Annotated in this window: 104 protein-coding genes, 1 pseudogene and 1 riboswitch; of the genes and pseudogenes, 70 read left to right on the top strand and 35 right to left on the bottom strand. The window is 67.2% G+C overall.

Going from position 1 to position 112,726, the window contains the following annotated elements; all coding sequences use genetic code 11:
* Positions 1–87: 87 nt before the first annotated feature.
* Complete coding sequence (locus tag Mschef_RS00510; RefSeq protein ID WP_081125917.1) at positions 88–1,914, bottom strand: tetratricopeptide repeat protein; 1,827 nt, start codon at positions 1,912–1,914, stop codon at positions 88–90.
* Between the two features lie 198 nt (positions 1,915–2,112).
* Between Mschef_RS00510 and Mschef_RS00505 the strand changes: the two genes are divergently transcribed.
* The 4 genes from Mschef_RS00505 (at position 2,113) to Mschef_RS00490 (ending at position 6,754) form a co-directional block, all read left to right on the top strand.
* Entirely contained in the window at positions 2,113–3,723 is a 1,611-nt protein-coding gene (locus Mschef_RS00505; protein ID WP_081125916.1) for a S10 family peptidase, read from the top strand.
* A gap of 16 nt (positions 3,724–3,739) precedes the next feature.
* On the top strand, positions 3,740–5,299 hold the full coding sequence (locus tag Mschef_RS00500) for a S10 family peptidase (protein ID WP_081125915.1): 1,560 nt from the start codon (positions 3,740–3,742) through the stop codon (positions 5,297–5,299).
* 127 nt (positions 5,300–5,426) lie between these two features.
* Complete coding sequence (hemB, locus tag Mschef_RS00495) at positions 5,427–6,419, top strand: porphobilinogen synthase (protein ID WP_081126731.1); 993 nt, start codon at positions 5,427–5,429, stop codon at positions 6,417–6,419.
* A gap of 104 nt (positions 6,420–6,523) precedes the next feature.
* On the top strand, positions 6,524–6,754 hold the full coding sequence (locus Mschef_RS00490) for an NADPH-dependent FMN reductase (protein WP_081125914.1): 231 nt from the start codon (positions 6,524–6,526) through the stop codon (positions 6,752–6,754).
* 35 nt (positions 6,755–6,789) lie between these two features.
* Here Mschef_RS00490 and Mschef_RS00485 read toward each other — a convergent pair whose 3' ends face one another.
* A complete protein-coding gene (locus tag Mschef_RS00485) occupies positions 6,790–7,476 on the bottom strand; it encodes an ArsR/SmtB family transcription factor (protein WP_081126730.1) in 687 nt (228 codons plus the stop codon).
* Between the two features lie 114 nt (positions 7,477–7,590).
* Positions 7,591–8,151, bottom strand: a complete 561-nt coding sequence (locus Mschef_RS00480; protein ID WP_206780143.1) for a MarR family winged helix-turn-helix transcriptional regulator — start codon at positions 8,149–8,151, stop codon at positions 7,591–7,593.
* Here Mschef_RS00480 and Mschef_RS00475 point away from each other — a divergent pair.
* The 5 genes from Mschef_RS00475 to Mschef_RS00455 all read left to right on the top strand — a co-directional run bounded on the left by Mschef_RS00475 (position 8,123) and on the right by Mschef_RS00455 (position 13,103).
* Entirely contained in the window at positions 8,123–8,620 is a 498-nt protein-coding gene (locus tag Mschef_RS00475; protein ID WP_197686700.1) for a carboxymuconolactone decarboxylase family protein, read from the top strand. The genes Mschef_RS00480 and Mschef_RS00475 overlap by 29 nt on opposite strands.
* On the top strand, positions 8,617–9,078 hold the full coding sequence (locus Mschef_RS00470) for a GNAT family N-acetyltransferase (protein ID WP_168708905.1): 462 nt from the start codon (positions 8,617–8,619) through the stop codon (positions 9,076–9,078). The genes Mschef_RS00475 and Mschef_RS00470 overlap by 4 nt, the downstream gene beginning before the upstream one ends.
* Before the next feature lie 6 nt (positions 9,079–9,084).
* Positions 9,085–9,717: an FMN-dependent NADH-azoreductase gene (locus Mschef_RS00465; RefSeq protein WP_081125910.1), complete on the top strand. Its 633-nt coding sequence runs from the start codon at positions 9,085–9,087 to the stop codon at positions 9,715–9,717.
* 148 nt (positions 9,718–9,865) lie between these two features.
* Positions 9,866–11,203, top strand: coding sequence for an MFS transporter (locus Mschef_RS00460; RefSeq protein WP_081125909.1), 1,338 nt, complete (start codon positions 9,866–9,868; stop codon positions 11,201–11,203).
* 64 nt (positions 11,204–11,267) lie between these two features.
* Positions 11,268–13,103: a monovalent cation:proton antiporter-2 (CPA2) family protein gene (locus Mschef_RS00455; RefSeq protein WP_081125908.1), complete on the top strand. Its 1,836-nt coding sequence runs from the start codon at positions 11,268–11,270 to the stop codon at positions 13,101–13,103.
* Here Mschef_RS00455 and Mschef_RS00450 read toward each other — a convergent pair.
* Positions 13,066–16,497, bottom strand: coding sequence for an ankyrin repeat domain-containing protein (locus tag Mschef_RS00450; RefSeq protein WP_081125907.1), 3,432 nt, complete (start codon positions 16,495–16,497; stop codon positions 13,066–13,068). The genes Mschef_RS00455 and Mschef_RS00450 overlap by 38 nt on opposite strands.
* Before the next feature lie 287 nt (positions 16,498–16,784).
* Between Mschef_RS00450 and Mschef_RS00445 the strand changes: the two genes are divergently transcribed.
* A complete protein-coding gene (locus Mschef_RS00445) occupies positions 16,785–18,128 on the top strand; it encodes an OmpP1/FadL family transporter (protein ID WP_242426403.1) in 1,344 nt (447 codons plus the stop codon).
* Between the two features lie 68 nt (positions 18,129–18,196).
* Here the strand turns inward: Mschef_RS00445 and putA are convergent, their stop codons facing one another.
* Complete coding sequence (gene putA, locus Mschef_RS00440; RefSeq protein ID WP_081125906.1) at positions 18,197–21,340, bottom strand: bifunctional proline dehydrogenase/L-glutamate gamma-semialdehyde dehydrogenase PutA; 3,144 nt, start codon at positions 21,338–21,340, stop codon at positions 18,197–18,199.
* Between the two features lie 204 nt (positions 21,341–21,544).
* On the opposite strand from putA, the gene Mschef_RS00435 reads away from it, so the two are divergent.
* The 5 genes from Mschef_RS00435 (at position 21,545) to Mschef_RS00420 (ending at position 25,848) form a co-directional block, all read left to right on the top strand.
* The gene (locus Mschef_RS00435) at positions 21,545–22,054 is read left to right on the top strand and encodes a DUF2244 domain-containing protein (protein WP_168708906.1); all 510 of its coding nucleotides are present in this window, start codon (positions 21,545–21,547) and stop codon (positions 22,052–22,054) included.
* A complete protein-coding gene (gene coxB, locus Mschef_RS00430) occupies positions 22,051–22,998 on the top strand; it encodes a cytochrome c oxidase subunit II (RefSeq protein WP_081125904.1) in 948 nt (315 codons plus the stop codon). Before Mschef_RS00435 ends, coxB begins: the two co-directional genes overlap by 4 nt.
* A 30-nt stretch (positions 22,999–23,028) precedes the next feature.
* Positions 23,029–24,651, top strand: a complete 1,623-nt coding sequence (gene ctaD, locus Mschef_RS00425; protein ID WP_081125903.1) for a cytochrome c oxidase subunit I — start codon at positions 23,029–23,031, stop codon at positions 24,649–24,651.
* Positions 24,652–24,693: 42 nt separating this feature from the next.
* Entirely contained in the window at positions 24,694–24,843 is a 150-nt protein-coding gene (locus tag Mschef_RS17555) for a hypothetical protein (RefSeq protein ID WP_168708907.1), read from the top strand.
* Between the two features lie 135 nt (positions 24,844–24,978).
* Positions 24,979–25,848: a cytochrome c oxidase subunit 3 gene (locus Mschef_RS00420; RefSeq protein ID WP_081125902.1), complete on the top strand. Its 870-nt coding sequence runs from the start codon at positions 24,979–24,981 to the stop codon at positions 25,846–25,848.
* Between the two features lie 54 nt (positions 25,849–25,902).
* Here the strand turns inward: Mschef_RS00420 and Mschef_RS00415 are convergent, their stop codons facing one another.
* Positions 25,903–26,124 carry a DUF2909 domain-containing protein gene (locus tag Mschef_RS00415; protein ID WP_081125901.1) on the bottom strand — a complete coding sequence of 74 codons (222 nt, stop codon included), beginning with the start codon at positions 26,122–26,124 and terminating at the stop codon, positions 25,903–25,905.
* A gap of 93 nt (positions 26,125–26,217) precedes the next feature.
* Between Mschef_RS00415 and Mschef_RS00410 the strand changes: the two genes are divergently transcribed.
* Genes Mschef_RS00410 through Mschef_RS00395 form a run of 5 tightly spaced genes read left to right on the top strand, consistent with a single transcriptional unit; the run spans position 26,218 to position 30,400 of the window.
* The gene (locus Mschef_RS00410) at positions 26,218–26,928 is read left to right on the top strand and encodes an SURF1 family protein (protein WP_081125900.1); all 711 of its coding nucleotides are present in this window, start codon (positions 26,218–26,220) and stop codon (positions 26,926–26,928) included.
* A 9-nt stretch (positions 26,929–26,937) separates the two neighbouring features.
* A complete protein-coding gene (locus tag Mschef_RS18000; protein WP_136256397.1) occupies positions 26,938–27,495 on the top strand; it encodes a hypothetical protein in 558 nt (185 codons plus the stop codon).
* Positions 27,492–28,637 (top strand): COX15/CtaA family protein, encoded by a 1,146-nt coding sequence (locus tag Mschef_RS00405; RefSeq protein ID WP_136256398.1) that lies wholly within the window; start codon positions 27,492–27,494, stop codon positions 28,635–28,637. Before Mschef_RS18000 ends, Mschef_RS00405 begins: the two co-directional genes overlap by 4 nt.
* The gene (gene cyoE, locus Mschef_RS00400) at positions 28,638–29,546 is read left to right on the top strand and encodes a heme o synthase (protein WP_081125898.1); all 909 of its coding nucleotides are present in this window, start codon (positions 28,638–28,640) and stop codon (positions 29,544–29,546) included.
* Between the two features lie 14 nt (positions 29,547–29,560).
* A complete protein-coding gene (locus tag Mschef_RS00395) occupies positions 29,561–30,400 on the top strand; it encodes a cytochrome c oxidase assembly protein (RefSeq protein ID WP_081125897.1) in 840 nt (279 codons plus the stop codon).
* Here the strand turns inward: Mschef_RS00395 and Mschef_RS00390 are convergent.
* Both Mschef_RS00390 and Mschef_RS00385 read right to left on the bottom strand, forming a co-directional pair.
* Positions 30,372–30,902, bottom strand: a complete 531-nt coding sequence (locus Mschef_RS00390) for a copper chaperone PCu(A)C (RefSeq protein WP_081125896.1) — start codon at positions 30,900–30,902, stop codon at positions 30,372–30,374. The two genes, Mschef_RS00395 and Mschef_RS00390, sit on opposite strands and share 29 nt — an antisense overlap.
* A complete protein-coding gene (locus tag Mschef_RS00385; RefSeq protein ID WP_081125895.1) occupies positions 30,899–31,492 on the bottom strand; it encodes an SCO family protein in 594 nt (197 codons plus the stop codon). The genes Mschef_RS00390 and Mschef_RS00385 overlap by 4 nt, the downstream gene beginning before the upstream one ends.
* A 94-nt stretch (positions 31,493–31,586) precedes the next feature.
* On the opposite strand from Mschef_RS00385, the gene Mschef_RS00380 reads away from it, so the two are divergent.
* Both Mschef_RS00380 and glnE read left to right on the top strand, forming a co-directional pair.
* Positions 31,587–32,078, top strand: a complete 492-nt coding sequence (locus Mschef_RS00380) for a glutathione peroxidase (RefSeq protein WP_081125894.1) — start codon at positions 31,587–31,589, stop codon at positions 32,076–32,078.
* Positions 32,075–34,954: a bifunctional [glutamate--ammonia ligase]-adenylyl-L-tyrosine phosphorylase/[glutamate--ammonia-ligase] adenylyltransferase gene (gene glnE, locus Mschef_RS00375; RefSeq protein ID WP_081125893.1), complete on the top strand. Its 2,880-nt coding sequence runs from the start codon at positions 32,075–32,077 to the stop codon at positions 34,952–34,954. Before Mschef_RS00380 ends, glnE begins: the two co-directional genes overlap by 4 nt.
* 271 nt (positions 34,955–35,225) lie before the next feature.
* Here the strand turns inward: glnE and Mschef_RS00370 are convergent, their stop codons facing one another.
* Positions 35,226–36,176, bottom strand: a complete 951-nt coding sequence (locus Mschef_RS00370; RefSeq protein WP_081125892.1) for a mitochondrial fission ELM1 family protein — start codon at positions 36,174–36,176, stop codon at positions 35,226–35,228.
* A 205-nt stretch (positions 36,177–36,381) separates the two neighbouring features.
* Here Mschef_RS00370 and Mschef_RS00365 point away from each other — a divergent pair, with 205 nt between their 5' ends.
* The 3 genes from Mschef_RS00365 to Mschef_RS00355 all read left to right on the top strand — a co-directional run bounded on the left by Mschef_RS00365 (position 36,382) and on the right by Mschef_RS00355 (position 38,550).
* Complete coding sequence (locus tag Mschef_RS00365; RefSeq protein WP_081125891.1) at positions 36,382–36,975, top strand: malonic semialdehyde reductase; 594 nt, start codon at positions 36,382–36,384, stop codon at positions 36,973–36,975.
* A 43-nt stretch (positions 36,976–37,018) separates the two neighbouring features.
* Positions 37,019–37,630, top strand: a complete 612-nt coding sequence (locus tag Mschef_RS00360; RefSeq protein ID WP_081125890.1) for a YceI family protein — start codon at positions 37,019–37,021, stop codon at positions 37,628–37,630.
* 227 nt (positions 37,631–37,857) lie between these two features.
* Positions 37,858–38,550 (top strand): pirin family protein, encoded by a 693-nt coding sequence (locus tag Mschef_RS00355; RefSeq protein WP_081125889.1) that lies wholly within the window; start codon positions 37,858–37,860, stop codon positions 38,548–38,550.
* Between the two features lie 4 nt (positions 38,551–38,554).
* Here Mschef_RS00355 and Mschef_RS00350 read toward each other — a convergent pair whose 3' ends face one another.
* Positions 38,555–39,763, bottom strand: a complete 1,209-nt coding sequence (locus Mschef_RS00350; RefSeq protein ID WP_081125888.1) for a Yip1 family protein — start codon at positions 39,761–39,763, stop codon at positions 38,555–38,557.
* 163 nt (positions 39,764–39,926) lie between these two features.
* On the opposite strand from Mschef_RS00350, the gene Mschef_RS00345 reads away from it, so the two are divergent.
* The 6 genes from Mschef_RS00345 (at position 39,927) to Mschef_RS00320 (ending at position 46,288) form a co-directional block, all read left to right on the top strand.
* Complete coding sequence (locus Mschef_RS00345) at positions 39,927–40,136, top strand: zinc-finger domain-containing protein (protein WP_081125887.1); 210 nt, start codon at positions 39,927–39,929, stop codon at positions 40,134–40,136.
* Between the two features lie 95 nt (positions 40,137–40,231).
* Positions 40,232–41,365: a glycosyltransferase gene (locus tag Mschef_RS00340; RefSeq protein ID WP_242426402.1), complete on the top strand. Its 1,134-nt coding sequence runs from the start codon at positions 40,232–40,234 to the stop codon at positions 41,363–41,365.
* A gap of 117 nt (positions 41,366–41,482) precedes the next feature.
* A complete protein-coding gene (locus tag Mschef_RS00335) occupies positions 41,483–42,748 on the top strand; it encodes an O-antigen ligase family protein (protein WP_081125886.1) in 1,266 nt (421 codons plus the stop codon).
* Positions 42,738–43,523 carry a glycosyltransferase family 2 protein gene (locus Mschef_RS00330; RefSeq protein ID WP_081126727.1) on the top strand — a complete coding sequence of 262 codons (786 nt, stop codon included), beginning with the start codon at positions 42,738–42,740 and terminating at the stop codon, positions 43,521–43,523. The genes Mschef_RS00335 and Mschef_RS00330 overlap by 11 nt, the downstream gene beginning before the upstream one ends.
* Positions 43,524–43,657: 134 nt before the next feature.
* Positions 43,658–45,730 carry a putative bifunctional diguanylate cyclase/phosphodiesterase gene (locus Mschef_RS00325; protein WP_136256364.1) on the top strand — a complete coding sequence of 691 codons (2,073 nt, stop codon included), beginning with the start codon at positions 43,658–43,660 and terminating at the stop codon, positions 45,728–45,730.
* Positions 45,731–45,805: 75 nt separating this feature from the next.
* Complete coding sequence (locus Mschef_RS00320) at positions 45,806–46,288, top strand: YajQ family cyclic di-GMP-binding protein (RefSeq protein WP_081125884.1); 483 nt, start codon at positions 45,806–45,808, stop codon at positions 46,286–46,288.
* 39 nt (positions 46,289–46,327) lie between these two features.
* Here the strand turns inward: Mschef_RS00320 and Mschef_RS00315 are convergent, their stop codons facing one another.
* The 7 genes from Mschef_RS00315 to bioD form a co-directional block, all read right to left on the bottom strand.
* Positions 46,328–47,401: an NAD(P)-dependent alcohol dehydrogenase gene (locus Mschef_RS00315; protein WP_081125883.1), complete on the bottom strand. Its 1,074-nt coding sequence runs from the start codon at positions 47,399–47,401 to the stop codon at positions 46,328–46,330.
* A gap of 124 nt (positions 47,402–47,525) precedes the next feature.
* Positions 47,526–48,107: a pseudouridine synthase gene (locus tag Mschef_RS00310; protein WP_081125882.1), complete on the bottom strand. Its 582-nt coding sequence runs from the start codon at positions 48,105–48,107 to the stop codon at positions 47,526–47,528.
* 6 nt (positions 48,108–48,113) lie between these two features.
* A complete protein-coding gene (locus tag Mschef_RS00305; RefSeq protein WP_081125881.1) occupies positions 48,114–48,824 on the bottom strand; it encodes an NYN domain-containing protein in 711 nt (236 codons plus the stop codon).
* 68 nt (positions 48,825–48,892) lie between these two features.
* Complete coding sequence (gene icd / locus Mschef_RS00300; protein WP_081125880.1) at positions 48,893–50,221, bottom strand: isocitrate dehydrogenase (NADP(+)); 1,329 nt, start codon at positions 50,219–50,221, stop codon at positions 48,893–48,895.
* A gap of 97 nt (positions 50,222–50,318) precedes the next feature.
* Positions 50,319–51,122 (bottom strand): class I SAM-dependent methyltransferase, encoded by an 804-nt coding sequence (locus Mschef_RS00295; protein WP_081125879.1) that lies wholly within the window; start codon positions 51,120–51,122, stop codon positions 50,319–50,321.
* Positions 51,123–51,126: 4 nt separating this feature from the next.
* Positions 51,127–51,462 (bottom strand): hypothetical protein, encoded by a 336-nt coding sequence (locus Mschef_RS00290; protein ID WP_081125878.1) that lies wholly within the window; start codon positions 51,460–51,462, stop codon positions 51,127–51,129.
* A gap of 12 nt (positions 51,463–51,474) precedes the next feature.
* Positions 51,475–52,167 carry a dethiobiotin synthase gene (gene bioD / locus Mschef_RS00285; protein ID WP_081126726.1) on the bottom strand — a complete coding sequence of 231 codons (693 nt, stop codon included), beginning with the start codon at positions 52,165–52,167 and terminating at the stop codon, positions 51,475–51,477.
* A gap of 64 nt (positions 52,168–52,231) precedes the next feature.
* Between bioD and Mschef_RS00280 the strand changes: the two genes are divergently transcribed.
* A complete protein-coding gene (locus Mschef_RS00280) occupies positions 52,232–52,723 on the top strand; it encodes a GAF domain-containing protein (RefSeq protein ID WP_081125877.1) in 492 nt (163 codons plus the stop codon).
* Positions 52,724–52,731: 8 nt separating this feature from the next.
* Here Mschef_RS00280 and yihA read toward each other — a convergent pair whose 3' ends face one another.
* Positions 52,732–53,352 carry a ribosome biogenesis GTP-binding protein YihA/YsxC gene (gene yihA, locus Mschef_RS00275; RefSeq protein WP_081125876.1) on the bottom strand — a complete coding sequence of 207 codons (621 nt, stop codon included), beginning with the start codon at positions 53,350–53,352 and terminating at the stop codon, positions 52,732–52,734.
* Positions 53,353–53,496: 144 nt separating this feature from the next.
* Here yihA and Mschef_RS00270 point away from each other — a divergent pair, with 144 nt between their 5' ends.
* From Mschef_RS00270 to Mschef_RS00250, 5 genes are all read left to right on the top strand, one after another.
* Positions 53,497–54,192, top strand: a complete 696-nt coding sequence (locus Mschef_RS00270; protein WP_081125875.1) for a c-type cytochrome — start codon at positions 53,497–53,499, stop codon at positions 54,190–54,192.
* 33 nt (positions 54,193–54,225) lie between these two features.
* Positions 54,226–55,122 (top strand): thiol:disulfide interchange protein DsbA/DsbL, encoded by an 897-nt coding sequence (locus Mschef_RS00265; protein WP_081125874.1) that lies wholly within the window; start codon positions 54,226–54,228, stop codon positions 55,120–55,122.
* 10 nt (positions 55,123–55,132) lie between these two features.
* On the top strand, positions 55,133–55,834 hold the full coding sequence (locus tag Mschef_RS00260) for a thiol:disulfide interchange protein DsbA/DsbL (protein ID WP_168708883.1): 702 nt from the start codon (positions 55,133–55,135) through the stop codon (positions 55,832–55,834).
* A 10-nt stretch (positions 55,835–55,844) separates the two neighbouring features.
* On the top strand, positions 55,845–56,654 hold the full coding sequence (locus Mschef_RS00255) for an endonuclease/exonuclease/phosphatase family protein (protein WP_425480082.1): 810 nt from the start codon (positions 55,845–55,847) through the stop codon (positions 56,652–56,654).
* 101 nt (positions 56,655–56,755) lie between these two features.
* Positions 56,756–57,409, top strand: a complete 654-nt coding sequence (locus tag Mschef_RS00250) for a hypothetical protein (RefSeq protein ID WP_197686698.1) — start codon at positions 56,756–56,758, stop codon at positions 57,407–57,409.
* Positions 57,410–57,482: 73 nt separating this feature from the next.
* On the opposite strand, the gene Mschef_RS00245 is transcribed toward Mschef_RS00250, so the two are convergent.
* Positions 57,483–60,344 (bottom strand): TonB-dependent receptor, encoded by a 2,862-nt coding sequence (locus Mschef_RS00245; RefSeq protein ID WP_081125871.1) that lies wholly within the window; start codon positions 60,342–60,344, stop codon positions 57,483–57,485.
* A 92-nt stretch (positions 60,345–60,436) separates the two neighbouring features.
* Between Mschef_RS00245 and Mschef_RS00240 the strand changes: the two genes are divergently transcribed.
* Complete coding sequence (locus Mschef_RS00240; RefSeq protein ID WP_136256363.1) at positions 60,437–60,847, top strand: hypothetical protein; 411 nt, start codon at positions 60,437–60,439, stop codon at positions 60,845–60,847.
* 140 nt (positions 60,848–60,987) lie between these two features.
* Here Mschef_RS00240 and Mschef_RS00235 read toward each other — a convergent pair whose 3' ends face one another.
* Together Mschef_RS00235 and Mschef_RS00230 are read right to left on the bottom strand one after the other, a co-directional pair.
* Positions 60,988–62,565, bottom strand: a complete 1,578-nt coding sequence (locus Mschef_RS00235; protein ID WP_081125869.1) for a glycoside hydrolase family 17 protein — start codon at positions 62,563–62,565, stop codon at positions 60,988–60,990.
* Positions 62,562–63,461 (bottom strand): sulfite exporter TauE/SafE family protein, encoded by a 900-nt coding sequence (locus Mschef_RS00230; protein ID WP_242426401.1) that lies wholly within the window; start codon positions 63,459–63,461, stop codon positions 62,562–62,564. The genes Mschef_RS00235 and Mschef_RS00230 overlap by 4 nt, the downstream gene beginning before the upstream one ends.
* A 57-nt stretch (positions 63,462–63,518) precedes the next feature.
* Between Mschef_RS00230 and Mschef_RS00225 the strand changes: the two genes are divergently transcribed.
* Genes Mschef_RS00225 through Mschef_RS00215 form a run of 3 tightly spaced genes read left to right on the top strand, consistent with a single transcriptional unit; the run spans position 63,519 to position 67,635 of the window.
* Entirely contained in the window at positions 63,519–65,621 is a 2,103-nt protein-coding gene (locus Mschef_RS00225; RefSeq protein WP_081125868.1) for a transglycosylase SLT domain-containing protein, read from the top strand.
* Positions 65,618–66,643 (top strand): NAD(P)H-quinone oxidoreductase, encoded by a 1,026-nt coding sequence (locus tag Mschef_RS00220; RefSeq protein WP_242426400.1) that lies wholly within the window; start codon positions 65,618–65,620, stop codon positions 66,641–66,643. Before Mschef_RS00225 ends, Mschef_RS00220 begins: the two co-directional genes overlap by 4 nt.
* Entirely contained in the window at positions 66,640–67,635 is a 996-nt protein-coding gene (locus Mschef_RS00215) for a complex I NDUFA9 subunit family protein (protein WP_242426399.1), read from the top strand. Before Mschef_RS00220 ends, Mschef_RS00215 begins: the two co-directional genes overlap by 4 nt.
* A 72-nt stretch (positions 67,636–67,707) precedes the next feature.
* On the opposite strand, the gene Mschef_RS00210 is transcribed toward Mschef_RS00215, so the two are convergent.
* Entirely contained in the window at positions 67,708–68,664 is a 957-nt protein-coding gene (locus Mschef_RS00210) for an AcvB/VirJ family lysyl-phosphatidylglycerol hydrolase (protein WP_168708882.1), read from the bottom strand.
* A 706-nt stretch (positions 68,665–69,370) separates the two neighbouring features.
* Here Mschef_RS00210 and Mschef_RS00205 point away from each other — a divergent pair.
* From Mschef_RS00205 to cydC, 5 genes are all read left to right on the top strand, one after another.
* Positions 69,371–70,981, top strand: coding sequence for a cytochrome ubiquinol oxidase subunit I (locus Mschef_RS00205; protein WP_081125866.1), 1,611 nt, complete (start codon positions 69,371–69,373; stop codon positions 70,979–70,981).
* A gap of 3 nt (positions 70,982–70,984) precedes the next feature.
* Positions 70,985–72,118: a cytochrome d ubiquinol oxidase subunit II gene (gene cydB / locus Mschef_RS00200; RefSeq protein WP_081125865.1), complete on the top strand. Its 1,134-nt coding sequence runs from the start codon at positions 70,985–70,987 to the stop codon at positions 72,116–72,118.
* A gap of 10 nt (positions 72,119–72,128) precedes the next feature.
* Complete coding sequence (locus Mschef_RS00195; RefSeq protein WP_081125864.1) at positions 72,129–72,344, top strand: hypothetical protein; 216 nt, start codon at positions 72,129–72,131, stop codon at positions 72,342–72,344.
* A gap of 102 nt (positions 72,345–72,446) precedes the next feature.
* Positions 72,447–74,177 carry a thiol reductant ABC exporter subunit CydD gene (cydD, locus tag Mschef_RS00190; protein WP_168708881.1) on the top strand — a complete coding sequence of 577 codons (1,731 nt, stop codon included), beginning with the start codon at positions 72,447–72,449 and terminating at the stop codon, positions 74,175–74,177.
* The gene (gene cydC, locus Mschef_RS00185) at positions 74,174–75,892 is read left to right on the top strand and encodes a thiol reductant ABC exporter subunit CydC (RefSeq protein ID WP_081125862.1); all 1,719 of its coding nucleotides are present in this window, start codon (positions 74,174–74,176) and stop codon (positions 75,890–75,892) included. The genes cydD and cydC overlap by 4 nt, the downstream gene beginning before the upstream one ends.
* Positions 75,893–75,915: 23 nt before the next feature.
* On the opposite strand, the gene pepQ is transcribed toward cydC, so the two are convergent.
* The 8 genes from pepQ to rph all read right to left on the bottom strand — a co-directional run bounded on the left by pepQ (position 75,916) and on the right by rph (position 85,226).
* A complete protein-coding gene (gene pepQ, locus Mschef_RS00180; RefSeq protein WP_081125861.1) occupies positions 75,916–77,244 on the bottom strand; it encodes a Xaa-Pro dipeptidase in 1,329 nt (442 codons plus the stop codon).
* A gap of 103 nt (positions 77,245–77,347) precedes the next feature.
* Positions 77,348–77,695, bottom strand: a complete 348-nt coding sequence (locus Mschef_RS00175; protein WP_081125860.1) for a PilZ domain-containing protein — start codon at positions 77,693–77,695, stop codon at positions 77,348–77,350.
* Positions 77,692–80,097 carry a DUF1631 family protein gene (locus tag Mschef_RS00170; RefSeq protein WP_081125859.1) on the bottom strand — a complete coding sequence of 802 codons (2,406 nt, stop codon included), beginning with the start codon at positions 80,095–80,097 and terminating at the stop codon, positions 77,692–77,694. Before Mschef_RS00170 ends, Mschef_RS00175 begins: the two co-directional genes overlap by 4 nt.
* A gap of 132 nt (positions 80,098–80,229) precedes the next feature.
* Positions 80,230–82,056, bottom strand: a complete 1,827-nt coding sequence (locus Mschef_RS00165; RefSeq protein WP_081125858.1) for a TonB-dependent receptor domain-containing protein — start codon at positions 82,054–82,056, stop codon at positions 80,230–80,232.
* Positions 82,057–82,180: 124 nt separating this feature from the next.
* A riboswitch (cobalamin riboswitch) is annotated at positions 82,181–82,388 on the bottom strand.
* Between the two features lie 44 nt (positions 82,389–82,432).
* Positions 82,433–82,606 (bottom strand): zinc ribbon domain-containing protein, encoded by a 174-nt coding sequence (locus Mschef_RS00160; RefSeq protein ID WP_081125857.1) that lies wholly within the window; start codon positions 82,604–82,606, stop codon positions 82,433–82,435.
* Positions 82,603–83,781: a radical SAM family heme chaperone HemW gene (gene hemW / locus Mschef_RS00155; RefSeq protein ID WP_176212386.1), complete on the bottom strand. Its 1,179-nt coding sequence runs from the start codon at positions 83,779–83,781 to the stop codon at positions 82,603–82,605. The genes Mschef_RS00160 and hemW overlap by 4 nt, the downstream gene beginning before the upstream one ends.
* Positions 83,757–84,356 (bottom strand): RdgB/HAM1 family non-canonical purine NTP pyrophosphatase, encoded by a 600-nt coding sequence (gene rdgB / locus Mschef_RS00150; RefSeq protein WP_081125856.1) that lies wholly within the window; start codon positions 84,354–84,356, stop codon positions 83,757–83,759. Before rdgB ends, hemW begins: the two co-directional genes overlap by 25 nt.
* Positions 84,357–84,488: 132 nt before the next feature.
* Positions 84,489–85,226 (bottom strand): ribonuclease PH, encoded by a 738-nt coding sequence (gene rph, locus Mschef_RS00145; RefSeq protein ID WP_081125855.1) that lies wholly within the window; start codon positions 85,224–85,226, stop codon positions 84,489–84,491.
* 68 nt (positions 85,227–85,294) lie between these two features.
* On the opposite strand from rph, the gene Mschef_RS00140 reads away from it, so the two are divergent.
* The 7 genes from Mschef_RS00140 to Mschef_RS00110 all read left to right on the top strand — a co-directional run bounded on the left by Mschef_RS00140 (position 85,295) and on the right by Mschef_RS00110 (position 90,037).
* Positions 85,295–86,158: a YicC/YloC family endoribonuclease gene (locus Mschef_RS00140; protein WP_081125854.1), complete on the top strand. Its 864-nt coding sequence runs from the start codon at positions 85,295–85,297 to the stop codon at positions 86,156–86,158.
* Positions 86,159–86,200: 42 nt separating this feature from the next.
* A complete protein-coding gene (gmk, locus tag Mschef_RS00135; RefSeq protein ID WP_081125853.1) occupies positions 86,201–86,818 on the top strand; it encodes a guanylate kinase in 618 nt (205 codons plus the stop codon).
* Between the two features lie 65 nt (positions 86,819–86,883).
* Complete coding sequence (locus tag Mschef_RS00130; RefSeq protein ID WP_136256362.1) at positions 86,884–87,717, top strand: ABC transporter ATP-binding protein; 834 nt, start codon at positions 86,884–86,886, stop codon at positions 87,715–87,717.
* Positions 87,714–88,487: a lipid asymmetry maintenance ABC transporter permease subunit MlaE gene (mlaE, locus tag Mschef_RS00125; RefSeq protein ID WP_081125851.1), complete on the top strand. Its 774-nt coding sequence runs from the start codon at positions 87,714–87,716 to the stop codon at positions 88,485–88,487. The genes Mschef_RS00130 and mlaE overlap by 4 nt, the downstream gene beginning before the upstream one ends.
* A gap of 16 nt (positions 88,488–88,503) precedes the next feature.
* Positions 88,504–88,986, top strand: a complete 483-nt coding sequence (mlaD, locus tag Mschef_RS00120) for an outer membrane lipid asymmetry maintenance protein MlaD (RefSeq protein ID WP_081125850.1) — start codon at positions 88,504–88,506, stop codon at positions 88,984–88,986.
* A 29-nt stretch (positions 88,987–89,015) separates the two neighbouring features.
* The gene (locus Mschef_RS00115) at positions 89,016–89,726 is read left to right on the top strand and encodes an MlaC/ttg2D family ABC transporter substrate-binding protein (protein ID WP_081125849.1); all 711 of its coding nucleotides are present in this window, start codon (positions 89,016–89,018) and stop codon (positions 89,724–89,726) included.
* Positions 89,723–90,037 carry an STAS domain-containing protein gene (locus Mschef_RS00110; protein ID WP_081125848.1) on the top strand — a complete coding sequence of 105 codons (315 nt, stop codon included), beginning with the start codon at positions 89,723–89,725 and terminating at the stop codon, positions 90,035–90,037. Before Mschef_RS00115 ends, Mschef_RS00110 begins: the two co-directional genes overlap by 4 nt.
* Positions 90,038–90,071: 34 nt before the next feature.
* Here the strand turns inward: Mschef_RS00110 and Mschef_RS00105 are convergent, their stop codons facing one another.
* Entirely contained in the window at positions 90,072–91,100 is a 1,029-nt protein-coding gene (locus Mschef_RS00105) for an MlaA family lipoprotein (protein ID WP_081125847.1), read from the bottom strand.
* 139 nt (positions 91,101–91,239) lie between these two features.
* On the opposite strand from Mschef_RS00105, the gene rpoZ reads away from it, so the two are divergent.
* The 7 genes from rpoZ to Mschef_RS00070 all read left to right on the top strand — a co-directional run bounded on the left by rpoZ (position 91,240) and on the right by Mschef_RS00070 (position 99,209).
* Positions 91,240–91,536 (top strand): DNA-directed RNA polymerase subunit omega, encoded by a 297-nt coding sequence (rpoZ, locus tag Mschef_RS00100; RefSeq protein WP_081125846.1) that lies wholly within the window; start codon positions 91,240–91,242, stop codon positions 91,534–91,536.
* 51 nt (positions 91,537–91,587) lie between these two features.
* Complete coding sequence (locus tag Mschef_RS00095) at positions 91,588–93,747, top strand: RelA/SpoT family protein (protein WP_081125845.1); 2,160 nt, start codon at positions 91,588–91,590, stop codon at positions 93,745–93,747.
* A 98-nt stretch (positions 93,748–93,845) separates the two neighbouring features.
* Complete coding sequence (locus Mschef_RS00090; protein ID WP_081125844.1) at positions 93,846–94,229, top strand: Rid family detoxifying hydrolase; 384 nt, start codon at positions 93,846–93,848, stop codon at positions 94,227–94,229.
* Entirely contained in the window at positions 94,207–96,318 is a 2,112-nt protein-coding gene (gene recG / locus Mschef_RS00085) for an ATP-dependent DNA helicase RecG (protein ID WP_081125843.1), read from the top strand. Before Mschef_RS00090 ends, recG begins: the two co-directional genes overlap by 23 nt.
* 43 nt (positions 96,319–96,361) lie before the next feature.
* The gene (locus Mschef_RS00080) at positions 96,362–97,285 is read left to right on the top strand and encodes a nucleoside hydrolase (RefSeq protein WP_176212385.1); all 924 of its coding nucleotides are present in this window, start codon (positions 96,362–96,364) and stop codon (positions 97,283–97,285) included.
* 106 nt (positions 97,286–97,391) lie between these two features.
* Entirely contained in the window at positions 97,392–97,646 is a 255-nt protein-coding gene (locus tag Mschef_RS00075; RefSeq protein WP_081125841.1) for a type B 50S ribosomal protein L31, read from the top strand.
* A 276-nt stretch (positions 97,647–97,922) separates the two neighbouring features.
* Positions 97,923–99,209, top strand: a complete 1,287-nt coding sequence (locus Mschef_RS00070; RefSeq protein WP_081125840.1) for a citrate synthase — start codon at positions 97,923–97,925, stop codon at positions 99,207–99,209.
* Between the two features lie 53 nt (positions 99,210–99,262).
* Here Mschef_RS00070 and Mschef_RS00065 read toward each other — a convergent pair whose 3' ends face one another.
* Together Mschef_RS00065 and Mschef_RS00060 are read right to left on the bottom strand one after the other, a co-directional pair.
* Positions 99,263–99,913, bottom strand: coding sequence for a hypothetical protein (locus Mschef_RS00065; protein ID WP_081126721.1), 651 nt, complete (start codon positions 99,911–99,913; stop codon positions 99,263–99,265).
* A gap of 83 nt (positions 99,914–99,996) precedes the next feature.
* Positions 99,997–102,384 carry a penicillin-binding protein 1A gene (locus tag Mschef_RS00060; RefSeq protein ID WP_425486739.1) on the bottom strand — a complete coding sequence of 796 codons (2,388 nt, stop codon included), beginning with the start codon at positions 102,382–102,384 and terminating at the stop codon, positions 99,997–99,999.
* Positions 102,385–102,817: 433 nt separating this feature from the next.
* On the opposite strand from Mschef_RS00060, the gene Mschef_RS00055 reads away from it, so the two are divergent.
* Complete coding sequence (locus Mschef_RS00055; protein ID WP_081125838.1) at positions 102,818–103,876, top strand: pilus assembly protein PilM; 1,059 nt, start codon at positions 102,818–102,820, stop codon at positions 103,874–103,876.
* A gap of 268 nt (positions 103,877–104,144) precedes the next feature.
* On the opposite strand, the gene Mschef_RS00045 is transcribed toward Mschef_RS00055, so the two are convergent.
* On the bottom strand, positions 104,145–105,392 hold the full coding sequence (locus Mschef_RS00045) for an ISL3 family transposase (RefSeq protein ID WP_081125836.1): 1,248 nt from the start codon (positions 105,390–105,392) through the stop codon (positions 104,145–104,147).
* On the opposite strand from Mschef_RS00045, the gene Mschef_RS00040 reads away from it, so the two are divergent.
* The 9 genes and pseudogenes from Mschef_RS00040 to feoB all read left to right on the top strand — a co-directional run bounded on the left by Mschef_RS00040 (position 105,382) and on the right by feoB (position 112,116).
* Complete coding sequence (locus Mschef_RS00040; protein ID WP_197686697.1) at positions 105,382–105,831, top strand: hypothetical protein; 450 nt, start codon at positions 105,382–105,384, stop codon at positions 105,829–105,831. The genes Mschef_RS00045 and Mschef_RS00040 overlap by 11 nt on opposite strands.
* A 70-nt stretch (positions 105,832–105,901) precedes the next feature.
* Entirely contained in the window at positions 105,902–106,327 is a 426-nt protein-coding gene (locus tag Mschef_RS00035; protein WP_081125834.1) for a PilN domain-containing protein, read from the top strand.
* A complete protein-coding gene (locus tag Mschef_RS00030; RefSeq protein ID WP_081125833.1) occupies positions 106,324–106,980 on the top strand; it encodes a type IV pilus inner membrane component PilO in 657 nt (218 codons plus the stop codon). Before Mschef_RS00035 ends, Mschef_RS00030 begins: the two co-directional genes overlap by 4 nt.
* 1 nt (position 106,981) lies before the next feature.
* Complete coding sequence (locus Mschef_RS00025) at positions 106,982–107,500, top strand: pilus assembly protein PilP (protein ID WP_081125832.1); 519 nt, start codon at positions 106,982–106,984, stop codon at positions 107,498–107,500.
* Between the two features lie 70 nt (positions 107,501–107,570).
* Entirely contained in the window at positions 107,571–109,793 is a 2,223-nt protein-coding gene (locus tag Mschef_RS00020) for a type IV pilus secretin PilQ (protein WP_081126720.1), read from the top strand.
* Positions 109,794–110,005: 212 nt separating this feature from the next.
* Positions 110,006–110,305: a FeoA family protein gene (locus Mschef_RS18230; RefSeq protein ID WP_081125831.1), complete on the top strand. Its 300-nt coding sequence runs from the start codon at positions 110,006–110,008 to the stop codon at positions 110,303–110,305.
* On the top strand, positions 110,289–110,510 hold the full coding sequence (locus tag Mschef_RS18225; RefSeq protein ID WP_277921466.1) for a FeoB small GTPase domain-containing protein: 222 nt from the start codon (positions 110,289–110,291) through the stop codon (positions 110,508–110,510). The genes Mschef_RS18230 and Mschef_RS18225 overlap by 17 nt, the downstream gene beginning before the upstream one ends.
* Positions 110,458–110,718 (top strand): annotated as a pseudogene (locus Mschef_RS18345) (FeoB small GTPase domain-containing protein); the annotation flags it as partial. The gene Mschef_RS18225 and the pseudogene Mschef_RS18345, both read left to right, overlap by 53 nt.
* Positions 110,719–110,877: 159 nt before the next feature.
* Positions 110,878–112,116, top strand: a complete 1,239-nt coding sequence (gene feoB / locus Mschef_RS00010; protein WP_425486738.1) for a ferrous iron transport protein B — start codon at positions 110,878–110,880, stop codon at positions 112,114–112,116.
* A gap of 377 nt (positions 112,117–112,493) precedes the next feature.
* Here feoB and Mschef_RS00005 read toward each other — a convergent pair whose 3' ends face one another.
* On the bottom strand, positions 112,494–112,670 hold the full coding sequence (locus Mschef_RS00005; RefSeq protein ID WP_197686696.1) for a thioredoxin domain-containing protein: 177 nt from the start codon (positions 112,668–112,670) through the stop codon (positions 112,494–112,496).
* Positions 112,671–112,726 lie beyond the last annotated feature (56 nt).

Here is a 112,726-nt window from a genome sequence, read left to right as displayed (position 1 = left end):
TCCAGCCGTTCTGACCGAGGCGCTGTTCACGGAATGGACAAGCATCGGACGTGCCAGCGCGCTGCGTGGCGATGAAACGGCGGCCATTCAGCCCGGCAGCACGTCGAAGGCGATGGTCAGCCGTGTGCGGGTGCCGCTGAAGGGCACGGTGCCGTGCCACATATACGACGGAAACAGCAGCAGCAGGCCAGGCGCGGGGCGCACGTAATGCTCGGCGGGCAAGGCCGGCGTCAGTGGCAGCGGCACCGCGCCGAAGCGTATCCAGCCGGCGCGTTGCGCATCGTCGCCCACGACGCCGGGTTGCGCATCGCCCATGGCGTCCGGCAAGTCGATGTAGCACGCCGAGGACAGCCAGCCGTCGGGGTGCACGTGATCGACGTGGAAGCCCTGCGCGCGCAGTTGCACCGACCACGCACTGTGCACGCGCCAGCGCCCGTTGTTGCGCCGGCGCAGTGCGTCGGCGCCCCGGCCCAGCACGGCCAGATGGCGATCGAGTGGCCCGACGATGGCGTGATCGAAAAACGCGCGGATCACCGGATCGTCATGCCGGGCCAGATCGCCCATGGTCTGCGCGCCGCCGCGCAGCGATTGATCGGGCGGGTGTCCGCGCAGGATGTGCAGGCGGCGCAGCGTGGCGCGCAAGTCATCGAGATAAGCGTCGAGACTTGTCCAGCCGGGTGGGGTGTCCAGTGTCCACGCGCGCACCACGTTGGCGTAGTCATACAGCGCGCGATAGCGCGCGTCGCCGCTGGCGCGCCACAGCACGGCCTGCAGTGCCAGCAATTGCTGATCGTCGGGACGCGCGGCCTGCGCACGCTGCAACAGCGCGGCGGCTTCGGCGAGTTCGCCGCGCACCAGCAGAGCCTGGACCAGCGCCTCTTGCGCCAGCCCGGGCGCGCGTGCGGCGGCGCGGCGCGCATGCGCGAGTGCGCGCGCGGGAACATCCTTGAGCGCCGCGCTGGCAGCGGCGACCTCGAGTTGCGCAGCGGCACCCGGTAGCGCAGCGGCGCGCGCGTACAAGGCGTAAGCGGTCTGCGCGTCGCCGGCGCTGCCGTGCAACTGCGCCTTGAGCGCGAGCAGCGCGGCATGGTCGGGCTGGCGTTGCAGCGCGGTATCCAGCGCTGCGGTGGCGTGGGCCAGATCGCCGCTGCGCAGCCATAGCAGACGCGCATAATCCTCGTGCAGCGGCGCGCAGTCCTGGTCGTGCTGCAGGCCCTGGTGGAACGCGGCCTCAGCTTCGTCCAGACGATGGGCGGCAGCCAGTGCGCGCGCCAGTACACCCCATGTTTCGGCGTCATCCAGGCCCAGTTGCATGGCGCGCTGCGCGCTGGCGATGGCCGCGTCGTAGCGGCCGGCGCCGTGCAGCGACAGCGCCAGGTAATGCGCGGCATCGGCACGCCGGGGATGCGCGGCGGCGATGCGCTGCAGCAGCGCCAGCGCCTCGGCGTCGCGCTGGTCGGTGCGCAGCGCCAGCGCGTGTTCCAGCTGCAGGGCCGCATCGTCGCTATGCGCGATCGCCGCCTGGGTGATTGGCAGCGCGTCGCGCCCGCGCCCGCTGTGGCGCAGCAATTGCGCCAGGCTGAGCGCGGCGCGCATGAAGCGCGGGTCGTCCTGCAGCGCACGGCGCAGTGCACGTTCGGCAGCATCGATTTGTCCGGCGCGCGCCAACAGCTCGCCCAGCGCCACGCGCGCCGGCACCCAGCGCGGGTCGAGCTGCAGCAGTTGCGCAAAGGCCGCGCGCGCGGCGTCGAAATCACCGAGTTCCTGGCAGGCGCCGCCCAGCAGCCACAGTACCTGCACACTGGCCTGCGTTTGCGCCAGGTGCTCTTGCAGCAGATCGCGCGCCGCGGCGTAGCGGCGTTCGCGCAACAGCAGTGCGGCATCGCGGACGGCCTGGGGCGGGGTGCTGGACATGCAGCGAGTGTCTGGCGTCCGGCGTGGTCCCGCAATGGTTGGTCGCTGCCCGGCCTGCGGTTCGCGCGGCGCGACTGCGGACGCGTCGGGGAACCATGCCGCGCGCACGTGGTCATAGACGGTTCAGCGGTCGCGGCGTGCAGGATTCGCGCCGAATCGTTCGGGTCCACAACCTAGGGTGTCGACATGCGCAGTGCCATGAAGACCATCATCCAGCAGGCTGTGCTCGGCGCAGTGCTGATCGCGGCCCTGCCGCTGCTCGTGCCCGTTGCGCGCGCGGCCGCGAAACCCGCGGTCGCGAAGACCGTCAAAGCCGCCAAGCCGGCGCCGCTGCCGATTCCCAAGGCGCGCAGCGTGGTCACCCATCACAGCGTGGTGATCGATGGTCAGCGCATCGACTACACCGCCACGGCCGGCACGCTGCTGCTGTATGACGCCAAGCATCAAGCCACGGCCAGCGTGTTCTATATCGCCTACACCAAGGACGGCGTGCGCGATCCGGCGCGGCGCCCGATCACCTTTGCCTACAACGGCGGTCCGGGTTTTGCTTCGGCGCTGGTGGATGTTGGCGGTTTCGGCCCACGCCGGCTGGTGTGGCCGGCGCCGGGCGATGCCAAGGCGGCGCAGCCGCCGTACCGGTTGGTGCCCAACGCCGACAGCATTCTGAAAAGCACCGACCTGGTATTCATCGATGCGGTCGGCACCGGCTACAGCCGCATCGTCGGTTACGGCATGCCGAAGATGTTCTACGGCATCAACGGTGACGCGCACGCCTTCAGCCAGTTCATCCAGCGCTACGTGCAGCAGAGCGGGCGCTTCCAGTCGCCCAAGTTTCTGCTCGGCGAGAGCTACGGCACCACGCGCTCGGCAGTGCTGGCACGCGATCTGGTGGGCAAGGGCGTGTATCTGGATGGCGTGATCCTGTGCTCGACGGTGCTGGATTTCGCCACGCTCAATACCAATCCCGGCAACGATCTGCCCTATGAGCTGTATCTGCCCTCGTACGCGGCGGTGGCCTGGTACCACCATCGCCTGCACCCGCAGCCGCCGGATCTGCCGGCCTTCGTGCACCAGGTCGAGCAGTTCGCCGGTGGCGCCTACGCGCACGCGCTGTTCCAGGGCGCGGCGCTGCCCGCGGCCGAGAAGGCGCGCATCGCCGCGCAACTGGCGCGCTACACCGGCCTGCCGGTGGCGCTGTGGCTGCGTGCCGATCTGCGCATGCCGCTGTCGGTGTTTCAGCGCAATCTGCTGGGCGATGGCTATAGCACCGGCCGCTTCGACGCGCGTTTCATCACGCCGGAACTGCAGCCGCTCGATCCAGAATCAGGCGGCTCGGCCGCCGGCGCGGCAACCACCGCAATCTGGGGCGCGCTCAGTACCCGCTTCGATGATTACCTGCGGAACAGCCTGCATTACCGTAGCCAGCACTTGTATGTGCAAACCAGTGGCACGGTGTTCAAGGCCTGGGATTGGGGTCGCTACACGCCACCGCTGAGCGCACTGGCGCAGGGCGTCGGCAGCGGCAAGACCCTGGGCCGCGTGCGCAACGTGGCACCTGCGCTGGCGCGCGCCATGAGCAACGACCCAGCCATGCAATTGCTGCTCAACAACGGCTGGTTCGATCTGGCCACGCCATTCGACGCCACCAATTACACCATCGCACACATGGGTCTGCCGCAGGCTCTGCAAGGCAACATCCACGAGGACTACTACAAGGTTGGACACATGCTGTATCTGAATCCGGCCGTATTGCCGCAATTGGCGCACAACATCGACGCTTTCATCACCCATGCCGCCGCGCGCGGCTGATCGCAGAGGACCACCCATGAAACGTAACCTCGCCCTGCTGCTGGCCGGCACCGCGCTCTCCTTGAGCCTCGGCGTCAGTGCCGCCGACGCACCCGCCAAGCCCGAAACCCAGTCCGCCGCCGCACACGTGGCGCCGCCCAAGGACGAGAAATCGGTAACCCACGGCAGCGTCACCATCAACGGCAAGCGCATCGACTACACCGCCACCGCCGGCACCATCATCCTCAAGAACAAGGAAGGCAAGCCCACCGGCAGCATGTTCTACGTGGCCTATGTGAAGAACGGCGTGCGCGATCCGTCCACGCGGCCGATCGCGTTTCTGTACAACGGCGGCCCCGGCTCCTCCAGCGTGTGGCTGCACATGGGCGCGTTCGGCCCGGTGCGCGTGATCAGCGGCGATGCCCGCCACACGCCGCCGGCGCCGTACAACGTGGTCAACAACAATGACTCGCTGCTGGACGTCAGCGACCTGGTGTTCATCGATGCCATGGGCACTGGCTTCAGCCGCATCATCGGCAAGGACCAGGGTGGCGTCGGCACGCCCAAGGATTTCTACGGCGTCAACGCCGATGGCAAGGCTTTCACCCAGTTCATCAGCGACTACGTCTCGCGCAACGACCGCTGGAACTCGCCCAAGTACCTGATCGGCGAAAGCTACGGCACCACACGCTCGGCGGTGCTGGTCAACGACCTGCAGCAGCAGGGCATGGACTTCAATGGCGTCGTGCTGATGTCCTCGATCCTCAACTTCGAGACGGACAGCTTCAACCCGGGCAACGATCTGCCCTACATCAGCTTCCTGCCCAGCTACGCCGCGGTGGCCTGCTACCACAAGGTCACGCAGTGCCCGGCTGATCTGCCCGCCTACCTGCAACAGGTGAAGAACTTCGCGCGCGGCGAATACGCCAGTGCGCTGATGCTGGGATCCTCGCTGCCGGCTGCCGAAAAAGCGCAGATCGTGCAGAAGCTGGCGCAATACACCGGCCTCAAGCCGAGCTACATCGAGAAAGCCGACCTGCGCGTCAGCCTGTTCCAGTTCATGGCCGAGCTGCAGCGCAGCAAGGATCTGGTCACCGGACGTCTGGACGGCCGTTACTCGGGCTATGCCGCCGACCAGCTGGCCGAGTATGCGTTCAATGATCCGCAAAGCGACGCCATCACCGGCGCCTACACCGCCGCGTTCAACCGCTATGTGCGGCAAACGCTGCACTTCGGCGAGGATCGCAACTACATCGTGCTCAGCGACACGGTGGGTCGCGACTGGAACTGGAAGCACTACGGCGGCCGCATCAACTGGCCGGGCTACACCAACGTCGCGCCCGATCTGGCCGCGGCCATGCGCTACAACCCGCACCTGAAGGTGCAGATCGAAAACGGCTACTACGACCTGGCCACGCCGTTCTACGGCACCGAGTACACCGTCGAACATCTCGGCCTGCCACCGGCACTGCAGAAGAACATCACGCTGAACTTCTACGACTGCGGCCACATGCTGTACGAGCAGCCGCAGTCGATCAAGCAGCTGCATGCCAACCTGGTCAACTTCATCCGCGGCAGCGACCAGGGCAATCGCTGAACCCGCGACAAGTGCGTTGCGGTTTCATCCCGGCATCCCGGACGGCGCACCGCGCCGATCCGGGATCCGGCGCGGCATCGACACCAGCGCGCGGCGTAAAATGGCGCATTGTCAGTGGAGCCGCGCCATGAGTTATCCCGCCACGCGCCTGCGGCGCATGCGCCACGACGCGTTCTCGCGCACGCTGATGCGCGAGACCGTGCTCACGCCCGGCGACCTGATCATGGTCGCCTTCGTCTGCGAAGGCAGCGATCGCAGCGAGCCGGTGGCCTCGATGCCGGGCGTCGCGCGGCTGTCGATCGACCGCCTCGAAACCCTCGCTGCCGAGTGCGTGGCGGCCGGCATTCCGGCGCTGGCGCTGTTTCCGGCGCCGGGTGATGGTGTCAAGAGCGAGGATGCGCGCGAGGCCTGGAATCCCGAGGGTCTGATGCAGCGCGCGATCCGCGTGCTCAAGCGGGCGCATCCCGAACTGGGCCTGATCGGCGACGTCGCGCTCGATCCCTACACCACGCACGGTCAGGACGGCCTGATCGACGAACACGGCTACGTGATGAACGAGCCGACCATCGTCGCGCTCACCCGTCAGGCGCTGGCGCAGGCCGCGGCCGGCATCGATTTTGTCGCGCCCTCGGACATGATGGACGGGCGCATCGGCGCCATCCGCGCGGCGCTGGAGCAAGCCGGGCACATCCACACGCGCATCCTTGCCTATTCGGCCAAGTACGCATCCAGTTTCTACGGCCCGTTCCGCGATGCGGTCGGTTCGGCCGGCCATCTCGGCAAGGGCGGCAAGCACACCTACCAGATGGACATCGGCAACAGCGACGAGGCGTTGCGCGAGGTCGAGCTGGACATCGCCGAGGGCGCCGACGCGGTAATGGTCAAGCCCGGCTTGCCGTATCTGGATGTCTTGTATCGCGTGAAGCAGCGCTTCGGCATGCCCACCTTCGTGTACCAGGTCAGCGGCGAGTACGCGATGCTGAAAGCCGCCGCGCAACACGGCTGGCTCGACGAGAAGGCGGTGGTGCTGGAAACCCTCACCGCGTTCAAGCGCGCCGGCGCCGATGCCATCCTCAGCTATTACGCGCTGGATGCCGCGCGCTGGCTGCGCGCGGGCTGAGCGGGGGTGTTCGCCACAACCGGCTTGCGACGCGGGGTACCCACGTCACCCCGTGGCGTTTCCATCCTGTCGTGTTCCACGACGATGACCCCGCGCGGGGCAGCATGAGAGTTCTTGCGCTTTCCGGCAGCCTGCGCGCCGCATCGATCCATTCCGCGCTGCTACGTGCCGCGGTGCGGCTGGCTCCGGCTGGCATGGAGCTGCGGCCGTGGTCCGGCATCGGTGATCCGACGTTGTTCAATCCCGACCATGAGCCGCATGAGCCGGAACGCGTTGCCGCACTGCATGCCGAGGTTGCAGTAGCCGACGCGCTGCTGGCTTTGCAGTCGGCCTAGGGTCACCGGCGGCGCACCAGCGTTGCCGGTTTGCATCAGATAGTCGCTGTGAACGCCGATCCGAAGGATGCCGCGAGCCCCTTGGCCCCGGCCTTGGTGACGCTGACCGCGCGGCTGTCAAGGTGATGCCGCACCCAGCCCAGTTCCACGCAGCGGCGGTACCAAGCCACGCCGACGGGGCCGCTCAGATGATGGCGGCGCTCGCTCCAGTCGATGCAGGTCTTGCTCACCGGCTGGCGGCGCAGGGCGCGCGTGTCGAGGCCGAAGTCATCGAGCAGGGCCAGGCCGCGTGGCGTGAAATGCGCCAGGTCGTCTTCGATGTGCAGCGCTCCGCGCGCCAACAACCCGTCACAGATCGATACCCCCAGCCGCCCAGCAAGATGGCTGTAGCAGGTGCGCCCGGCTTGCAACAGCGGATCGACGTGTGATGACACCCGCGCCGGGTTTTGCGCCGCCACCAGCATCAGCGATTCCAGCAACGCGGCGACCTGCGCCGACGCCAGCCGGTAGTAGCGGTGGCGCCCCTGCTGCTTCGCGTCCAGCAGCCCCGCCTCGCGCATCGCGGCCAGATGCCCGCTGGCGGTGGCCGCGCTCACCCCGGCGCAGGCCGCCAGTTCGCCCGCAGGCAGCGCCCGGCCATCGCCCAGTGCCAGCAGCATGGCCGCGCGCGCGGGTTCGCCCACCAACGCGGCGATGCGGGCGATGTCGATGTCGTGGGTCATGGTGAGTTTCCGATGTTGCGGCTTGCTGGAGCGTGATTGTGAGTGCAGCACGCGGGCCATGCTTCGGCGCGCGCCGAAGCATGGCGATGCTTTCCGCAACAAGGCTGCAGATCATTATTGGGTGTCAGCGATGCGCACCAACCAACGGCGAATGATCTTTTCCTCTGCGGCTGAGAGGCCCGACAACAGCTCGTCCTTGACGAGCTTGACCTTGCTGCGGCAGGCGGCCAGCTGTTGCTTGCCTGATGCTGTGACAGCGATGTGCTGAATGCGCCCGTGCACCGCGTGGGCGTGGCGTTCGATAGCTCCGCTGCGCTCCAGATTGGTGACGATCACGCTCACCGTCTGTGGCGTCAGTAAGGACACACGCGCCAGATCGGCCCCCGACGCTCCCGGGTACGCCATGAGCATGGTCAGCACCATGAACTGCGGCAGCGTTAGTGCGCTATCGGCCAGCGCCTGCTCCATATGTTGCCGATGCGCCGTCTGCGCCTGTCGCAGCAGGTAGCCGATGTGCCCCTGCTCGCCGCGCTTGCCTTCGCCGACAGCGGGAACCGACGTGGGGTGCTGAGTTTTTCCCATAATGTTCGAATTCGAATATAGTGTTCGTGCTTTGATATTACTCCGACCAGACAGGAACCCAACCGTGAACCACCATGCATCAACGCCGCGCATCTCTTGGGATACCTTCGAGTGCAGTATTCCGGCTGCACCTGCTGCACTGCGCGCACTCGGCAAAGCCGTGGACGACAGCGGGCTCGACAAGTGCTTGACCGAACTGATCAAGCTGCGCGTCTCGCAGATCAACGGTTGCGCCTATTGCATCCAGTACCACTTGAATCAGGCGCGTCGTCAGGGCGTGCCGGACCATCAGCTGGACTTGGTCGCCGCCTGGCGCGATGCCGGGGCTTTCACGGTGCGCGAATGCGCCGCCTTGGCCTGGGCCGAAGCGTTGACCGGAATGGCCGGATCGCATGTTCCAGATTCCGCTTACGACGGTCTGCAATCTCTGTTCCAAGAAGTCGAAATCGTCGCCTTGACCACTGCGATAGCGACGATCAACGCGTGGAACCGCATCGCGGGCACGCTGCGCTTCACGCCGCCAATTCCGAGTCAGGCACACGCAAGCGGGAGCGCGGCATGATGACTTTTACCCCTGACATTCAGATGGTCGAAGAGGAAGCGCATGCACGGCGGTGCCATCCCTTGATGGTGCAGTTGCGTCCACATCTGACATCGGAGGATGAATTCGTCAGCCGTTGGCACCGACAGTCCCTGGACGGTTATCGATTGCTCGCGCTGCACGCGGGTTCAAACGTCTTAGCGTTGGCAGGCTATCGGGTTCAGGAGAATCTGGTGTCCGGCCGCCATATGTATGTGGACGATCTGGTAACCGATGCCTGCTTGCGCGGCTCCGGTCATGGTGCCGAATTGATGACACGCCTCAAGCAAGACGCGCGCCTGTTGGGCTGTACCAAGCTGCTGCTGGATACCCCGCTATCGAACGCACTCGGTCAGCGCTTCTATTTTCGCCAAGGGCTGCTCGCCACGGCGTTGCGCTTCAGTCTGCCGATCGCCGCCGAAGTGTCATTGGTAAGCTGATCGGCGATGAAAACCTTGTTGCATGTCTCGGCAAGCCCACGGCACGCGGCCTCGCACAGTAGAAAGGCAGCGGCGGCGGCGATTGCGCACCTGCAGTTACACCATCCGGCCTTGCAGGTGATCGAACGGGATCTTGGGATGGAACCCTTGCCACACCCCGATGCGGCGTTCGTCCAAGCGAGTCTGCTGCCGGATGCGCAACGCGATGCTGCACAGCGTGTCGTGCTGCGACTTTCGGATCGGTTGATTGCTGAACTGTCCAGCGCCGATGCGATCGTGTTGTCCACGCCGATGCACAACTTCACGCTGCCCTCGGTACTGAAAGCCTGGATCGACCATGTCGTGCGTCCTCGACAAACCTTTCGGCTAGATGCAAACGGGAAAACGGGCCTGTTGCGCGACCGACCGGTGCGCGTCGTGCTGGCCAGCGGAGGCAGCCTCGGTGCCGAACCGGGGGGACAGGTCGACTTTGTCACTCCCTATTTGCGCTACGTGTTTGAGGTGATCGGCCTGCGGGATTTCAAGGCGGTTTCGCTGGAGAACTGCAATCGACGCACGTCGGTTAGTGCGCTGCCAACTATCACATCGAGTTGGTTGGATATTGATTGCCGCGCTGACCATTGCGCTCCCATCGGATAGCTGATCGGGTCATAGCGGCGTCCCGGTATGTGTGGCTCGCATGGGCCTGATTGTGGTCGCTGTGCGGACACGACACTTCGGTGCGCGCCGAATCATGACATTGCGCGCGCGGCGACGATGACGGCCTGCCCACCTCGCAGTTCACGCCATGTCTAATGCCCATGCAGCGCACGCCGATCGCCGCACCATCCTGTTCATCCTGTGCCTAGCCGTGCTCATCGCGCAGGTCGATACCTCGGTGGTCAATCTCGCGGTGCATGCCATCGGCGTCGGCCTGCACGCGCCGCTGCCGGCGCTGCAATGGGTGCTGGATGGCTACAACCTGAGCTATGCCGCGCTGCTGATGACCGGCGGCACCCTGGCCGATCTGCTCGGGCGGCGGCGCGTGCTGCAGGTGGGCGCGGCGGTGTTCGTGCTGGGTTCCTTGCTCGCCGGGCTGGCGCCCAATATCGCCGCACTGATTGCCGGGCGCGTGTTGGCGGGCATCGGCGCGGCCTTGCTGCTGCCCGCCAGTCTGGCGCTGATTCGCGTCATCTGGGCCGACCCGCACGAGCGCGCCCACGCCATCGGCGTGTGGGCCGGCGCCAACGGCGCGGCGCTGGCCATCGGTCCGACGCTGGGCGGCTGGCTGATCCAGACCGCGGGCTGGCGCAGCGTGTTTCTGCTCATCGTGCCCATCGGCCTCGCGGTGCTGCTGTGGGCGCCGCGCGCCATCCCGGAATCGCGTGATGCGCAGGGGCGGCGCGTCGATCTGCCGGGGCAGTTGTTCGGCGGCCTCGCGCTGGCCGCACTGGCGGTGGCCGCCATCGTGCAGCGCCTGCTGTGGCCCGCCGTGGTGGTGGCGCTGCTGGCCGCGCTGCTGTTCGTGCGCGTCGAACGGCGTGCGGGCGCGGGGGCGATGATTCCGCTGCCGCTGCTGCGCAACGCGCGGCTGGCCGCGGTGAACGGCGTGGCCGCGGCGATGACCTTCGGCATGTACGGCGTGCTGTTCCTGCTGCCGCTGAACTGGTTGCGCGCGAACGTGCTCGACGCCACCGGCGCGGGACTGGCGCTGCTGCCGATGTCGCTGGCCTTCGTCGCGCTGTCGCATCGCTCCGGCCCGTGGAGCAAGCGCTTCGGCACGCGGCGGCTGATGGCGGGCGGCATGGCGCTGATCGGCGCGGGCATCGCCGTGCTGGCGTGTTCGCACGCGGGGCAACGCCTGTGGCTGGCCGAAGCTGGCCTGTTGCTCACCGGCGTGGGCATGGCGCTGAACACCGGCCCGGTGCTGGCCAGCGCCGTGGCGGCGGTGGAGCCCGCCCGCGCCGGCACCGCTTCGGCCATGGTCAACACCGCGCGCATGATCGGCGCCACGCTGGGCGTCGGCGTGCTGGGCAGCGTGTTCGCGGCGGGCAGCAACGTGGGCGCGGGGTTCGCTGCGGCGATGGCGCTCGGCGCGGCAGTAGTGTTCGCGGGCGTGCTGCTGGCCATGTCGGCAGATGCCTGAGCACACTCGTGTCGACCCGGCACCGTGCGGTTAAAGTGATCGCGGGTTCCAAGCCGGGCGCATCGTGCACTCGCATTCGCTGCTGTTGCCGCTGCTGATTTTTCTGCTGGCCATCGTCATCGCGGTGCCGCTGGCCAGCCGCCTGCGCCTGGGCGCGGTGCTGGGCTATCTCGGCGCGGGCATGCTGATCGGGCCGCACGGTCTGGGTTGGGTGCGGGGCGGCAGCACGCTGGACACGCTGTCGGAATTGGGCGTGGTGCTGCTGCTGTTCCTGATCGGGCTGGAACTGTCGCCGCAGCGCTTGTGGGTGATGCGGCGCCAGGTGTTCGGCTACGGCGCGCTGCAGGTGCTGGTGTCGGCGGCGCTGCTGGGCGTGACGGCGCATTTCGGGCTGGGGCTGGGCGCGCGCGCGGCGAGCGTGGTCGGGCTGGGCTTGGCGTTGTCCTCGACGGCGTTCGGTTTGCAGATTCTCGGCGAGCGCAAGGAGCTGCCCAGCGCCTACGGACGCCTGGCGTTCGCGCTGCTGCTGTTTCAGGACCTGGCGGCGATTCCGCTGATCGCGGCGGTGCCGCTGCTGGCACCCGGCGCGCAGGCCGATGCGCCGCTGTGGCCGCGCCTGCTGCAAGTCGCCGGCGTGGTGCTGGTGGTGGTGCTGGGTGGGCGCCTGCTGCTGCGGCCGCTGTTTCGCATGGCCGCGCGCGTGCAGCAGGTGGAAGTATCCACGGCGATGGCGTTGCTGGTGGCGCTGGGTACGGCGTGGCTGGTCGGGCAGGCGGGCGCATCGATGGCGCTGGGCGCGTTTCTGGCCGGCCTGCTGCTAGCCGATTCGGAATATCGCCATGAGCTGGAAGCCAGCATCGAGCCGTTCAAGGGCCTGCTGCTGGGCTTGTTTTTCATCAGCGTGGGCATGGCCGCCAACTTGCCGCTGCTGTTGCGCGAGCCGCTGCTGATCGCGGCGCTGGTGCTGGGCCTGTTGCTGATCAAGGCGCCCGTGCTGTACGCGCTGGGTCGCGCTGGCTTGCGCGATGCCAGCGCCGCGCTGCGGTTGACCGTGCTGCTGGCCGGCGGTGGCGAGTTCGCCTTCGTGGTGTTTCAACTGGCGCGCGCGCACGGTTTGCTCGATGCAGCGATGCACCAGCGCTTGGTGCTGGCGATCACCCTGAGCATGGCGCTGACGCCGCTGCTGGTGGCCGCGATCCATGTACTGCTGGCGCGGCGCCCGAATACGCCGCAGCGGCCATTCGATGCGATCCCGGCCGAGCACATGCCGCGCGTGATCATCGCCGGCTATGGTCGCGTCGGGCAGATCGTGGCGCGCGTGCTGCAGGCGCACGGCATTCCCTTCACCGCGCTGGAGCATTCGATCGAGCAGGTGGAAACCTCGCGCCGTTACAGCGGCATGCGCATTTTCTTCGGCGATCCGGGCCGCCCCGAACTGTTGCGCGCCGCGCAGGTCGCGCAGGCCGAGGTGTTCGTGCTGGCCACCGACGATCCGGAGACCAATCTGCGCACCGCGCGTCTGGTGCGACGCCTGTATCCGGGGCTCAAGGTGATCGCGCGCGCGCGCAATCGCCAGCACGCGTTTCGGCTGATGGATCTGCAGCCACACCGTGTGGTGCGCGAGACCTTCCATTCCAGTCTGGTGATGGCGCGCCAGGTGCTGGAGACGCTGGGCTTCGATGCCGCCACCGCGGCCGCGCACGTCGAGCGTTTCCGCAAGCACGACGAAGACCTGCTGCGCCGGCAGCACGAGGTTTACGACGACGAGACCAAGCTGGTGCAATCCACGCGCGAGGCACTGGCCGATCTGGAACGCCTGTTCGAGGCCGATGCCGCGGAGAGCGATGCGACCGCTGTGCCGCTCAATCCTCGGCCGCCGGGCGCAACAAAGTCCGCTTGACGCCGGGCAGCGCGCGCGCTTCCAGTTCCAGCGCCAGATCGCTGAAGCCCAGGCGCTGCGCTACCTCGGCCGGGGTGCGTCCCCACGCATCGCGGACCTGCAGCGGTGCGCCACGACTGATCAGGGTGCGCGCCGGACCCAACAGCGCGTGCAGCGCGCAGGCGTGCAGCGCGGTGACGCCGCGCTGGTCGGCATGCGCGACCTCGGCACCGGCATCCAGCAGCAGTGGCAGCAATGCGCCGAGATGCGTCGCATCACCATCCTGACCGGGCGGCGCGTGCGCGCCCAGCAGCAGCAGCAGCGCACTCATGCCGCCGCTGTCGCTGTGGTTGACCGCGGCACCGTGGCGCAGCAGCACGTCGAACACGCGCCGCGCGCCGAGGCTGTCGCCACGATCGAACGCGTAGCGCGCTGCCGCCAGCAATGCGCTCTGGCCGTGTTCGCTGCTGGCGTTGACGTCCGCGCCCGCGCCGAGCAGTAGCTCCAGCAGATCGGCGCTGCCGCGCGCCGCCGCCAGCATCAGCGCGCGTGCGCCGCCGGCCAGCGGCTGATCGACCGCGGCGCCATGTTGCAACAGCAGCTCGACCAATGCGCGCTGGCGCCCGTTGACCGCCGCGGCGAGGCAACTGACACCGCTGCTGCCGAGCACGTCCAGGCGTGCGCCTGCAGCGATCAGCACGCGCGCCAGATCGGCGAAGCCGCGTCCGCTGGCATGCAGCAGGGCGCTGTAGCCGGCGGCATCCGCGTGATCCACCGCGAAGCCCAGTTGCAGCAGACGCCGCACCGCGGCGAGGTCACCGCAGGCGGCGGCAGCGGGCAGATCCTCGGCGCGCAGTGCACGTCGCGGCAGCGCGTAGCCGCCGTCCCAGCGCAGCCAGTCGATCAGCGCGGCGTCGCCCTGCGCCAGCGCCAGGCCCAGCGGCGTCTCGCCGTTGTCGCTGCTGGCCTGGGCATCGGCACCTGCGGCGATCAGGCTGCGTACCAGTGGCAGTGCCTGTGCCGCCGGCAGTTGCAGTGCGTGGTGCAAGGGCGCACGTGCGCGCGCATCGCGCGCATTGGGATCGGCGCCGCGCGCCAGCAGCGCATCCAGCGCCGCCTGCCAGCCGGCCGCGGCGGCCAGACTCAGCGGCGTGCGTCCGGCGTCGCTGGCGCCAAAGGCATCGGCGCCGCGCGCCAGCAGCGCCTCAGTCAGCGCCGCGCCTTCCGGGGTATTGCCCAGATGCGCCAGCATGCGTGCCAGCAGTCCGCCGCCAGCCGGGCTGGCGCCTTGTTCGAGCAATTCCTCCAGCGCTTCCAGCGTGTCCGGCAGGCGCTGGATGAGTGCATCGAACAGGCGTGTGCCGTCTTCCAGGCGCGCCTCGCCCAGTGCGCCGCGGTCCAGCAGCCAGCGCCGCGCGCTGTCGTAGCCGCCGCCGGCCAGTTGCAGATACAGCTCGGCCAGGCTGTGCGCGGGCCAGGTATCGAGAGAGCGCTCGAAAGTGGACACCGCGGCCCAGTGCTCGCCGCGCAGCGCGTCGAGCAGATCGGCGGGGCTGTCGGCACCGGGCGCGGGCATGACCTGGCCACGCAGACTGGCCGGCAGCGGCGTGTCCGGGGCCAGCGCCGCGACCAGATCCCAGCGCCCGGCGGCACTGGCGTGGTCCAGCGCGCTGCGGCCATCGCTGCCGCGGCGTCGTGCATCGGCGCCCAGCGCCAGCAGCGCCAGCACCGCGGCTGCATCCGCGCGCGGCGACTGGCAGGCCAGCATCAGCGCATCGCGGCCGTGCACGTCCTGTGCCTGCGCATCGGCGCCAGCCGCGCCCAGCGCCTCGATCAATTCGGCCTTGCCGGCGCGTGCGGCTTCCATCAGCGCGGTCGTGCCATTGCGATCGGCACGGCGCGCATCGGCGCCGCCGGCCAGCAGCAAGCGCAGCAATGCGGGATGCCCTTCCAGCGCCGCGGCCATCAGCGCGCTGCGCCCCAGGCGATCGCAGCGATCGACCTTGGCGCGGTGCTTGAGCAGCAGGCGCGCGCCGGCGATGTCGTCCTCACCGATGCCGCAGGCGGCGACCAGTGGTGGCTCGCCCTCGGCAGGATCGGCCGCGGCACCGTGCTCCAGCAGGAACGCGGTCAGCGTCCAGTTGGCGGCGCGGCAGGCGAGGCTGAGCGCGCTCATGCCCTGCGTGTCGAGTGCATCGATCGCGGCGCCGGCGTCCAGCAGCATCGCGGCGATATTGGGATTGCCGCTGAGCGCGGCGCCGTGCAGTGCGGTGCGGCCCTCGGCGTCGCGCAGGCGCGGATCGGCGCCGTTGGCGAGTAGCGCCAGCACGGCCTCGTCGCGGCCGTGCCAACTATCGCGCGTGGCTGCGTGCAGCGCGGTCAGGCCGCCTTGCAGGCGATTGACCTCGGCACCGCGTCCGATCAATGCGCGCAGCAGGCGCGTATCCGGCAGCACCGCGGCCAGCGCAAGCGCGCTGCGTTGGTCCGCGGCGTCCTTGCGCGCGACGGGATCGCCCGGCGCGCCCGCGTCCAGCAGTGCGAGCGCGGTGTCGCTGTCACCGCGGCGCGCGGCGTCGAGCAGTTGCAGGCCCAGCGCGGCCGGGTCGATGACCGGCGGCGCCGGCGCGGATGGCGCCGCAGGGACGTCCACCAGCGGCGCGGGTGCGGCGTCGGTCGGGGCTGAGCGCAGCGCAAATGCCGGTGTCTGCGTGTCGCCCGCTGCCCGCGCGGAGGAGCCAGCGGCGGCCGCATCCAGCGGCAATGCCAGCGTGCGCGACGCCAGCAGCAGCGTGGCCAGCGGCAGCACGGCAATCGCGTATCCAGCGAGCAGCAGCCATGCCAGTGGCGTGGTGATGGGCAGCAGTGGCAAGCCGCTCAGTGCAATCACGCCGCACGCCAGCAACAACAGCGCCAGCGTCGCCGGCAAGCCGTGGCTGTAGCCGCGGGCGCCACGCGCCGGGGTGCGTCGGGCAAAACGCTGCGCGATCGTCGCACCCATCGCATCGGCGCTGTTCATGACCCCCGGGTTGGCGGCAAATACCTCGGCATAGCGCGTCCAGAACGGCCACAGCGCCAGCAGCGTGACCAGCAATGCGGCGAGCAGCAGGATCATGTTGCCTGGCGCCGCGGGATGGCGTTGCAATTGCAGCAGCGGCCACAGGCACAGCACCAGCAGCAGCAGGCAGGCCAGCGCGAAGCGCGCCAGATGCGCCGGGACACGACGCAGCGTGGCCATTTGCCAGGGCGCACCCGCCGCGCCCAGCGCGTACATGGCTGCGGCCATGGCCAGCGTGTTGGCCAGTAGCAGCAGCAGCACGCGCAGCAGCGGCCATGGCAGCGCCGCCAGCGCCGTGAGCATGAGCGCGGGCGCGAACGCGGCGAGAGCCAGCGGCAGGCGTGGGCGTGGCGACGTCATGCGGCGTGCGGCTCGATCAGGTGAAGTTGCCGAAGTATAGGCAGCGCACGCCGCTGCGTGCTGGCGGGCGGTGCTTGCCGTGCACGGCACTGGCCGTGCGGAGTCTGTGCTGGCGCAGCGCAGGCCCGCGTGCATGGGCATGACCGATGGCCGCTGTGCTGCGCCATGTCTTGCAATACTTTCACGTACGGTGCAGCCTCGCGCGGCTCCCGAAAACGGCGCCCGCGCCGCAAACACGCCCCGCCAGCCTAATGGAGAACACCCGCATGCCCCACAACAAGACTTCCATGCGCACCGCTCACGGTGCCTATGCCGTTGGCGCGCTGGCGCTGGCGGTGGCCGTTGCCCTGGTCGCGCCGCAAGCCGCCCGCGCCAGCGCGTTTCAGTTGAATGAAAACAGCGCCCAGGCCATGGGTCGCGCCTATGCCGGTGACGGCGCCGCACCGGGCGACCCCTCGGTGGTGGTCAACAACCCGGCGTCCATGGCGTGGTTCAAGCACAGCTACCTCCAGGTCAGCGCCACGGCGATCGACTTCAGTTCCCGATTCCACGGCAGCGCCACCGATGCTCTGGGGCAGCCGGTTTCCGGCGGCAACGGCGGCAATGCCGGAGGCACCATCCCGGTGCCGGCGTTCTTTTATCTCCAGCCCATCAACGAGCAGTGGGCGTTCGGCATGGGTGTGTCGGCGCCGTTCGGCTTCCAGACCCAGTACAACCCGACCTGGGTGGGTCGCTACAACGCGATCTTGTCCGACTTCAAATCGGTGGATGCGACCTTCTCGGTGTCATACAAGGTGGCGGACAACTTCGCGCTGGGCGCCAGCCTCATCGCGCAGCGCACCAGCGCGGACCTGACCTCGGCGATCAATTTCGGTTCGATTCTCGCGGCACCGCCATTCAATCTGGCGCCGACCTTCATGCCGCAGTCCGCCGACGGGCTGGCGCAAATCAAGGGCCACAACTGGAAGTGGGGCTGGCAGATCGGCGCGACCTGGAAGCCGACCGACCGCGATACGATCGCCCTGCTGTATCACGCCAAGATCAGCCAGACCCTGACCGGCAACGCCACGTTCACCGTGCCCGCGCAGGTGCAGACCGTGTTCGCCGCCGCGCAGTTGCCGTTGTTCCAGAACACCGGTGGCAGCGCCGCTTTCGCCACCCCCGCGTACGTGAACCTGAGCTACTGGCATGTGTTCAACGATCGCTTCAGCGCCGGCGTGCAGGCCGACTGGACGCAGTGGAGCAGCTTCAAGAATCTCACCGTGGTGTATGCCAACCCGGCGCAGCCGCCCAGCACCGAGGTGTTCAACTGGCGCAACTCGCACTTCATCTCGGTTGGTGGCGATTACCACCTGAGCGACACGCTGACCCTGCGTGCGGGCGTCGGCGTGGACACCTCGCCGACCTACCAGTTGACGCGTGACCCGCGCGTGCCCGACGCCACGCGCCGCTGGCTGACGGTGGGTCTGGGCTACAAGCCGCTGGACAACTTCGAGATCAACGTCGGCTACGCGCATCTGTTCGTCAACAACGCGCATGTCAACAGCGAGAGTCCGACCAACGATCTGCTCACCGGCTACTACACCAACAGTGCCGATCTGCTGTCGGCCTCGGCAACGTATCGCTTCTGATCGCTGCTTCGTTGCGGCAACACAAAACCCGCGCCATGGCGCGGGTTTTTTCGCGCTGGCGCGAGCGCCTACTCGCCCAGCGTCAGCAGCGAGGCATTGCCGCCGGCGGCGGTGGTGTTGACGCTGATCACGCGCTCGGTCATGAAGCGCTGCAGGTAGTGCGGCCCGCCGGCCTTGGGCCCGGTGCCGGACAGCCCCTCGCCGCCGAACGGTTGCACGCCGACCACGGCGCCGATCTGGTTGCGGTTGACGTAGCAGTTGCCGGCACGCACACCCTGGCTGATGCGTTCGATGGTGGTGTCGATGCGGCTGTGGATGCCCAGGGTCAGCCCGTAGCCGGTGGCATTGATCGCGGCGATCACCGCGTCGAGCTGATCGGCCTGCCAGCGCACCACGTGCAGCACCGGACCGAACACCTCGCGCTGCAGCACGCCAATGCTGGCGATCTCGTACGCGCGTGGCGCGAAGAAGGTGCCATGCGCGCACGCGGCGGGCAGCGGTACCTCCGCGATGAGCCGGGCCTCGCGCTGCATGCGCGCCGCATGTGCGGTCAGCACATCCAGCGCGTCCTGGTCGATCACCGGGCCGATGTCGGTGGACAGCAGGCCGGGGTCGCCCAGCTTCAGTTCGGCCATGGCGCCGGCCAGCATGGTCAGCACCTTGTCGGCGATGTCGGCCTGCACGAACAGCACGCGCGCCGCCGAGCAGCGCTGTCCGGCCGAATCGAAGGCCGAGGCGATGGCGTCCTTGACCAGTTGCTCGGGCAGCGCCGAGGAATCGGCGATCAGTGCGTTCTGGCCACCGGTCTCGGCGATCAGCGTGGCGATCGGCGCGTTGCGTGCGGCCAGGCTGCGGTTGATCGCCCAGGCGGTGTCGGTGCCGCCGGTGAAAGCCACGCCGGCCACACGCGCGTCACGGGTGAGCGCCGCGCCGACCGTGGCGCCCTCGCCCGGCACGAATTGCAGTACGTCCGCAGGCACGCCGGCCTCGTGCAGCAGTCGCGTCATGGCGTGGCCAATCAGCGTGGCCTGCTCGGCGGGCTTGGCGATGACGCTGTTGCCGGCGGCCAGCGCGGCGGCGATCTGCCCGCTGAAGATCGCCAGTGGGAAGTTCCACGGGCTGATGCACACGAACACGCCGCGACCGTGCAGATGCATTTGATTCTGCTCGCCGGTGGGACCGGGCAGGGCGATGGGCGCGCCGCACAGGCGCCGCGCTTCGTGCGCGTAGTAGCGCAGGAAGTCGGCGGCCTCGCGCACCTCGGCGACGCTGGCCGGCAGGGTCTTGCCGGCTTCGCGCACGCACAGTGCGATGAACGCGCCGCGGCGCTGCTCGAGCAGATCGGCGGCGCGCTCGAGCGCGGCGGCGCGCGTCGCGGCGGGTGTTGCGTCCCAGCCCGGTTGCGCGGCCACGGCATTGCCCAGCGCGCGCTCGACGCAGGCGTCGTCGGCGTCGAGCCACTGGCCCAGCGTGCGGCGGCGGTCGGCGGGGTCGGTCACCGTGCGTGGCGCGGCGCTGCCGGCGGCAGCGCCCGGCACCAGCGGCGCGGCCCGCCACGGGCCTTGTTCGGCGTTGATCTGCGCGGCCAGCGCGCGCAGCTCGGGATCGTTGGCGAAATTCACGCCCATGGAATTGTTCCTGACCGGGAGATACATCGTGAGGGGGAGCGGAATGCGCGGATGCTGCGCCTGGGCGTTGCGCGTGGCGGCGGCGCAGGGGTCGGCCACCAGTTCGGCCGGCGCCAAGCCGGCGTCGGAGATGCGATTGACGAAACTGGTATTGGCGCCGTTTTCCAGCAGGCGCCGCACCAGATACGGCAGCAGGTCCTCATGGCTGCCGACCGGCGCATACACGCGGCAGGGCACGTCGAGCTTGTCCTTGCCGACGACCTCGGCGTAGAGGTCCGCGCCCATGCCATGCAGGCGCTGGAATTCGAATGGGCGCCCCGCGGCGAGGTGATGGATGGCGGCGACGGTATGCGCGTTGTGCGTGGCGAAGGCCGGAAAGATGCGTGCGCTGCCGGCATCCAGCAGGCGGCGCGCGCAGGCCAGATACGACACGTCGGTGTTGACCTTGCGCGTGAACACCGGATAGTCGGCGTGGCCCAGTTCCTGGGCGCGCTTGATCTCGGCGTCCCAGTACGCGCCCTTGACCAGGCGCACGCACCAGCGCCGGCCCACGGCACGGCTTTGCTCGACCAGCCAGTCGATGACGAAGGGTGTGCGCTTCTGGTAGGCCTGAATGGCCAGGCCGTAGCCGTCCCAGCCATCCAGCGTGCGCTCGGCGAAGACCGTGCCGATCACCTCGAGCGAGAGCTCCAGCCGTTCGGCTTCCTCGGCGTCCACGGTCATGCCGATGCCTTGGGCCTTGGCCAGTTGCGCCAGCTCGAGCAACTGCGGCACCAGCTCGCGCAGCACCCGCGCGCGTTGCGCCACTTCGTAGCGCGGATGCAGTGCCGACAGCTTGACCGAAATCGACGGCGCGTCCAGCACGTCGCGGTAGGGACCGCGCCGGCCCAACGCGCGGATCGCATCGCGGTAGGCCTGCAGATAGCGCGCGGCGTCGGGCGCGGTGAGCGCCGCTTCGCCGAGCATGTCGTAGGAATAGCGGTAAGCGCGTTGCGCTTTTTCGGCGGCACGATCCTGTGCTTCCTCGATGCTGCGGCCCATCACGAACTGGTGGCCCATGATGCGCATGGCCTGGCGCACCGCCAGGCGCACCACCGGCTCACCGCTGCGCCCGGCCATGCGCTTGAGCGCACCCAGCCAGTCGCGCTCGGTGGCGCCGCTCAGTTGCACCAGGCGGCCGGTGAGCAGCAGCCCCCAGGTCGAGGCGTTGACGAACAGCGAGTCGCTCTTGCCGAGGTGCTTTTCCCAGTCGGCGTCGCCGAGCTTGTCCTGGATCAGGCGATCGGCGGTGGCGCTGTCGGGGATGCGCAGCAGCGCCTCGGCCACGCACATCAGCAGCACGCCTTCCTCGCTGGACAGGTCGTACTGGCGCATGAAGGATTCCACCGCGCTCTGCTCCGGGGTGCGCGCGCGCACGTGCTCGACCAAGGCGATCGCTTGCTGCGCGATCGCGGCGGCCGCCGCAGGCGTGGGCATCGCTTCGGCGAGACGTGCCGCCAGGACGCGTTCTTCCGGCTCGCTCCAGGCGGCACTGATGGCTGCAAAGCGCGTGTTGACGGGCAGTTCGGATTCGAGGATGGTCATGGGCAATGCGTCGTGATGCAGCCTGCTAGTTTAGCTGTGGCGCCGATCAGGGCGATGCCGCGATGCGCGCCATGCGGCATGTTGTCGCAGCGCCGGCCAATCGGCACGGGGTTTGACCGCGGTCAAGTCGATGGACGCGATTTTGCGTCTTGCCGGTCGACGCAAGCGGGCGCTATTCTGCAAGCTGAAGGAAACCGAAACGCCGTGATCTCGATCAACACGCCATCGCCGTCTTCAGGTGTGCAGGTTTTGTGGCTGCGGCCCAATCGCGCGCTCAGTCTGCGCGGCCTGCGTTGGGCCGCGGGCCTGCTCGCCGGCTACATCATGCTGGTGGCGCTGGTCAGCAGCCTGGCAGGCAATGCCTACGCGCCATTTTTCGCACTGATCGACGCGGCGGTGGTGGTGCTGGCGTTCGCGGCGGTATGGCGCGCGGGCGAGCGCGCCGAACGCATCACCTTGACCGATGACGCGCTGGAGATCGTGCGCTTTCCCGCGCAGCGCAGCCGCGTGCAACTGCAGCCTTACTGGGTGCGCGTGCGCCTGCAGCCCGGGCATGCGCATCCGCGCCTGACGCTGGTTTCGCACGGACGCGCGCTGGAAATCGGCGCGTTTCTCGGCGAGGAGGAGCGTCAGGTGGTGTGCAAGCAACTTGAAGACAGTCTGGCGCGTTTGCGCCTGCCCGCTCATCAACAGGATCCACGGACAAGCCCATGACCCAGCTCGCGACCCGTCCTGCAACCCGGCCCAGCGCGCATTGGCGTGCGCGCATGCTGCTGGCTCTGGCCGGCATGTTGGTGTCGACGGCTGCGCTGGCCAACCCCGAGCATCCCACGCAATGGCAGATCAACCTCACGCGCGGCGCCAGCCCCCTGTCGCACGACGTGTGGGATCTGCACATGGCGGTGTTCTACGTGTGCGTCGGCATTGGCGTGGTGGTCTACGGGGCCATGATTTACGCCATGCTCAAGTTCCGCAAATCCAAAGGCGCCGAGGCGGCCCAGTTCACACACAACACCAAGGCCGAGGTGATCTGGACGATTCTTCCGGTGCTGATCCTGATTGGCCTGGCGTGGCCAGCCACGCGTATCCTGGTCTATGAAAACAACACCAGCCATTCGGTGTTGACGGTCAAGGTCACCGGCGTGCAATGGAAGTGGTTCTACGAGTACATCGATTACAAAGGCCAGCCGGTCAACAACGTCAGCATCATCTCGATGCTGGCCACCGACAGCAACGATGCGCGGCAGATGGATTCAGGCATCAGTCCGTGGAGCATCAAGTCCGCGCACGGCGTCGATGATTATCTGCTCAACGTTGATCACCCGCTGGTGGTGCCCACGCACACCAAGATCCAGTTTTTGATCACCGCGGCGGACGTGATCCACGGTTTCTGGGTGCCGGCGTTGGGCTGGCAGGCCGACGCCATTCCCGGCCAGATTCACGACGCCTGGGGTCAGCTCGACAAGCCCGGCACCTATCGTGGCCAGTGCGCGCAGTTGTGCGGCCAGGATCACGCGTACATGCCGATCGTGATCAAGGCCGTGCCGCGCGCCGAGTTCCAGCAGTGGCTGGTGACGCAGGAAAACAAATCGCGCATGCAGGATGTTTCCCGTACCGCGCAGGTCGTCGCCGCTCCCGGCGCCGCCCCGCAGGGTTGATCCGATTCACACTGACCGAGGCTTCAGGCCATGAGCACCGACGCCGCCATCCACCACGACGACGCCCACCACGACGACGTGCCCAAGGGTTTCGTCCATCGCTGGCTGTTCGCCACCAACCACAAGGACATCGGCACCATGTACCTGGTGCTGGCGCTGGTGATGTTCTTCATCGGCGGTGCCATGGCCATGGTCATCCGCGCCGAGCTGTTCAAGCCAGGATTGCAGCTGGTGCAGCCATATTTCTTCAATGAGCTGACCACGCTGCACGGCCTGATCATGATCTTCGGCGCGATCATGCCGGCGTTCGTGGGCCTGGCCAACTGGCAGATCCCGATGATGGTCGGCGCGCCCGACATGGCGTTGCCGCGCATGAACAACCTGTCGTTCTGGATCCTGCCGTTTGCTTTCCTGCTGATCCTGTCGACGCTGTTCATGCCCGGCGGCGCGGTCGCCGGTGGCTGGGTGATGTATCCACCGCTGATCCTGCAGACCGGCGAGTCCCTGGCGTTCACCATCTTCGCGATCCACCTGATGGGCATCAGCTCGATCATGGGCGCGATCAACATCATCGCCACCATCCTCAACCTGCGCGCCCCCGGCATGGACCTGCTGAAGATGCCGCTGTTCGTGTGGACCTGGCTGATCACCGCGTTCCTGCTGATCGCGATCATGCCGGTGCTGGCCGGCGCGGTGACCATGTTGCTGACCGACCGGTATTTCGGTACCAATTTCTTCAATGCCGCCGGTGGCGGCGATGTGCTGCTGTACGAGCACATCTTCTGGTTCTTCGGGCACCCCGAGGTGTACGTGATGATCCTGCCGGCGTTCGGCGTCATCTCCGAGGTGATCCCCACGTTCGCGCGCAAGCCGATTTTCGGCTACAAGCCGATGGTTTACGCCACAGCTTCGATCGCCTTCCTGTCGTTCATCGTCTGGGCGCACCACATGTTCACCACCGGCCTGCCGGTGGGCGCGCAGTTGTTCTTCATGTACGCGACCATGCTGATTTCGGTGCCCACCGGGGTGAAGGTGTTCAACTGGGTGGCGACGATGTGGAAGGGCTCGATGACGTTCGAGACGCCGATGCTGTTCGCGGTGGCCTTCGTGATCCTGTTCACCATCGGCGGATTCTCGGGCCTGATGCTCGGCTTGGTGCCGGCCGACTACCAGTACCACAACAGCTACTTCGTGGTGGCGCACTTCCACTACGTGCTGGTCTCGGGCGCGGCCTTCGGCATCATGACCGGCGTGTACTTCTGGCTGCCGAAATGGTCGGGGCACATGTATTCCGAGCGCTGGGGCAAGATCCACTTCTGGCTCAGCGCGATCTCGGTCAACGTGCTGTTCTTCCCGCAGCATTTCCTCGGCCTGGCCGGCATGCCGCGCCGCATCCCCGACTACAACGTGGCGTTCGCCGACTGGAACATGGTCAGCTCGATCGGCGGCTTCGTGTTCGGCGCCAGCCAGCTGATCTTCGTCGGCAATATCATCTACACCGTGTACTTCGCCAGGGACAAGGCGCCGGCACGGGTGTGGGAGGGCGCGCGCGGACTCGAGTGGGAATTGTCCTCGCCGCCACCGCATCACAGCTATCCGACGCCGCCGGAGATCCTGCCCGGGATGCTCGCGCACGGCGATATCACCCACTGAGGATGCTTGCGGCCGGGTGCCCGCGCCCGGTCGGATTTCGCGATGAACAGCAATTCCGGCAAGCATCGTCCCCAGGCCGATGATCCAAAATCGAGTACGCGCCAGAGCAAGGCGCGGCGTACGGCGCTGATCCTGGCGCTGGTCTCGGCCGGGTTCTACGTGGTCTTTTTCCTTGAGCATCTCTTTTTTTGATGCGCGCCGCAGGCGACGCGCGCAACGCCAGCGTGCACGGCAGCATTGCGCGGCGATGGTGTTGGCTTAAACTCGCGTTCATCCACGCGGCGGTTTGACCGCCGTATCGAAACCAACTCGCAACGGAACTTCGCCATGTCCCAGCAAGCCGGTGCTTACTATGTCCCCCACGGGAGCCGCTGGCCGATCATCGCCGCAGTCGGATTGTTCATCTTCATGTGGGGCGCCGCGCACTGGCTGGACGGGATCGAGCCGGAAGGCCCGATCCTGCTCTTCACCGGCGTCGCCATCATCATTTTCATGAAGTTCGGCTGGTTCGGCGAGGTCATCCGCGAATCGCAGCGCGGGGCGTACAACTCACAGGTGGACGTGTCCTTCCGCATGGGCATGATGTGGTTCATCTTTTCCGAGGTGATGTTTTTTGGTGCGTTCTTCGGGGCCCTGTTTTACAGCCGTGGCCTGCAGGTGCCGTGGCTCAGCGGCGAGGGCCACGGCGCGCTGACCAACTATTACCTGTTCCGCGGCTATACCGGCGGCTGGCCAACCGCCGGTCCCGACGCCATCGGCGGACCGTTCAAGACGGTACCGGCGTGGGGCGAGCCGCTGCTCAACACGCTGCTGCTGCTGTCATCGAGCGTCACCATCACCATCGCGCACCACGCGCTGCGCGATGGCCATCGCCGCCGCATGCTGGTGTTTCTGGCGGCCACGCCGATCCTGGGCGCGCTGTTCCTGTGGTTCCAGGCGCACGAGTACATCGATGCGTACACGCATCTGAATCTGACGTTGCACAGCGGCATTTATGGCGCCACGTTCTTCCTGCTGACCGGCTTCCACGGTCTGCATGTGACGCTGGGTACGATCATGCTGCTGGTGATTCTCTATCGCACCTGGCGCGGCGACTTCAGCAAGGAACACCACTTCGCCTTCGAGGCGGTGGCCTGGTACTGGCACTTCGTGGATATCGTCTGGCTGGGGCTGTTCCTGTTCGTCTACATCATGTAGTCCGAAGTGCGTCACGCGGACCTGGAACGTCCGGATCCGCCGGAATCCGCGTGGCTAGCCACCCAGGCCATGCGGTTTGAGCAGTCCGGTCAGGATGCCGATGATCACCAGCAGGAACACACCCAGCGAAAACCCGATGCGTCGTGTCAGTGCCCATGCCATGCGCTTGGGGTTGGAGTCCGGGCGCTCGGTCATCATGTAAAACAACGCCTGGCCGAGGCTGAAGATCGCCGCCAGCAGCATCAGGATCAATGCGGCTTTGAACAAGGTGTGCATAGACATGCATCCGGTCAATGACAAACCCAGTATAGACCGCGGCAGGTCAAGGCTGCGTTTGTGCTGAGACTGCGCCGACCCTCGTGGTTCGCGATGCTGCTGACGTTGGCGGGGATCGCGATCTTCGTGCGTCTGGGCATCTGGCAACTGGATCGCGCGGCGTACAAGGAACACTTGCTGGCGCGGTTCGCGCATGCCACGGATGCGCCGCTGATCCCGTTCGCGCAGGTTAGCGACACCGCGCCGCATCACGGTTTCGCGCACATCGCGGTGCACGGCCACTATCTACAGGGCCGTGCCTACATGTGGGACGACCAGACCATCGGCGAGCAGGTCGGCGTCGATGTTTACGTGCCGTTCGTGGTGCAGGGTCACGCGCGCCTGGTGATCGTCAACCTCGGTTTTCTGCCGCACGGCAACAGTGAGCTCGACCGACGCCCGCAGATGCCGCCGCTGCCCGCCGGCGAGCTCACCCTGCATGGGCTGTATGCGTCGATGCCGCCACCCGGGCTGAAGTTGGGCGGCGACCAGATCGCGCGGCAGAAGCAATGGCCCAAGCTGAGCACCTACCTCGAATTGAGCCAGATCAGCCGCGATCTCGATCAGCGCCTGTACCCCGGCATCGTACTGCTGGATCCGAACCCAAAGTCGGCCTATCTGCGCGACTGGACGCCGACCTTCATCCCGCCTGCGCGGCACCAGGCCTACGCTTTCCAGTGGTTCTCGTTTGCCGCCGCGGCGCTGGTGATTTTCATCGTGCTGCACCGGCGCGTCGAGCCGCCAAAAAATGATCGCCAGGACTGATTGCCACGCATGAACGCTTCACTTGACCCTCGCCGCGGCCGCCGCCAGTTGCTGCTGATCGCCGCCGTGTTTTTCGCGCCGATGCTGTTGGCCGCCATCCTGGCGCTGTCCGGATGGGTGCCAAGCGCCAGCAGTCACGGGCAACCGATCGTGCCGCAGGAAAGCTTTGCCGCGCTCAAGGTCGGCATCGCCGGAGGCAAGGACTGGCCGTGGAAGGCAGCGACACCGCAATACACGCTGCTGGCCCTGGCCGGGCCGGGTTGCGCCGCGGCGTGCCTGTACAAGCTGTACATGCTGCACAACGCGCAGATCGGCTTGAACAAGAGCAGCAAGAACCTGCGCCTGTTGTATGTCGGCGCGCCACCGGTTCTGGCCGACACGCATGGCGCGCTGCAATCCTGGACGCTGGGGCGAACCCGGGCTCCGCAATTGCTGCGCTTCGTTCCGCGGCCGGCCGATCAGGTCGCGGTGATCCTGGTGGCGGCGGACGGCACGGCGATCGTGTATTACCCGCCAGCGGTCTCCGTGGCCGGCATCAACAAGGATCTGCGGAGGTTGTTCAAGTGATCGTCAAGCCCGCATGGGTGCGGCCGCTGGCCTGGATCGCCGCCGCGTTGGCGCTGGGCGTGATCGTATTCGGTGCCTTCGTGCGCTTGTCCAACGCCGGATTGTCCTGCCCGGACTGGCCGACCTGCTATGGGCAGATCACCTGGCCCACGCACCACGCCGCGATCACTGCGGCCGATGCCGCGTTTCCGCAGCGGCCGGTGGCCGTGCATCTGGCCTGGCGGGAACAGGTGCACCGCTTCATCGCGGGCACGCTGGGTGTGCTGGTGCTGCTGCTGGCGCTGGGTGCGGTCTGGCGCCAGCGCATGCCACGCGTTGCGGTGATCGTGGCCGCGCTCGCCGCAGCGGCGGGTGTCTGGCTGTACATGGGTGGCGAGCACGCATACTCCAGCGCGCTGGCCGGCATCGCCATCGCGTTGCCGCTGCTGGCTGCGTGGCGGCTGCGCCGCGCGGCACCGTGGAAGGTACTGACGGTGGTGCTGGGTTTGATCATCTTCCAGGCCATGCTGGGCATGTGGACCGTGACCCTGCTGCTGAAGCCGGCCATCGTCACCAGTCATCTGCTGGGCGGACTGGCCACGTTTGCGTTGCTGGCCTACGCGGCGTTGCGCCTGAGCGGCGCGGGCACCCGCGACATACCAGCGCGGCGCCTGCTGCCCTGGGTGGCGCTGGGCCTCCTGCTGCTGGCGATGCAGATCGCGCTGGGCGGCTGGACCAGCACCAACTATGCCGCGCTGGCCTGCGGCACGAGCTTCCCGGAATGCGCGGGCCGCTGGTGGCCGGCGCTGAACTTTCATCAAGGTTTCGTGTTGTGGCGCGATATCGGGGTCAACTACGAAGGCGGCGTGCTCGATGCAGCGGCGCGCGCGGCGATCCAGATGGCGCATCGCATCGGCGCCGTAGTCGTGTTCGTTTACGGGCTGTGGCTGGCCTGGCGCGCGGCGCGCGCCGGGCTGAAGCCGCAGGGCATCGTGCTGGCGCTGTTGCTGTGCGCGCAGGTGCTGCTGGGCATCGGCAACGTGGTGCTGGGTCTGCCGCTGGCCGTGGCCACCGCGCACAATGCTGGCGCCGCGCTGCTGCTGTTCACCCTGATCTGGTTGCTGGCCGCCACGCAGCGTCCATCCACGCAGCGGGAGTTCTGAGTGAAGTTGTGGCGCGAGTATCTGGAACTGACCAAGCCGCGTGTCGTCGCCCTGCTGGTGTTCACCGCGCTGATCGGTGCGCTGCTGGCGGTGCCCGGCCTGCCGCCGTGGCGGCACCTGCTGCTGGGCCTGGCCGGAATCTGGCTGGCGGCGGCCTCGGCGGCGGCGCTGAATCACCTCATCGACCAGCGCATCGACCGCATGATGGCGCGCACCGCGCACCGGCCGCTGGCTACCGGCACGCTGCGTCCGCTGCAGGTGTTGCTGTTCGCCCTGGCGCTGGGCGTGGTTTCGATGCTGATTCTCGCGCTGGGAGTGAATGCGCTCAGTGCATGGCTGACGCTGGCCTCGCTGATCGGTTACGCGGGGGTGTACACCGCGTTTCTCAAGCGCGCCACGCCGCAGAACATCGTCATCGGTGGCATCGCCGGCGCGGCGCCGCCGGCGCTGGGCTGGGTGGCGGTCACCGGCACGCTGGCGCCGCACGCGCTGCTGCTGGTGCTGATCATTTTCCTGTGGACGCCGCCGCATTTCTGGGCGCTGGCGATTTTCCGCCGCGCCGATTACGCGCGCGCCGGCATCCCGATGCTGCCGGTCACGCATGGCGTGGTGGTCACGCGCTGGCACCTGCTGGCCTATACCGTGCTGCTGGTGCTGGCCACGCTGCTGCCGTATCTGACCGGCATGAGCGGGCTGTTCTATCTCGGCGGCGCGCTGATCCTGGACATCGGGTTCCTGTATTACGCCGTGCGCATGCTACGCCCGCCGGATGAGCTGTTCGCGATGCGCACCTTCGCCTACTCGATCATTTATCTGGCGGCGCTGTTCGGCTTTCTGCTGGCCGACCACTGGCTGTTGCCGATGCATGCCGCGGCACCGCAGTTGCTGCAGTACGTGCCGATCCGCTAGGCGCGCTGCCGGCGATGCACGCGTTGCTGCAATTCTTCGTGCCCTGGGAACCTTCGCCCCTGGCATGGCTGCTGGCCATTGCCGCGATCGTGCTGTACTGGCGCGGGCAGCGCCTGCGCCCGGTTTCGCGCTGGCGCCGCGCGGCATGGTGGATCGGTCTGGCGTTGTGCTACGTGGCCATGCAGTCGCGCTGGGATTATTTTTCCGAGCACGCGTTTTTCCTGCAGCGGCTGCAGCATCTGGTGCTGCATCATCTCGGGCCGTTTCTGCTGGTGCTGGCCTATCCGGGGCCGCAATTGCGCGCCGCGTTGCCACTGCGCTGGCGCGTGCGCGGCGCACGTATGCTGCGCGGGTTGCCGCCGCTGCGCTGGGCCATGAACGTGCTACTCGATCCCTGGGTGGCGGCCAGCCTGTTCGTCGGCGTGATCGCGCTGTGGCTGTATCCGCCGGTGCAGTTCGTGGCCATGCTGGACGACCGCATCTACCGTCTGATGAACTGGAGCATGCTGCTCGATGGGTTCCTGTTCTGGTGGCTGGTGCTGGACCCGCGCGCCAAGCCGCCGGCGCGGTTGTCACCGGGGATGCGCGTGGTGCTGCCGCTGCTGGTCGCGCTGCCGCAGATCATGATGGGTGCCTTCATCACCTTTACCGGCGAAGACCTGTATCCGGCCTTCGAGGTGTGCGGGCGCGTGTTTCCGTGGCTGACTTTCCAGACCGATCAATATCTCGGCGGGCTGATCATCTGGATTCCGGCGGCGATGATGAGCGTCATCGCTGCGCTGCTGGCGATGCGGCGCTGGACGCTGCTGGACGCACGCCGGCACCTCAATGCGCGGCGGCGGGCCGCACCGTGAATTCGACCGGGTACGGCGCATGGCCTGCGAACTGCAGGTCGATGCGCACGCGTGTGCCGGGCTGCACCGTGGACGCGGCGTGCATCAGCATCAGGTGATAGCCGCCGGGCGCGAAGTGCACGCCCTGCCCCGGCGCGATCGACACCTGATCGACGTGCACCATGCGTTCCATGCCGCCACGGCTGATGCTCTCGTGCAACATGACCATCCGGTAGCTGGGACTGGTCGCGCCGACCAGTTGCAGCGGCTGCCTGCCCAGGTTGCGCAGCGAAAAATACCCGCCCATCGGCAGCCCCGCCGGCAGCCAGCGCACCCAGGCGTCGGTGACCGCGACGCGCGCGGTGGGCAGAGCGCGCGCGTCCGGAGCAGGCGCCATGCCCGGCATGTCGTGCATCGGCGCGTGCGCGGATGCGGCAGGTGGCGCGGCGTTTGCCAGCAAGGGCGCGGCCAGCAGACCCGCGGCGAGCAAGGCGTGGGCCAGCAGGTGGCGAGGCAAATTCATGCGTTGGGCTCCGTCAGCAACAGGTGCAGGTCGTGGGTCAGTTGCGCAACTGAATCGTGCTCCGTCGCCAGCAGGCGCGCGCGACCCTGCGGGTCGAAAATGAAGATCGCCGCGCTATGGTTGACCACGTAATTGCCGGTGGCATCCGGCTTGCCGTAGCTGTAGGCCACGCGGTAGCGCTTGGCCACGCGCGCGATCGCATCGGGCGTGCCGGTCAGGCCGATGATGTGCGGGCCGAAGGCACTGGTGTAGGCGCGCAGCAGGGCCGGCGTGTCGCGTTTGGGATCGACGCTGACGAACAACACGCGCACGCGCTGCGCCAGCGGGCCGAGGTTTTGCAACACCACGGTCAGGTGCGCCAGCGTGGTCGGGCACACGTCCGGGCAATGCGTGTAGCCGAAGTACAGCAGCACGGCCTTGCCGCGATAGCTGGCACCGGTCACTGGCTGGCCGAGGTCGTTGATCAGATGAAAGCGCAGATCGGGCAGATGCCCGCGCACATCGGTCAGCAGCCATGGGCGGGGCGCATGCGAGCACGCGCTCAACAGCAGTGAAAAGGTGGCGAGGACAATCAGCAAGCGGCGCGACATGCGCTATTGAATCACGATCGATCACCGCGGTTCATCCCTGCGGCGGCGCGGCGCAAGTGCTATACCGCGCATCCCGCTTCGATGGAGTCCGTGCATGAGCCCGCTTGCCACCTTGCATGCCACCACGCTGGAGGGTGAGGACATGGCCTTGTCGCGCTATCTCGGCAAGACCCTGCTGATTGTCAACGTGGCATCGAAGTGCGGCTTCACGCCGCAATATCGTGGACTGGAGGCCTTGTATCGACAGTACCGCGCGCGCGGACTGGAAATCCTCGGTTTTCCCTGCGACCAGTTTGGCCACCAGGAGCCAGGTGCCGCCGAGGAAATCCGCCAGTTCTGCACGCTCAACTACGAGGTGAGTTTCCCGCTGTTCGCCAGGATCGCGGTCAACGGCGCCGACACGCATCCGCTGTATCAATGGCTGAAGCGCGAGGCGCCCGGCGTACTTGGCTCGCAGGGCATCAAGTGGAACTTCACCAAGTTCCTGGTCGATGCCGAGGGCAGGGTACGCGCGCGCTACGCGCCCACCGATACGCCCGCGGCGATCGGACGCGAGCTGGATACGCTGTTGCCCGCCGCGGCATGAGCCAGGCATGCGTTACCGCGCACGCGCCGCTGGCGCCGCCGTTGCGCGCGCTGCTGGCGCAGCGCTATGCCGATCTGGTCGCGCATTTGCGCATGGCCGCGGTGCCGTATTACGACGATGCCGGCGTTGCCGAGCGTGTGCAGCGCCTGCTGTTGGTCAGTGATTTCGCCTCCAGCGTGCTGCGTGCGCAGCCACAGCTGCTGGCGCCTGCGGGCCTGCACTGGCTGGGCAGTGGCGGTGATCCCGGCGCGCGTCTGCTGGCCGGACCGGGGCTGCCCGAAGCGCGCGACGCGGCCCTGATGCAGCTGCGCCAGACGCGCGCGCGCGAAGCGCTGCGTCTGGTCTTCCGCGACGTCAACGCACTGGATACGCTCGCCGAAACCCTCGCCGCCACCAGCAGCCTGTATGCGGCCCTGCTCGAGCTGGCCTTGCGCCACGCCGAGCGCAGCCTGCGTGCGCGCCACGGCGTGCTGCGCGATATGCAGGGGCGCGCGCAGCGCATGACGGTGCTGGCGCTGGGCAAGCTGGGTGGCGGCGAGCTCAATTTCTCCTCGGATGTCGACCTGATCCTGGCCTACCCCGAGGAAGGCCACAGCGACGGCACGCGCGCGCTGGAGGCCAGCGAATACTGCGCGCGGCTGACACGCGAATTCGTCGGTCTGCTCAGCGAAGTCACCGCCGACGGCCAGGTCGCGCGCGTGGATCTGCGTCTGCGTCCGTATGGCAGCGCCGGGCGCCTGGCGTGGTCGTTCGCGGCGATGGAGGCCTATTACCAGAGCGAGGGCCGCGACTGGGAACGTTACGCCTGGATCAAGGCGCGCCCGGTGGCCGGCGATCTCGATGCCGGGCGGCAACTGCTGGCGCAGTTGCGGCCGTTCGTCTATCGCCGCTACCTGGATTACACCGCCTTTGCCGGCCTGCGCGCGATGAAGACGCTGATCGACGCCGAGGTGGCGCGCAAAGACCTGGCCGCGAACCTCAAGCTTGGCCCCGGCGGCATCCGCGAGATCGAGTTCAGCGTGCAGCTCGAACAACTGATTCGCGGCGGGCGCGAGCCCGGCCTGCGCGAGCCCGGCCTGCTGCCGGCGCTGCTGGCGGCGGAGCGGCGCGGCTTCATCGCCAGTGCGCGCGCGCGCATCTTGCGGCAGGCATGGACGCTGCTGCGCCACGTCGAAAATCGCGTGCAGATGCTGGCCGACGCGCAAACCCACGCGTTGCCGGATGAGCCACTGGCGCGGCTGCGCATCGCGTGCGGACTCGGCTATGTCGATGACGCCGCGCTGGATGCCGCGCTGGCCGCGCAGCGCGCCGCGATCAGCGCCGCCTTCGCGCCGATCCTCGATGGCGCCGCAGCGGCCCGCGTGCCCGGGCAGGACGCGCTGCTGGCGCTGTGGCGCGACATGCAAGTCGGCAACGCCACTGCCGCCGCGATCAGCGCCTGCGCACTGGATGCAGAGTCCGGCGCGGCGCTGCAGGCGTTGGCCGGCAGTCGCGCCGTGCGCGGCATGAGCGAGTCCGCACGGGCCGGCCTGGAGCGTTTGCTGCCGCGGGTGCTGCATGCCGCGCGCCACAGCGCCGCGCCGCACCTGGCGTTGCCGCGCCTGCTGCGCCTGCTGCACAACATCGCGCGGCGCCCAGCCTATCTGGCGCTGCTGGAAGAATCACCCGCCGCGCTGCAGCGCCTCGCGGTGCTGTGCGCCGAGCGCGCGTTCCTGGCGGCGCGCGTGCTGGCGCAGCCGCTGCTGCTCGACGACGTGCTCGATCCGCGCATCGAGCAGTTGCCGCTGAAGGCCGCGGCCATCGCCGCCGAGATCGCGCACCTGCTCGACGCACTGGACGAACGCGGCCCCGAGGCTGAACTGGAACGCATCAACGAGGCGCGCGCCAGCCTGGCGTTTCGGCTGGGTCTGGCCTTTGCCGACGATCGCGCCGATGCGCCGGCCACCGCGCGCCGGCTGGCGGCGCTGGCCGAGGCCGTGCTCAACGCCGTGCTGCGTCTGGCCGAAGGCGAGCTGGTCGCGCGCCACGGCCGTCTGCCGGGCAATGGCCTCGGCTTCTGCGTGATCGGCTACGGCAGCCTGGGTGGGCACGAACTGGGCTTTGCCAGCGATCTCGATGTGGCGTTCGTGTATGACGCCGCGCGCGCCACGCAGGGCAGCGATGGGCCGCGTCCGCTGGAAGGGTCGCAGTGGTACCAGCGCCTGGCGCAACGCGTGGTGCACTGGCTGGGTGCGGTCACCCGCGCGGGGCAACTTTATGCGGTGGATACACGCCTGCGCCCGGATGGCAGCAAGAGTCTGCTGGTGCAGAGCATGGATGCCTATGCCGACTATCAACAGCAGCGCGCCTGGACCTGGGAGCATCAGGCGCTGGTGCGCGCGCGCGTCGTGTGCGGTGATGCGCAGCTGGGCGCGGCTTTCGCGCAGGTGCGCCAGCGCGTGCTGGCGCAACCGCGCGCAGCCGCGCAAGTCGCTGCCGAAGTCGGCGCCATGCGCGAACGCTGGCGTGCTGAACGCGATCGCTCCGACGCGCAGCGCTTCGATCTGAAACAGGGCGCCGGCGGTCTGCTGGATCTGGAATTCCTGCTGCAGGGCCTGGTGCTGGCGCATGCCGCGCGCGCGCCGCTGATCACCGAGAGCACCGCCAGCGCGGCGCTGATCACCGTGCTGGAAAGTCTGCATGTGTTGCGCACCGCGCAGGCCGCAGCACTGCGCGCCGCGCATGCCGCGCTGCTGCAACACGCGCTGAGCTGCACCCTGGACGACCGCCCACGCCTGCTTGCGCGCGAGCCCGTGCTGCAGCAGCACGCCGACGCGGTGCTGCGCGTGGCCGCCGAATGCGGGTTTGTGTTCGCCGATGGGGCTGGCAGCCGTTAGCAGGGCGCAGGGGCACGGGCAGGGGGCGGGTATCCGGCAGCTGATCAGCGCGAGCGGGTAAACCCAAACGGGTCATTGCGAACGGGCAGCAGCGTAGCGGCGGTCGAACAGCCATCACCTCGTGATCGTCATGCCCGCGGAGAGCCTGCCCCCGCGCAGGCGGAGACGGGCATTCGGCGCGCGTCGGGCAATGCAGGGATTCACTTTGTGTCGCGCATGCTCCGTCGATGACGCCAACGCGACGGCGCGCGCCGCCATCCCGTCCTTCCGCTCAGCGTGCCCCCTGCAGGATGTCGCGCACGCGCGCGGCGATCGCTGCGGTTTCGCGCAGCGGCGCCGGCGCGCCATAGGTGGCGTCGGCGTCGAGCAGCCAGCCACCCGTGCGCAGCGCGGCGTGGAAACGCGCCAGGCGCGGCGGCAGCGGCGCGCTGACCACGCTATGCACCGGCACGCCGCAGGCGGCCGCTTCGCTGAGCATGTTCACCGAATCTGGGCTGACCAGCAGGCGGTCGCTCCATGCGAGCACGCCCGGATACGGGTTTATGCCATCCCCGGCGCCGTGCCATACCTGCCGCGGCCGCTCGCCAATGGCCTGCAGGCAGGCATCGACCATGCCGGCGGGCGTGCGGCGCGAAGCGGTGATCAGCACGCTGCCGCCCTGCCGCAACAGCGCGCGCAGCGTTGCGCCCAGCGCTGACCGCCACGCGGCATCCAGCGCCACGCCGCGCCGCGGCCCGCCCAGCAGCACGCCGATGCGCGGCGCCGGCAAGTGCGCGAAGTGTTGCCAGGCGGCGCGCGCGTCCGCCAGCCAGGCGGTGTCGATGGGGTGCAGCGAGCCCAGCGGAGTGAGCACGTTGGCTCCGCGCAGCCCATCGTGACGTGGTGCGATCACCACATCCCAGTGACGCGTGTCGCAGCGCGGGTCGAGGATCTGCACGCTGCGGCAGCTCCCGCCGCCGATCTCGCGCAGCTGGCGCGTGGCCAGCGCCGCCTGGCGACCGCAGCCGATGACCAGCCCGGGCCACGGCGGTGCCAATTGCGCGCGCGCGCGGCGGTCCCATGCCAGCAGTCCGCCCGCCGCGACGCGTGGCGCCAGCCACGACCATGGCGCGCGCGGCCGCAGCATCAGCTCGCGCGCCGCGCCGCCCAGCGCCGCGGCCAGCGCCAGCGCCTGGCGCCGGTTGCCCGCCGCGCCATCGCTGATCACCCAGATCGAATGCATCGCCACTCCGCCTGCGCCCGGCCCCGTCAGGGCGCATTGTCGGGCAAAGCGCGGCAGCGGGCGGGCGCGCGCCGGCGCATGCGAATCGATGGCGCATTGTCCATGCCGCGCTGACAGTGCATTGCCACGCGCGCCGTGTGCCGGGCTGGCGCCGCACCTACACTGTGCGCCGTCGCGAGCAATCGCCCAGCCGCATGGAGTCTCGATGAAGCCCGAACTGTCCGCCGCCGCGCTCGACCAGATTTTCCGCGAAGCGCGCACCTACAACGCCTTCCTGCCGCGCGAAGTCAGCGACGCGCAACTGCGCGCGATCTATGACCTGGCGAAGATGGCGCCGACCAGCGCCAACGCCTCGCCGGCACGCATCGTGTTCGTCAAATCGCAGGCGGCCAAGGCGAAGCTGGGGCCGCTGTTGTCCGATGGCAATCGCGCCAAGACGCTGGCCGCGCCGGTGACCGCGATCGTCGCCACCGACCACGCGTTTTACGAGCACCTGCCCAAGCTCTTCCCGCATGCCGATGCGCGCAGCTGGTTTGCCGGCAACCCGGCGCTCAGCGAGATCACCGCGTTCCGCAACGGCACCCTGCAGGGCGCGTATCTGATCATCGCCGCGCGCGCGCTGGGGCTGGACTGCGGGCCGATGTCCGGCTTCGACAACGCGCAGGTCGATGCGGCGTTTTTCGCCAACACCACATACAAATCCAATTTCCTGATCAACATCGGTTACGGTGACGCCAGCCGTGACCTGTTCCCGCGCAGTCCACGCTTCGGTTTCGACGAGGTCTGCCGCATCGACTGACGCTTCGGCGCCGGATTTCCCAACGCTTCCGGAGGATTCCATCATGCGTTTTTCCCATGCATTGCTCGCGGCCGGCCTGGCCCTGGTCACACTGCCGGCGCTGGCTGCGCCGGTGACGTATCACTTCAATCTCGGGCATACCCAGGTGCGCTTCTGCTGGGACCATTTCGGTTTCTCGATGCCCTGCGCCAACATGAACACGGTCAAGGGCACGCTGGTGTATGACGCGCAGGATCCGGCGCTGTCATCGGTGCAGGCGACCATGCCGATGTCCGGGCTGGATACGCACGTGCCGGCGCTCGACGCGCACCTTAAGGAAGCCGATTTCTTCGACGCCGCGAAGTACCCCGACATCACCTACAAGAGCACCAAGGTGATCCCCGGCGCCAAGCCCGGCGAGTTCACCATCGAGGGTCTGCTGACCGCGCACGGCGTGACCCGGCCGGTAACGCTGCACGCCCACCTCAACAAGATCGGCGAGAACCCGATGATGCAGGTGCCGGCGATTGGCTTCAACGCGACGGCGGAGATCCAGCGCAGCGATTTCGGCGTGAGCGCCTATGTGCCGATGGTCTCGAATGCCGTGCAGATCAGCATCACGCTCGAAGCCGATGCGGCCAAGCCTGCCGCCAAGCCCGCGGCGAAGAAGCGCTGAGAGGCTGTGAATTTTTCAGCCTCTCAGCCCGGCCATGGATGGCCGGACGCGAAGCGGTCACGCACGTGGCTGATTCGCGCAGGCGCGTACGGACCTGTGCCGGGCGCGCCGATGAAAATTCCGCACGACGCGGAATTTTTCGCAGGCTCTGAGCGCATGGCTGGCCTGGCGCCCCGCCTGACTGCCGGGCCCGCCAGCGGCCGCGCGCAGCGGCGACCGTCGTGTTGATGCAGCGCCCGGCCGCGGCGCGCGGGCATACGCAAACCGCGTGGCTGGATAGCCGCCACACGTTTTCCTTCGGCCACTACCATGATCCGGCGTGGATGGGCTGGGGCGCGTTGCGTGTGCTCAACGAGGACCGTGTGGTGCCCGATGCCGGATTCGGCGAGCATGGCCACGCCAACATGGAAATCCTCACCTGGGTGCTGCAGGGAGCGCTGGCGCATCGCGATTCCACCGGAGCGTCGGGCGTGATCCGCCCTGGCGAATTGCAGCGCATGAGCGCCGGGCACGGCATCCGCCACAGCGAGATGAACGCCGACGCGCGCGCGCCGGTGCATTTTCTGCAGATCTGGCTGCAGCCGGATCGCTCCAATCGCGCGCCGTCCTACGCCCAGCAAGGCTACGCACCGCTGCCGCTTGCGCAGGGCTGGACCGTGCTGGCCGCGCCGGCCGCAGAGGCTGGCGCGGCGCTGCCACTGCACGCCGCGGCGCGCGTGTCGGCATGGCGGCCATCGGCCGGTGCGCAGCATGCCCTGAACCATATCGCGGAGCAGACCTGGCTGCAGGTGACGCGCGGCGCGGTGCGCGCCAACGGACTCGCGCTGGCGGCCGGCGATGGCCTCGGCCTGCGTGGCGAGGCCACGCTGGCAATCGACGCCGAGGCCGACAGCGAACTGCTGTTGTTCGAGCTGCTGTAGCAGCTTATTCGCCAGGCGTGTCCTTGAGCGTTTGCAATCGGGCCAGGTCCACCGCGTCCACGGCCTGCTTGAGCGCGGCCATGTCCGGACCCTGGCCCTTGGCCTGCACCATGAAGCGGTCGCCGACGATCAGCGTGTATTCGCCCGCGCGCGTGGCGGCGGTCCACTGCTCCTGCACGGTGCGGCCGTCGCGTTGAAACACCTTGTGATAGCCGCTGGCGGATTCCTGATCCTGCTGCACCATGCCGATCATGGCCAGCATGGCGCGATTGGCGCCCATGTCGGTGATGCCGAGCCTGATCTGTTGCGCGCCGCTGCCGTAATCGGCCTTGGCCTCGCTGACCTGCAGCGCACCGATGCCGCCGCGCGTGCTGTCCACGTTGCCGCGCACGAGCCCAGGCAGGCTGGCCGGCAGCAGCGCGCTCATCTGGCCGGGCGCCAGCGGCTTGATTGGCGCGAGGTTCGCGGCCTGCCCGGCGGCGCCCGCCTGTTCGCCCTGCAGAACCTTGCCGGTGGCCTGCATCTGCCGGGCGGCTTGCTGCATGCCGGCGGCCAGACCGCTGATGCCGCTGGACGCTGGCATGTTCACCGAGGCCTCGATGTTGGCGCGCGTCATCGCGCCGATGCCGGTGAACATCGCGCTGGTCCAGCCGATCACCACGCCCAGCACGATGGCGATGACGACGACCACGGCGGTATAGGCCACCGCGCGCTCCTGCGGCGCGCCCAGCGTCGCCTGCAGACCCCGCCACAGCAACCACACGCTGTATGCCGCCGCCGCCAAGGTCAGCAGGACGGTCAGCGCGCCGAGCAGCGGGATCAGGCGCAACACGCCGACGATCCACACCGGCGTCCACGCATAGGCGATGGCCTTCAGCGCCTGCACGCGGTCGTTGCGCGCGCCGAAGCTGGGCGCCAGCGCGGCGGTGATCAGCGCCATCAGGAACACGATCAACAGGGTGAGCAGGTAGGTGGTGACCAATTGCCCGAACAGCGTGCCGAAACCAATCCGGAAGCTGCCGATGAACGGCACCGACATGCCGAAGATGCCCAGACCGATGAAAGTCGCCAGCGGCGTGATCGCCGCCAGCCACAGCACCCAGCCGGTGTACAGGCTGCCGATGCTGGCCGGCTCGCTGGCGATTTCGGGCCAGGTGGCGCGTGGGCTGAACAGAATGGCGCGCAGGCGCGCAATCAGGTGGGCGAAGTTCATGATTGGGCATCACGCAGGCAGGGGCGCACAGCATGCCAGAGCGCCGCGCCGGTGTCGTATACGGCGCTGCGAAGATGCACAACCGTTACACTGCACGCCTTGCTTGCCGGCATGTGCACCCGATCTGCCGGCGCCACCTGCTTGCCCATCTCCGGAGGCTGTCATGACTCGTACCGATCCCGCCGCGGCGGCCCTCAAGCCGGCCAATACGGAACACCGCTACGAGATCACCCGCGCCGATCTGCCGCTGTCCTGCCCGATGCCCGACATGACGCTGTGGAACTCGCATCCGCGCGTGTATCTGGCCATCGAGGACGAGGGTGGCGAATCGGTCTGCCCGTATTGCGGCGCGCATTACGTGCTGAAAACCTGAGCCGCATGCGCAAGGCGCGGCGTGTACTCGCCTTGGCATCGGCTTTACTTTGCTTCTGTCGTCTGCTGCGCCTGGCCCATCACTGACGCCGTGCCGTGATCCGATCCGAACCGTCCATCGCTGCGCAACGCCTGACCGTGGTGCAGTTGATCCCGGCGCTGGACAGCGGCGGGGCGGAGCGCAGCACGCTGGAGATCGCACGCGCACTGGTCGCGGCCGGGCACCGCGCGGTGGTCATTTCCGCTGGCGGACGCCTGGTGCGGCGCCTCGAGGCCGAAGGTGGCGAGCACATCACCCTGCCGATCGGGCGCAAGTCGCCGCTCGCACTGGCCCAGGTCATGCCTTTGCGGCACGCGTTGGCTGCGCTCAAGCCTGACGTCGTGCACGCGCGCTCGCGCTTGCCGGCGTGGCTGGCGCGGATGGCCATGCGCGGGTTGCGTCCGCGCCCGCATTTCGTCACCACCGTGCATGGGCTGAACTCGCCCAATGCCTACAGCGCTGTGCTCACCCGCGGCGAGCGCGTGATCGTGGTCTCGCAGACCGTGCGCGACCACGTGCAGCAGCACTATCCGGATTTGCCGCAGGAGCGGGTGCGCTTGATCCCGCGCGGTGTCGATGCCGATGAATTTCCCTACGGCTACCGTCCCGATCCGGCCTGGCGCGAGGCATTCTTCGCCGAATTTCCGCACCTCGCCGGCGCGCCGCTGCTGACCTTGCCCGGACGCGGCACGCGCCTGAAAGGCCACGCCCATGCACTGCGCCTGCTGGCCGCGCTGCACGCCCGCGGCATCGACGCGCGCCTGCTGCTGCTGGGTGCCGACGAGCCCGCGCGCGCGGGCTATGTGCGCGAGCTGCGCCAACTGGCGCAGACGCTGGGCGTGGCCGACGCCATGGCGATCACGCCGCCGCGCAGCGACGTGCGCGAGGTCTATGCCATCTCCGATCTGATCCTGCAGCTATCCACCCGACCCGAAGCCTTTGGCCGCACCGTGCTCGAAGCGCTGGCGTTGTGCCGTCCGGTGCTGGGTTACGCCCACGGTGGCGTCGGCGAACTGCTGGCCGAGCTGTATCCCGCCGGGCGCGTGCCGACCGCGGACGAAGCGCGCCTGGTCGAGCGTGCTGCCGAATTGCTGCGCCTGGCGCCACCGATCGCCCCGATGACCCGTTATCGTCTCGACAAGATGCAGCAGGCGACTCTGGCGGTGTATGCCGAAGTGGTGCACGGCTAGCTTGCCGCGGCTGGAAATCGGCGAACGCCTTGTGTTGTTGCAAGGTGCGCGGGCTTTTCCGCGAGTGCCGCTGCCGGGCCATTCCCCGCGCCGCGGCACGCGGCGCACAATCCGCACATGACCATTGCCTCCGCTGTCTCCACGGATGCGCGTCCGCGTTGGGCGTGGCTGCTGCCGTTCGCGCTGATCTTCCTGTTTCCATTCGGGCGCGCGGGCGAGCTGGGCACGCTGGCGCTGGTCGCGTTGTGCGCGGTGCTGTTGCTGCGCCAGCCGCGTGCGCTCGTCGCGTTGCCGTCCGTGCGCTGGGCTCTGGCGATCTGGGCCTGTTACGAGCTGGCCGCGCTGGGTTCCACCCTGCACGCCGTGGCGCCGGCGCGCACCTGGGAAACGGTCGCGGCCATGCTGCGCTATCTGCCGCTGGCCGCGGGCATCGCCTGGATCCTGCGCGATGCGCGGCAATGGCGCGTGCTGCTGCGCGCGATCGCGGTGCTGACTCTGCTGTGGACGCTGGACGCGTGGATGCAGGCGCTGACTGGCTGGAGCGTGCGCGGCCACGCCGAGCCGCACCGGCTCACCGGCATCTTCGGCGCCGGCGATCCCAAGATCGGCCAGGTACTGGCGGTGCTGGCGCCGTTCATGCTGGCCGTGGCGCGGCGCTGGCGCGGGCGCGCGGCGCTGATCGCGGCGGCGCTGTTGCTGCTCGGCCCGATCCTGCTGTCGGGCTCGCGCGCCAGCTGGGTCACCTACGCCTTCGTGCTGGCGGTGTTCATCTGGCGCGAGGCGGGGACGTGGCGACGCTTCGCGCTGTGGTCCGCCGCGGCCGTGGTGATCGGCGTGCTGGTACTGGGCGTGGCCTGGCAAACCTCGACGCGCTTCGATGCGCGCATGCAGCGCACCCTGCAGGCGCTGAAAGGCAGCGAGCAGGGCCTGAACGTGGCGCTGTCATTCCGGCTCGACATCTGGGCCGATGCGCTGCGCATGATCGCAGCCAACCCCGGCACCGGCGTCGGTGTGCGCGGTTTCCGCTACGCCTATCCGCGTTATGCGTCGCCGGGCGATCCGTTCCTGCGCGACCACGACCGCAAGGGCGCCTACTACGCGCACCAGATCGTGCTGGAGATCCTCAGCGAAAGCGGCGTGCTGGGTCTGTCGCTGTGGCTGGTCGGCGCCGCGCTGGCGCTGCGCATGTGGCGGCGCGCGTCGGCGTTTGTGCGCGCGCGCGCCTGGCCGGCGGGCATCGCCGTGCTGGCGGCGGTGTTTCCGTTCAACACCACGCTGGCGTTCTACTCGGCCTGGTGGGGGCTGCTGTTCTGGTGGCTGCTGGCGCTGTGGATCGGTGCGCTGGGCGGCCGCGCCGACGCGGAGCCTGCGCATGGCGCGTGAGCCTTTGTCGCTGGTGGTGACCACGCTCGACAACGCCGCCACGCTGGCGCGCTGCCTGGATTCGGCCGCGTTCGCCGACGACATCCTGGTACTGGACTCCGGCTCCACGGATGCCACCCGCGCGATCGCCGAGGCGCACGGCGCGCGCATCGAGCGGCACGCCTTCGACGATTACGCCGCGCAAAAGCAACGCGCCATCGCGCTGGCGCGGCACGACTGGATTTTGCTGCTGGATGCCGACGAGGCGCTGACCCCAGCGGCCGCAGCGATCATCCAGCGCGAACTGCGGGCGCCGCGCGCCGCCGGCTATCGTCTGCCGCGGCGCGAGCAGATGTTCTGGACCTTCCAGCATCGCCGCAGCCGCATCAATACGCACCTGCGCCTGTTCGATCGCCGTCACGGCGGCATGAACGCGGTGCCGGTGCATGCCGCGCCCGAGGTGCTGGGGCGCGTGCGTACGCTGCGCGCAGCCGTGTTCCTGCATTTCGGCGAGCCCGATATCGCCACCAAGGTACGCAAACTCAACGACTACTCCAGCGGCCTGGTCGCGCACAAGCGCGCGCGCGGGACGCGCTTCGTGCGCACGCGCATGCTGCTGTATCCGCCGCTGTTTTTTTTGCGCCAGTACCTGTTCAAGCGTTATTTCCTCAACGGCTGGGCCGGATACATCAGCGCCGCCAGCGGCGCCTGGTACGTGTTTCTGAAATACGCCAAGTTGTACGAGGCGCGGCGCGATCAGGGCGGTGCAGGCGACGACTCCGGCGGGCGCGCATGAGTTGATCCGCCGCGCGTGGCTTGTTGCAGTGTGGGTCGCGGAGTAGGCTGCTTTTCAGTCCATGGATCCAGGACCAACAGCGAGTCGCATGCCCGAGGCTGCGTGCGCAAAAGGGGACACAGGTGATCCTGTGGATGCCAGCACAGTGGGTGGCGGTCGGCATTTGCCTTTACGCCGGGGTCCATTTCGTGCAGAGCAATGGCGGCACGCGCCGCATCGAGCGCATGTATTTTGCGTTTGGCGTGCTGTGCCTCTGGGTGTCCGTCTACCTTGCCCTGACGGCGCTGATGCAGGCACAGACTGCGGTTGACTCTGCCGCGCTTGTCGAGCGCTTGCGGACAGCGGCGGGGTGCATGATCTATCCGATCGCGTTCTGGTTTCTGGCGCTGTATACGCATATGGCGCGCTGGCGTCCGTGGGCCTGGCGCACCGCGCTGGTGTTTTTTTTCCTTGGCATGCTTGGTCTGCTGCGGCCATACGGCTTGCTGCTCGACAACATGCACACGATGCCGGCGCTGGTGCTGCCGTGGGGAGAGCGGGTCCAGCAATTCCAGGGCAGCATCTCACCCCTGGCGTGGATTTATTTTGCCGCGACCTATCTGCTGTTCCTGTGGGCGTTCTGGCGTTGCCTGGACCTGTGGCGTGGGCGCGAATCGGCGCGGGCGCGGGCCTTGGCGATTTATCTGCTGGTGCAGATTGCCGCCGTGGTCTACGCGCAGATCGGCACGGTGATGCGCGCGCGTGGCCCCGATCTCGAAGCGCTGCCTTTCCTGGTGCTGGTGCTGTTGGTCAGCCGCGTGCTGTCACGCGAGTGGCTTCAGCGTGGCGAAGATCTGGCCGCGAGCGTGCAGGCGCTGGCGCTGGAATCGGATGTGCGCGAACAGGCCCAGGATGCACTGCGCCATGTGGCTTATCACGATGGCGTGACCGGACTATGCAACCGCAACGGTCTGCTGGAGCAACTGGCCGACCTGCAAGCCGAGACCCGCGGCACGGCCATTGCCGGCACGCTGTTGTTGCTTGGCCTGGATGGCTTCAGGCCGATCAATGATGCGCTTGGCCATGGTGCCGGTGATGCCTTGTTGCGCGAAATCGCGCAACGCATCGGTGTGCTGCATCATGGCGCGCGCTGCATCGCGCGGCTCGATGGCGCCGAGTTCGCACTGCTGCTGACTGTCAGCGGGGTCACGCCCGAGCAGCACGCGGCCTCGGCGTTGCAGCGGGCGCGCGAACTGCGCCAGGCCTTGGAGCAGCCGCTGCGCTTTGATGCGCACGAACTTGTCGTCGCGGCCAACGTGGGCGCCGTGCAGGTAACGGGTGCAGGCGAGGCGCGCACGCTTTTGCGTCAGGCCAACATCGCGTTGGGCCGGGCGCGCGATGCGGACCGCGGTGATGTGTTGCTGTTCTCCGCTGAGATGCAGTCGCGCGCCGAGCGGCGGCTCAGGCTGGAGCATGATCTGCGCGGCGCGCTGGCGCAGCGGCAAATGGATCTGGTGTTTCAGCCGCAGGTCGATGCCAGCGGTTACCTGGTCGGGGCCGAGGCCTTGATGCGCTGGCAACACCCGGCATTGGGCGCGATCAATCCGACCGAGTTCATTCCGTTGGCTGAGGAAAGCGGTTTGATCCACGCGCTCGGCATGGCCGCCCTGGAGGGCAGTTGCACGGTGCTGCGTGACTGGCCGGCGGCGGCACCGCGCCTGCGCATCGCGGTCAATGTGAGCCCTTGGCAGATGCTGCGCCCGGATTTTGTCGAGTCAGTGGCCGCGATCCAACTTGAATTTCGAGTGCAGCCCGGCGCGCTGATGCTGGAAATCACCGAAAGTGTCTTCATCCGCGATGCCGCCGCCGCAGCGGCGACGGTGCGCCGTCTGCACCAGTTGGGCGTGGGCGTGGCCATCGATGATTTCGGCACCGGCTATGCCTCGCTGGCCAGCCTGCGTGACCTGCCCGTGGAAGAGGTCAAGATCGACCAGGCCTTCGTGCGCGAGATGCGTGTCGATGTACCGGATCGTTTCATCGGCGCGATGATCGATCTGGCGCATGCGCTGCAGATGTACGTGGTCGCCGAGGGCGTCGAGAGCGAGGCGCAGCGCTGCATGCTGAGGGAATTGCGCTGCGACGCCTTCCAGGGTTATGCCATCGGCATGCCCATGGATGCCACCCGATTACATGACTTCGCGCGCGAATTGCCCCCGCAGGTCGCGTAGGGAACCTGATGTCGCGAGGTGGGAGGCTGGCCGCGCGCGGGCTAGACTGGGACCACCCACCACGTGCGTCATGCCATGCCCTCCTTCGATATCGTCTCCGAGGTCAATCCGCACGAGTTGACCAATGCCGTGGACCAGGCCAACCGCGAGTTGCGCACGCGCTTCGATTTCCGCAACGTCGAGGCCAGCTTCAAGCTCGACGACGGTGTGATCACGCAGACGGCGCCCAGCGATTTCCAGCTCAAGCAGATGCTCGACATCCTGCGCGCACGCATCGCCGCGCGCGGCATCGACCTGCGCTGCCTGGATGCGGTCGAGGCCGAGGTGAACCTGGCGCAGGCGCGCCAGCGCATCACCGTCAAGCAGGGCATCGAGCAGGCCCAGGCGAAGAAGTTGATCGCCGCGCTCAAGACGGCCAAGCTGAAGGTCGAGGCGCAGATCAACGGCGACAAATTGCGCGTCACCGGCAAGAAGCGCGACGACCTTCAGGCGGCCATCGCGCTGTTGCGCGCCGGCGAGTTCGAGTTGCCGCTGCAGTTCGAGAACTTCCGCGATTGAGCGTAGCGGCGCGCGCCAGGCGGCGCGCGTCGCCGGGGTTTACGCGGCGGCCTGGTCGAGGCTGGCGATGTCGATCACGAAGCGGTAGCGCACGTCGCCCTTGAGCATGCGTTCGTAGGCCGCGTTGATCTGCTGGATCGGGATCAGCTCGATGTCCGCGGCCACGTCGTGCGCGGCGCAGAAGTCCAGCATTTCCTGTGTCTCGCGGATGCCGCCGATCAGCGAACCGGCCAAGCGCTTGCGCCCGCCGATCAGCGAGAACGCGTGCACCGGCGTCGGGTCGGGCACGCCGACCAGCACCATGGTGCCGTCGCGGCGCAACAGGCCCAGATAGGCGTTGTAATCGTGCTGCGCCGAGATCGTGTCGAGGATGAAATCGAAGCGCCCGGCGTGCTGCTTGAACACAGTTTCGTCCCCGGTCACCAGGAAGTCATCGGCGCCCAGCCGCAGCGCATCCTCGCGCTTGCCGGCCGAATGGCTGAGCACGGTCACGTGCGCGCCCATGGCCTTGGCGATCTTCACCGCCATGTGACCCAGACCGCCCAGACCCACCACGGCGATCCGGTCGCCGGCCTTGACGCCGAAATGACGCAGCGGCGAGTACGTGGTGATGCCGGCGCACAGCAGCGGCGCGGCACGCTCCAGCGGCATGTTCGCCGGGATGCGCAGCACGTAGTTCTCGTCCACGGTGATGCGCGTGGAGTAGCCGCCGTAGGTCGGCCGGGTCGTGTCCAGGCCGCCGCCAGGCTTGCGCTCATAACCGTTGTAAGTGGCGCTCATGCCCTCGGCGCAGAACTGCTCCTCGCCTTCCTTGCAGGCCTCGCAATGGCGGCAGGAATCGACGAAACAGCCGACGCCGACCACATCGCCCAGCTTCCACTTGCCGACCTGGCTGCCCACTTGGCTGACCACGCCGACGATCTCGTGACCGGGCACCATGGGGAACACCGAGCCGCCCCATTCGTCGCGCACCTGGTGGATGTCGGAATGACAGACACCGCAGTATTTGATGTCGATCTGCACCTCGTGCGCGCCGGGCGCGCGGCGCTCGATGCGGTACGGTGCCAGCGGTGCCTTGGCTGCAGGTGCGGCGTAAGCAGCGGTATTGGACATGGAGAGGCTCCTTGTGGGTTGCGGGACGAATGTTGGAGATTGCGGCAATACGCTTCCGATCAAGTATGCGCGCCGGTTTGTAAACGCCATGTAGCCGGGTACACGGTGCAGGCGATGGCAAGGGTCAGTCCGCCATGCGCATCGCGCCTGGCGGCAAGCCGTCCAGTCGCCACGGGCCTATGGCGATGCGCACCAGGCGCAAGGTCGGATGGCCCACGGCGGCGGTCATGCGCCGGATCTGGCGGTTGCGGCCCTCGCGCAGGGTGATCCGCAGCCAGGCGTCGGCCACGTTCTTGCGCTGGCGGATCGGCGGGTCGCGCGGCCACAGCCAGTCCGGCGCCGGCACGCGCTCCACCTCGGCCGTGCGCGTGGGCCCGTCGCGCAGCACCACGCCGCCGCGCAGCGCTTGCAGCGCGGCGGCCTGTGGTTCGCGTTCGATCTGCACCAGATAGGTCTTCGGCGCGTGCCGGCGCGGATCGGTGAGGTGCTGCACGAGCGCGCCCTCGTCGGTGAGCAGCAGCAAGCCCTCGGAGTCGTGATCCAGGCGCCCCGCCGCGTACAGGTGCCGCCAGCGCGGGTCATCGGCGCGGGGTGCGCCAGGCGGCGGCGTCACGGCCGGTGGCAGCAACGCGGCCAGCGTGGCGCGTCCGTCACGATCGGTGAACTGGCTCAGCGTGCCCCAGGGCTTGTTGAGCAGCACACGCATGCGTGCTCAGGCGTCGCCGGCCGGGAGCTCGCTGGCGCTGCGTGGCGGCTGCGGACTGCCCGGCCGCGGGCAGACCGACTGCAGGCCATCGACGTGCTCCTGCAGCGCCGGCGAGACGCCCTGCCACATCGGGTCGAGGATCACGTCGATGCCCTCGCGCCGCGCCAGCTTGGCGGCGGGCACGAAGTCGGCATCGCCGGTGACCAGCACGATCTGGTCGACCAGGCGCTTGTGCGCGAGGCTGGCGATGTCCAGGCCGATCTTCATGTCCACCTGGGTCTGCCGCAGGTCGAGCTCGAAGTGCTCGTCACGCAGATGCTCCCAGCGCAGCGCGCCGTTGCGCAGATCCTGCAGCGCGTGGCGCTTCAGCACCCACTCGCCGCGCTCGGCCAGACGACCCAGGCGCAGAGCCAGCTTGCGCACGCGCTTGAGCTCGTTGTGCAGTTCGCGGCGAAAGACCGCCGAGGCGCTGGCGCCGAAATCGATCGAACTGCCGCTGACCGGGCGTTCGAACACCTTCTCCAGCGGCGCGCAATCGTAGAAAAAGATGCGGTACAGCGCGTCTTTGGGCCGCTCGAGCTGCTTGAGGTGGTCCAGCGCCATGCCGAACAGGGTGCGCGACACGGTGCGCGCGTCGTTGCCATCACGGTCTTCGTAGACCTTGCGGTAGCGCGCCAGGAAGTAGGCGCCATCGATCAGGATCGCGGTCTTTTGCATGCGGTGCTCATGCGTGCTGCAGAATGGGACCGGCGCGCCCGATGACGGCGCGCCGGTGATGCGGCGGTTTACATCGCGGCGATCAGGCGGTCGCCGAACTCGGAGCACTTGACCTCGGTGGCGCCATCCATCAGGCGCGCGAAGTCGTAAGTGACGTGCTTGGCGGCGATGGCCACGTCCATCGCCCGCACCAGCGCATCGGCGGCCTCGTTCCAGCCCAGATAGCGCAGCATCATCTCGCCGGACAGGATCACCGAGCCCGGGTTCACCTTGTCCTGGTCCGCGTACTTGGGCGCGGTACCATGGGTGGCCTCGAACACGGCATGGCCGGTGATGTAGTTGATGTTGCCGCCCGGCGCGATGCCGATGCCACCGACCTGCGCGGCCAGTGCGTCGGACAGGTAATCGCCGTTGAGGTTGAGCGTGGCGACCACGTCGTACTCGGCCGGACGCAGCAGGATTTGCTGCAGGAAGGCGTCGGCGATCACGTCCTTGATGATCAATCCGGCGCCGGGTTTGCCCGCGGGAATCACGTGCCAGGGGCCACCTTCGTGCTCGACCGCGCCGAAGAAGTCGCGCGCTGTCTGGTAGCCCCAGTCGCGAAAGCCGCCCTCGGTGAACTTCATGATGTTGCCCTTGTGCACCAGGGTCACCGACTTGCGGCCATTCCTGATCGCGTACTCGATCGCGCTGTGCACCAGGCGCTCGGTGCCGAGCCGGCTGACCGGCTTGATGCCGATGCCCACTTCCACCGGCAGCGTGCGTTTGGGCGCGCCCGCTGCCTCGAGCAGCGCCAGCCAGTCGTTGACGCGCGCCTGCGTGCCGAAGCGGATCTTGGCAAAGGCCTTGGGGTCTTCCTTGGCCAGAAAGTCCAGCATGCGCTGCGCCTCGCTGCTGCCGCCGGCCCACTCGATGCCGGCATAGATGTCCTCGGTGTTCTCGCGCAGGATCACCATGTCGACCTTGCCGGGGTCCTTGACCGGACTGGGCACGCCCTTGAACCAGCGCACCGGGCGCAGGCACACGTACAGGTCCAGCATCTGGCGCAGCGCCACGTTGAGCGAGCGGATGCCGCCGCCGACCGGCGTGGTCAGCGGGCCCTTGATGCTCACCAGATACTCGCGGCAGGCCTGCACGGTGCTGTCGGGCAGCCAGGTGTTGAACTGCTTGAAGCTCTTCTCGCCGGCGTACACCTCCATCCAGTGGATCTTGCGCTGGCCACCGTAGGCCCTGGCCACCGCGGCGTCGAGCACGCGCACGCTGGCGCGCCAGATGTCGGGGCCGGTGCCGTCGCCCTCGATGAAGGGAATGATCGGGTTGTGCGGCACCAGCAAATGGCCACGCTCGATGCCGATCTTGGCGCCGCCGGCCGGCACGACGGGTTGGGGTTCGCTCATGGGATCTCCTGATGGTCACTGCGGCGGCGCCGCGAAAGCGCCATTGTCGCGCGTTGCCGCGCGTGCAGAAAGCGCGGCGTGCCCGCGGTGCGCCGGATCAGGGCGTGGCGTCGTGTGCCGCCGCAGCGTCGATGCGTGCCTGCAGCGCGGCCTGGTCGCTCCACGCCAGCGTGGCGCGGCGCCGGTGGCGCAGCAGCCAGTGCCGCCAGCGCCGCTTGCGCAGCAGGCGCATGAAGCGCGGCGAGGGCACGCGCCGGCTCAGTACGTGCAGCCAGCGGCCGTCGCTGGCCAGTTGCAGGCCCAGCCGCCGCGCCGCCGCGGCCAGCGCCGGCACGCTGAAGAAACCGATGTGCTGGCCGCTGTCGAGCATGTAGTAATGCCATTCGCCGGGACGGTTGCGCGTCGCCGGCAGCAGCTCGCTGCTGAGCACCAGCACGTCGGCCTCGGCGGCCAGCGTGGCCAGCATCTGCAGCGGATCGGGCAGGTGCTCGATCACTTCGAACGCGGTGGCGAGGTCGTAGTGCGCGTCGGGCTGCGCCTCGAAGCCGCGCGCATAGAGATTCGCGCAATAGGGATCGCGCCAGCGGAAATCGTAGCCGCGATCGCGCAGCAGGCGCACCAGCAGGCCGCTGCCGGCGCCGTGATCCAGGCACGCGCCGGCCTGCGGCCAGTGCCAAGCCAGCAGCGCGGCGGTGCGCTCGGCGAGGTCCAGATTGCGTGCCACGATGCCGGTATCCAGCGTGGTGATGGCGCTGTCGCTGTAAGCCTCGGACAGCCAGTGCGGATCGGCCGCGCGCACGTAGCCGCAGTCGCCGCAGCGCACATACTGCGCGGCGTATTTGCGCAGCACCGTGGCGCTGGCGAAGGGCGCTTCGGCGCCGCGGCAGATCGGGCAGCTCATCGCGTCATTTGATGTTGCGCACGTCCCAGTGCGGGCCGATCAGCCAGGTCAGGCGCTGCGCGATGAGTTTCATCGGCAGTGCGCTGTGGATCTCCAGCTCGACGTGCAGGTCACGCTGGTCGGCGCGCACGCTGGCGCCGGGATCAAGCGCACCCAGTTCGGCCGGCACCTTGTCCGGGTCGTGCTGCAATGCGCACCAGCGCGTGAACAGCGCGGGGTTGCGCAGCGCGTCTTCGATGGCCTCGGCCAGCGCCTCGGGGCTGCCGCCGGCAAAGGCCAGCGCGGGCTCGGTGCCGTGCGCGCGGGTGTAATGCTCGATGTGGATCAGGAACAGGCTCATGGGGAATGTCCGTCAGCGTTGCGCGCATGATCGCAGGGCGGCCACGGCAGGCGCCAATGCGCGCGCCGCGCTGGCCGCGTCGGCGCGGTAGTCGATCACGCCCAGGCACGGCGCCGGCAGGTGCGCGCGCAAGGTGTCCAGGTTGCCATCGGGTTCGAGCATGTCCGGGTCGATGCGGTTGCCGATCCAGCCCAGCAGCTCGCAGCCATCGGCGTGGATCGCGCGCGCGCTGAGCAACGCATGATTCAGGCAACCCAGACGCAGGCCCACTACCAGGATCACCGGCAGGCGCAGTGCGCGCGCCAGATCGCCGGCCAGCAGCGTGTCGGACAGGGGTGCCAGCCAGCCGCCGACACCTTCGACCACGCGCGTATCGGCCAGCGCGCCGAGTTGCGCAAACGCCGCGTGGATGGGCTCCAGGGTGATGTGCCGGCCTTCCGCGGCGGCGGCCAGATGCGGCGAAACCGGCGCGGCGAAGGCCAGTGGATTGACCCGTGCGTAATCGGGGCACGGCGCGCTGGCCGCCTGCAGCGCCAGCGCGTCGTCGTTGCGCAATCCATCAGCGGTTCGTGTGCAGCCGCTGGCCACCGGCTTCATGCCGACCGCGCGCAGACCCGCGGCGCGCAGCGCATGCAGCAACGCCACGCTGACGAAGGTCTTGCCGATGCCGGTGTCGGTGCCGGTAATGAATACGCTGTCGTGCATGGCTTCACGCCGTTGCGGTTGCGCGGTGCCATCATTGTCAGCCGATTCCGGTGGCAGGTCATCCATGCACGCGATCAGCAATCTCGAACATTTGCCCAAGCGCGATCTGTACGCCGCGTTGCTGCGCGAAACGGCAGCGTTGCTGGGCAGCGAGCGCGACCTGATCGCCAACGCCGCCAATTTCGCGGCGCTGGTGTGGCAACAGGTGCCGCTGCTCAACTGGTGCGGGTTTTATCTGCTCAAGCCCGATGGCGATCTGTTGGTCGGTCCATTCCAGGGCAAGCCAGCCTGCGTGCGCATCGCCCGCGGGCGTGGCGTGTGCGGCACCGCCGCGGTCACGCGACGCACGCAGCGGGTGCAGGACGTCAACGACTTTCCCGGCCACATCGCCTGCGATGCCGCCTCGCGCAGCGAGATCGTGGTGCCGCTGCAGCGTGGCGATGGCACGCTGCTGGGCGTGTGGGATGTGGACAGCCCCGTGCCCGCGCGCTTCGACGCCGAAGACGAGGCCGGCATGGAAGCGTTGTGTCGGGTGTTCATGGCCAGCATCGATTGATGCGTGGCTCAGGTGATGATCGCGCGCGGCGGTCCGCCCAGCAGTCGCGTCAGCACGCCGCGCGCGGCTTCCACGCCGGTACCCGCCGTGGCCGAGAACACCTGCACCGAGAGCACGCCATGCAGTTGCGCCAGTTCGCGTTGCACCGCCAGCAGCGTTTGCGCGGTCTGGCCACGACCGAGCTTGTCGGCCTTGGTCAGCAGCACGTGGCAGGGCAGCGCGTGCGCGGCGCAGAACGCCAGCATCTGCTGGTCGAACGGAGTCAACGGATGGCGGATGTCCATCACCAGCGCCAGCGCGCGCAGGCTGCGGCGCCGCATCAGGTAGCCTTCCAGTGCATCGCGCCACTGCGCGCGCACGGCCTCCGGCACCTTGGCGTAGCCATAACCGGGCAGATCCACCAGACGGCGACCGTCGGGCAACACGAATGCCACCAGATGCTGGGTGCGGCCGGGCGTGCGTGAGGTGCGCGCCAAGCCGTGCACGCCCACCAGTACGTTGAGCGCGCTGGACTTGCCGGCGTTGGAGCGCCCGGCAAAAGCGATCTCGGCGCCACTGTCGGCGGGCAATTGCAGCGGTTCGGGCGTGGACAGCGCGAAGCTGGCGCCGTGGAGGGGATTGCTGGGCATCGGTTTACCGCGGGTGCGGAGCGTTTGACCGTCTCCGGGGGCACAAGGATAATCCAGCGCTCGTACGCGCCGTCCCGCCGCGCCGCGGGCAAACGGGGAGGGGCGACACCGGCGGCACCCGATCGGCCTCTGCGGAGAAGGCACATGAAGCTGGGCAGCATGATGATTCTGGGCGCGATCCTCATCGCCGCCGGCGCGCATGCCGAGGGCGCCATGCCCGCGGGCACGGTCGCGGCGGGCAAGGCCAAGTCGGCGATCTGCGCCGCCTGCCACGGCATGGATGGCAATTCGACCGATCCGCAATACCCCAAACTGGCCGGACAGCAGGCCAGTTACATCTATCGCCAGTTGGTGCTGTTCAAGACCGGCGTGCGCCAGAACCCGATCATGCTGGGCATGGCCATGCCGCTGAGCAATCAGGACATGGCCGATCTGGCGGCGTATTTCTCGGCGCAGAAGATCATCACCGGCGTGGCGGATCCCAAGGCCGTCGCCGTCGGCCAGGCGGTGTATCGCGGCGGTGATCGTGCCAGCGGTGTGCCGGCCTGCATGGCCTGCCATGGCCCGGACGGGCGCGGCAATCCCGGCGCGGTCTACCCGCACCTGGCCGGGCAGCACACGACCTATCTGCGTACGGTGTTGACCGCGTGGCACGACGGCACGACCTGGGGCAAGACCACCCACGCCGAGATCATGCCGACCATCGCCAGGCGCCTGACCGCCGCGCAGATCGCCGACGTGGCCAGTTACATCGCCGGCTTGCACACGGCGACACCGATCGTGCCCACGCAGCCGACGGTGAACAACGCCGCCTTCGCCACGAACCCGCCCCAGCAGTAACCGCGGCCACGCCCGCACCACGAGGATTGCCCGATGTTGAAGTCCCTGATCGCGGCCGCAGCGCTGGTCTTGTTGCTGGCGGGCTGTTCGTCCTCGCAGCCGCCGTCCGGTTCCGCTGCATCGATGGCCGCGCCTGCGCCAGCTGCCAGCGCAGCACCCGCGGCGACGGCCAGTACCGCGCCTGCCGCAGCGGCCAGCGCGGCGCCGGCCGTGTCAGCCAGCGTCGCGTCCGCAGCCAGTGCGCCCGGCGCGGCCAGCGCTGGCGGCACACCGGTCGCCGCGCCCGCGGATACCGGCAAGTGGGTCGAGGGCAAGAACTATTTCCGCATCGAACCCGCCGTGCCCACCGACCATGCCGATCACGTGGTGGTGACCGAGGTGTTCTCCTGGGGTTGTCCGGCTTGCAACCAGTTCCAGCCGATGGCCGATGCCATCCGCAAGAGCATGCCGGCCTACGTGCACTGGCAGTACCTGCCGGCCGCGTTCATTCCGCCCGAGGATTGGCCGACGTTCCAGCGTGCTTACTACACCGCGCAGGCGCTGGGCCTGGACAACCCGGCCACGCACGACGCCATGTTCAAGGCGATCTGGACTCCCGGCGGCCCGCTCAATACCTACGATGGTCTGGGTACCTCGCAGCCGCACGTCAAGAAGAATCTGCCCACCATCGCCGACATCGCCAAGTTTTATGCCAGACATGGTGCCGATGCCGCCACCTTCGAGGCCACGGCGGACTCGTTCGCGGTGCGGGCCAAGATGAAACGCGCCGATCAGTTGATCAAGGCCTACGGCGTGGACAGCACGCCCACCATCGTGGTCAACGGAACTTACCGGCTCGATGTGGCTTCGGCCGGCGGCTTGGCGCAAACCCAGGAACTGGTGCATTACCTGGCGCAGAAAGAAGCCGCCGCGATGCACTTGCAACAGTGAGGATGTGTCGATGAAGCATGTCCGGATCAAGCCTGCCGCGTTCGCCCTGTGCAGGCGCCTGCTGCTGGCTGCCTGCGTGCTGCTGGCTGGTGTGACACAGGCGGCGCTGGCGCAGGTTGGCGGCCCCTCGATGGTGATGTACCAGCCCGGCGTGGCCTACAAGACCATCACCCCGGCGCAACCGCTGAATCCCGCAGCCAGGCGCATTCAGGTGATCGAGGTGTTTTCCTACGCCTGTCCGCACTGTTTCGAGTTCCAGCCTTATGCCGGGCAGCTCCGCAAATCGCTGCCGGCCGATGCCGAGTTCGTGCGCCTGCCGGCGGTGTTCTGGCCCGAGTGGGAGCCATTCGCACGTGCGTTTTTCGCGGCGCAGAAGCTGGGCGTGGCCGACAAGGCCAATCAGGCGTTGTTCGATGCCTTGTGGGTCAAGCACGAGCCGCTGCATTCGCTCGAGCAACTGGCCGGTTTCTATGCGCGCTACGGCATCCAGCCCGCCGAGTTCCTGAAAGTGGCGCGTTCGGCCGCGGTCAGCGCGCAGATGCAGCGCGCCATGCGCCTGGAGCAGGCCTGGGGCGTCAACGGCACGCCGGCCATTGTCGTCGATGGCGCGCTGCGCAGCGGCGAGGTGCAGAGCTACCAGCAGCTGGTGGATGTCGCGCGCTTCATGGTGCAGCAAGCGCAAGCCGCGCGCGCCGGCAAGCGCGCGCCCTGAGCGATTGCCCGTGGCCGCGCGGCGGCAAGCTGACGGCACGGACGCGACGCGCGCGGCGGTGGCGCCCGCCACGCTCAGGCTGCTGAGCTGCAACATCCTCGCCGGTGCCAGCATTGCGCGCTATCGCCAGTACTTCACGCGCGGCCTGACCCAGGTGCTGCCCGGTCCGGGCAAGCAGGCCAACCTCGATCGCCTTGCGGATCTGGTGGCGCAGTTCGATCTGGTTGGCCTGCAGGAGGCCGATGCCGGCAGCCTGCGCTCGGGTTTCCTCAACCAGACGCAATATCTGGCGCAGGCCGCGGGCATGCCGTACTGGAGCGACCAGCCCAACCGCCGCGTGGCGCAATTGGCGCGCTCGGCCAATGGCCTGCTCAGCCGTATGGCGCCGCGCGAGGTGCTGGATTATCCGCTGCCCGGACGCATTCCCGGGCGCGGTGCGCTGCTGGCGCGCTATGGCGCGGAGGCCGCCGGGCTGACGGTGCTGGTCGCGCATCTGTCGTTGGGGCCGAAGGCGCGCGCGCGCCAGCTCGACTTCATCGCCGAACTGCTGCAAGGTCGCGGCGCGACGGTGCTGATGGGCGATCTGAATTGCGCCTGGCCCGGCCCCGAACTGCAGCGCGTGTTCGCGCGCACCCAACTGCAGCCGCCGGACGACGCGCTGCCGACCTACCCGAGCTGGCGACCGCGCCGCGCCATCGACCACATCCTGGTCAGTGATGGCATCGAGGTGCTGCGCCGCTGGACGCCACCGCAGGCGTTTTCCGACCACCTTCCGCTGGCCATCGAGATGCGCCTGCCACGCCTGCCACCGCGCGCCTGAACCGGTGGCCGTGAGAATCCCAGGCCCGGTCAACGCCGGCGCACGGCGCGCGTTTTCCGGGGACAGGCGCCGCACTCCGCGACGCGCCGGAGGAGAATCCCGTGACAAGCATTATCCGACTCGGACTGGGCGCAGTTCTGCTGCTGGGTGGTAGCGCACTGGCCCCGCTGGCGCTGGCACAGCAGGCGCCAGCGCCAGCGCCTGAAACCACCCACGTCGATCATTTCACCGATCGCAACGTGGCGCAGCAGCAGCGCATCGAACAAGGCCTCAAGAGCGGCCAATTGACCACGCGCGAGGCCGCGCACCTGGAGCAGGGCACGGCGCGCATCGACCGCATGCAAAGCCGCGTCACCAATCCGCACGGTGCCGGCGGTGCCGGCGTCACCGCGACCGAGGCGGCGCGCATCCAGCGCGCGCAGAATGCCGAGAGCCACGCCATCGATCACCAGCGCCACGACGCGCAGACCGGCAATCCCGACAGCCTGTCCTCGCGGCGCATGCAGGGCGACGTGCAGCGCAATCTCAACCAGCAAGGCCGTATCGCCGCAGGCGTGGATCACGGCGGGCTGACCAATCGCGAGGTTTCGCGTCTTTCCGCGCAACAGGCGCGCAGCAGCCACGCGCTTGCCGGCGCGGGGCGCAATGGCTTCGTCAACGGACGTGAGCAGCAGCGCATCCAGCGTGGCGACAACGTGCGCAGCCGGCATATCTACAGCGCCCGCCACAATGGCGCGCGGCGACACGGCGGTTGAGCGAGCGATCGCCAGAATACAGGGCCACCCTTGCGGGTGACCCTTTGCCATTGCAGCCAGTTGCGCGGTTGGTTCAGAACCTCAGGTTGGCCTGGATGTAGGTGAAGCGGCCGGGCAGGTCGTAGTTGCTGGCGTCATAGCCGTTCAGCGAGCAGGACAGGCACACCGGCGGGTCCTTGGCGAACAGGTTGTTGATGCCGGCATTGATCACCAGGTTCAGCGCCAGCGGCACGCGCCAGCTCGCACGCACGTCGTGATAGGTCACCGCGCCGAGATAGTGCGTGTTGCCGGGGCCGTTGCAGATGGCGAAGCCGGTGGCGCCGGCGCAGTCCTCGGTCAGCCCGCTCATGTAGCGCATGCGCCAGTCGGCGCTCCACGTGCCGCGGCTCCACATCAGGTCGTTGACCGCACGCCAGCGCGGAATGCCGCTGTCGTTGGTTTCCACGCCGGGCTTGCGCGGGCCGTACACGCCGGGCGAGGTCTGCTCGCTGAAGGTGTTGATGTAGGTGGCGCCGAAGGTGTTGGTCAGGCGGCCGAAGGAGAACTCCGGCAACGTCCACTTGACAGTGAGGTCGGCGCCGCTGGTGTCGATGCGGCCGATATTGCGCAGCGTGTTGTTGAAACCGTCGATGTTGCCGGTGCTGTTGCGCTGGATACCCTGGCAGAAGCTCGAGGCGGCATTGCCGCTGGCCACGCAATCATCCAGTTGTGTCTGCGCATCCAGTGCCTGGATGGCGTTGCGCACGGTGATGCGGTAGTAGTCGGCGGTGATGTCCAGGCGCTGTGCCCAGCCGGTGTCCACGGCCCAGTCCGGGCTGTAGATGCCGCCCCAGGTCAGCGTGCGCGCTTTCTCCGGCTGCAGCAGCTTGTTGCCGCCGGTGGTCACCGAGATCTGCGGGTTGGGCTGGCTGTAGCTGGCCGGTACGCCCAGCGCCGCGCAGTTGGCTGCCGTGGCCGCGTTGGCGATCGGCGCCGAGCAGGGATCCTGCAGGGTGGCGTCGAAGCGCGCCGGTGAGCCGTACAGCTCGCCGATGGCCGGGGCGCGGAAGCCCTGGCCCCAGGTGCCGCGCAAGGTGAGCTGCTTGTCCACCTGCCAGCGCAGACCGGCCTGGCTGTTGGTGGTGCCGCCGAAGGTCGAGTAGTTCGAGTAGCGCGAGGCGAGGTCGATGTTCAGCGCCTCGATGAACGGCTTGTCGGCCAGCAGCGGCGCGTTGGCCTCGAGGTAATACTCGTTGACGTTGTACGCGCCCGAGGTTGGCAGCGAGGGCACGCCGTTGGACTCGCCCGCCACCACCACGGCATCCGGCTGGTAGTAGCCCGAGTAACGCCGCGATTCCACGCCGGTGGCGAATTTCACCTCGCCGGTCGGCAGTGTGAACAGCGCGCCGTTCAAGTTGGCGCTGTACAGGTCGATGTCGTTGGCGCTGCTGTCGTGCTCGATATAGCCGATGTAGGCCAGCATCGCCGGGGTGATGGTGCCGGGGCCGCCAAACAGGTTCAGTGGTACGCAGTTGCCCGTGCACTGGCTGAGTGGGCCCAGCGCGCGCTGGATGTGGGCGATGTTGTAGGTGCCCTGCACGGTCTGCGTGGCGCTGTTGCTGCCGTGCGAGAAGTTCACGTCCCAGTAGTAGTCGTGGTCGTTCCAGCTGAAGCTGCCGGTGAGGCCGGTGGCGAACTCCCAGGTGTTGACGGTCTGGCTGAAGATGCGCGGCCCGCCCTCGATGGGACGCCGGCCGATGAGGATCAGATTGCCGCCGGTCGCGGTCTGCGGCACCAGTGAATAGCCGAACGGGTTGTACGGGTTGCTCACGTCCACGCCGACCGTATCGGCCAGTCCGCCGGTGCCGGCGCCGGGGCCGAGGAAGATCGGCTCGGGCGCGGCCTGGTTGGTCGAGTGGCGCTGCACGTACAGGCCACGCAAGTACCAGGTGATGTTGTCGGTCAACTGGTAGCGCGTGCTGGCGAACACCGAGTCGCGCTTGCTGGGTGTCAGCAACAGGTTGTAGGGCGCGAAGTTGAAGCGGTCGGCGGTGCTGAAGTCGTGGAAGTCGGTGGGATACACCGCGCCGTTGGGGAACGCGCCATTGAGGGTCACGTCCTGGGTGACGTTTTGCGGATCGACGAAGATGAAGCGTCCGGTCGGCGTGGCCGATGAACAGTTGGCCAGCCCGGTGCCCGGCACGCAGGCGCCGCCCGACTGCGACCACGCGCCGGAGCTGATCGCGTTCTGCTTGACGTGCTCGAAATCGATGAAGAACTCGCCGCGCTTGAACTTGCCGCCCAGCGACGCGGTGCCGGTGCTGGTCATGCCGCCGCTGAGCGCATCGTAGCCGCCCACGTAATAGCTCACCGCGGCGCCGTCCTGGCTGCGCTTGGTGATGATGTTGACGACGCCGCCGATGGCGTCCGAGCCGTACAACGCCGAGGCGCCGTCGGGCAGGATCTCGATGCGCTCGATGATGCTCACCGGGATGGTGTTGAGGTCCACCGCCGCGGATACGCCCGAGGCCGAGGACTCGTTCACCCAGCGCAGCCCGTCGACCAGGATCAGCGTGCGCTTGGCGCCCAGATTGCGCAGGCTCAGCGTGGCCGAGCCCGAGCCCACGCCCGAACCATCCGGCGGAAAGCCGAAGTTGCCGGCCGAGTTGAACTTGGTGTTCAGTGCCGAGCCCGAGGTGGTCAGCTGCTGCAGGATGTCGCCGAGGCTGGTCAGGCCGGTCTGCGCGAGTTGCTGTGCGGTAATCACCGTGGTGGGCGTCTGCGTGGCGAGCTCCGCGCCGCGGATGCGCGAGCCCAGCACCTCGACCGCTTCCAGCTGTTTGACGTTTTTCTTGTCGACGGGCGGCGTGGCATCCTGCGCATGCGCGAGCATCGGCAATGCGAAAACCGCTGCGATCGCTGCGGCCAGTGTGCGTTGGCGTAAGGTGTGCGACATGTTGTTCTCCGGGAGGCCGATAGGGTGCCGTGATCTGCATGTAATACGGCAGGCCGAATCTAACGAATGTTTGACGTTTAGGCTACAAAATCATGTCGCTTGTTTCTCGCATTCGTCATGTCATGGCGCGTCAGGCGCAGGCGCCAGGGGGTGGACGCGCGCGCCTGGCTGCCGCGCTGGTGGCGACACTGGCGGCGACACTGGCGGTATGGGCGCGCCGTGATCTGGTTGAATCGCACGCCATGGCGCAGGCCTGTCTGGCCGGACAGGGTGGTGCCGTATGTGGCGCGCGCGCTGCCCTGGTGCAGGCGTTCAACAGCGGTCTGCTGGGTGCACTGGTGTTGGCCGCGGCCCTGCTGGCGCTGCTCTGCAGGCGCGCATGGACGGCGGCGCTGTGTCTGACGCTGGGCGCCACGGGCCTGGTGCTGTACAGCTTCCAGGCCGGGGCGCTGGCGCTGCTGATCGGCGCGTTGCTGCTGTTGCCGGCGGCGCGTCAGGGCTGAGAGGCTGTGAATTTTTCAGCCTCTCAGCCCGGCCATGGATGGCCGGACGCGAAGCGGTCACGCACGTGGCTGATTCGCGGCGGCGCGTACGGACCTGTGCCGGACGCGCCGATGAAAAATTCCGCACGACGCGGAATTTTTCACAGGCTCTGAGCGGGCGCGGCGGGCTTGCCGGCGCCCAGCGCCGTCCAGGCCAGCAGCGCATTCAGCGCCAGCCAGCACCATGCATAGGGATTCAGCAGCGCCTCCTGCAGCACGCCAACCATGCCCAGCAGCAGTGCCGCCAGTGCCAGCGCGCGTGCGCGTGGGCCATGCAGCAGCGGTGCGCCGTGCAACTGGCGCAGTAGCGCTACACCCAGCGCGATCGGGATGAACGCCGGCAGCGGCCAGTCGCGATAGCGGCCATCGAACACCAGCAGCAGGTCCAGGTACACCACGGCAAACAACGCGGCGAAGGCCACCTGTGCCACGCGCCCGGGATGCGCGATCCGCGCGCTGCGCAGCAACGTGCGCAGGGCATCCAGCAGCAGCCAGGCGCCGACCAGCAGGCCGCCGCCCAGCGCCCCCCAGTAAGTCCATTGCGCACCATCCCAGGCCGCGGCCTGGGCCATGCGCCAGAGCGCCCACAGCGCCAGCCCGGTACCGGCGCCGGCCAGCAGACCGCAGGCGCGCGCGCCGCGCGCGCCGCGCCACGCGCCGACAGCCGCGCCCAGCAGCAGCGGCAACAGCGCCCACCCGGCGCGCGGATCCTCGGTCACGGAACCGCGCCACGCGAACTTGGGCTGGGCCCGTGAATCATCGATGCCCCACCAGCCACCGACGGTGCCTTCCAGTGCGCGCTTCCAGGGCTGGTCGTAGGCCTCGATGAGGTTGTAGCGCTGGCCGTGCGCCTGCGCCCAGGCGATGAAGTCGCGCAGATACGCGGCCTCGTTGACGCGGCTGGGCACGGCATCGCGGCGAGCGCGCCCGGCGCTGGGCCAACCGGTCTCGCTGATGAACACCGGCTTGCCAGGAAACGCCGCCTGCACGCGGCGCAGCTGCCGCGCCACGCGCGTCACCGCCGCGCGCGCGGACACCGGCTTGTTATCCCAGTAGGGCAGCATGTTCACGCTGATGAAATTCACCGCGGGCGCCAGCTGCGGATGACGCAGCCAAAACGCCGGCACGTCGGCGTAAGTCACCGGCAGCCCGGTGGCGGCGCGCACGGCGTGCAGATCGCGCAACAGCACCGATGCGGACTGATCGCCGCGCAGCAGCACCTCGTTGCCGACCACGATGGCGCGGATGCTGCCCGCGGGCGCGGCGCGCGCGGTGGCGATGCCCAGCGCGATCTCGCGTGCATTGGCGCGTGCATCCGGGCCGATCCAGATGCCCAGCAGCACCTGCATGCCGCGGCGCACGGCCAGCGCCGGCACCTGATCCAGACCTTGGTTCACCGAATACGTGCGCACGCAGTCGAAGTGCCGCGCGAGCACGGCCAAGTCGTGGTCGATGCGCGCGCGGCTGATGTGCGCATGTTTCCGCAGCGGGCTCTCACCGGACAGACGGAACGGCGCATAAGACACGCATTGCAGGTGCGCCGGCAGGCTGCCCGGTAGCGCCACCGGCCACAGCAGTCCGCCCAGCCACAGCAGTCCGCCGAGCAGCGCCGCGGCAAGCACGCCATGGGTGATGGCCTGCGCATGACGCTGCGCGAAGCGTGTGCGCGGCCGGTTCATCCGCCGCTAACGATCAGCACGCCGACCACCAGCAGGAAGGCCGCGAACACGCGCTTGAGCGCGGGTCCGGAAAGCCGGTGCGCTAGGCGCACGCCCAGTGGTGCCGTCACCATCGAGGCCAGCGCCGTGGCCGCGGCGGCCGGCAGAAACACGTAGCCCAGCGCGCCGCGCGGCAGCGGCAGGGCCGGCGCATGCAGTGCCAGCATGTAGCTGAGCGAGCTGGCCAGTGCGATCACCAGCCCGGCCGCGGCGCTGGTGGCCACCGCGCGCACGGGTTTCACGCCCAGACTCACCAGCAAAGGCACGGTGAGCGAGCCGCCACCGATACCGACGATGGCCGATACCGCGCCGATGCCCAGACCCGCGGGCAGCAGCCATGATGAGCGTGGCACGTGTTCCGCGCGCACCTCGTGCTGATGGCCGAAGGCCATGCGCCAGGCCATGAACAGACAGAACCCGGCGATCACCCAGCGCAGCACCGGCCCACTCATCAACTGCGCCAGATGCGCACCGATGAAACCACCCAGGACCAGCCCGGGCGCCAGCCGCCACAGCGTCGGCAGCATCACGGCCTTGCGCCGCAGTTGCGCGGTGGTGGACGAGGCCGCGGTAAGCACGATGCCGGCCAGCGAGGTCGCCACCGATACATGCATCACCTCGCTGGGTGGCACACCCAGCGCCGGCAGGGTGAAGCTGAGCGCGGCCACGATCAGCAGTCCGCCGCCGATGCCCAGCAGGCCGCCGAGCAACCCGGCCGTGGCCCCGGCCAGCAGGTAAAGCACAAGATCGAACAGCATGGCGTGGCCTTGTGGAGGTGATTTGACGCGCCGCTGTTTGCCGCAGCGCCATTGCTGCCGTGCCGGCACGCGCGGCGCATGCGTCTGTAGACCTGCCATGCAGGCATGCCTTGTAGACATGCCTTGTAGAATGGCGACTTCTGGAGATCATGCAGTATGCCAAGGCTTCGCGCGCGCCGGCAGTGGCGCATCGGGTTCGTGCTGGCGTTGCTGGCGCTGTGGATGCTGGCTGCGGGCAGTGCCGCGCAGGCCGCCGCCAGCGCGCAACTGCAGCGCCAGCGCGAACAGTTCGCACGAGCGTATGCGCTGGCGCAGCAGGGCGATCCGGCATGGCAGCGCGACGCCAAGGCGCTGCAGGATTACCCGCTGTATCCGTATCTCGAAGCCGCCTATCTGCTGCACGACCTGGGCAGCGCGCACGCCGCACGGGTTCGCGATTACCTGGCACGCCATGGCGCCCTGATCCCCGGCCGCGAACTGCGTCGCGCCTGGCTGGATCGCCTCGCCCGCAAACAGGATTGGCAGCAATATCTCGCGTTCTATGCGCCCGGTTTGGGTGCGACCTACGATTGCCGCGAGCTGCAGGCGCAGGCGATGCAGGGCGGCACGCTGACGTTCGATGGCGCTTTCGCCGCGCTATGGGACGCGCCGCGATTGCCCGATGCCTGCGCTGCGCTGCTGCAGCTGGCCAATACGCAGGGCCTGCTCACGCCTGAACGGCTGTGGGATCGCATCCAGCGCGCGCTGCGCGCGCGCGCGGCGGGCACGCTCACGCAGACTCTGGCCTGGTTGCCCGCGGCACAACAGCCGGGTGCGCAGCGTCTGGCGCTGGCGCTGTCGGACCCTGCGGGCGCACTGGCACAAGCAGGTGCCTGGCCCGATACCGGGCATGCGCGCGAAGCCATGACGCTGGCGCTGACGCGCCGCGCGCGTGACGATGCCGATGCCGCGCGCGCGGCCTGGCAGGCACTGCGCGGACGCTTCGAGTTGGATGCGGTGCAGGTCGATCGCATCGAAGCCGCGCTGGCGCTGTACCAGGCCGTCAGTCTCGAGCCAGGCTCGCTGCGCGCGCTGGCGGCCTTGCCGGCCGCCGCGCAGACGCCGCTGACGCGCGAGTGGCGCGCGCGCGTGGCGCTGGCGCAGGGCGATTGGCCGGCCGTGCTGGCGGCAATCCGCGCCATGCCCGCGGCACAACGCGAGGACAAGGAGTGGCGTTATTTCGAGGCACGCGCGCTGGCCGCCACCGGAGCCACGACGCAGGCCGATGCACGCTGGCGCGCGCTGGCACGCAGTGCCACCTATTACGGCTTTCTGGCCGCCGATCAGGTGCAGCGCCCGTACGCGCTGTGCCCACGTGATCCACCGGCGCAGACCGCGGCCACCGCCGCGGTCGAAGCGGACCCGGGGATGCAGCGTGCGTTCGAGTGGTATGCGCTGAACCGCCTCGCGCACGCGCGGCGCGAATGGAACGCGGCGCTGCCCGGCCTCGATCATGCGCAGCGCTATGCCGCCGTGGTGCTGGCGCACCGCCGCGGCTGGGTGGACCGCGCGATTTTCCTGCTCAATCACGGTGCTTATCTGCGTGATTACAGTCTGCGTTTTCCCCTGGCCGAGCGCACGCGCGTGGTGCGCGATGCGCGCCACGCCGGTATCGATCCGGCCTGGGCCTTCGCCATCATCCGCACGGAAAGCGCGTGGATCAGCGATGCCCGCTCCGGCGCCGATGCGCGCGGGTTGATGCAGTTGCTGCCGGGTACCGCGGCGCAGCTGGCGCGACGCAACGGCTTGCCCTGGGAAGGCGCGGCCAGCCTCGACGATCCGTCGGTCAACATCGCACTGGGCACGCGTTATCTGCAGCATCTGGCCGATCGCTTCGGCGCGCAGTGGCTGGCCAGCGCCGCCTACAATGCCGGCCCGGCCGCGCTGCAGCGCTGGCTGGACAAGCGCGCCACGCTGCCGCCGGATGTATTCGTGGCCACCATCCCGTATCCCGAGACGCGCGGTTACGTGGAGAGCACCATGGCCTTCAGCGTGATCTATGACTGGCGCCTGCACCAGGACCCGGTCCGTCTGAGCGCGCGCATGCAGCCTTTCGGCAGCGCCTACGCGGTGCCTGACGCGCAGGCGCCGCGTGCCGCGGTGGTGTGCAGCGTTGAGGATCTGGCTGCGCAGGGCGACGCGCCGCCGCCAGCCGCGGCCAGCACGCAGCCCGCGCCTTCCGCCAGCGTGCATGCGGCGGCAGCGGGCGCTACGCCATGAGCGCAGCCCTGATGATGCGGGTGATCGAGATCAGCATGCCGGGCGGCCCGGAGGTTTTGCAGGTGGCGCAGCGTCCGCGCCCGTTGCCGTGCGCCGCTGAAATCCTGATCGAGGTCCATGCTGCGGGCGTCAACCGGCCCGATCTGGCGCAGCGTGCCGGCGTATATCCACCGCCGCCTGGCGCATCCGATCTGCCCGGGCTGGAAGTGGCCGGGCGTATCGCCGCGCTGGGTGTGGACGTTGACGGCTGGCGAGTCGGTGACGCCGTGTGCGCGTTGTGCAACGGCGGCGGTTACGCCGGATACGTGACGGTGCCGGCGGGCCAGTGCCTGCCGTTGCCACGCGGTTTCAGCATGGCCGAGGCCGCGGCGCTGCCGGAAACGTTTTTCACCGTGTGGAGCAACGTGTTCATGCGCGCTCGCCTCGCCGCCGGCGAGGTGCTGCTGGTGCATGGTGGCGCCAGCGGCATCGGCACCAGTGCCATCCAGTTGGCGCATGCGCTGGGTGCCACGGTGTTCGCGACGGCCGGCAATGCCGCCAAATGCGCGGCCTGCGAGCGATTGGGCGCGCGCCGCTGCTTCAATTATCGCGACGCGGATTTCGTCGCCGGCGTGCTGGATGCGACCGCGCGGCACGGCGCCGACGTGATCCTGGACATGGTCGGCGGCGATTACCTGCCGCGCAATCTCGCCGCGCTGGCGCTGGATGGACGCATCGTGCAGATCGCCACGCAGCGCGGCCGCGAGGCGTCGCTGGATCTGGCCTTGCTGATGCGCAAGCGCGCCACGCTCACCGGCTCCACCTTGCGTCCGCAGGACAGCGCCGCCAAGGCCGCCATCGCCGCCGAGTTGCGCGCACGTGCCTGGCCACTGCTGGATGCAGGGCGCGTGCGCCCGGTGCTGTACCGTGTGCTGCCTTTCGCGCAGGCCGCCGATGCGCATCGCCTGCTGGAGCAGGGCGAGCACGTCGGCAAGATCGTGCTCGCGCTCTCCACTTCCGCCACGGAGTCGATCAATCCATGAACACCCCGCGCCTCACGCCGCTGCGCCCGCAACACCTGGTCATGCTCGGCGGTACCGGATTCGTTGGCACGCATCTGTTGCCGCGCCTGGTCGCGCAAGGACATCGCATCCGCGTGCTTTCACGCAACCGCGAACAGCACCGCGCCCTGGCCGTGCTGCCTGGGGTCAGTGTGCACAGCGCCGACGTGTACGATCGCGGCACGCTGCTGGAACACCTGCACGGCGCGGATGCGGCGATCAACCTGGTCGGCATCCTCAACGAGACCGGCGGCGCGCGTTTTCGCAAGGCGCACGTGGACCTCACCTCGACGCTGGTGGCCGCCTGCCGCGAGGCCGGCGTGCGCCGCCTGCATCAGATGAGTTCGCTGCGCGCGGGCGAGGGCAAGTCGATGTACCTGATCACGCGCGGCGAAGCCGAGCGCGTGGTGCGCGCCTCCGGCCTGCAGTGGACGATTTACCAGCCCTCGGTGATTTTCGGTCGTGGCGACGGGCTGGTGACGCGCTTCGCCGCGCTGCTCAAGCTGCTGCCGGTCCTGCCGCTGGCACGCGCGTCCAGCAAGCTGGCGCCGGTGGCGGTGGAAGACGTGTGCGCGGCGATCGCGCAGTGCGTGCAGGACCCGGCCAGCATCGCGCAGCGCTACGAGCTGTACGGACCCGAGCAATTCGCGCTGATCCGCATCGTGCGCATGGTCGCGGCTGCGCTGAAGCTGCGGCGGCTGATCATTCCGCTGCCCGACGCCCTGGGCTATCTGCAGGCGCGCATCGGCGAGCTGCTGCCGGGCAAGCCGATCAGCGTGGACAACTTCAAGTCGCTGGCGCTGGATTCGATCGGCAGCGTCGATGGCCTGGCCGCGCTGGGCATCACGCCGCAGCGCTTCAGCGCGCGCCTGCCCGAGCTGTTGCATCCGCGCCACGGCCACGCCGTGCTGCTGGATACCGCGCGCCACGTCAGCGGACTGGCGCCGGCCGATCGCGCGCGCATCGCGCGCTGAAGCACGACGCGCTGAAGCGCGACGGTATGGACGCTGCCGGGCCGGCCGCCTGGCGCGCAGCGGTGGGCCGTATCAGTGCGCGGCGGGCTTGGCCGGCCGTCGCGTAGAAGCGACCGGCGTCGGCATGACGCTGGCCGGCGCCGGCGGCAGCAGGCTGTGCAGTGCGGCGCGGTACTGCGGCGCCCAGTTGCGCGGCACGCCAAAGCCGTGACCGACATGTGGCAGCAGCCAAGCCTTGGCCGCGGGCACACCCGCGACGTACTCAGTGGCGAATCGTGGCGCGACGTCCTCGTCGATCGCGCCCTGCAGGATCTGCCACGACGCGCTCAGATGCGTATTCGGCAGCAAGCTGGGCAGGTGCGGTGGCCGTGGCGACTTCTGCTCGGCTAGGCCGCCGACACCGGGGCAGAACGCATGCGTGGCTTCGATATCCGGGCCGAATCCCAGGCTCAACCCGCCCTGGAATGTGCCTTGCGCGGCCTGGACCAGCGCGGCATAGACCGTGGTGGCACCCGAGGAATAGCCGATCAACACCACCGGCAGATTGGCCGGCAAATCGAGCTCCTGCTTCAGATGGGTGGCCAGCCGCGCGAGCGTGCCGGCGGCATCGATGCAGGTGCCCGCCGGCTGCGCATCCAGGGCATGCAGATATCTGGGTGTGCTGAAGCCGGCGACCCAGAAGCCGAGAGCCGCGGCGTCGCGTGCCATGCCCACCACCCCCAGGTTCCAGCCGCCGTCACCGGAAAGAAACAGGGCCAGGCCGCGCACGGTTACGTTGGATGGCGGCGCGTACAGCGTGATCGGTCCAACCAGCGGCGCCTGCACCACCCCCGCCAACCAGGGCATGGGATGCATGGCCGCAGCGTCTGGCATTTGCGCGCCGCGCGTGTTGCGCGCGGGTGCAGGCGCAGACTGCGATGGCGCGGGTTGCGTCGGCGTGAGGCGTGCCGGCACGGGCAGCGTCGCTGCCTTGGCAGCGCCGGGTGCAGGCGTGGCGAGCGCAAGACTGCAGCCGAGCAGTGCGGTCATGGGTAGCAGGCGCCATGTGCGCGACAAGCGACGGGGTGGGATCACGGGTGGTCTCGATGAAGGTGAAGGGGGCCGGCGCAGGCATGCCGTCGGCACGCCCATCGTCGTGGGCAGCGGACACGCTTGCCAAGTGCAAGCAAGGCTAGACCGCGCCACGCGCGCGAGGTTCCCGCAGCCGGACTTGATCCAGATCAAGCGGCGCGGCAGGCAGAGCGTGTCTAATGCGGTCCGTTGTACATAAAAAGTAAACCTTATGCGCAAATGTCACGGACAGCAGTGTGCACCACCGCTCCGGCACAGGGGCGCAGCGGGCGCTGGTCCGTTGCGCGCAGGAGCTTGGGCTGGCAGCGGCTGGGTTTTTTGGCAATGGCGCAGGACGCGCCGTCGCCGAAGTGCCGCCGCGAGAAGCACGCGATGCCGGTTGCGACCAAGGCGCGCCTCTGCAGCGCTCGCCTGCATGGGGTTGCTTTGAATCAGGCGGCAGGGCGCCCGGTTGTGCAAACCGAACGTCGGTGCGTGGGTGTAAGTTGTTTCGCGATGGTCCGCGACAAGCTGTCATGCAGGAGCAGACACGACATGGACATTAAAATATCACTTTGCAAACCTGCGGTTGGCGGCCATGGATGCCGTGGCCGTGGTGACTCCGTTGCGTCATCCGCGTGCGAAGCGCGTGGCGCGTGGCCTTCGATGATCAAGAGTAGCCGCCATGATTGATGGAACCGTTGTCGATCTCTCGCGCATCCAGTTCGCGTCCACCGCGCTGTATCACTTCCTGTTCGTGCCACTGACCCTGGGTCTCAGCTTTCTGCTGGCGGCGATGGAGACGGTGTACGTCACCACGGGCAAGCCGATCTACAAGGAGATGGCGCAGTTCTGGGGCAAGTTGTTCATGATCAACTTCGCCCTGGGCGTGGCCACCGGCCTGACCATGGAGTTCCAGTTCGGCACCAACTGGTCGTTTTATTCCAGCTTCGTCGGCGACATCTTCGGCGCGCCGCTGGCCATCGAGGGCCTGATGGCCTTCTTCATGGAGTCCACCTTCGTCGGCCTGATGATCTTCGGCTGGGAGCGTCTGTCCAAGGGCCAGCATCTGGCGGTGACTTGGTTGGTCGCGTTCGCCTCCAATCTCTCGGCGCTGTGGATTCTGGTGGCCAACAGCTTCATGCAGGATCCCAAGGGCGCGGCGTTCGATCCGACTACCCTGCGCATGCAGCTGACCAGCTTCCAGCAGCTGATCTTCAGCCCCGATGCGCAGTCCAAGTTCGTGCATACCAGCATTGCCGGCTATGTGACCGCGGCGGTCTTCGTGGCGGGCATCAGTGCGTTCTACATGTTGAAGAAGCGCCACATGGAGCTGGCCAAGCGCTCGTTCCGCATGGCCGCACTTTATGGCGTGATGGCCACGATCGGCGTGATCACCCTGGGCGATGCGCTGGGTTTTGTTGCCGCGCAGGCGCAGCCGACCAAGCTGGCCGCGATGGAGGGCCTGTGGAAAAGCGAGCCCGCGCCGATGTCGTTCAACCTCATCGCGTTTCCCGACCAGGCCAAGCAGGAGAACGAGGGCGCGGTGCGCATCCCCTATCTGTTATCCCTGCTGGTGACCCACTCGATCGACGGCACGGTCGAGGGTGTCGACACGCTGGAGCAGCAGGCCACGCGCAAGATCGAGAACGGCATCCCTGCCGTGCTGGCCTTGAAGACACTGTCCAAGGATCCGCAGGACGCGGCGGCGCTGGCGCAATTCAATGCGCACGAAAAAGATCTCGGCTATGGCTTTCTGGTGCAGCGCTATGCGCCCGATCTGAACAACGTCACACCGGCGCAAGTGCAGCAGGCCGCACGTGACACCATCCCGCCGGTGGCTGCGGTGTTCTGGGCATTCCGTGCGATGGTCGGCTTCGGCCTGTTGATGCTGGCGTTTTTCGTGTTGGCGGTGCTGTACACCTTGCGCAACAAGGTGCAGGACAAGCGCTGGTTCCTGCTCGCGGCGGTGTGGATGATCCCGATTCCGTTTCTGGCGAATGAGTCTGGCTGGCTGGTGGCCGAGCTGGGCCGGCAGCCGTGGACGGTGTTCGGCGTGCTGCCGACCTGGATGAGCGCTTCCACGCACAGCGTGGGCTACATGGCGTTCTCGCTGGTCGGTTTCGTGACGCTGTATTCGATCTTCATCGCGGTCGAGATGTATCTGATGGTGCGCGCGATCCGACAAGGGCCCGAGCCGCATCACGGTGGTGGCGATGCGCGTCCGCGGCCACGTCCCGAGCTGGCGCCACGGCCGGTCCAGGCCGCCGCGCACGCCACGAATCTGGAGGGCTGAGTCATGGAAATCTACGCAATCCTGCAAGTGATCTGGTGGCTGTTGCTGGGCGTGCTGCTGATCGGCCTGGCGGTGATGGTGGGCATGGACATGGGCGTGGGCGCGATCCTGCGCTACGTCGGCCGCACCGATCTGGAACGGCGCGTGGCGCTGAACATCATCGGCCCGCACTGGGACGGCAACCAGGTGTGGTTCATCCTCGGCGGCGGCGCGATTTTCGCGGCATTCCCGCTGATCTACGCCACTGCCTTCTCGGGCTTTTACGTGGTCATGTTGCTGTTGCTGTGGACCATGATCATGCGTCCACTGGGCTTCGAGTACCGCAGCAAGATCGCCAATCCGGCGTGGCGCAACGTGTGGGACTGGGTGTTCCTGGTCAGCGGCGCGGTGCCGATGATCGTGTTCGGCGCGGCCTTCGGCAATCTGTTCCACGGCGTGCCGTTCCATTTCGAGTGGAACCTGACCTCGTTCTATACCGGCAGTTTCCTCGGTCTGCTCAATCCCTTCGCGATCATGACCGGCGTGCTGGCGCTGGCGCTGGCCGTGATGATGGGGGCGTTGACGGTCATGAATGGCGCCGAGGGCGCGATGTACCAGCGTGCGCGTGGTCTGGTGCAGTTCGCCGCGATCGCCGCGATCGTGCTGTTCGCCACCGGTGGTGCCTGGGTGCACATGCTGCCGGGTTACCACATCGTCAGTGGTCCCGGCGCCGGCGTGCCACAAACTCCGCTGCAACAAGTCGTCGCGATGGTGCCGGGTGCGTGGCAGGCCAACTTCGCCGCGCGGCCGCTGCTGTGGCTGGTGCCGCTACTGGGTTTCGCTGGCATGCTCGGTGCGCTGCTGGCCGCGCGCGCGCGGCGCTCGCATCTGGGCTGGTGGCTGGGTGCGCTGGCGTGGATCGGCGTGATCGGCACGGCGGGCGTCTCGCTGTTCCCCTTCATGCTGCCATCGAGCAGCAATCCCTCGGTCAGCCTGACGCTGTGGAATTCCAGCTCCAGCCAACTCACGCTGCTGTGGATGCTGGGTTTCGCGCTGGTGTTCGTGCCGCTGATCCTTTGGTACACCAGTTGGGCGTTCTGGGTGATGCGCGGCAAGGTCAGCGCCGAGAAGATCGCCGAAAACGAACACGCATACTGAGGAATCCGCCATGAGGACTTTTCTGTACTTCCTGCTGTTCATGTTCCTGGCCGTCGTGGTCATCCTGCTGGCCGCGCTGCTGGGTGATCAGGGTGCGTGGTATTTCGCCTGGCTGGTGGGAACGGCCATGATCGTGCTGATCTCGGCCGCGAGTGCGGCGCTGCTGGACACGCAGGAGGAACACGCCGCCGGGCAGGCTGCCGGTGGCACACGCAAGCCGCTTTGATCGGGCATCATCACGCGTGACCGACGGGGCCGACTTCGGCCCCGTCACATTTTGCGGGCGCGCGGCAGGCTGCGCCTGGCAAACCCATCGATGGAATCAGGCATGCAGGCCGCAAGCTGGCTGCGCCGCGAGGCGCAGCAGATTCGCAAACCACAGTGGCGCGCAGCGCTGGCCACGGCGCTGCAGGCTCTGGCACTGGTGGCGCAGGCGTGGCTGCTGGCCGACATTCTCAACGCGGCGCTGTTCGCGCATGCGCCGTTGGCGCGGCTGTGGCCACAGTGGATCGGGCTGCTGCTGCTGGCGTCGTTGCGCCTGCTGCTGAATTTTTACGCGCGCCGCACCTCGTTTTCAGCGGCGCTGGATTTGACTGCGCAACTGCGCACGCGCCTGCTTGCGCGCGCGCAGGCGCTGGGCCCGATCGGGCTGCGCGCGCAAACCAGCGGCGACCTGATCACGCGTCTGGTCGATGGCGTCGACGCGGTGTTGCCGTATTTCGCGCGTTATCTGCCACAGGTGAGCACGGCGGCGCTGGTGCCGCTGCTGCTGGCGCTGTTCGTGTTTCCAGCCGACTGGATCTCGGGTCTGATCCTGCTGCTGACCGCGCCGCTGATTCCGTTTTTCATGGTGCTGGTGGGCAATGCCGCCGAGCGCGCCAGCCAGCAGCGCTATGCGCAGCTCACGCGTCTGGGCGCGGCTTTCATGGACGCGCTGGGCGGCCTCGCCACGCTGCGTCAACTGGGCGCTGCCGAGCGCGTGGCGCAACGCCTGGATGGCGACGGCGAGGACTACCGCAAGCTCACCATGCAGGTGCTGCGCGTGGCGTTTCTTTCCGCGCTGGTGCTGGAGTTTTTCGCCACGGTGAGCATCGCTGTGGTCGCGGTGCTGATCGGCTTTCGTCTGCTCTGGGGTGAATTGCCATTCCGCGATGGCCTGTTCGTGCTGCTGCTGGCGCCGGAGTTCTATCTGCCACTGCGCGCGCTGGGCAGCCTGCGCCATGCGCGCATGGATGCGCTGGCCGCGGCGCAGCATCTGGCCGCGCTGGAGGAAACGCCACCGCCGGCCAGCGCGCCGTTGGTCGGCGGCACTCGGGTTGCGGCGCACACGCCACCAGGCCTGCGCGTCGATGCCGTGCATTACAGCCATGCTGGGCGCGCAGCGGCGTTGTGCGGGTGCAGTTTCGACATCCAGCCGCGAGGCGTCACCGCACTGATCGGTGCAACCGGTTCGGGCAAGAGCACGCTGCTGAACCTGCTGCTGGGCTTCGTGCCGACCGCGTCCGGTCGCATCCTCGTCGAGGGTGTCGATCTGAGCGAACTGGATATGACGCAGTGGCGCGCACGCGTGGCCTGGGTGCCACAGCAGACGCATGTCTTCGAGGGCAGCGTGCGCGACAACCTGCTGCTGGCCGCGCCCGGCGCGGATACCCTGGCGCTGCAGCGCGCCGCGGCCGACAGCGGGTTCGATGCGGTGCTGGCGCGCTTGCCGCAGGGTTGGGACACGCCGCTGGGTGAGCGCGGCCTTGGCTTGTCGGGTGGTGAATTGCAGCGCCTGGCGCTGGCGCGTGCGCTGCTGCGCGAAGACGCCTGTGTCTGGCTGCTGGACGAGCCCACCGCACACCTCGATGCAGAGAGTGCGCACGCGGTCGAGCAGGTGATCCGCGCCGCTGCGGCGACGCGGACGGTGCTGCTGGTGGCGCATCGTCTGGTGGCGGCGCAATCGGCGGATTGGCTGGTGGTGTTGCGCGACGGCGCCGTGATCGAGCAGGGTACGCCGCAGCAACTGGCGCACGCGCAGGGTGCCTATGCAGCGCTTGTGCAGGCGGAAGCGCAATGACGCGCCTGCTGCCGCCCGCGCTGCGCCGCCTGCTGGCGGTGCTCGATCCGTATCGAGGCTGGATGTTCGGCGGGGCGGCGCTGGCGCTGCTGACCGCGCTCGCGGCGCTGGGCCTGATGGCGGTGTCGGGCTGGTTCATCGCCGCCATGGCGCTGGCCGGATTGAGCGGTGCGGCGATCAACTATTTCAGTCCGGCCGCGGCGATCCGCGCCTTTGCCATCCTGCGCAGCGGCGGCCGCTACGGTGATCGTCTGGTCACCCACGAAGCCACCTTGCGCGGTTTGTCCGGGCTGCGCGCATGGCTGTTCCGACGCCTGATTCCGCTGGCTCCGGCGCGGCTGTCGGCGCTGCGCAGCGGCGAGCTGTTCGCGCGCCTGCGCGCCGACATCGATGCGCTGGAGCATTTTTATCTGGCCGTGCTGGTACCTGCGGCGGTGGCGCTGTTGAGCTTGGCGCTGGTGCTGGTGCTGGGTGTCATCGTGCTGCCGGGCGCGGCACTGGTGCTGCTGATCGGCGCACTGCTGGCCGGCGTGCTGTTGCCGGCCTGGGCGCATCGTCGCGCCGCGCTGGACGCGGCGCAGGCGGTGCTCGACGCCGCCGCGCTGCGCGGCCTGCTGCTGGATGCCCTGCGCGGCCACGCCGAGCTGCTGGCTTGGGGTGGCGTCGCGGCCCATGCCGCACGCATTGATGCGCTGGCTGCGCGGCTCGATGCGCGACGCGCGCGCATCGAGGTGCTGCAAGCGCTGGGTGGCGGCATGGTCGGCCTGCTCGCGCAGCTCGTCGTGCTCGGCATCCTGGTGTTTGGCCTGGCGGCGGTGCATGGCGGCACGTTGGCGCCGCCGCTGCTGGTGATGCTGGCGCTGCTGGCGCTGGCCCTGTTCGAGGTGATCGCGCCACTGCCCGAGGCACTGGCGCAATGGCAGGCCACGCTCACCGCCGCCGCGCGCGTGTTCGACCTGGCCGACACACCACCGGCGTTCATCGAGCCGGAGATCTGCGCGTCGCTGCCAGCGGCGGTGGAGATCGTATTCGAGAACGTGCATCTGCGGTATGCCGATGCCGCGCCGTGGGCGCTGGCGGGTGTCGACCTGCAACTGGCCGCAGGCGCGCGCGTGGCGATCGTCGGGGCCTCGGGCGCGGGCAAGAGCTCGCTGTTGAGTGCGTTGCTGAAGTTTTATCCGTTGCAGCAGGGACGCATCATGTTGGGCGGGCAGCCGCTGGATGCGCTGCAGGGTGACGTGTTGCGTCGGCACATCGCGGTGATCAGCCAGCAGACCACCTTGTTCAACCTGTCGCTGCTGGACAACCTGTTGCTGGCCGCACCCGAGGCCACGGCGGCGCAGATCGAGCGCGCGGTGAACCAGGCGCAGATGGATGCGTTCGTGGCGGGCTTGCCGCAGGGTTACGACACCGTGCTGGGCGAGGCGGGTGCACTGGTCTCCGGCGGCGAAGCGCGGCGCATCGCCATCGCGCGCGCACTGCTGCAGGATGCGCCGGTGCTGGTGCTGGACGAGCCCACCGAGGGTCTCGATGCGCGCACCGCGCGCGACCTGTATGCCGCGCTGGATGTCGCCGCGCGCGGGCGCACGCTGCTGCTGATCACGCACCGCCTGGGCGGCCTCGCGCATCTGGTCGATGAAGTCGCGGTGATGGCCGCCGGGCGCATCCGCGAGCGCGTGCCGGTGGCGCAGTACCTGCAACGCAGGGCGCGCTGAGCAGAGCCGTTCGCAGCGGTTGCTTACGCCAGCGCCGCGAAGGCTTCGCGGGTGAGGTTGTGCGGATCATCCGCGGTGCACAACACGTCGTCCTCGATGCGGATGCCGCCGCAAGGCATGAAGGTCTCGACACGCGCCCAGTCCACATCGCTGCCGGCTGGCGTGGCGCGCAGCGCATCCAGCAGCATCGGGATGAAATACAGGCCGGGCTCGATGGTGACCACCATGCCCGGCTCCAGCGTGCGCGTCAGGCGCAGGTACGGGTGTTCCGGTGGCGGTGGTGTGCGTCCGCCCTCGGGTGTGCTCTGCTGGCCGCCGATGTCATGTACCTGCAGACCCAGCAAGTGGCCGAGTCCGTGCGGCAAAAATGTGCGCGTGATGCCTTGCGCAAACGCGGCCTCGGCCGAGCAGCGCACCAGGCCGTGCGCGGCGAGCACGCCGCCCAGCAGGCGATGCGCCTCGAGGTGCAACTCGGGATATGGCTGGCCGGCGCGCACGTCCAGGCACAGGATCTGCTGCATCTCCTCCAGCGTGGCGACCAGCGCGGCGAAGTCGCCATGCGGCTCGGCCGCGTAAGTGCGGGTGATGTCGCTGGCGTAGCCTGCATATTGGCCGCCGGCATCGATCAGCAGGCTGCGCCGTGCATCCGGTCGCGCGCGCTCGAAGCGCGTGTAGTGCAGCACCGCGCCGTGCGTGTTCAGGCCGATGATGTTGGCGTAAGGCAGTTCGGCTTCGGTCTGTCCGCTGGCGGCGAGGTAGGCGAGGTGGATCTCGAATTCGCTGGCGCCGGCGGCGAACGCACGCGCCGCAGCCAGGTGTCCGCGCGTGCCGATGCGGCTGGCCGCGCGCATCAGGGTGATCTCGTAGGCGGTCTTGCAGGCGCGCGTCCAGTGCAGCCGCGCCAGCAGCGCGGGTGGATTGTTGGGTGCGATATCGCTGCCCGCCGCGCCATCCTCGCCGAGCACGGCGCTGTGCTCACCGAGGCTGCGTTCAAGCTCCAGTCGCGCGGCGTTTTCATCGGCCACGGTGACGATATCGAAGTGTTCCACCCAGTACCCTTGTGGTGTGTCCGGCACCACGTGCCAGTAATCGCGTGGCTGCAGGAAGATCAGCCGTGGCCTGCGACCGGGGACATGCACGATCCATGAGCCCGGCGCATCGGTCAGCGGCAGCCAGTGCAGGAAATGCGGGCTAGCCACGAACGGCGGCGCCTGATCGTCGAGAAAGCGCAGCCGCGGCGTGCCGGCGGCGATCAGCAAGCTGTCGTGGCCGCTGGCGGCCAGCGCGGCATCGCTGTCGTGGATCACCTGATCCAGATGTTGGGCGTAGAGCGAGGCGAGGGCGGCACTCATGGCGGGACTCGTTGGCGACGGAACCTGCGCAGTGTTGCCGCTTGCCGCGCGCCGGGCAAGCCGCGCAGCATCAATCGCGCATGCGTGCGGGTCCGGTGCGGAACTACCGCAGCGCGTACTCCGGCTGCTTCAACCAGTGGTCCAACACGCCCTGGTCGGCGTCGCTGATGTCGATGATGCGCAGGCCAATCCAGAATTGCCCAGGTGTCACCGCCGTGGACGTCCATTGTTCATGCACGCCGATCTCCAGCGCATGCGTGCGGCTGTCGCTGCCGGGCAGGGTGAAGCTGATCTGGAACAGCGCATTCTCGCGCAATCGCCTGGGTGCGATCAGCATCAGCCCGGTGTTGGACAGGTTGCCGATGCGTCCCAGCGCGGCGCCGTTGAGGCTGTTCTCGACCAGCACCACACCACTGATCGGCTTGCGCGGCGCGCGCCGATTGTCATTCATGCCGGGGCTCCGGCGGGGACCGGCTCGGGGCCGCGTCCGGTGAATTTCTTCAGTGTCTCGACGATGCTGCTCCAGGCGCGATCGACCAGGCTGGTCTGGGTTTCCACGACCAGACGAATCTGCCCGCGCACCATGTCGCGCGCCAGCCGCGCCAGCGTGCGTTCCTCGGCGCGCTGGCCGCGCTGATTGACGAACAGGCAGCGTCCGGTGACCGGTGAGAACCAGGCCAGCTTGCGGCGCACGATGTCACCCTGCTGGTTGCGCTGGAATTCGAACCAGCTGCCAAAGGGGATGCTCTTGAGGCGCTCCAGCATGCGCTGTTCCTCGGCATTCAGCGGGGCATCCACTGGCCTGCTGGCAGCCTCGCCCGCGTCATCGCCCAGGCGTTGGCGTTGCTTGAGCTTGAGCGCCAGCTCGGTTTGCGACACCGGTTCGCCGCTGAAATCGATCACCGGCTGGTCCAGCACCTTGCGCGCGATGGCCTCGGCATCGGGTGTGTGCAGGCCGACCTGTTGCAATCCATGCTGGACCTCGGTCTGCAATTTGCCGATGTCGTCGCCGGGATTGCGCTGCAGCAGCGCCTCGACCGTGGCGATGCGCTCGCGAAACACGTCGCTGTCCTCGCCATGACGCACGATGGCCAGCGTAAGGGCGTCGGTCCAGGCCTGCTCCAGCAGGGTGCGCACCAGGCTGGACGGGCGCGTGCCGACCAGGCGCTGGGCGATGATTTCCTCGGCGCGCGCACGCGCCGCGTCCAGGCGATCGCGGCCCTGCGCGGCTTCGACGTGGCGGCGCTCGCTCATCTCGGCACGGCGCGCCAGGGTTTGCATGTGGCGCTCGAGATCCGTGAGCAGGTGCACGTAAAGGCCCGAGTCGCCGTCGTAGTCGTGCAGCAGGCGCTCGGTCACCGTCTGCATCTTCTGCACCAGCGAGGGGTCGGCCTCGCCATCGGCGCTGTCCACCCAGTAGGCGGCGGTTTCGGTGACCGTATTCAGCAGTTTGCGCGCCGGGTGGTTGCGCTGCGAGAAGAACGCGGGATCGTCCAGCGCGGTGCGCAGCAGCGGTACTTGCAGCTTGCCGAGGAAACGCTGCGCAGCGCCGCCCATGCGCACTTCGCGCTGCAAGTTGTCGAACAGCATCGAGACCAGGTCGACGGTATCGCGCTGCACGGGCGCCAATTGTGGGGTCTTGCCGTCCTTGCTGTAGCGCCGCAACTGGCCCTGCAGATCCTGGCGCAGGCGTTGCGTGCTGGCGCCGGGCTTGCCGCCCGTGGCGGGCGGACGCGCCTGCAGTGCCTGCAATGCCGCTTGTACTTGTTCGCGGCTGGCGTCGGGGCCGTCACCGCTTTCGTCGACCTGTCCGGTCATGCGTCGACGCTGCGCCAGCAGTTCGCGCAAGGTATCGAACAGGGGCATCTCGTCACTGCCCGCTGCATCGGCGGGCAGGCTGTGCTGGCCAACGGCGCCACCCAGTCCGCCATGACCGGCCAGACCGCCGTGCTCCGGTGCCGGGCCGGCGGCAGCGTAGCCGTAGCCGCCGCCTTGCATGGGCTCACCTTGCGCCGCCCCGCCGCCTGCACGCACTGCATGTCCAATGGCACCACTTGCTGCCCCAGCAGGTGCTGGCGGTGCTGCGGTCGGTGCCGCGGGTGCGTCGGCCGAGGCACTCGCGCCGGCTTCGCTGGCGCCGCGGCTGTGGCGATAGACGATCAGGTTGGGCAGGATGCGGCGCGCGATCAGCAGATCATTGATCTCGGCGTAAAACGGCGCGGCTTCGCCCAGCGCGCGCTTTTCGAACAGGCGCCAGCCCAGCACGCGATGCGCGGTGGGCAGATCCAGCTCGGCCACCGCGCCGCGCAATGCCTGCAGCACACGCTGCGGGCCAGCTGGTACGCGTTCGGACTCGAATACAGGCAGTGCGGCCAGTACCGCGAAACGGTGGCCGAGTTCGTACAGTTGTTCGCTGGCGCGCACCTCGGCGCGGCTGGCGATTTCGCGCAGTGCGAGGTCTTCCTCGAACACGTGTTCCTGCATCAGCTCCAGCTTGGGACCGGTGCTGCTGGCGGGGACGGGCTCCGGCTCGCGGTCGAAGCTGGCGAGGTCGGATTCGATGGCGGCGGCGAAGCGCGGGCCGATGTCAGCGCGGCCGCGCTTGACCTCGCGCAGGCTGGCGTAGGCCAGTTCCTGCTCGGCGTTGTTGCGCGCCTGCTCGGCCAGCTTGAACAACTGCTGCTCCAGATCATTCAAGGCACCACGCAGGGCCGGCTCGAAGCGCGCATTGAGTGCATTGCTGAGCTCCTCGAGCACGCCGCGCACGCGCGCGGAGATGTCCGCGCGTTCGGCGATGCGCGCCACTCCCGCACGCTTGCGCGTCTGCCGGCGCCTGTCTACGGGCAACGCCATCGAGTACCCCTCGTGATCCGTCCTGCCTTTATAGCGCGAGCCGGGGCGTGCAGCCAGCCAGAAGCCGGCTGCGCGCCGCGTGGTCACGCTTGTTTACACCGAAGGCCGCGGCGGGATGCCCGGTCCTGCGCTTCAATCAGCCCCGTTCCAGCTCAGCGTCAGCCAGCCCGAGCGGCCCGGCGTGTTGTAACCGTAGGCGAGGCTGTAGTCGCGATCGGCCAGGTTCTGCAGGAACACGTGCACAGCCAGGCCGTGAGCGAGTTTCCAGTCGAAGTGCGCGTTGATCAGGCTGTAGCCGCCGAGGGTGACGTTGCCGTAGTCGATGCTGTTGCTGGCGGCGAACAGTTCCACGCCGGCGCTGAAACGCTCGCCGAAGCGGCGGTCGAGGCCCAGATCGGCCTTGCGTAGCGGACGTCGCAGCAGGCGTGCGCCGGTGCTGGCATCGCGCGCATCGTCGAAGCTGCTGGAGAAACGCGTGGTCCACGCCCCGGCCGTCCAGGTGCTGGTCAACTCGAGGCCGTCCATCTTGGCGCGGTCGATGTTGATCGCCTGGTTATTGACGCCGGCGAAGCTGATCAGGTCGTTCACGCGCGTGCGATAGGCGGCGAGCTTGACGTGCAGGTCATCCAGCGGATGCAGCAGCAGGTCGATCTCGCTGCTGTGTGAGCGCTCCGGGCGCAGGTCGGGATTGCCGGCGTAGTAGCCGAAGTACGGCGGCGAGAACTGGTCGCTGAAGCTGGGGCTGTCGAAGCCCTGGCCGAAACTGGCCTCGACGCGCGCCCAGTCGTTGAGTGTGTATCCGGCCGCGGCCGAGCCGGTGGTGACGCCGCCGAACAGGCTATTGCGGTCGTGGCGCGCGGCCAGTTGCCAATTCCAGCGTTGCGCCTGTCCGTACCAGCCGGCGTAGACGCCCAGATTGTTGCGGCTCTGCGCGTAGACATCGGTGTTGGTACTTGTGTCGCGGCTGATGCCGCGCTCGTGCATCCAGTCGACGCCGCCCAGCAGTTGCTGGCCGGGCAGGAAAGTCCAGTCGAGTTGATAGCCGGCCTGTTGGCGGCGGCTGAGCGCGAGGCTTTGATAGGCCGGCGTGTCCAGATCCTCGCGGTCGTAGCCGAGGCTGATGTGCTGGCGCAGCGTGGGTGTCAGCGCGCCGTCCAGGTTCACGCCGGCGGCCTGCTCGATCACCTGCGAGGCACCCTGGTTGAAATCGACATTGGCATCCGAGCGCAGCACGCTGCCGGACAGCGTCTGCGTGCCGATGCGCCAGGCGCCCTGCGCGGCGAGGTTCTGGTTGCTGTAGCCGTCGGGCTGCGGGCTGTAGGCATAGTTCTGCGGATTGGTGGCCGGAAATCCAAGCACATGGCGCGCGCCGACGATGACACTGGCGCCACCGTGGTCGCCCCACTGGCCGTAACCGGCGCTGCCACCGTAATCGCCGTAACTGCCGCCGCGCATGGCGAGATGCGGGCCATCGAGCTTGCGCGTGAAAATCTGGATGACGCCGCCGATGGCATCCGCGCCCCACTGCGCGGCGCGCGGTCCGCGCACGATCTCGATGCGCTGGATCGCGTCCAGCGGAAGCTGTTCCCAGGCGAAGCTGCCGGTGTTGGCCGAGGCCACGCGCACGCCATCGACCAGCACCAGCACCTGGTTGGAGTTGGTGCCGCGCATGAATACCGAGGTCTGCGACCCCGGTCCGCCGGTGCGCGCCACGTCCACGCCGGCCTCGCGGCGCAGCAGGTCGATGAGATCGGGCGCGCCGCTGGCGCTGATCTCGGCGCGCGTGATCACGCTGACATCGGCGAGGCTGGCATCCACGGTCTGCGCCATGCGCGCGGCGGTGACGACGATCTCGGGCAGAGGCGCGACGCTGCCGGCAGCGGCCGGCGTGGCGGCGCGTGTCGCGCAGGGTGACAACGCCAGCGCGAGGCTGGCGACGAGCAGGGACTTGCTGGACATGGGCAATGACTCCGAACGCTCACCCGCGGATCAGGCGGGTAGCAGTGGAGGCACGCGAACCGGGCCACGGCGCGCGGCCGCCGCCCGCCGCGACGCCTGGATACGCGCCACGCGTGGATGATGTCCGCGCGGCGCGATCGAGGCCGGTCTCCGGGCTCGCGGGCGCGGATCACTCCGCTGTCGATCGCCTTCCCGCGCTCGCGCGCAGTGGCTGCTGGATCGACGTTGACCTGCTTACCGTTGCGGGGGCAGCGCCGGCATCAAACCGGCTTCCCGTTTCACCCCGCACGGCGCTTGCTGCCGCGCGGGACACCTCGAAGCCGCGCAGTGTACGCGCCGGCGCGGGTGCTGTCAGGCAGGCGATGCGCGGCGGCCCTCAGGCGTCATCGTCGCGCTGCGTGGCGTAGCCACCATCGCGCGCAAGCAGGTGGATCGGCCGGCAACACACCGTGCAGTCGATCACCTGGGCTGCGTCGTAGTCGGCTTCCACCGGTGCCTCGAAGCGCTCGCCGCAGTAGGGGCAATGCAGCACGATCCAGTCCGTGCTCACGGCAGGAAGCGCTGCAGCAGGTCGTTGAGATAGCGCAGGCCCAGCGGCGTGGCGCGCAGCACGCGCGTGTCGTCCACCAGCAGACCGTCCGCACGCGCGCGCTGCAGCGGCGCGGCGATGGTCTCCAGCGTCAGCCCGGTGCGCGCGCTGAAGCTGTCCGCCGCGACGCCTTCGTTCAAGCGCAGCACGTTGAGCATGAATTCGAACGGCAACTCCGCGCGCGCGATCCCGCCGCTGGATTCGAGACGTCCGGCGTCGCGCGCGTGCGCCATGTACAGCACGGGATTCTTGCGCTTGGCCCGGCGCTCGATGCGGCCATCGGCAAAGCTGAGCTTGGCGTGCGCGCCGGCGCCGATGCCGAGATAGTCGCCGAAGGTCCAGTAGTTGCGGTTGTGGCGTGCCTGCTGTCCGTCGTGCGCATATGCCGAGACTTCGTACTGCACGAAGCCCGCCGTGGCCAGCCGCGCCTGACCGGCCTCCTGCATGCGCCAGGCGGCGTCGCCGTCAGGCAGTGGCGGTGGCGTGCGCGCGAACGGCGTACCCGGCTCCAGCGTGAGCTGATAGTGCGAGAGGTGCGTGGGCGCCAGCGCCAGTGCCTGTTCGATGTCGTCCAGCGCCGTGTCCAGCGTCTGCCCGGGCAGCGCGTACATCAGGTCGAGGTTGATGTTGTTGAATCCGGCGGCGCGCGCCTCTGCCATGGCGATGTGGATTTCGCCGTGACGATGGATGCGGCCCAGCGCTTCGAGCTGCGCATCGGCGAAGGATTGCGCGCCCAGCGACAGGCGGTTGATGCCGGCGGCGCGGTAAGCGGCGAAGCGTCCGTGTTCGATGGTTCCCGGATTGGCCTCCAGTGTGATTTCGGCAGCGTCGGAGACGTCCAGGCGTGCGCGCAGCCCATCCATCAGGCGCGCGATGGCGACATCGGGAAACAGGCTGGGCGTGCCGCCGCCGAAAAAAATCGTCTCGATGCGGCGCGCGTGCAGCGTTTCGCCGGCATCGCGCAGATCGGCATCGAGATCTGCCAACAGCGCATCGACATAAGCCTCGAACAGTGGCGTGCCGCGCGGTGCATGGCTGTTGAAGTCGCAGTACGGACACTTGCGCACGCACCACGGCAGGTGCACGTACAGCCCCAGCGGAATGGCGCGGTTCACGGCGTGCTGTGTGGCGGCCATTGCGCGCGCAGCGCGGTCAGGGCGCGCGCGCGATGGCTGATGCGGTTTTTCAGTGCCTCGTCCAGCTCGGCGGCGGAGCAGTCGAGCGCGCTGTCCAGGAACACCGGGTCGTAGCCGAAGCCATGCACACCGCGCGGCGCGTCAAGGATGCGACCGTTCCAGCGGCCTTCGCCCAGCAGCGGCAGCGGGTCGTCGGCGTGACGCACCAGCGCCAGCACGCATACGAACTGCGCGCCGCGTCCCGCGTGCGGCACGTCGCGCAGCGCATCCAGCAGGCGCGCGATGTTGGCCGCGCTGTCGCCGTGGCGACCGGCGTAGCGCGCGGAGTGGGTGCCGGGCGCGCCGCCCAAGGCATCGACGCACAGCCCCGAGTCGTCGGCCAGCGCCGGCAGGCCGCTGGCGCGCGCCGCGTGGCGTGCCTTGAGCAGGGCGTTTTCGACGAAGCTCAGGCCGGTTTCCTCGGCGTCGCCGATGCCCAGTGACGACTGCGCGACCAGCATGATGCCGCTGCCGCGCAACAGCGCGTCGAACTCGGCGAGTTTGCCGGGATTGCTGCTGGCGAGTACGACCTTCATGCGCGTGGCTCGATCAGGCCCCGGGCGTTGCCATGCATGTCCGGGGATATGGTGGCGATGCCACGGCACCCGTGCCTTGGCACTGCGTGGAAATGCAGGCCGCGCGCGCCCGGCGCTGGCGGCCGCAGTGGGTCATGGCAGCGCATGCGCCAGCGCGGCGCGCTGCGCGGCGATGATCTGCGCGATGCCGGTGTCGGCCAGCGCGAGCATGGCGTCGAGTTCGGCGCGACGGAAGGCATGGCCCTCGGCGGTGCCCTGAATCTCGATGATGCCGCCGGCGTCGTTCATCACCACGTTCATGTCGGTATCGCAGGCGCTGTCCTCGGTGTAATCCAGGTCCAGCACCGGCAGGCCGCGCCACAGGCCCACCGACACCGCCGCGACCGCGCCGTGCAGCGGATCGCGCTTGAGCGTGCCGCGCTTGCGCAGCGCGGTGATTGCATCGACCAGCGCCACCCAGGCGCCGCTGATCGCCGCGCAGCGTGTGCCGCCATCGGCCTGCAGCACGTCGCAATCCAGGGTGATGACGCGCTCGCCCAGCGCCTGGCGGTCGACGCAGGCGCGCAGGCTGCGTCCGATCAGGCGCTGGATTTCCTGCGTGCGCCCACCCTGCTGGCCGCGCGCGGCCTCGCGCTGGGAGCGCTCGTGCGTGGCGCGCGGCAGCATGCCGTACTCGGCGGTGACCCAGCCCTCGCCCTTGCCGCGCAGCCACGCCGGGATGCGCTCCTCGACGCTGGCGGTGCACAGCACGCGAGTGTCGCCCATGCTCACCAGCACCGCACCCTCGGCGTGGCGCGTGTAACCGCGTTCAAAGCGCAGCGTGCGCAGGGCGTCGGCATCGCGGCCACTGGGTCGGGGCACTGGGCTCATGGGGCGCATTTGGGAATCCGGGGTCAACGAGCTTACCATTGACCCCTTTCGTCGCCGCCGGAACGCGCATGATTCGCAGCATGACCGCCTATGCCCAGGTAGAAGGCGAGACCCCGCTGGGACGCGTGGCCGTGGAACTGCGCGGTGTCAACCATCGTTATCTGGAACTTGGCCTGCGCCTGCCCGACGAGCTGCGCGCGCAGGAAGGCGCGCTGCGCGAACGCGCCACCCAGCGCATCGCGCGCGGCAAGCTGGACTTGACCCTGCGCCTGCGTGGCGCGCTCCAGGCGCCGCCCGAATTGCGCCTCAACGAGCCGTATCTGAAGCAGCTCGCGGATTTGTCCATGCACATGTCGGCGCGCTTCCCCGACCTGCTGGTGGATTTCAGCGAACTGCTGCGCATGCCGGGCGTGATCGAAACGCGCGAGCCGGATCAGCTGGCGTTGACCCAGGCCGTGCTGGCGCTGCTGGATCAGGCGCTGGATGGTTTGCTTGATGCGCGTCAGCGCGAGGGCGCGCGTCTCGCGCAGACCATGCTGGAGCGGCTTGATGCCATCGCCGCGCAGGTCGCTGCGGTACGCGCGCTGATGCCCGACATCCGCACCCGCCAGCGCACGCGCATCGACAGCTTGCTGGCCGAATTGCGCGACGCCAGCGAGCCGCAGCGCATCGAGAAGGAGCTGGTCGCGCAACTGTTGCGCATGGACGTGGACGAGGAGCTCGATCGCCTCGATGTGCATCTGGCCGAGGCGCGCCGCGTGCTGGCCCTGGACGAACCGGTCGGCCGGCGCCTGGATTTCCTGCTGCAGGAGTTCAACCGCGAGGCCAATACGCTGGGCTCGAAATCGGTGGATGTGCGTACCAGCAACGCCAGCATCGAGTTGAAGGTGCTGATCGAGCAGGTGCGCGAGCAGGTGCAGAACATTGAGTGAGTGCGCGCCAGCGCGGTCGCTGGATTGCAGCGGGACGTCCGCATGAGCGGCGTGCTGCTGATCGTTGCGGCGCCTTCGGGCGCGGGCAAGTCCACGCTGGTCAACGCGTTGCTGGCGCGCGAGACGGACATGCAATTGTCGATCTCGCACACGACGCGCGCACCACGACCGGGCGAGGGCGAGGGCCGGCACTATCACTTCGTCAGCCGCGCCGAGTTCGATGCCAGCGTCGGCGCCGATGCGTTTCTGGAACACGCCGAGGTCCACGGCAACGGTTATGGCACTGCGCGCGCACCGATCATGGCCGCGCTCGATGCGGGACGCGGCGTGATCCTCGAGATCGACTGGCAGGGTGCGCGCCAGGTGCGCGCGCGCATGCCTGAAGCGGCCAGCGTGTTCATCCTGCCGCCTGCGCGTGCCGAGCTGGAACGCCGCTTGCGCGCGCGCGCCACCGACAGCGCCGACATCATCGCGCGGCGTCTGGCCGGCTCGCGCGAGGAAATATTGCACGCCACCGAATTCGATTACCTGGTGGTCAATGACCGCTTCGAACAGGCGCTGGACGACCTGCGCGCGATCGTGCGCGCCGAGCGTCTGCGCAGCCTGCGCGCGCGCAGGCTTCACGCTGACTTGCTGCACGAACTGCTGGAATCCGCATGAATCCCGCCGCGCCGCGCATGGCGCTGCCGCTCCTTCTCGGTTAGGTTGCCCTGCTGATGCCTGTCATGACCCACGCCTCCGTTGATTCCGCCGCCGCGCCACTGGTGCAGGTGCGTGGCCTGACCACCGTGCTCGGCGGCAAAAAGGTCTTCGACGCGCTCGATCTGGACATCGCGCGCGGACGCATTACCGCGATCATGGGCCCCAGCGGCACCGGCAAGACCACCTTGCTCAAGCACATCACCGGGCAGATGCGCGGCGCTGACGGTGCCGTGCTGGTCGATGGCCAGGATGTCGCGCGCCTGCCACGCGAAAGCTTGTATGCATTACGCGAACGCATCGGCTATCTGTTCCAGAACTCGGCGCTGCTCAGCGATTACAACGTGTTCGAGAACGTGGCCTTTCCACTGCGTCAGCACACGCGCCTGCAGGAAGATCTGATCCGCAACGTGGTGCTCACCAAGCTGCAGGCGGTGGGTTTGCGCGGCGCCGCCGAGTTGATGCCCAGCGAACTGTCCGGCGGGATGGCGCGGCGCGTGGCGCTGGCGCGCGCGATCGTGTTCGACCCGATGCTGATTCTGTACGACGAGCCGTTCGTCGGACTCGACCCGATCGCCCTCAATCAAGTACTCAAGTTGATCCGCACGCTCAATCGCGAACTGGGCATCACCTCGGTGCTGGTGGCACACGAGTTCGCCGCGGTGCGCGAGGTGGCCGACCACGTGCATCTGATCGCCAATGGCAAGCGCGTGGCCAGTGGCACACCCGCCGAGTTGGCGAAGGGCGATTCACCGTGGACCGCGCAGTTCTTCGGCGGCGCGCTGGAAGGCCCGGTGCCGTTCCAGTATCCGGCGCCGCCGCTGGCGTCCGCGTTTGGTTTCCCCGGAGTCGCCCCGTGAAGCAATTTGCCGCACGTTTGTTCGATCCCCTGGTGGATGGCCTGGCCGACATCGGCCGCACTGGCTGGTTCCTGCTGGGTCTGCTGGCGGCATTGCCGCGCGGGCTGACTTATCCGCGCGAACTGCTGCGACAGCTCTGGTTCGTCGGTGCCAAGAGCCTGATCATCATCATGATCAGCGGCCTGTTCGTGGGCATGGTGCTGTCGCTGCAGCTGTACTACACGCTGTCGATTTTCGGCGGCACCTCGGCGCTGGGCACGGTGATCGCCTTGTCGCTCTACCGCGAGTTGGGCCCGGTGGTGACCGCGCTGCTGTTCGCTGGCCGCGCCGGCACCGCGATCACCGCCGAGGTGGGGCTGATGCGCGCCACCGACCAGCTTTCGGCGATGGAGATGATGGCGGTCGATCCACTGGCCTTTGTCGCCTCGCCGCGTTTCCTTGCCGGGGTGATCGCCATGCCGTTGCTGGTGGCAGTGTTCAATCTGATGGGCATCTTCGGCGGGCACCTGATCGGCGTGACCTGGCTGGGCATCGACAACGGCACGTTCTGGTCCAACATGACCTCCAATGTGAGCGTGTGGACCGATGTGATCAATGGCGAATGGAAGGCGCTGGCGTTTGGTGCGCTGATCAGCCTGATCGCCGTGTACCAGGGTTACACCGCGCCGCCAACCAGTGAAGGCGTGGCCAATGCCACCACGCGCACCGTGGTCACCAGCTCCATCGCCATCCTGGCGCTGGATTTCGTCATGACCGCCTTTCTGATGTGATCACCGAGACCTCGCCATGAATCCTCGTCGTTCCTATGCAGCCGGCACCGGCCTGTTCATCCTCCTCGGCTTCGCCGCGCTGGCCTATCTGGCCACGCAGACCACGTCCTTGGTCAATTTCGACAGCGGCCCCAGCTACGACGTCACCGCCGAGTTCACCAGCGTCGGCGGGCTCAAGGACCGCGCGCCGGTCAAGATGGCCGGCGTGCGCATCGGCACGGTCAAGTCGATCACGCTGGACCAGAAAAGCCTCGACGCCAAGGTGACGCTGGCGATCGCCGATCGCTACAACCAGATCCCCGCCGATTCCTACGCCAAGATCATGACCAGCGGCTTGCTGGGTGATCAGTTCATCTCGCTTTCGCCGGGTGGCTCGCCGGACAATCTCAAGAATGGCAGTGTCATCGCCAACACGCAGTCGGCGCTGCAACTGGAGGATCTGATCGGCAAGTTCCTCACCAGCGGCGGCAGCAAGTCCGCCTCCGGCAGCAGCAAGTGATGTCCCACTCCGCGCACGGAAACACGCCCATGAAAGCAATTCGCCCCGCCCGTAAGTTCACTGCCTTGGCGATCGCCGTGGCACTGGCCCTTGGTACCGCCGCACTGCCCATCGGCGCGCAGGCGCAGGGCGCGCCAGCTCCCGCAGCCGCCACGCCGGTCGCGGTGCAGACGCCGCAGCAGATCGTGCAGCAGATCGCCGACAAAATGGGCGCTGCGCTCAAGGGGCACCGGGCGGAATACAAGAAAGACAAGTCCAAATTGGTCGCCTTGATCAATTCGGTGCTGTTGCCGCATTTCGATACCAGCTACGCCGCGATCCTGGTGCTGGGGCGCTATGCACGCACCGCCACGCCGGAACAGATCAATCGCTTCCAGAAGGCATTTTATGATGCGCTGATCGACCGCTATGCCGATGGCCTGATCGACTATCGCGAGGGTCGCGTCACCATCCTGCCGTCGCGCGGCACCAGCGATGACGGCCACCGCGCGCTGGTGCGCTCCGAGGTCACCCTCGACAATGGCAAGAAGATCGCGGTGAACTACGTGTTCCGCCGTGCTGCCGATGGCCAGTGGAAAGCATTCGATGTGGTCATCGAGGGCATTTCCTACATCGCCAGCTATCGCGGTCAGGTCGGTGAGGAAATCCGCCACAGCAGCCTCGATGCGCTGATCACGCGCCTGCAGAGCGAAGGTGGCAAGGCCATCGACAGCATGAAGAAGCAGGGCGCGCAGGGGTGAGCGTCGCCGGACTCGAAGTCAGCGTCGATGGCGATGCCTTGCGGCTTTCCGGGCGGCTCGATTTCGCCAATGCCGCCGCGGCGTATCGCGCGATCAGCACGCGCCTCGTCGCGGGCATCGTGCGCATCGATCTGAGCGCGCTCGGCCAAGCCGACAGTGCCACGCTGGCTTGCCTATTGGCGTGGCGCGCGCAGAGCGAGCGCGCCGGACGCATGCTGGTCTTGTCCGCGCTACCCGAAAGCCTGCATGCCTTGGCCCAGGTCAGCGGCGTTGATGGACTGCTGCAGGAAGTCACGCCCGCGGCAGCCTGAGCCGCCGTGGCGTCAACAGCAGATTCGCCCCCGCTCAGCCGCCAGCGCCAGCGCTGGTCGCTGGCGCTGGCGTGAGAATCAATGACCCCTGAGCACGTGCGCTGCTGGCGGCGGGCGCCACGCTCGCGGCGTGCGCCGGCGCCACTGAGCCTGCGGGCGGCGGCGGAGCGATCGGTGCAGGAGCTGCGGGCGGTGCCGAGGAGGCTGGCGTCGGCGCAGCGCGTGCCGGCTGCGCGGCGTGGGCTCGATCATAGGCGCGCTGCCGCGCCAGCAACGCTTCCATATCCGATTCGCCGGCAGCATGATCATTGCTGTCGCCGGCACCGCTGCCGTTGAAATTCTCCAGCAGGCTGGTCGGCGGATTGCCGTGATAGATCAGGTAATTGCGGCGCTGCAAGTAGGCATCGCGCAGCATCACGTAGGGATCGTATGCCGAGTTCAGGAACTGATCGGTATTGAGCAGGCTGGCGCGCAGCTGCACCAGATACAGCGTGTACGGCAGGTACTCGGCGTAGTAGCGGAAGTTGTGGTCGCGCGTCCAGTAACTCATTGGATTCAGAAAATAAGTGTCGGCCAGGTACGCGGGGAAATCGCGTACGCTGCTGGGGCCCAAAAACGGTATCACCAGGTACGGACCCTGCGGCACGCCCCAGCGCGCCAGCGTCACACCGAAGTCGGTGGGATCCGCGCGCAGGCCCAGTTTTCCGGCCGGATCGAACAATCCAGCCAGGCCGATCGTGCTGTTGACCAGGAAGCGGCCGGTGTTCTGCGCTGCCCCGACCGGGCGCACCTGCAGCACATCGTTGACGATGCTGATCGGCATCTGCAGGTTGTCGAAGAAGTTGCTGACCAGCAGGCGCACCTCGGTCGAGGTGACCTTGACGTAACCGCGGGCCACCGGTTTGGCGATCGCGTTGTCGAATTTCTGGTTGAAATTGAAAACCTTGCGGTTCATGCCTTGCCAAGGGTCTTCATCGCGCGCGGGTTGGATCGCGCAGCCGGCAACGGCGACGAGCAGAGTAACGGTAGCGAGCAGGCGCAGGGTGCGGGGGAACGCTGGCATGATGGGTGCGGAGCGATTGGTGAACGGCAGAGTTCAGGATTGTAACGTAAGCGCGACGTGCAGCATGCGTGATTGCCCACCGCCGTGACGGCAGGCTACACTTACAGTCCGTTCAAATATTTGATAGGAAAGGTCTTTCATGGCTCGCATTACAGTCGAGGATTGCCTTGAGGTGGTCGACAACCGCTTCGAGTTGGTATTGATGGCCACCAAACGCGCCCGCCAGATCGCCAAGGGCATCGAGCCGCGCGTCGATCCGCAGCATGACAAGCCCACCGTGATCGCATTGCGCGAGATCGCCGAGCGTCGCATCGACCAGCCCACGATCGACGAGATCGAGCGCATCGAGCGTGAACGTGCCGAGCGCGAGGCGCTGGAGTGGGCTGCCGCGGAAGTGGCCGCCGATGACGAACTGGGCAAGAGCGGGGACGATTGATGTCTCCCGACGGCTGTCCATGTCGGAGAGCCGCGTGAAGCGGCGCGCACCATGTCCGTGGTCGCGCCCGCCAATGACACCCTGAGCAGCGAACTGCCCGAGTACGTGCTGGCGCTGGCGCGCCGACTCACCGACTACCTGGCGCCCGGGCAAATCGAGCGCGTGATGGCCGCTTTCCGGCGCGGCGCCGAGGCCCATCGTGGCCAGACCCGCGCCAGCGGCGAGCCCTATATCACCCATCCAGTGGCCGTGGCCGCGATATTGGCGGACTTGCGCCTGGATGCCGAAACCATGATCGCGGCGATCCTGCACGATGCGCTGGAAGACACGGCGTACACGCGCGCGTCCATGATCGAGGAATTCGGTGCGTCCGTCACCGAACTGGTCGAAGGCGTCACCAAACTCGACAAGGTGCACTTCGCCAGCCAGCAAGAGGCACAAGCGGAGAGTTTCCGCAAGATGCTGATGGCGATGGCGCGCGATTTGCGCGTGATCCTGATCAAGCTCGCCGATCGCCTGCACAACATGCGCACCCTGGTCGCCAAGGACGCCGATTCACGTCGCCGCATTGCGCGCGAGACGCTGGAAATCTATGCGCCCATCGCACAGCGCCTGGGCATGAGCCTGATCAAGTCCGAATTGCAGGATCTATGTTTCCGCGCGCTGTATCCGGATCGTTATCGCGTCATCGCCGAGCGCATCCGCGCCAGTCACGGCAACCGGCATGAGGCGATGGGGCGCATCGACAACGCGCTGTCGCAGCGTCTCGCCGCCGAGGGCATCCGCGCACGCGTGGTCAGTCGCATCAAGACACCGTGGAGCATTTATTCCAAGATGCGCGCCGAGCACAAAACCCTGGCCGAAATCATGGACGTGTATGGTTTTCGCGTGATCACCGACAGCGTCGCGCACTGTTATCAGGCACTGGGCACTGCGCACGGTTTGTACAAACCGGTGGACGGGCGCTTCCGCGATTTCATCGCCATCCCCAAGGCCAACGGATATCAGTCGCTGCACACGGTGCTGTTCGGGCCGTTCAATGCGCCCATAGAAATCCAGATTCGCACCGAGGACATGGATGCGGTTGCCGTGCGCGGCGTGGCGGCACACTGGGCCTACAAGACCGGCGTGGCGCCCAGCGGCGCGCAGGCACGCGCACATGAATGGATCGCTGGGCTGGCTGATCGCGAGGCCGGCACGACTTCATCTCTGGAATTGCTGGAAAACGTCAAGGTCGATCTGTTTCCCGACGAGGTCTACCTGTTCACGCCGCGCGGTGCCATTTTGTCGCTGCCGCGCAATGCCACTGCGCTGGATTTCGCTTACGCGGTGCATACCGACATTGGCGATCACGCGGTGACCGCGCGCGTGGACGGCCACTTCGCGCCGCTGCGCACGCGTCTCGGCTCGGGGCAGACGGTGGAGATCGTCACCGCGCCCTCGGCGCAGCCCAAGCCGCAATGGCTGGAATTCGTGGTCAGTGCGCGCGCGCGCACCGCGATCCGCAATTACCTCAAGCATCTGCAACACGAGGATGCGGTCGAATTTGGCCACCGCATGCTGGATCGCGAACTGGTGGCGCGCTCGGTCAGTCTCGACACCATTCCCGCTGCGGCGCTGGAGACGACGTTGGCCGAGATGCGCTACAAGCGGCTGGAGGAACTCCTGTCCGATATCGCCTTGGGCAATCGCATGGCCGGTGCGGTCGCGGAGCGCTTCAAGCTGCTTGCCGGCGGACACACGCAAACGCTGCTGGCTGCGCCGCACGAGCGCCTGACCATCAGTGGCGCCGAACGCGGCGTGTTGAGTTTCGGCAATTGCTGTCATCCGGTGCCCGGCGACGCCATCTTCGGGCACCTCTCGGCGGGCAAGGGCATCGTCGTGCATCGCGTCGAATGCCCCAATGCCGCCGAACTGCGCAAGCAGCCCGAGCGCTGCCTTGAGATCGAATGGGATCGCGAGGCGCAGGGTGACTATCGCGTCGAGTTGCGCATCGAGGTGCAGAACCGTCCCGGCGTGCTGGCCACCGTGGCGGCAGCCATCGCCGAGACCGGCACCAATATCGAAAACGTCGAGTATTCCGAACGCGACCTGGCGACTGCGACTTTGCTGTTCGCACTGGAAGTGCGCGATCGCAAGCACTTGGCCGATGTCATGCGCCGCGTGCGTCGCGCCAGCGTGGTCAGCGGCGTGTACCGGTATCCCGTCTGAACGCATGCATCGCGCGACACCATGACACGGCGTGGCGCGGCCTTCGGCGGCGCGTGCGACGATTCTCCGGACAAGTCCCTCCATTTGCGAGCAATGCCATGAAACGCAGCATCATCAGCAGTACCGAGGCCCCTGCCGCCATCGGACCTTATTCGCAAGCGGTGCGCGTCGCCGATACGGTCTATCTCTCCGGGCAGATTGCACTGGATCCGCGCAATGGGCAGATGGTGGCTGGCGATATCAGTGCGCAGGCGCGGCAGGTGTTCGCCAATCTTGCCGCGGTCGCGGATGCGGCCGGTGGCAGCCTGCAGCAAGCGGTGCGCATCGGCATCTTCCTCACCGACCTCAACGACTTTGCCGTGGTCAATCAGGTGATGGAGGCAGTGCTGCAGCCGCCATATCCGGCGCGCGCCACCGTCGGAGTGGCGGCCCTGCCGCGCGGCGCGCGGGTCGAGGCTGATGCCATCCTCGTTCTCGGCTGAGCGCGATCGCGGCGCGCTGCCGGCGGGTGCGCGGCCGCTTTCCAGTCTGGTCGGTGTCGGCCCGGCGCTGGTAGCGACGTTGGCGCGGCGCGGTCTGCTGTGCCTGCAGGACCTCTGGTTCACGCTGCCGTTGCGCTATGAGGACCTGACCCGCATCACACCTGTCGCCGCGCTGCAATCCGGGCAGCGTGCCCAGGTCGAGGGCGTGGTCACGCAGGTCGAGACCGGGTTCCGTTTTCGCCCGCTGCTGCAGGTGGTGATCGAGGATGGCAGCGGTACCGCGCTGGTGCTGCGCTTCATCCATTTCCGTCGCGCCCAGGCGGCACAATTCGTGCCTGGCATGCGCGTGCGCGCCTATGGCGAGGTGCGCGAAGGCCACCAGGGTCTCGAGATCGTGCACCCGCGCTATCGCGTGTTCGATGCGCGGGCCCCGCAACTGGCCACGCATCTCGGTGCGGTGTATCCGTTGACCGAGGGCGTGACCAATGCACGCATGGCGAGCCTGGTGACGCGCGCGCTGGCGCAGTTGCCGTGCGCCGCAGAGCTGGATCTGTTGCCGCCCCTCGACAGCGCCGCCCTGGCATTGCCCGATCTGCGCAGCGCGCTGCTGGCTGTGCATCAACCTGCGCCCGACGATGATCTGACAGCGTTGCTGGCAGGCACGCATCCGGCGCAACGCCGGCTCGCGTTCGAGGAACTGCTGGCCCAGCACCTGGCCTTGCGGCAATTGCGCCAGCGCGCGCGTGGCCATGCTGCGCCGGTATGCGCCGAGGGTCGTGCGCTCATGCACCGGCTGCGTGTGAATCTGCCTTATGCGCTGACCAGCGCGCAGCAACGCGTGCTTGATGAAATCCTCGCCGATCTGGCCACGCCGCAGCCGATGCTGCGCCTGGTGCAGGGCGACGTGGGCTCGGGGAAAACCATCATCGCGGCGCTGGCGGCGCTGGCGGTAGTGGCCAGCGGCCGCCAGGTGGCCTTGGCCGCGCCCACCGAATTGCTGGCCGAGCAGCATTACCGCAGCTTCGTGACGTGGTTGCAGCCCCTAGGCATCGAGGTGCTGTGGTTGGCTGGCAAAGTTCAAGGCCGCGCGCGCAACGCGGCGCTGAAGCGCCTGAGCGAGGGCGCAGCCGTGTGCGTGGGCACGCACGCACTGATGCAGGAAGGCGTGCAATTTCGCAATCTGGGCCTTGCGATTGTCGACGAACAGCACCGCTTTGGCGTGCATCAGCGCCTGAGTCTGGTCGAAAAGGGCGGCACGGCGGATGAAGTGCCGCATCAGCTGGTGCTCACCGCGACACCGATTCCACGCACCTTGGCGATGACGGCCTATGCGGACCTGGACATTTCGGTGCTCGATGAATTGCCGCCGGGGCGTATCCCGGTGCAAACCACCCTTGTCGCCGCCAGTCGCCGCGCCGAGGTGATCGAGCGTATCCATCACGCCTGCGCCAATGGCCGGCAGGCCTATTGGGTATGCACTCTGGTGGAGGAGTCGGACGTGCTCGCCGCGCAGGCCGCCGCGGTCGCGCACATCGAGCTTAGCGCGGCATTGCCGATGCTGAGCATCGGGTTGGTGCACGGGCGCATGAAACCTGCTGCCAAGCAGGCGGTCATGGATGCATTCAAGCGCGGTGAGCTGGCATTGTTGGTGGCGACCACGGTGATCGAGGTGGGCGTTGATGTGTCCAACGCCAGTTTGATGGTGATCGAAAACGCCGAGCGCCTGGGTCTGGCGCAGCTGCACCAGTTGCGCGGCCGCGTCGGGCGCGGCAGCACCGCGTCCCATTGTGTGCTGCTGTATCAACCGCCGCTATCGGCCAACGCACGTGCGCGCCTGAGCCTGCTGCGTGAGAGCAACGATGGTTTTCGCATCGCTGAAATGGACCTGAAACTGCGCGGTGCCGGCGAAATGCTGGGCACGCGTCAGACGGGGCTGCTGGCGCTGCGCGTGGCCGACCTGGCGCGCGATGCCGATCTGTTGCCGATGGTGCGTGAGCTGGCCGATCGGCTCCTGCAAAGCGATCCCGGGCGCGCAGAGCTGATTTTGCAGCGCTGGTTTGGCAGCGCGAGGCGCTACGCACAGGCCTGAGCCAGTCCCATAAACTGCATGCTTTCCCGTGGCGGAGCCGGACATGCTGTTCATCGATACCGATCCCGGCGTGGACGATGCGCTGGCGATTCTGATGGCGCACGCACACGCATCTGGCATCGCTGGCCTGGGCATCGCCGCGGGCAATGTCGGGCTGCATCACACCACGGCCAACGCGCTCAAACTGGTTGAACTGCTGGATGCGCCCACGCCGGTGTTTCCCGGCGCGCCACAGCCGCTGGTGCGCCGCGCTGCCGATGCCGCATTCGTGCATGGCGCCGATGGCTTTGGTGACACCGGCTACTTGCCCGCACGGCGCGTGGCGCACAACGAGCACGCGGCACTGGCGCTGCTGCGCCTTAGCCATGCACACGCTGGCGAACTGGTGGTGGTGGCGCTGGGGCCGCTGACCAATCTGGCACTGGCATTGAGCCTTGACCCGCAATTGCCCCGGCGCGTGGCGCGGCTGGTGGTGATGGGGGGCGCGGTGACCGGGCAGGGCAACACCAGTCTGGCGGCGGAATTCAATATCGGCTTCGATCCGGAAGCCGCGCACATCGTATTTTCACGCTGGCCGCGGTTTGATCTGGTTGATTGGGAACTGACACTGCGTCATGCGCTGGATTTCGAGCGCTTCGATCACTGGCTGGCCGGCGATGATGCACGCGCGGCATTTTTCTCCGCGATCTCACGCAAGGCGCGCGCTTTCAATCGTATGCAGCAGCGCCCGGGATTGCTTGCCGCCGATGCGCTGGCCATGGCGGTGGCGCTGCGTCCGGGGTTGATCACCCGTAGCGATGAGCGCGCGGTCACGGTCGAACTGGATGGCGGCCTGACGCGCGGAGCCACCGTGGTGGACTGGCAGCGCCGCAGCGGTGCGGTGGCCAATGCGCGTATCGTCATGGCCGTGGACCAGAGCGGATTCGAACATCTGGTGGCAGCGGCACTGGGTGCGCTCCCCGGGTGATCGGGCCAGGCTTCGACTGCTGATCAGAGCATCCAATCTTGCCCGTGGCCATGACAGCAGGCTATCATGGCTCTCTTTTCCTTGATCTTTCGAGCGCGAGTCCGCCATGAAGCCCGACATCCATCCCCAATATCGCGAGGTCGTGTTCCAGGACGTGAACGCCAATTTCGCCATACTCACTCGTTCCACGATCAGTACCAAAGACACGATCAAGTGGGAGGATGGCAAGGAATATCCGCTGGTCAAGCTGGAGATTTCCTCGGCCTCGCATCCGTTTTACACCGGCAAGCACAAAGTGCTAGACGTGGGTGGTCGGGTCGACAAGTTCCGCAAACGCTACGCCGCTGGCGGCAAGGCCTGATCGCGACGCCAGTCATCGGCCGCACGCATCCGGATTTGACGTGTTGCCGCGGATCGAATCGATGTTCATTGCAGCGCCGGCCTCGTGCCGGCGTTGTTGTTTTTGCTGCTGCGCTGCAGCGCACTGTGCGATAATTCGCAGCGAATTTGCGGGCCGCCTGCCCGTGTGACACCACCGCTGTGTGAATTGCGCGGTCTTGTCTGTCCATCCCCAATCCGGCGCCTGCTCCCGCGCGTCATTTTCGCCCGCGGCGTCCACGTCACAAGGAGACCGAGCGTGTCCACCTACAAGCTCATCAACGAGTCCACTGGCAGCAATACCGAACTGCCCGCCGTGACCGGCAGCATCGGCCCGGCCGCGCTCGATATCGGCAAGCTCTATCGCGATACCGGCTGCTTCACCTATGACCCCGGCTTCATGTCCACGGCCAGCTGCCGCAGCGCCATCACTTACATCGATGGCGATGCCGGCGTGCTGATGTACCGCGGCTATCCGATCGAGCAACTGGCCAAGCAGTCGAGCTATCTGGAAGTGGCTTACCTGCTCCTGCACGGCGAGTTGCCGAATCAGGCCCAGTTCGATGCCTTTGACAACGAGGTGACGCATCACTCGATGATGCACGAGTCGATTCGCCACTTTCTGCGCGGCTTTCACCACGATGCGCATCCCATGGCCATGGTATGCGCTTCGATCGCTTCGTTGTCGGCGTTCTATCACGACAAGATCGATATCGAGAATCCCGAGCATCGGCGTCTTGCGGCGGTCCGCCTGATCGCCAAGATGCCGACCATTGCCGCGGCCTGCTATCGCTATTCGGTCGGCTGGCCGATGCGTTTTCCGCGCAACAACCTTGAATACTGCACGCGCTTCCTGCACATGATGTTCGAGGTGCCGAGCGAGCCATTGGAGCTCAGTCCGACCGCGGCCAAAGCGCTGGATCTGCTGTTCATCCTGCATGCCGATCATGAGCAGAACGCATCCACGTCGACGGTGCGCCTGGTCGGTTCCACTGGTGCCAATCCCTATGCCAGTGTCGCCGCCGGCATCGCCGCGTTGTGGGGGCCGGCACACGGGGGCGCCAATGAGGCGGTGCTGAAGATGCTGGAGGAAATCGGTGACGCGAAACATGTGGACAGCGTCGTGGCCAAGGCCAAGGACAAGAACTCCGGTTTCCGCCTGATGGGCTTCGGTCACCGCATCTACAAGAATTACGACCCACGCGCGGCGATCATTCGCGAGATGACGCACAAGGTGCTGGCCGACCTGGGCGTGTCCGATCCGCTGCTGGACGTGGCGCTGGAACTCGAGCGCGTGGCGCTGAAGGATGATTATTTCGTCGAGCGCAAGCTTTATCCCAACGTCGATTTCTACTCGGGTCTGATTTACAAGGCACTGAACATTCCCAAGGAAATGTTCACGGTGATGTTCGCCATCGCGCGCACCTCCGGCTGGATCGCGCACTGGATCGAACAACACGAAACCGCCGATACCAAGATCGGCCGTCCGCGCCAGGTTTATACCGGTGCGGCCAAACGTGACTATCGCCCGATCACGACGCGCTGAGGCGCGCCGGATACCTCACGCCTTGGATGGGCGTGGGTTCTGCATGGCCCCGATCACATTGGCGCTGCAGGGTGGGCACGCAGCAACGCTTCCAGTGCGCCCAGCGAGGCGCGCTGCATGGCACGCGGACGGACACGATCCAAGGGTGCCTGACGCAGGCCGTCACGCGGCAGCACGCTGAGATCGAACGCGATGTCATCAGCAATGAACTGCAGCACCTCGATCGTCAGGTTGCGCTCGCGATCCATACGCAGCCTGCGTTCGCGTAACTCGTAGCGAATACCGTGCTCGGAGAGGAACTGCTCGACCTCGCCAGGCGTATCGCTGAACAGGTGCAGGCAGACGGCGGAGTGCTGGTCAGCGGTACCCTCCAGCACCGCGCCAACCAGACGCGGCTCGAAACGTTGCAGAAACCGCATCGCCTCGCGCGCCGCCAGACGTCGCGCCTGCAGGGCCTCGATTTGACTGTTGCCAAAAAACAGGCGTTGATGCTCGCGCAAAGCCGACTCGATCTCGTCGTTGTGTGGCAGCGCCTGGTCGTCGCGGATGCCGAGGCGTTCGGCGGCGCGCAGTTTCGCACGGTGGTAATCGCGCAGCCCGTGTTCGCTGATCAATCGCGCGGCCTCCAGCGCGATGCGCCGGCGCAGTTGCTGTCGATTGCCTTGGGCGCGGCGTGCAGCGTGGTGGCCATGAAGACGAGGCATCGACCGCTCCTGCAGTGGGCTGCGCGGATCATCGCAATTCATGCGCTGGCATGCCAGCGCCGGGTCGGCATACACGCGGCGGATCAGAATACGTCGTACGACTTGGCCTGATCGTGCTTGCTGTCTAGCGGCGCCTGCTGCTTGAGGCGCTCGTAGTCCTCGATGCGCATCACCTCGGGCATCGCCAGCGGGTTGCTGGGTAGTGCGGGCAGGCCGGTATCGCGGTTGATCAACACGGTGACAATGCCCGGCGGCATCGGCTCAGGAGCCTCCGGTGTGCCGGCCAGCGCGACTTTCATGTAGCGGATCCAGATCGGGAGCGCCACATATGCGCCAAACTCGGGATGGCCATCGGCATGACCGAGCGAGCTGAAATTGTCGAAGCCGGCCCAGGCTGTGGTCACCAGTTTCGAATTGAAGCCGCCGAACCACGCGTCGCGATAGTCGTTGGTCGAACCGGTCTTGCCGGAGAGGTCGGTACGGTGCAGCGACAGCGCAAACTGACCGGTGCCGCTGCGGATCACTGATTGCATGATCGATGCGATCAGGTAGGCATTGCGTGCTCCGATGATGCGTGGCGCCAGACGCGGGGGGGNTGGCGCGCCGTTGACCGGCGCTGGCACCAGCACTGTCATGTCGCCCGGCATCGGCGGCAGGCCGCTGCTGCTTCCCGGTGCTGGTGTGGCGGGCACGGCGGGTGCGGGCGGTGATGGCGCGGGCGTCGGCGCCGTGTCGGCCAGCAGGCGCTGCGCGCAATCGCGGCAGGCGCGCAGCGGGTCCGCCACGAATACGGCATGGCCATCCCGGTTGTCGATGCGCTGGATGAAGTAGGGATCAATCAGGAAGCCGCCGTTGGCGAACGCCGCGTAACCGCGCGCCATCTGCAAAGGCGAGACCGAGGCGGTGCCCAGCGCCATCGTCAGGTTGTCGGGAATCTGATCCAGCGAAAAGCCGAAGCGCGTCACATACTGGCGCGCGTAGTTGACGCCGATCGCATCGATCAGACGCAGGGTGACCAGGTTTTTTGATTGCGCCAAAGCCACGCGCAGCCGAGTCGGCCCCCGGAAGGTGTTGGTGTCGTTGGCGGGTATCCATTCGCCGCCCGGTGTATGCGTGTCGGCGAAGATCAGAGGCGCATCGTTGACCACCGAAGCAGGCGTGAAACCGCGCTGAAACGCTGCTGAATAAACGAACGGCTTGAAGCTGGAGCCAGGTTGGCGCGCCATTTGCGTGACGCGGTTGAACTGACTGAGCGTGTAGCTCAAGCCGCCGACGAGGGCGACGATGGCGCCGTCGTCGGGACGCAGCGAGACCAGCGCGGCCTGTGCTTTGGGAATCTCTGCCAATTGCCAGTGACCCTGGTCGTCCATGGCCACGCGCACGATGTCGCCGGGCTTGAGCACCTGATCCACGGCGCTGGGCACAGGCCCGGTGCGGTTTTCGTTGATATAGCGCCGCGCCCAGACCACGGCTTTCAGGTCGAGCACCACGGTCTGCCCGTTCTGCAGGTAGACGTGGGCGAGTTTGGCGCTGCTGTCGGTGACCAGGCCAGGCTGCAGCCCGGCCACTGGATACAGCGCCCCCAGATCCTTCGACCACAGCGTCGGGTCTGGCGTGGGCGGCAGGGTGACATGGGCTTCCGGTCCAAACCAGCCATGGCGGCGGCTGTAGGACAGCATTTCGCTGCGGACCGCGGCGTTGGCGGCATCTTGCAGCTTCCCATTGATCGTGGTGTAGACCACGTAACCATCGGTCAATGCCTTGTTGCCCAGCTTCTGCACGGCCAGCAGGCGCGCCATTTCGGCCACGTAGGGTGCTTCGACCTGGATCGGCGGCTCGTGAGGGAAGGCGTCGTCCGGCGTGGCCAGCGCCTTTTCGTACTGATCGCGCTTGATGAAACCCACGTCGTACATGCGCCTGAGCACGTAATTGCGGCGCACCATCGCGCGTTTGAGATCGGTCACCGGATTGGCCGCCGAAGGCGCCTGCGGCAAGCCGCCCAGCATGGCGCACTCGGGCAATGTCAGCTGATCGAGGGTTTTGCCGTAGTAGTACTGCGCCGCTGCCGCCACGCCATACGCGCGATGGCCGAGAAAGATCTTGTTGAGATACAGCTGCAGGATGTCGTTCTTGCTCAGCTCATTCTCGATGCGGAATGCCAGAAACCACTCCATGATCTTGCGCGTGTAACTTTTCTCCGGGCTGAGGAAGAAATTGCGTGCGACCTGTTGAGTGATCGTGCTGCCGCCCTGCACCTTGTGTCCGCCGTGGATCAGCACCTCGAACGCCGCGCGCGCGGTGCCGACGAAGTCGACGCCGGGGTGGTGATAGAAATCCGCGTCCTCGGCAGCGAGGAAGGCATCACGCAACTGCACCGGAATTTGCGCGAAGGTGACCGGGATGCGTCGCGTCTCGCCGAAGCTGGCGATCAGTTTTCCGTCCGCGGAAAGCACCGTCAGCGGCACCTGCATCTGCACATCCTTGAGCGATGAGACGGATGGCAGGCGTGGCGCCAATATCCAGTAGGCGATACCCAGTGCGGCGACGCCGGCCAGAGCACCGGCAAAACCCAGGATCACGAACCATTTCAACAGTCGCAGCAGCAGGCGCATCGGACGGGATCGGCGACCGCCGAAGGGCGGGCTCTGTGAAGCCGCGCAGTATAGNGGGCTTTGCTGAAGGCTTTGGCACTGCAACGAGACGCTGCGTGCGCGGTCGTGTATGTTGCTCGCCAATGCGTAGGCGCGGACGCATTGGATTTGGGGCGCGCGGAGCTGACTCTGCAAAGAATTGTGAAGTGGCTCTCAGCTATGCAGTTCAGGGGGCGTTGCCAAAGAGTTAAGACTTGATCTAAGGTATTAGCGCACATTTCGCTCGTAAGGGCGCGTGGGAAGGGGAATTCCGGTGGGCCTGTTTACTCCGAAGTCGGCGCCTCTGATTGGCGTGGATGTCAGTTCGACCGCCGTCAAGGTGCTCCAGCTGAGCCAGGCTGGCACCCGTTATCGCGTCGAGCATTACGCCGTCGAACCGTTGCCGCCCAACGCGGTGGTGGAAAAGAACATCGTTGAAGTCGAGGCGGTGGGTGAAGCCATCCGTCGTGCGGTGGCGCGTTCGGGCAGCAAGATCAGGCACGCATCCGCTGCAGTCGCTGGTTCGGCGGTGATCACACGTACCATCACCATGCCTGCCGAGCTGGGCGAGGACGATTTGGAAAGCCAGGTTCAGGCTGAAGCCAATCAGTACATTCCTTATCCGATCGAGGAAGTCAGCCTCGATTTCGAGGTGCTTGGCGCAGTCAAGGACAACCCCGAGATGGTGCAGGTGCTGCTGGCCGCATCGCGCACCGAAAACGTTGACATGCGCGTGGCCGCGCTGGACATGGGCGGGCTTAGCGCCAAGGTGATCGATGTCGAGGCTTTCGCCATGGAGAACGCCTTCGGTCTGATCGCCGACCAGCTTTCGGTCAGTCGCGACAGCGTGATCGCGCTGGTGGACATTGGCGCCACCATGACCACGCTCATCGTGCTGCGCCGTCAGCGTTCGATCTATTCGCGCGAGCAGGTGTTCGGTGGCAAGCAGCTCACTGACGAAATCATGCGACGTTATGGTTTGTCATACGAGGAAGCCGGCCTGGCCAAACGTCAGGGTGGTCTGCCCGAGTCCTACGAGATTGAAGTGCTGGAGCCTTTCAAGGAAGCGGTGATCCAACAAGTCAGCCGCTTGCTGCAGTTTTTCTACGCCAGCAGMGAGCACAGCAAGGTCGACCAAGTGGNNCTGGCTGGCGGTAGCGCAGCGATCGCCGGGCTCAGCGAAATGATCGAGGAGCAGCTTGGCGTGCCCTGTTGCGTGGCCAACCCGTTGGCCAGCATGGCGCTGGCGCCCAAGGTCTCGCCGCAAGCATTGGCGCAGGATGCCCCCGCGCTGATGATCGCCTGCGGACTCGCGCTGAGGAGTTTCGACTGATGGCGCGCATCAACCTACTTCCCTGGCGCGCGGAGCGGCGCAAGCAGCGCGAGCGCGAATTTTTCATGCAGCTTGGCGCGGCGGCAGCGGTTGCCCTGGTGCTGGTGATTGGCTGGTCGATGTGGATGGGCATGCGCATCGACAACCAGACCGATCGCAACGCCTACCTGCAAGGTCAGATCACGCAGCTCAAGGCCGAGAACGAGCAGATCAAGAATCTGGACANGGTGCGTGATCGCCTGCTGGCACGCAAGAAAATCATGCCTCGTCAGCAAAACCTGTGGGCGAGCTTCGGCTCAGGTAGCTTGCCAAGCACATGATAGAGCGCGATTTCTGTCGCCCTGAAGGTCCGAAATCCGTAGGCTTTTCTCATGGTGACTTTGCACTTGTTGTTGAGCCCCTCGACGACGCCGCTGGAGAACTGCTTGCGGGCGCGGAAATAGTTCAACAGCAGCTCGTGGTGTCGGCGTAGCGTGCCGGCGACTTTCTTCATCGGCTCGATCTGTGAGCGCATCACCTGCGTGCACCACTCATCGAGGAATCTGCCGGCCCAGGTGGGTGACACGTACTCCCAGAACTTCTGGAAGTCCTCCTTCAGCAGGTAGGCGCGAACCGTCTTCAGGTTGTACTTCAGCAGTTCCCGCAGGCGGCCGCGCTGTTTTCCCGTCAGATTGCCCGGACGCTTCAGCACGCACCACCGGGTCTTCTTCAGGACAGGCTCATAGCCGTCCTGGTGCATCCGGCGGGCTTCGTTGGCACGCACTTCGTCGATCGCCTTGTTGATCGTCGCCACGACGTGGAAACGGTCGAGAATGTTCAGTGCGTTCGGGCAGTTCTGCTCGATCAGCTTCAGGTAGGGCTTCCACATGTCCGAGCAGACGAAGGCGATCCGCGCCGCGAGATCTTTGCCGATCAGGTCAAAGAAGCGCTGGAAGCTGGCCGTGGTGCGCTCCTTGCCGACCCAAAGCAGCCGCGTGAAGCCGGCATCGATCTGGTAGACCAGCGTCAGATACGCGTGGCCGCGGCCGTACTGGATTTCGTCGACGCCGATGGCACGCAGCGGCCCCCACTCGCGATGCGCCAGCCCCCACTCGACCACCCATGCCACGGCGTGAAACACCTTTTCCCAGCTGGTGCGGAACGCTACCGCCGTTTCTCGCCAGGACAGTCGGCGCGCCCACTGCGCGAGGAACAACATGTACGCCTTGCAGAGCGTGTGCTTGCCAATCGCCCAGGGCACCTGTTCGACCTTGACGCCGCATCCACGGCAGGCGACTCGACGCATGGCATACAATAAAATCACCGCGAAGCCCCAGACCGGAATGAACTCGAAGCGGCGCACCGACAGCGTATCGTAGCCGCTGCCGCGCTTTCCGCATCCCGAGCAGATCGGACGCGAACCGCGGCGAGGACGCACGTCAACCTCGATGGTGTTCTCGGCCTCGAGCAGGCGCGCACCCTGATACACGAAACCAGGATGGTGGTGACAGGCATTCAGCAAGCGGGTGATCAACATGGGGAGGTCGAATCTGGCAGGTGGCGGCAAACCCGCTATTTCATACCAACCCGACGATCAAATGTTGGCCGAGCTCTGCCCCGATCTCTCCGAGTGGCCGCACCGCTGGTGCTTTGACGATGGCGACATCGACTTCGGTCGCAACGTGCTGGAAGCGCTCACGCCATTCCTGCAGCATCTGCTGGCAACCGACCTCAGTCGAAAGACCTTGGCACGTCACCGCGATCATCTCTGGATGCTCGGCGGCGAACTCGTGCGCCGCTTGCATGACGAACCGCGCCTGCGCATGAAGACGCCAACAGCCGTGCTACTCCACTACATTGACGACGAAGGTGGCCCACTGATCTACCCCAGCATCACCGAAGCCCAGCAACATGCGTTCGACGGCACCTGCAGAAAGCTGTACCGGTTCTTGAGCGAGGTGGCATCAGCCGGATAGCGCAGGAATCACCCACGGATTCCGCTGACGAGCCAAAATCATCGAGGATCTGCAGGCCAACCGCTCGCAGATGGTGCATCTGTTCGACGAACTGGTGAAGCGTACGCCGCCGTCGGTGCGGCTGACCTCAATGGCGCAAAAAGGCGAACAGCTGACGCTCGAAGGCGTCGCGCAGTCCAACGCGGCAGTGGCCGATTACATGCGCAACCTCGAGGCTTCGCCATGGTTGGGCGCGGCCGACTTGCAGAAGACCGAGAAGAAGGCTGGCGATTCGCGCATGCCTTACGATTTCGGACTCACGGTCAAGCTTGGCATGCCGAAAAACGCTGGTGCCGCCGCAGCCACGAGCAGCTTGGCATCGCTGCCAATCCCGGTCGTGCCGGGGGCTCCGGCCGGTGCGGGCATGGCCAGGTCGCCTGCGCATGCGGCGATATCTGCCCCGCCCGCGGCAGCCGCAAGCCACGCTGGTAGCATCAAGCCGGGAGCGCAGCCGTGAGTTTCCTCGACGATTTCCGCAGTCTCGACCGCAACAACATCGGCGCGTGGCCGAACACGGTCAAGACCACGTTCACCGTGCTGGTGCTGGTCGTGATCCTGTTTTTCGGCTGGTGGTTCCACATCAGCAACCAGCAGGACAATCTGACATCGCTGGCCAGCCAGGAAGACCAGCTCAAGCAGCAGTTCATCAAGGAACAGGCGCGCGCTGTCAACCTCGATGCACTGAAGAAGCAACTCTCCGAGATGCAGGACATGCTGCGCCAGATGCTGCGCCAGTTGCCCAGCAAGACGGAAATGCCCGAATTGCTGGTGGATATCTCGCAAACCGCGCTTTCGGCAGGGCTGCAGACCGATCTATTCCAGCCTGAGCCAGAATCCGTGAAAGAGTTCTATGCCGAAAAGCCCATCAAGCTGAAGATGATCGGCACCTACAATCAGTTCGGTACTTTCATCAGCGGTGTGGCGTCGCTGCCGCGCGTGGTGATCCTGACCATGCACAATGTGTCGCTGAAGCCATTGCCGGCCGCGGCCGGCAGCAAAGGCCCCAGCGATTTGCTGCAGCTCGAAGGCACGGTGCGCACCTACCGTTACCTTGAGGAAGACGAGAGCAGCAGCAAGGATCACGTCGAAGTCAGCAAGGGAGGCAAGTGACATGCGCAAGCTGCCTTTTCGACTGCTGGTGGTCTGCGTGGCGCTGATTGCACTGGCTGGTTGCACGCGCGGCACGTCTGATCTGCACGCGTGGGTCGCGCAGGAAAAGGCCAAGAGCGGCCCGCCACTGCCGCCGCTGCCAGTCATCAAGACCTTTGAAAGTTTTACCTACAACGATCAGAACATGCGTGATCCGTTCAGCCCCAGCCCTCTGGAGACTGGCGGCTACAACAGCAATGGCCCGCGTCCGGATGCCAACCGTCCCAAGCAGCCGCTGGAAATGTTCCCGCTGGATTCGCTGAAGATGGTCGGCACTATCGGCGCCGGGCCTGATGCGCAGGCATTGATCAAGGACCCGACCGGCGTGATCCATCGCGTCGTGATCGGCAATTACATGGGCCAGAGCGACGGACGGATCACCAAGGTCACGCCCGATCAAGTCGATCTGACCGAATTGGTACCGAACGGCAATGGCGGCTGGATGGAGCGCAAGGCCGAAATCGCGATGAGCGAGCAATGAGGACCCTGTGGGGGTGATGTACATGACGACGCAAGCCATTCGCAAGAACGCACACACTTGGCGCGCCCGCATGGCCGCTCTGTTGGCCGTGCTGCTGCTCGCTGCGCTGCCCATGGGGGCGCAGGCTGGCACCCTCAAGGACATGAGCTATCAGGCTCTGCCCGGAGGCAAGGTGGATATCACCTTGCAATTCGACGGGGCGCCACCGCAACCGAGGATATTCACCACCGACAATCCGCCGCGCATTGCAGTGGACCTGGACGGCACCGCGCTTGAGCTGGCCAAGCGTCGGCTTGATGTCGGCAGCGGGGCCACCTCCAGCGTCACCGCGGTGGCCGCTGGCGGGCGCACGCGCATCGTCGTCGATCTGTTTCAGCACGCCGGCTACACCACGCGCGTTGACGGTGACAAGCTGATCCTCGCGATCGGCAGCGGCAATGGCGGTGCGTTGGCCTCCAGCGCCGTGGGCAATCCGAGCAAGGTACTTCCGAACACCCATTCGCTGGCCATCGCCAATATCGATTTCCAGCGCAACAAGGATGGTGCTGGTCAGGTCATCATCCGATTCAGTGGCGCCGGTGCCAACGTCGACATGCATCGCTCGGGCGATCACATGGTCGTCGATTTCGCCAACGCCACGTTGCCATCCAAGTTGGCGCAGCGGCTTGATGTGAACGATTTCGCCACGCCCGTCACCAGCGTCACCACGCGCCCGGTGGCCAATGGTGCGCGCATGGAAATCGCTGCGCGCGGGGCGTTCGAGCCCTCGGCTTACCAGAGCGGCGACGAGTACGTGGTCGAGATCGCGCCCAAGCAGGCACAGAAAGCTGCCGGCGTGATCGGCAATGTTACCGGCGCCGAGCCCAAGTACACCGGCGCCCGCGTGACGTTCAATTTCCAGGACATCCCCACGCGTTCAGCGCTGCAGTTGATCGCTGACGTCTCCAATCTCAATATCGTGGCCTCCGACAGCGTCGGCGGCAGCGTCACGTTGCGCTTGGTCAATGTGCCGTGGGATCAGGCGCTGGCCGTGATCATGCGTGCCAAGAGCCTCGGCATGCAGCGCGACGGCAACGTGATCTGGGTGGCACCGCAGACCGAGTTGGCGTCCTATGAGCGCGCCAAGGCGGAAACACGCATGCAGGCCGAGGAAGCCGCACCTCTGGTCACCGATTACATTCCGATCAGCTATGGCAAGGCCTCGACCATCGCGCAGTTGCTGACGCAGAAGAGCTTGCAGAACACGGCAAGCGGCGGCGCCAGTGCCAACGCCAACCGCGGTTTTCTTTCCTCGCGCGGCAGTGTCACCTTCGACAATCGCACCAACACGCTGATCGTCAGTGACATTCCGCAAAAGATCCGCGAGATCCGTGCGCTGGTCGCGGTGCTGGATCGCCCGGTCAAGCAGGTGCTGATCGAATCGCGCATCGTCATCGCCAGTAACAGCTTCACGCGCGAACTCGGCGCGCAGTTCGGTGCCAGCGGGTTCATGACCAACCCGAGCGGGCAACTCATATCCACGAGTGATTCCACCAGCGACAACTCCAGTCTGATCAACAGCATCGCGGCGCAGAATGCGGTGACCGCGCAGAACAACCTCAATCAGCAATATGCGACCCAGACGGGGGGCACCGCGCCGCAGCCCACTTTGCCGCCGGCCATCACCTTTCCGGGCGGGCTCAACGTCAACTTGCCGATCACCAGTCCCGCAGGCAGTTTCGGCTTGGCCATCCTGGGTTCCAACTACCTGCTCAACCTTGAACTGCAGGCAGCCCAGACCGAGGGCAAGAGCGAAACCATCTCCAGCCCGCGCGTGATCACCGCCAACCAGCAGATGGCGACCATCAAGCAGGGCCAGGAGGTTGGCTACGTCACCTACCAGAATGCACCGGGAGGGGCGGTAGGTGCAGGCGCGGGTACCGCGACAGTGCAGTTCAAGAACATCGTGCTGCAGTTGCAGGTCACGCCGACCATCACCGCGGATGGCCGTATCTACCTCGAACTGGATGTGAAGAAGGACGATCTGGCGGGATTCATCAACAACCCGGGTGGCGGTCAAGTTCCGGAGATCGACACACGCCAGATACAAACGGGTGTGCTGCTCGACAACGGCCAGACCGTGGTGCTCGGTGGCATCACCGACGTAACCAAGAGCAACACGGTCACCAAGGTGCCGCTGCTGGGTGATATCCCGGGGCTTGGCGCGCTGTTCCGACAGACTAGCCGCAACAATTCCAAGGATGAATTGTTGATCTTTGTCACGCCGCGCATTCTCGACGACAGTCTCAAGTAACGCGCCGGCGAATGCAGCTGATGGGGCGGCCTCCGGGCCGCCTTTTTCATTTTGGCCATGTGCGGCGTGGATACGTGCGGTGCCCGGGCGCTGCCACGGCCGGCAACTGTCTCGTTCCCGGTGTCCGGTTGCAGCCGGTGTGCAAGCAATTTGGCGGATCGTGTGGATGTTCTGGTATAAGATGCAAATAATTCCTATCCGCAAATGATGTCATGCCCGCGATTGCGCCTATCCATGTGCAGCCATGCCAGTTGCCGCAGGCACTGGCGACGCTGCCGCGCGGTGCACGCGCCGAGGTGCAGGGTTTGCGTCACGATGCGGATGACGCTGCATTGCTTGCGCGCTTGGCGGCACTGGGCTTCGTACCGGGTGAGTCGGTGCGCATGCTTGCCCACGGACCCATCGGCCGCGAGCCCCTGCTGGTGCGGGTCGGGCACACGCGATTCGCATTGCGCCGTTGCGAAGCCGAGCAGGTCATGGTTTTGCGCTGCGCGGATCAGGTATCGCCGTGAACACGCTGCGCATTGCCCTGGTGGGCAATCCAATTGCGGCAAGACCGCGCTGTTCAACCTGTTGACCGGCAGTCGACAGAAGGTAGCCAATTACGCGGCGTCACTGTCGAGCGCAAGGAAGGCAGCTACGTTTCGCCGTCGGGTCGCGTGTCGAGGTTTTGGACTTGCCTGGCGCCTACAGCCTGGAGGCAACCTCACCCGATGAAGTCATTACGCGCGAGATCTGCCTTGGAACGCGCGCTGAAATCGCGCCTCCGGACCTGATCATCTGTGTGGCGGATGCCACCACCTGCGCCTGCATCTGCGCTTTGCCCTGGAGCTGCGTGCACTGGGGTCGCCCCATGCTGCTGGCCTTGAATCAGATGGATGCCGCGCAGCGGCGTGGAATCCGGATCGACAGCGCACGGCTGGAACGCGAATTGGGGCATGCCCGTGGTACCGACCGTCGCCGTGCGACGCACCGGCGCCGCGCGCTGGTGGCCGCACTGGACGGTCCATTGCCGTTATCGCCGCCTCCGGCACCCGCTGAATTGCACGTCGAGGCGCGGCGCCTGCTGCACGATGCTGTCGAGATGCCCGCAAGTATGAGTCTGCTGGAAGAGCGGCTCGACCGCGTGCTGCTGCATCCCGTGGCTGGCCTGCTGATCCTTGCCGGCATGCTGCTGCTGATGTTTCAGGCCGTGTTCGCCTGGGCGGCCCCGCTGATGGACACCATCGAGTGGAGCGTGAACGCGTTGGGCGCTTGGGTACGTGCGGTGATGCCGCCCGGTGCGCTGACGTCGCTGCTCGGCGACGGCATCATTGCCGGGGCCGGCAGTGTGCTGGTGTTCCTGCCGCAGATCCTGATCCTGTTTTTGTTCATTCTGGTGCTCGAGGAATCGGGCTACCTCCCGCGCGCAGCGTTCCTGCTGGATCGTCTGATGCGCGGTGCCGGGCTCAGCGGACGTGCCTTCATCCCGCTGCTGTCGAGCTTCGCCTGCGCCGTACCCGGCATCATGGCCACGCGCAGCATCGAAAATCCGCGTGAGCGCATGGCCACGATCATGGTGGCGCCGCTGATGACGTGCTCGGCACGTTTGCCGATCTACGCGCTGCTGATCGCGGCCTTCGTGCCGCAGCGCACCGTGTGGCGCATGTTCAACTTGCAAGGTCTGGTGCTGTTCATGCTCTACGCAGCAGGGATTGTGTCGGCGCTACTGGTGGCATTCGTGCTCAAGCGTTTTGGTGGCAAGGCCGCCGCTGCGCATCTGCTGATGGAATTGCCGGCGTATCGAATGCCGCGCCTGCGCAATCTGGTACTGGGCCTGTGGGAGCGCGCACGCATTTTCATCAAGCGCGTCGGTGGCAACATCCTGGCACTGACTATCGTGCTGTGGTTTCTGGCCAGCTATCCGGTACCGCCGGTGGGTGCCACGCTGCCCGCCATCGACTACAGTTTTGCCGGGCAAATCGGGCACTGGCTGCAACCAATCTTCGCGCCACTGGGCTTCAGCTGGGAGATCGTGGTGGCACTGATTCCCGGCATGGCGGCGCGCGAAGTCGCCGTCGGCGCGCTGGCAACGGTATATGCCGTCGGTGGCGGTAGCGGTGAAAGTGCTCTGGCCACGGCGATCGCCGCGCAATGGTCGTTGGCCACGGCGTTCGCATTGCTGGCTTGGTATGTGTTTGCGCCGCAGTGCATCGCCACGCTGGCAATGATCCGCCGCGAAACCAACTCGTGGCGCATCGTGGGCTGGGCGACCGGTTACCTGTTTGCGTTGGCGTATGCGGCAGCGTTTGCCACTTATCAATTGACGCGTTGGCTGACATGAGCGCGTTGCTGCAAAACATCTTCGTGGGTTTGCTGGTTGGCGCGGCATCGGCGGTGTTGCTGCGCCGCTGGTTGCCGCAGCGAACCATGCGCCAGGTGCTGGGACGCGTGCTTGCGCGCGCCATCGCGTCGTGTGCAAGGCTGGGCACACGATTTGCTGACACCGCCCGCGCAACCGGCCGCGGTGAGTTGTGGCAGCAGTTGCTCGAGTTGTGGGGGCTGTGCGCGGAAGCAGCACGAGCAAGACGCGGTCGTTCCTGCAGGACAGCCGGTCCGCCTGTTACGGCGACGCTAAGCGACGCATCTCACGTGGGCGCAGGCACAGTTCAAAAAAACCCGGCTTGCACCGGGTGTGCGTGTTGCAACTTGCGGCTGGATTTACAGCGACTTCTTGCAGAAGTACCAATCACTGCATTCATAGCCCTCGCTGCCGCGTGCGTCGGCAGCTTGCTGGGTCTGCGGCGGCGGCACGATGACCTTGTCGCCGGGTTGCCAGCCCTCGGGTGTGGCAACGCCATGTTTGTCCGAGGTCTGCAGCGCCGCGACCAGGCGCAAAAAACTCGGGGATCGAGCGTCCGTTGCTCATCGGGTAATACACCATCGCGCGCAGC

The sequence above is a fragment of the Metallibacterium scheffleri genome (assembly GCF_002077135.1).
In the GTDB taxonomy this organism is placed as follows: Bacteria; Pseudomonadota; Gammaproteobacteria; order Xanthomonadales; family Rhodanobacteraceae; genus Metallibacterium; species Metallibacterium scheffleri.
The sequence above is the reverse complement of the archived record's forward strand: the minus strand, read 5'-3'. Positions and strand labels throughout refer to the sequence as shown.

Coding starts and splice junctions, on each gene's coding strand:
- Mschef_RS00210 (WP_168708882.1), bottom strand. CDS start 68,664: ATGACCGCACTGCTCGGCTGCAGTCTTGCGCTCGCCACGCCTGCACCC.
- Mschef_RS00350 (WP_081125888.1), bottom strand. CDS start 39,763: ATGAACTTCGCCCACCTGATTGCGCGCCTGCGCGCCATTCTGTTCAGC.
- rpoZ (WP_081125846.1), top strand. CDS start 91,240: ATGGCTCGCATTACAGTCGAGGATTGCCTTGAGGTGGTCGACAACCGC.
- Mschef_RS00315 (WP_081125883.1), bottom strand. CDS start 47,401: ATGTCCAATACCGCTGCTTACGCCGCACCTGCAGCCAAGGCACCGCTG.
- mlaD (WP_081125850.1), top strand. CDS start 88,504: ATGAATCCTCGTCGTTCCTATGCAGCCGGCACCGGCCTGTTCATCCTC.
- pepQ (WP_081125861.1), bottom strand. CDS start 77,244: ATGAGTGCCGCCCTCGCCTCGCTCTACGCCCAACATCTGGATCAGGTG.
- feoB (WP_425486738.1), top strand. CDS start 110,878: ATGCCCGCAAGTATGAGTCTGCTGGAAGAGCGGCTCGACCGCGTGCTG.
- Mschef_RS00345 (WP_081125887.1), top strand. CDS start 39,927: ATGACTCGTACCGATCCCGCCGCGGCGGCCCTCAAGCCGGCCAATACG.
- Mschef_RS00205 (WP_081125866.1), top strand. CDS start 69,371: ATGATTGATGGAACCGTTGTCGATCTCTCGCGCATCCAGTTCGCGTCC.
- cydB (WP_081125865.1), top strand. CDS start 70,985: ATGGAAATCTACGCAATCCTGCAAGTGATCTGGTGGCTGTTGCTGGGC.
- Mschef_RS00140 (WP_081125854.1), top strand. CDS start 85,295: ATGATTCGCAGCATGACCGCCTATGCCCAGGTAGAAGGCGAGACCCCG.
- Mschef_RS00090 (WP_081125844.1), top strand. CDS start 93,846: ATGAAACGCAGCATCATCAGCAGTACCGAGGCCCCTGCCGCCATCGGA.
- yihA (WP_081125876.1), bottom strand. CDS start 53,352: ATGCCCAGCAATCCCCTCCACGGCGCCAGCTTCGCGCTGTCCACGCCC.
- Mschef_RS00445 (WP_242426403.1), top strand. CDS start 16,785: ATGCGCACCGCTCACGGTGCCTATGCCGTTGGCGCGCTGGCGCTGGCG.
- Mschef_RS00045 (WP_081125836.1), bottom strand. CDS start 105,392: ATGTTGATCACCCGCTTGCTGAATGCCTGTCACCACCATCCTGGTTTC.
- Mschef_RS00270 (WP_081125875.1), top strand. CDS start 53,497: ATGAAGCTGGGCAGCATGATGATTCTGGGCGCGATCCTCATCGCCGCC.
- recG (WP_081125843.1), top strand. CDS start 94,207: ATGCCATCCTCGTTCTCGGCTGAGCGCGATCGCGGCGCGCTGCCGGCG.
- Mschef_RS00330 (WP_081126727.1), top strand. CDS start 42,738: ATGGCGCGTGAGCCTTTGTCGCTGGTGGTGACCACGCTCGACAACGCC.
- Mschef_RS00310 (WP_081125882.1), bottom strand. CDS start 48,107: ATGCGTGTGCTGCTCAACAAGCCCTGGGGCACGCTGAGCCAGTTCACC.
- Mschef_RS00225 (WP_081125868.1), top strand. CDS start 63,519: ATGCCAAGGCTTCGCGCGCGCCGGCAGTGGCGCATCGGGTTCGTGCTG.
- Mschef_RS00500 (WP_081125915.1), top strand. CDS start 3,740: ATGAAACGTAACCTCGCCCTGCTGCTGGCCGGCACCGCGCTCTCCTTG.
- cydD (WP_168708881.1), top strand. CDS start 72,447: ATGCAGGCCGCAAGCTGGCTGCGCCGCGAGGCGCAGCAGATTCGCAAA.
- Mschef_RS00165 (WP_081125858.1), bottom strand. CDS start 82,056: ATGTCCAGCAAGTCCCTGCTCGTCGCCAGCCTCGCGCTGGCGTTGTCA.
- bioD (WP_081126726.1), bottom strand. CDS start 52,167: ATGCACGACAGCGTATTCATTACCGGCACCGACACCGGCATCGGCAAG.
- Mschef_RS00410 (WP_081125900.1), top strand. CDS start 26,218: ATGCTGCTGACGTTGGCGGGGATCGCGATCTTCGTGCGTCTGGGCATC.
- Mschef_RS00465 (WP_081125910.1), top strand. CDS start 9,085: ATGAAAACCTTGTTGCATGTCTCGGCAAGCCCACGGCACGCGGCCTCG.
- Mschef_RS00505 (WP_081125916.1), top strand. CDS start 2,113: ATGAAGACCATCATCCAGCAGGCTGTGCTCGGCGCAGTGCTGATCGCG.
- gmk (WP_081125853.1), top strand. CDS start 86,201: ATGAGCGGCGTGCTGCTGATCGTTGCGGCGCCTTCGGGCGCGGGCAAG.
- Mschef_RS18230 (WP_081125831.1), top strand. CDS start 110,006: ATGCCCGCGATTGCGCCTATCCATGTGCAGCCATGCCAGTTGCCGCAG.
- Mschef_RS00260 (WP_168708883.1), top strand. CDS start 55,133: ATGAAGCATGTCCGGATCAAGCCTGCCGCGTTCGCCCTGTGCAGGCGC.
- rph (WP_081125855.1), bottom strand. CDS start 85,226: ATGAGCCCAGTGCCCCGACCCAGTGGCCGCGATGCCGACGCCCTGCGC.
- Mschef_RS00385 (WP_081125895.1), bottom strand. CDS start 31,492: ATGTCGCGCCGCTTGCTGATTGTCCTCGCCACCTTTTCACTGCTGTTG.
- glnE (WP_081125893.1), top strand. CDS start 32,075: ATGAGCCAGGCATGCGTTACCGCGCACGCGCCGCTGGCGCCGCCGTTG.
- Mschef_RS00470 (WP_168708905.1), top strand. CDS start 8,617: ATGATGACTTTTACCCCTGACATTCAGATGGTCGAAGAGGAAGCGCAT.
- icd (WP_081125880.1), bottom strand. CDS start 50,221: ATGAGCGAACCCCAACCCGTCGTGCCGGCCGGCGGCGCCAAGATCGGC.
- Mschef_RS00335 (WP_081125886.1), top strand. CDS start 41,483: ATGACCATTGCCTCCGCTGTCTCCACGGATGCGCGTCCGCGTTGGGCG.
- Mschef_RS00020 (WP_081126720.1), top strand. CDS start 107,571: ATGGCCGCTCTGTTGGCCGTGCTGCTGCTCGCTGCGCTGCCCATGGGG.
- Mschef_RS00095 (WP_081125845.1), top strand. CDS start 91,588: ATGTCCGTGGTCGCGCCCGCCAATGACACCCTGAGCAGCGAACTGCCC.
- Mschef_RS00395 (WP_081125897.1), top strand. CDS start 29,561: ATGCACGCGTTGCTGCAATTCTTCGTGCCCTGGGAACCTTCGCCCCTG.
- Mschef_RS00390 (WP_081125896.1), bottom strand. CDS start 30,902: ATGAATTTGCCTCGCCACCTGCTGGCCCACGCCTTGCTCGCCGCGGGT.
- Mschef_RS00280 (WP_081125877.1), top strand. CDS start 52,232: ATGCACGCGATCAGCAATCTCGAACATTTGCCCAAGCGCGATCTGTAC.
- hemW (WP_176212386.1), bottom strand. CDS start 83,781: ATGGCCGCCACACAGCACGCCGTGAACCGCGCCATTCCGCTGGGGCTG.
- Mschef_RS00355 (WP_081125889.1), top strand. CDS start 37,858: ATGCAGCGCCCGGCCGCGGCGCGCGGGCATACGCAAACCGCGTGGCTG.
- Mschef_RS00370 (WP_081125892.1), bottom strand. CDS start 36,176: ATGCATTCGATCTGGGTGATCAGCGATGGCGCGGCGGGCAACCGGCGC.
- Mschef_RS00035 (WP_081125834.1), top strand. CDS start 105,902: ATGGTGCATCTGTTCGACGAACTGGTGAAGCGTACGCCGCCGTCGGTG.
- Mschef_RS00420 (WP_081125902.1), top strand. CDS start 24,979: ATGTCCCAGCAAGCCGGTGCTTACTATGTCCCCCACGGGAGCCGCTGG.
- Mschef_RS00245 (WP_081125871.1), bottom strand. CDS start 60,344: ATGTCGCACACCTTACGCCAACGCACACTGGCCGCAGCGATCGCAGCG.
- Mschef_RS00220 (WP_242426400.1), top strand. CDS start 65,618: ATGAGCGCAGCCCTGATGATGCGGGTGATCGAGATCAGCATGCCGGGC.
- Mschef_RS00365 (WP_081125891.1), top strand. CDS start 36,382: ATGAAGCCCGAACTGTCCGCCGCCGCGCTCGACCAGATTTTCCGCGAA.
- rdgB (WP_081125856.1), bottom strand. CDS start 84,356: ATGAAGGTCGTACTCGCCAGCAGCAATCCCGGCAAACTCGCCGAGTTC.
- Mschef_RS00115 (WP_081125849.1), top strand. CDS start 89,016: ATGAAAGCAATTCGCCCCGCCCGTAAGTTCACTGCCTTGGCGATCGCC.
- Mschef_RS00130 (WP_136256362.1), top strand. CDS start 86,884: ATGACCCACGCCTCCGTTGATTCCGCCGCCGCGCCACTGGTGCAGGTG.
- Mschef_RS00450 (WP_081125907.1), bottom strand. CDS start 16,497: ATGACGTCGCCACGCCCACGCCTGCCGCTGGCTCTCGCCGCGTTCGCG.
- Mschef_RS00325 (WP_136256364.1), top strand. CDS start 43,658: ATGCCAGCACAGTGGGTGGCGGTCGGCATTTGCCTTTACGCCGGGGTC.
- Mschef_RS00175 (WP_081125860.1), bottom strand. CDS start 77,695: ATGAATGACAATCGGCGCGCGCCGCGCAAGCCGATCAGTGGTGTGGTG.
- Mschef_RS00065 (WP_081126721.1), bottom strand. CDS start 99,913: ATGCCTCGTCTTCATGGCCACCACGCTGCACGCCGCGCCCAAGGCAAT.
- Mschef_RS00480 (WP_206780143.1), bottom strand. CDS start 8,151: ATGCGCGGCGTTGATGCATGGTGGTTCACGGTTGGGTTCCTGTCTGGT.
- Mschef_RS00265 (WP_081125874.1), top strand. CDS start 54,226: ATGTTGAAGTCCCTGATCGCGGCCGCAGCGCTGGTCTTGTTGCTGGCG.
- Mschef_RS00195 (WP_081125864.1), top strand. CDS start 72,129: ATGAGGACTTTTCTGTACTTCCTGCTGTTCATGTTCCTGGCCGTCGTG.
- Mschef_RS17555 (WP_168708907.1), top strand. CDS start 24,694: ATGAACAGCAATTCCGGCAAGCATCGTCCCCAGGCCGATGATCCAAAA.
- cydC (WP_081125862.1), top strand. CDS start 74,174: ATGACGCGCCTGCTGCCGCCCGCGCTGCGCCGCCTGCTGGCGGTGCTC.
- Mschef_RS00235 (WP_081125869.1), bottom strand. CDS start 62,565: ATGAACCGGCCGCGCACACGCTTCGCGCAGCGTCATGCGCAGGCCATC.
- Mschef_RS18000 (WP_136256397.1), top strand. CDS start 26,938: ATGAACGCTTCACTTGACCCTCGCCGCGGCCGCCGCCAGTTGCTGCTG.
- Mschef_RS00320 (WP_081125884.1), top strand. CDS start 45,806: ATGCCCTCCTTCGATATCGTCTCCGAGGTCAATCCGCACGAGTTGACC.
- Mschef_RS00490 (WP_081125914.1), top strand. CDS start 6,524: ATGAGAGTTCTTGCGCTTTCCGGCAGCCTGCGCGCCGCATCGATCCAT.
- Mschef_RS00215 (WP_242426399.1), top strand. CDS start 66,640: ATGAACACCCCGCGCCTCACGCCGCTGCGCCCGCAACACCTGGTCATG.
- Mschef_RS00230 (WP_242426401.1), bottom strand. CDS start 63,461: ATGGCAGGTCTACAGACGCATGCGCCGCGCGTGCCGGCACGGCAGCAA.
- hemB (WP_081126731.1), top strand. CDS start 5,427: ATGAGTTATCCCGCCACGCGCCTGCGGCGCATGCGCCACGACGCGTTC.
- Mschef_RS00415 (WP_081125901.1), bottom strand. CDS start 26,124: ATGCACACCTTGTTCAAAGCCGCATTGATCCTGATGCTGCTGGCGGCG.
- Mschef_RS00380 (WP_081125894.1), top strand. CDS start 31,587: ATGAGCCCGCTTGCCACCTTGCATGCCACCACGCTGGAGGGTGAGGAC.
- Mschef_RS00485 (WP_081126730.1), bottom strand. CDS start 7,476: ATGACCCACGACATCGACATCGCCCGCATCGCCGCGTTGGTGGGCGAA.
- Mschef_RS00305 (WP_081125881.1), bottom strand. CDS start 48,824: ATGCAAAAGACCGCGATCCTGATCGATGGCGCCTACTTCCTGGCGCGC.
- ctaD (WP_081125903.1), top strand. CDS start 23,029: ATGAGCACCGACGCCGCCATCCACCACGACGACGCCCACCACGACGAC.
- Mschef_RS00105 (WP_081125847.1), bottom strand. CDS start 91,100: ATGCCAGCGTTCCCCCGCACCCTGCGCCTGCTCGCTACCGTTACTCTG.
- Mschef_RS00460 (WP_081125909.1), top strand. CDS start 9,866: ATGTCTAATGCCCATGCAGCGCACGCCGATCGCCGCACCATCCTGTTC.
- coxB (WP_081125904.1), top strand. CDS start 22,051: ATGACCCAGCTCGCGACCCGTCCTGCAACCCGGCCCAGCGCGCATTGG.
- Mschef_RS00360 (WP_081125890.1), top strand. CDS start 37,019: ATGCGTTTTTCCCATGCATTGCTCGCGGCCGGCCTGGCCCTGGTCACA.
- Mschef_RS00170 (WP_081125859.1), bottom strand. CDS start 80,097: ATGGCGTTGCCCGTAGACAGGCGCCGGCAGACGCGCAAGCGTGCGGGA.
- Mschef_RS00080 (WP_176212385.1), top strand. CDS start 96,362: ATGCTGTTCATCGATACCGATCCCGGCGTGGACGATGCGCTGGCGATT.
- Mschef_RS00295 (WP_081125879.1), bottom strand. CDS start 51,122: ATGAGCTGCCCGATCTGCCGCGGCGCCGAAGCGCCCTTCGCCAGCGCC.
- putA (WP_081125906.1), bottom strand. CDS start 21,340: ATGACCATCCTCGAATCCGAACTGCCCGTCAACACGCGCTTTGCAGCC.
- Mschef_RS00510 (WP_081125917.1), bottom strand. CDS start 1,914: ATGTCCAGCACCCCGCCCCAGGCCGTCCGCGATGCCGCACTGCTGTTG.
- Mschef_RS00025 (WP_081125832.1), top strand. CDS start 106,982: ATGCGCAAGCTGCCTTTTCGACTGCTGGTGGTCTGCGTGGCGCTGATT.
- Mschef_RS00240 (WP_136256363.1), top strand. CDS start 60,437: ATGTCGCTTGTTTCTCGCATTCGTCATGTCATGGCGCGTCAGGCGCAG.
- Mschef_RS00290 (WP_081125878.1), bottom strand. CDS start 51,462: ATGAGCCTGTTCCTGATCCACATCGAGCATTACACCCGCGCGCACGGC.
- Mschef_RS00075 (WP_081125841.1), top strand. CDS start 97,392: ATGAAGCCCGACATCCATCCCCAATATCGCGAGGTCGTGTTCCAGGAC.